The 112,125-nt window shown below is 70.3% G+C and carries 104 protein-coding genes, 3 tRNA genes and 7 pseudogenes (2 of these 114 running past the window's edge); 67 read left to right on the forward strand and 47 right to left on the reverse strand.

The annotated features are described in order from the left end of the window. Positions 1–345: the start of a glycosyl hydrolase gene (locus ACGFNV_RS28780; protein WP_393626165.1), read on the reverse strand. The gene continues 2,316 nt to the left of window position 1, outside the view; 345 of the gene's 2,661 nt are visible here — the first part of the coding sequence; the start codon lies at positions 343–345; the stop codon falls past the left edge of the window. A gap of 253 nt (positions 346–598) precedes the next feature. Here ACGFNV_RS28780 and ACGFNV_RS28785 point away from each other — a divergent pair. Further along, positions 599–1,423, forward strand: a pseudogene (locus ACGFNV_RS28785) (hypothetical protein). A gap of 52 nt (positions 1,424–1,475) precedes the next feature. Here ACGFNV_RS28785 and ACGFNV_RS28790 read toward each other — a convergent pair. Beyond that, complete coding sequence (locus ACGFNV_RS28790) at positions 1,476–2,054, reverse strand: TetR/AcrR family transcriptional regulator (RefSeq protein WP_393626166.1); 579 nt, start codon at positions 2,052–2,054, stop codon at positions 1,476–1,478. Positions 2,055–2,242: 188 nt separating this feature from the next. Here ACGFNV_RS28790 and ACGFNV_RS28795 point away from each other — a divergent pair, with 188 nt between their 5' ends. From ACGFNV_RS28795 to ACGFNV_RS28825, 7 genes are all read left to right on the forward strand, one after another. Continuing rightward, positions 2,243–3,061 (forward strand): oxidoreductase, encoded by an 819-nt coding sequence (locus tag ACGFNV_RS28795; RefSeq protein ID WP_393626168.1) that lies wholly within the window; start codon positions 2,243–2,245, stop codon positions 3,059–3,061. Between the two features lie 49 nt (positions 3,062–3,110). Continuing rightward, a complete protein-coding gene (locus ACGFNV_RS28800; protein ID WP_393626170.1) occupies positions 3,111–3,962 on the forward strand; it encodes an alpha/beta fold hydrolase in 852 nt (283 codons plus the stop codon). Between the two features lie 60 nt (positions 3,963–4,022). Continuing rightward, a complete protein-coding gene (locus tag ACGFNV_RS28805) occupies positions 4,023–5,201 on the forward strand; it encodes a low temperature requirement protein A (RefSeq protein ID WP_393626172.1) in 1,179 nt (392 codons plus the stop codon). Between the two features lie 130 nt (positions 5,202–5,331). Next, positions 5,332–5,991 (forward strand): response regulator, encoded by a 660-nt coding sequence (locus tag ACGFNV_RS28810; protein ID WP_393626173.1) that lies wholly within the window; start codon positions 5,332–5,334, stop codon positions 5,989–5,991. Positions 5,992–6,196: 205 nt separating this feature from the next. Next, the gene (locus tag ACGFNV_RS28815; protein ID WP_393626175.1) at positions 6,197–7,207 is read left to right on the forward strand and encodes an alpha/beta fold hydrolase; all 1,011 of its coding nucleotides are present in this window, start codon (positions 6,197–6,199) and stop codon (positions 7,205–7,207) included. Between the two features lie 49 nt (positions 7,208–7,256). After that, the gene (locus ACGFNV_RS28820) at positions 7,257–8,090 is read left to right on the forward strand and encodes an enoyl-CoA hydratase/isomerase family protein (protein ID WP_393626176.1); all 834 of its coding nucleotides are present in this window, start codon (positions 7,257–7,259) and stop codon (positions 8,088–8,090) included. A gap of 423 nt (positions 8,091–8,513) precedes the next feature. Further along, a complete protein-coding gene (locus tag ACGFNV_RS28825; RefSeq protein ID WP_393626416.1) occupies positions 8,514–9,092 on the forward strand; it encodes an MBL fold metallo-hydrolase in 579 nt (192 codons plus the stop codon). A 146-nt stretch (positions 9,093–9,238) separates the two neighbouring features. Here ACGFNV_RS28825 and ACGFNV_RS28830 read toward each other — a convergent pair whose 3' ends face one another. Beyond that, a complete protein-coding gene (locus ACGFNV_RS28830; RefSeq protein WP_393626178.1) occupies positions 9,239–10,459 on the reverse strand; it encodes a DUF418 domain-containing protein in 1,221 nt (406 codons plus the stop codon). A 164-nt stretch (positions 10,460–10,623) separates the two neighbouring features. Between ACGFNV_RS28830 and ACGFNV_RS28835 the strand changes: the two genes are divergently transcribed. Together ACGFNV_RS28835 and ACGFNV_RS28840 are read left to right on the forward strand one after the other, a co-directional pair. Then, a complete protein-coding gene (locus ACGFNV_RS28835; RefSeq protein WP_393626179.1) occupies positions 10,624–11,319 on the forward strand; it encodes a response regulator in 696 nt (231 codons plus the stop codon). Beyond that, complete coding sequence (locus ACGFNV_RS28840) at positions 11,316–12,443, forward strand: sensor histidine kinase (protein WP_393626181.1); 1,128 nt, start codon at positions 11,316–11,318, stop codon at positions 12,441–12,443. Before ACGFNV_RS28835 ends, ACGFNV_RS28840 begins: the two co-directional genes overlap by 4 nt. A 130-nt stretch (positions 12,444–12,573) precedes the next feature. Here ACGFNV_RS28840 and ACGFNV_RS28845 read toward each other — a convergent pair whose 3' ends face one another. Continuing rightward, positions 12,574–12,702, reverse strand: a complete 129-nt coding sequence (locus ACGFNV_RS28845) for a hypothetical protein (RefSeq protein WP_393626182.1) — start codon at positions 12,700–12,702, stop codon at positions 12,574–12,576. Between the two features lie 99 nt (positions 12,703–12,801). On the opposite strand from ACGFNV_RS28845, the gene ACGFNV_RS28850 reads away from it, so the two are divergent. Beyond that, positions 12,802–14,073, forward strand: a complete 1,272-nt coding sequence (locus ACGFNV_RS28850) for a DUF418 domain-containing protein (protein ID WP_393626184.1) — start codon at positions 12,802–12,804, stop codon at positions 14,071–14,073. Positions 14,074–14,387: 314 nt separating this feature from the next. On the opposite strand, the gene ACGFNV_RS28855 is transcribed toward ACGFNV_RS28850, so the two are convergent. Beyond that, positions 14,388–14,744 (reverse strand): hypothetical protein, encoded by a 357-nt coding sequence (locus ACGFNV_RS28855; RefSeq protein WP_393626185.1) that lies wholly within the window; start codon positions 14,742–14,744, stop codon positions 14,388–14,390. Positions 14,745–15,028: 284 nt separating this feature from the next. Further along, entirely contained in the window at positions 15,029–15,664 is a 636-nt protein-coding gene (locus ACGFNV_RS28860; RefSeq protein WP_393626186.1) for a TetR/AcrR family transcriptional regulator, read from the reverse strand. A 68-nt stretch (positions 15,665–15,732) separates the two neighbouring features. On the opposite strand from ACGFNV_RS28860, the gene ACGFNV_RS28865 reads away from it, so the two are divergent. Beyond that, positions 15,733–16,500 (forward strand): SDR family oxidoreductase, encoded by a 768-nt coding sequence (locus tag ACGFNV_RS28865; protein ID WP_393626187.1) that lies wholly within the window; start codon positions 15,733–15,735, stop codon positions 16,498–16,500. A gap of 67 nt (positions 16,501–16,567) precedes the next feature. On the opposite strand, the gene ACGFNV_RS28870 is transcribed toward ACGFNV_RS28865, so the two are convergent. Then, a complete protein-coding gene (locus ACGFNV_RS28870; RefSeq protein WP_393626188.1) occupies positions 16,568–17,080 on the reverse strand; it encodes a hypothetical protein in 513 nt (170 codons plus the stop codon). A 557-nt stretch (positions 17,081–17,637) separates the two neighbouring features. On the opposite strand from ACGFNV_RS28870, the gene ACGFNV_RS28875 reads away from it, so the two are divergent. From ACGFNV_RS28875 to ACGFNV_RS28895, 5 genes are all read left to right on the forward strand, one after another. After that, positions 17,638–18,543 (forward strand): NADP-dependent oxidoreductase, encoded by a 906-nt coding sequence (locus ACGFNV_RS28875; protein WP_393626189.1) that lies wholly within the window; start codon positions 17,638–17,640, stop codon positions 18,541–18,543. Between the two features lie 64 nt (positions 18,544–18,607). Beyond that, positions 18,608–19,669 (forward strand): alkene reductase, encoded by a 1,062-nt coding sequence (locus tag ACGFNV_RS28880; RefSeq protein ID WP_393626191.1) that lies wholly within the window; start codon positions 18,608–18,610, stop codon positions 19,667–19,669. A gap of 7 nt (positions 19,670–19,676) precedes the next feature. After that, positions 19,677–20,156, forward strand: a complete 480-nt coding sequence (locus tag ACGFNV_RS28885) for a MarR family winged helix-turn-helix transcriptional regulator (protein WP_393626192.1) — start codon at positions 19,677–19,679, stop codon at positions 20,154–20,156. 579 nt (positions 20,157–20,735) lie between these two features. Further along, positions 20,736–21,644 (forward strand): SDR family oxidoreductase, encoded by a 909-nt coding sequence (locus tag ACGFNV_RS28890; RefSeq protein ID WP_393626194.1) that lies wholly within the window; start codon positions 20,736–20,738, stop codon positions 21,642–21,644. Between the two features lie 465 nt (positions 21,645–22,109). Next, positions 22,110–22,433, forward strand: a complete 324-nt coding sequence (locus tag ACGFNV_RS28895) for a carboxymuconolactone decarboxylase family protein (RefSeq protein WP_393626195.1) — start codon at positions 22,110–22,112, stop codon at positions 22,431–22,433. 173 nt (positions 22,434–22,606) lie between these two features. Here the strand turns inward: ACGFNV_RS28895 and ACGFNV_RS28900 are convergent, their stop codons facing one another. After that, the gene (locus ACGFNV_RS28900; protein ID WP_393626196.1) at positions 22,607–23,413 is read right to left on the reverse strand and encodes an alpha/beta fold hydrolase; all 807 of its coding nucleotides are present in this window, start codon (positions 23,411–23,413) and stop codon (positions 22,607–22,609) included. Positions 23,414–23,585: 172 nt separating this feature from the next. Here ACGFNV_RS28900 and ACGFNV_RS28905 point away from each other — a divergent pair, with 172 nt between their 5' ends. The 3 genes and pseudogenes from ACGFNV_RS28905 to ACGFNV_RS28915 all read left to right on the forward strand — a co-directional run. Further along, positions 23,586–24,161 carry a PadR family transcriptional regulator gene (locus tag ACGFNV_RS28905; protein ID WP_393626198.1) on the forward strand — a complete coding sequence of 192 codons (576 nt, stop codon included), beginning with the start codon at positions 23,586–23,588 and terminating at the stop codon, positions 24,159–24,161. A 2-nt stretch (positions 24,162–24,163) separates the two neighbouring features. Then, a complete protein-coding gene (locus tag ACGFNV_RS28910) occupies positions 24,164–25,183 on the forward strand; it encodes an NADPH:quinone reductase (RefSeq protein ID WP_393626199.1) in 1,020 nt (339 codons plus the stop codon). A 62-nt stretch (positions 25,184–25,245) separates the two neighbouring features. Next, positions 25,246–25,404: pseudogene (locus ACGFNV_RS28915) on the forward strand (VOC family protein); the annotation flags it as partial. 2 nt (positions 25,405–25,406) lie between these two features. On the opposite strand, the gene ACGFNV_RS28920 reads toward ACGFNV_RS28915, so the two are convergent. Beyond that, positions 25,407–25,640: a hypothetical protein gene (locus tag ACGFNV_RS28920; protein ID WP_393626201.1), complete on the reverse strand. Its 234-nt coding sequence runs from the start codon at positions 25,638–25,640 to the stop codon at positions 25,407–25,409. Positions 25,641–25,748: 108 nt separating this feature from the next. Continuing rightward, entirely contained in the window at positions 25,749–26,201 is a 453-nt protein-coding gene (locus tag ACGFNV_RS28925; protein ID WP_393626202.1) for a DUF5707 domain-containing protein, read from the reverse strand. A 360-nt stretch (positions 26,202–26,561) separates the two neighbouring features. Between ACGFNV_RS28925 and ACGFNV_RS28930 the strand changes: the two genes are divergently transcribed. Beyond that, positions 26,562–26,972 (forward strand): DUF6415 family natural product biosynthesis protein, encoded by a 411-nt coding sequence (locus tag ACGFNV_RS28930; protein ID WP_393626203.1) that lies wholly within the window; start codon positions 26,562–26,564, stop codon positions 26,970–26,972. Positions 26,973–27,482: 510 nt separating this feature from the next. On the opposite strand, the gene ACGFNV_RS28935 is transcribed toward ACGFNV_RS28930, so the two are convergent. The 3 genes from ACGFNV_RS28935 to ACGFNV_RS28945 are packed head-to-tail and all read right to left on the reverse strand — an operon-like array spanning position 27,483 to position 30,574. After that, complete coding sequence (locus ACGFNV_RS28935; protein WP_393626418.1) at positions 27,483–28,514, reverse strand: LacI family DNA-binding transcriptional regulator; 1,032 nt, start codon at positions 28,512–28,514, stop codon at positions 27,483–27,485. A gap of 2 nt (positions 28,515–28,516) precedes the next feature. Then, entirely contained in the window at positions 28,517–29,557 is a 1,041-nt protein-coding gene (locus ACGFNV_RS28940; protein WP_393626204.1) for a LacI family DNA-binding transcriptional regulator, read from the reverse strand. A 9-nt stretch (positions 29,558–29,566) separates the two neighbouring features. Then, complete coding sequence (locus ACGFNV_RS28945; RefSeq protein WP_393626206.1) at positions 29,567–30,574, reverse strand: glycoside hydrolase family 43 protein; 1,008 nt, start codon at positions 30,572–30,574, stop codon at positions 29,567–29,569. Between the two features lie 358 nt (positions 30,575–30,932). On the opposite strand from ACGFNV_RS28945, the gene ACGFNV_RS28950 reads away from it, so the two are divergent. The 6 genes from ACGFNV_RS28950 to ACGFNV_RS28975 all read left to right on the forward strand — a co-directional run bounded on the left by ACGFNV_RS28950 (position 30,933) and on the right by ACGFNV_RS28975 (position 38,985). After that, positions 30,933–31,871 carry a glycosyl hydrolase gene (locus tag ACGFNV_RS28950; RefSeq protein WP_393626207.1) on the forward strand — a complete coding sequence of 313 codons (939 nt, stop codon included), beginning with the start codon at positions 30,933–30,935 and terminating at the stop codon, positions 31,869–31,871. 152 nt (positions 31,872–32,023) lie between these two features. Then, positions 32,024–33,316: an ABC transporter substrate-binding protein gene (locus tag ACGFNV_RS28955; RefSeq protein ID WP_393626209.1), complete on the forward strand. Its 1,293-nt coding sequence runs from the start codon at positions 32,024–32,026 to the stop codon at positions 33,314–33,316. A gap of 19 nt (positions 33,317–33,335) precedes the next feature. Beyond that, complete coding sequence (locus tag ACGFNV_RS28960; RefSeq protein ID WP_393626210.1) at positions 33,336–34,292, forward strand: carbohydrate ABC transporter permease; 957 nt, start codon at positions 33,336–33,338, stop codon at positions 34,290–34,292. Next, the gene (locus tag ACGFNV_RS28965; RefSeq protein WP_393626212.1) at positions 34,289–35,125 is read left to right on the forward strand and encodes a carbohydrate ABC transporter permease; all 837 of its coding nucleotides are present in this window, start codon (positions 34,289–34,291) and stop codon (positions 35,123–35,125) included. Before ACGFNV_RS28960 ends, ACGFNV_RS28965 begins: the two co-directional genes overlap by 4 nt. Positions 35,126–35,268: 143 nt before the next feature. Continuing rightward, the gene (locus ACGFNV_RS28970) at positions 35,269–38,070 is read left to right on the forward strand and encodes a LamG-like jellyroll fold domain-containing protein (protein ID WP_393626213.1); all 2,802 of its coding nucleotides are present in this window, start codon (positions 35,269–35,271) and stop codon (positions 38,068–38,070) included. 105 nt (positions 38,071–38,175) lie between these two features. Beyond that, a complete protein-coding gene (locus ACGFNV_RS28975; protein ID WP_393626215.1) occupies positions 38,176–38,985 on the forward strand; it encodes a hypothetical protein in 810 nt (269 codons plus the stop codon). Between the two features lie 111 nt (positions 38,986–39,096). Here the strand turns inward: ACGFNV_RS28975 and ACGFNV_RS28980 are convergent, their stop codons facing one another. The 3 genes from ACGFNV_RS28980 to ACGFNV_RS28990 all read right to left on the reverse strand — a co-directional run bounded on the left by ACGFNV_RS28980 (position 39,097) and on the right by ACGFNV_RS28990 (position 40,582). After that, positions 39,097–39,441, reverse strand: a complete 345-nt coding sequence (locus ACGFNV_RS28980; protein ID WP_393626217.1) for a ricin-type beta-trefoil lectin domain protein — start codon at positions 39,439–39,441, stop codon at positions 39,097–39,099. Between the two features lie 96 nt (positions 39,442–39,537). Then, the gene (locus ACGFNV_RS28985; RefSeq protein ID WP_393626218.1) at positions 39,538–40,278 is read right to left on the reverse strand and encodes a glycoside hydrolase family 5 protein; all 741 of its coding nucleotides are present in this window, start codon (positions 40,276–40,278) and stop codon (positions 39,538–39,540) included. Further along, positions 40,166–40,582, reverse strand: coding sequence for a hypothetical protein (locus ACGFNV_RS28990; RefSeq protein WP_393626219.1), 417 nt, complete (start codon positions 40,580–40,582; stop codon positions 40,166–40,168). Before ACGFNV_RS28990 ends, ACGFNV_RS28985 begins: the two co-directional genes overlap by 113 nt. 392 nt (positions 40,583–40,974) lie before the next feature. Between ACGFNV_RS28990 and ACGFNV_RS28995 the strand changes: the two genes are divergently transcribed. Further along, a complete protein-coding gene (locus ACGFNV_RS28995) occupies positions 40,975–41,391 on the forward strand; it encodes a hypothetical protein (RefSeq protein ID WP_393626220.1) in 417 nt (138 codons plus the stop codon). Between the two features lie 409 nt (positions 41,392–41,800). Here the strand turns inward: ACGFNV_RS28995 and ACGFNV_RS29000 are convergent, their stop codons facing one another. After that, positions 41,801–42,613, reverse strand: a complete 813-nt coding sequence (locus ACGFNV_RS29000) for an IclR family transcriptional regulator C-terminal domain-containing protein (RefSeq protein ID WP_393626222.1) — start codon at positions 42,611–42,613, stop codon at positions 41,801–41,803. Between the two features lie 120 nt (positions 42,614–42,733). Between ACGFNV_RS29000 and ACGFNV_RS29005 the strand changes: the two genes are divergently transcribed. From ACGFNV_RS29005 to ACGFNV_RS29055, 11 genes and pseudogenes are all read left to right on the forward strand, one after another. Further along, entirely contained in the window at positions 42,734–44,809 is a 2,076-nt protein-coding gene (locus ACGFNV_RS29005; RefSeq protein WP_393626223.1) for an acetoacetate--CoA ligase, read from the forward strand. Positions 44,810–44,869: 60 nt separating this feature from the next. Next, positions 44,870–46,690 (forward strand): PEP-utilizing enzyme, encoded by a 1,821-nt coding sequence (locus ACGFNV_RS29010; protein WP_393626225.1) that lies wholly within the window; start codon positions 44,870–44,872, stop codon positions 46,688–46,690. Positions 46,691–46,706: 16 nt separating this feature from the next. Further along, positions 46,707–47,801 carry a PEP/pyruvate-binding domain-containing protein gene (locus tag ACGFNV_RS29015; protein WP_393626227.1) on the forward strand — a complete coding sequence of 365 codons (1,095 nt, stop codon included), beginning with the start codon at positions 46,707–46,709 and terminating at the stop codon, positions 47,799–47,801. Next, positions 47,798–48,292 carry an acetyl-CoA carboxylase biotin carboxyl carrier protein gene (locus ACGFNV_RS29020; protein WP_393626229.1) on the forward strand — a complete coding sequence of 165 codons (495 nt, stop codon included), beginning with the start codon at positions 47,798–47,800 and terminating at the stop codon, positions 48,290–48,292. The genes ACGFNV_RS29015 and ACGFNV_RS29020 overlap by 4 nt, the downstream gene beginning before the upstream one ends. Further along, a complete protein-coding gene (locus ACGFNV_RS29025; protein WP_393626231.1) occupies positions 48,289–49,653 on the forward strand; it encodes an acetyl/propionyl/methylcrotonyl-CoA carboxylase subunit alpha in 1,365 nt (454 codons plus the stop codon). Before ACGFNV_RS29020 ends, ACGFNV_RS29025 begins: the two co-directional genes overlap by 4 nt. Further along, complete coding sequence (locus ACGFNV_RS29030) at positions 49,646–51,121, forward strand: biotin carboxyl carrier protein (RefSeq protein ID WP_393626233.1); 1,476 nt, start codon at positions 49,646–49,648, stop codon at positions 51,119–51,121. Before ACGFNV_RS29025 ends, ACGFNV_RS29030 begins: the two co-directional genes overlap by 8 nt. After that, complete coding sequence (locus ACGFNV_RS29035) at positions 51,102–52,004, forward strand: HAD-IIA family hydrolase (protein ID WP_393626235.1); 903 nt, start codon at positions 51,102–51,104, stop codon at positions 52,002–52,004. Before ACGFNV_RS29030 ends, ACGFNV_RS29035 begins: the two co-directional genes overlap by 20 nt. Continuing rightward, positions 52,001–52,600 carry a biotin transporter BioY gene (locus tag ACGFNV_RS29040; protein WP_393626237.1) on the forward strand — a complete coding sequence of 200 codons (600 nt, stop codon included), beginning with the start codon at positions 52,001–52,003 and terminating at the stop codon, positions 52,598–52,600. Before ACGFNV_RS29035 ends, ACGFNV_RS29040 begins: the two co-directional genes overlap by 4 nt. Positions 52,601–52,833: 233 nt before the next feature. After that, a complete protein-coding gene (locus tag ACGFNV_RS29045) occupies positions 52,834–53,097 on the forward strand; it encodes a type II toxin-antitoxin system VapB family antitoxin (RefSeq protein WP_393626238.1) in 264 nt (87 codons plus the stop codon). Next, on the forward strand, positions 53,094–53,507 hold the full coding sequence (locus ACGFNV_RS29050; RefSeq protein ID WP_393626240.1) for a PIN domain nuclease: 414 nt from the start codon (positions 53,094–53,096) through the stop codon (positions 53,505–53,507). Before ACGFNV_RS29045 ends, ACGFNV_RS29050 begins: the two co-directional genes overlap by 4 nt. Before the next feature lie 817 nt (positions 53,508–54,324). After that, positions 54,325–54,588: pseudogene (locus ACGFNV_RS29055) on the forward strand (deferrochelatase/peroxidase EfeB); the annotation flags it as partial. A 57-nt stretch (positions 54,589–54,645) separates the two neighbouring features. On the opposite strand, the gene ACGFNV_RS29060 reads toward ACGFNV_RS29055, so the two are convergent. After that, on the reverse strand, positions 54,646–55,614 hold the full coding sequence (locus ACGFNV_RS29060) for a M56 family metallopeptidase (protein WP_393626242.1): 969 nt from the start codon (positions 55,612–55,614) through the stop codon (positions 54,646–54,648). Between the two features lie 4 nt (positions 55,615–55,618). Continuing rightward, positions 55,619–56,041 carry a BlaI/MecI/CopY family transcriptional regulator gene (locus ACGFNV_RS29065; protein ID WP_393626244.1) on the reverse strand — a complete coding sequence of 141 codons (423 nt, stop codon included), beginning with the start codon at positions 56,039–56,041 and terminating at the stop codon, positions 55,619–55,621. 141 nt (positions 56,042–56,182) lie between these two features. Between ACGFNV_RS29065 and ACGFNV_RS29070 the strand changes: the two genes are divergently transcribed. Together ACGFNV_RS29070 and ACGFNV_RS29075 are read left to right on the forward strand one after the other, a co-directional pair. Next, the gene (locus ACGFNV_RS29070; protein WP_393626245.1) at positions 56,183–57,568 is read left to right on the forward strand and encodes a glycosyltransferase; all 1,386 of its coding nucleotides are present in this window, start codon (positions 56,183–56,185) and stop codon (positions 57,566–57,568) included. Then, on the forward strand, positions 57,565–58,287 hold the full coding sequence (locus tag ACGFNV_RS29075; RefSeq protein WP_393626247.1) for a polysaccharide deacetylase family protein: 723 nt from the start codon (positions 57,565–57,567) through the stop codon (positions 58,285–58,287). The genes ACGFNV_RS29070 and ACGFNV_RS29075 overlap by 4 nt, the downstream gene beginning before the upstream one ends. A 110-nt stretch (positions 58,288–58,397) precedes the next feature. On the opposite strand, the gene ACGFNV_RS29080 is transcribed toward ACGFNV_RS29075, so the two are convergent. Next, on the reverse strand, positions 58,398–60,035 hold the full coding sequence (locus ACGFNV_RS29080; RefSeq protein WP_393626249.1) for a hypothetical protein: 1,638 nt from the start codon (positions 60,033–60,035) through the stop codon (positions 58,398–58,400). Between the two features lie 309 nt (positions 60,036–60,344). Here ACGFNV_RS29080 and ACGFNV_RS29085 point away from each other — a divergent pair, with 309 nt between their 5' ends. Genes ACGFNV_RS29085 through ACGFNV_RS29105 form a run of 5 tightly spaced genes read left to right on the forward strand, consistent with a single transcriptional unit; the run spans position 60,345 to position 64,332 of the window. Continuing rightward, on the forward strand, positions 60,345–61,013 hold the full coding sequence (locus ACGFNV_RS29085; RefSeq protein WP_393626251.1) for a DedA family protein: 669 nt from the start codon (positions 60,345–60,347) through the stop codon (positions 61,011–61,013). After that, positions 61,010–61,615, forward strand: a complete 606-nt coding sequence (locus ACGFNV_RS29090; RefSeq protein WP_393626253.1) for a phosphatase PAP2 family protein — start codon at positions 61,010–61,012, stop codon at positions 61,613–61,615. Before ACGFNV_RS29085 ends, ACGFNV_RS29090 begins: the two co-directional genes overlap by 4 nt. After that, complete coding sequence (locus ACGFNV_RS29095; RefSeq protein WP_393626254.1) at positions 61,612–62,343, forward strand: phosphatase PAP2 family protein; 732 nt, start codon at positions 61,612–61,614, stop codon at positions 62,341–62,343. Before ACGFNV_RS29090 ends, ACGFNV_RS29095 begins: the two co-directional genes overlap by 4 nt. After that, positions 62,297–62,959 (forward strand): response regulator transcription factor, encoded by a 663-nt coding sequence (locus ACGFNV_RS29100; protein WP_393626256.1) that lies wholly within the window; start codon positions 62,297–62,299, stop codon positions 62,957–62,959. Before ACGFNV_RS29095 ends, ACGFNV_RS29100 begins: the two co-directional genes overlap by 47 nt. Then, positions 62,956–64,332 (forward strand): sensor histidine kinase, encoded by a 1,377-nt coding sequence (locus ACGFNV_RS29105; RefSeq protein ID WP_393626258.1) that lies wholly within the window; start codon positions 62,956–62,958, stop codon positions 64,330–64,332. The genes ACGFNV_RS29100 and ACGFNV_RS29105 overlap by 4 nt, the downstream gene beginning before the upstream one ends. A 241-nt stretch (positions 64,333–64,573) precedes the next feature. Here ACGFNV_RS29105 and ACGFNV_RS29110 read toward each other — a convergent pair. Then, positions 64,574–65,373, reverse strand: a pseudogene (locus tag ACGFNV_RS29110) (transposase). A gap of 112 nt (positions 65,374–65,485) precedes the next feature. On the opposite strand from ACGFNV_RS29110, the gene ACGFNV_RS29115 reads away from it, so the two are divergent. Next, a complete protein-coding gene (locus ACGFNV_RS29115) occupies positions 65,486–66,151 on the forward strand; it encodes a nitroreductase (RefSeq protein WP_393626260.1) in 666 nt (221 codons plus the stop codon). 51 nt (positions 66,152–66,202) lie between these two features. Here ACGFNV_RS29115 and ACGFNV_RS29120 read toward each other — a convergent pair. Next, positions 66,203–66,337: pseudogene (locus tag ACGFNV_RS29120) on the reverse strand (IS5/IS1182 family transposase); the annotation flags it as partial. A gap of 1 nt (position 66,338) precedes the next feature. On the opposite strand from ACGFNV_RS29120, the pseudogene ACGFNV_RS29125 reads away from it, so the two are divergent. Further along, positions 66,339–66,743 (forward strand): annotated as a pseudogene (locus ACGFNV_RS29125) (non-reducing end alpha-L-arabinofuranosidase family hydrolase); the annotation flags it as partial. An 85-nt stretch (positions 66,744–66,828) separates the two neighbouring features. Here ACGFNV_RS29125 and ACGFNV_RS29130 read toward each other — a convergent pair. The 3 genes and pseudogenes from ACGFNV_RS29130 to ACGFNV_RS29140 all read right to left on the reverse strand — a co-directional run. Continuing rightward, positions 66,829–67,092, reverse strand: a pseudogene (locus tag ACGFNV_RS29130) (AI-2E family transporter); the annotation flags it as partial. Positions 67,093–67,188: 96 nt separating this feature from the next. Next, positions 67,189–68,096, reverse strand: a protein-coding gene (locus ACGFNV_RS29135) for an IS5 family transposase (protein ID WP_393626262.1) whose coding sequence is annotated in 2 segments (ribosomal slippage) — positions 67,189–67,736 and positions 67,736–68,096 — 909 coding nt in all. Because the reading frame shifts where the segments join, the coding sequence is not laid out codon by codon here. Further along, positions 68,090–68,851 carry an alpha/beta fold hydrolase gene (locus ACGFNV_RS29140; protein WP_393626264.1) on the reverse strand — a complete coding sequence of 254 codons (762 nt, stop codon included), beginning with the start codon at positions 68,849–68,851 and terminating at the stop codon, positions 68,090–68,092. The genes ACGFNV_RS29135 and ACGFNV_RS29140 overlap by 7 nt, the downstream gene beginning before the upstream one ends. Before the next feature lie 132 nt (positions 68,852–68,983). Between ACGFNV_RS29140 and ACGFNV_RS29145 the strand changes: the two genes are divergently transcribed. Next, positions 68,984–69,388, forward strand: coding sequence for a helix-turn-helix domain-containing protein (locus ACGFNV_RS29145; protein WP_356598084.1), 405 nt, complete (start codon positions 68,984–68,986; stop codon positions 69,386–69,388). A 62-nt stretch (positions 69,389–69,450) separates the two neighbouring features. On the opposite strand, the gene ACGFNV_RS29150 is transcribed toward ACGFNV_RS29145, so the two are convergent. Then, positions 69,451–69,645, reverse strand: a complete 195-nt coding sequence (locus tag ACGFNV_RS29150) for a hypothetical protein (protein WP_393626266.1) — start codon at positions 69,643–69,645, stop codon at positions 69,451–69,453. Between the two features lie 98 nt (positions 69,646–69,743). Further along, complete coding sequence (locus ACGFNV_RS29155) at positions 69,744–70,583, reverse strand: hypothetical protein (RefSeq protein WP_393626268.1); 840 nt, start codon at positions 70,581–70,583, stop codon at positions 69,744–69,746. 169 nt (positions 70,584–70,752) lie between these two features. Between ACGFNV_RS29155 and ACGFNV_RS29160 the strand changes: the two genes are divergently transcribed. After that, a complete protein-coding gene (locus ACGFNV_RS29160) occupies positions 70,753–71,829 on the forward strand; it encodes a sodium-dependent transporter (protein ID WP_393626270.1) in 1,077 nt (358 codons plus the stop codon). Between the two features lie 113 nt (positions 71,830–71,942). On the opposite strand, the gene ACGFNV_RS29165 is transcribed toward ACGFNV_RS29160, so the two are convergent. Both ACGFNV_RS29165 and ACGFNV_RS29170 read right to left on the reverse strand, forming a co-directional pair. After that, the gene (locus ACGFNV_RS29165) at positions 71,943–72,632 is read right to left on the reverse strand and encodes a response regulator (protein ID WP_393626272.1); all 690 of its coding nucleotides are present in this window, start codon (positions 72,630–72,632) and stop codon (positions 71,943–71,945) included. After that, positions 72,629–74,311, reverse strand: a complete 1,683-nt coding sequence (locus ACGFNV_RS29170; protein WP_393626274.1) for an ATP-binding protein — start codon at positions 74,309–74,311, stop codon at positions 72,629–72,631. The genes ACGFNV_RS29165 and ACGFNV_RS29170 overlap by 4 nt, the downstream gene beginning before the upstream one ends. A 233-nt stretch (positions 74,312–74,544) precedes the next feature. On the opposite strand from ACGFNV_RS29170, the gene ACGFNV_RS29175 reads away from it, so the two are divergent. The 3 genes from ACGFNV_RS29175 to ACGFNV_RS29185 all read left to right on the forward strand — a co-directional run bounded on the left by ACGFNV_RS29175 (position 74,545) and on the right by ACGFNV_RS29185 (position 77,436). Next, complete coding sequence (locus tag ACGFNV_RS29175) at positions 74,545–75,405, forward strand: ABC transporter ATP-binding protein (RefSeq protein ID WP_393626276.1); 861 nt, start codon at positions 74,545–74,547, stop codon at positions 75,403–75,405. Then, entirely contained in the window at positions 75,402–76,280 is an 879-nt protein-coding gene (locus ACGFNV_RS29180; protein ID WP_393626277.1) for an ABC transporter permease, read from the forward strand. The genes ACGFNV_RS29175 and ACGFNV_RS29180 overlap by 4 nt, the downstream gene beginning before the upstream one ends. Before the next feature lie 67 nt (positions 76,281–76,347). Continuing rightward, entirely contained in the window at positions 76,348–77,436 is a 1,089-nt protein-coding gene (locus ACGFNV_RS29185) for an ABC transporter substrate-binding protein (protein WP_393626279.1), read from the forward strand. A 188-nt stretch (positions 77,437–77,624) separates the two neighbouring features. Here ACGFNV_RS29185 and ACGFNV_RS29190 read toward each other — a convergent pair whose 3' ends face one another. Together ACGFNV_RS29190 and ACGFNV_RS29195 are read right to left on the reverse strand one after the other, a co-directional pair. Beyond that, positions 77,625–79,157, reverse strand: a complete 1,533-nt coding sequence (locus ACGFNV_RS29190; protein WP_393626281.1) for an ATP-binding protein — start codon at positions 79,155–79,157, stop codon at positions 77,625–77,627. Further along, positions 79,138–79,863 (reverse strand): response regulator transcription factor, encoded by a 726-nt coding sequence (locus ACGFNV_RS29195; protein ID WP_059211172.1) that lies wholly within the window; start codon positions 79,861–79,863, stop codon positions 79,138–79,140. The genes ACGFNV_RS29190 and ACGFNV_RS29195 overlap by 20 nt, the downstream gene beginning before the upstream one ends. Positions 79,864–80,029: 166 nt before the next feature. On the opposite strand from ACGFNV_RS29195, the gene ACGFNV_RS29200 reads away from it, so the two are divergent. Further along, on the forward strand, positions 80,030–80,785 hold the full coding sequence (locus ACGFNV_RS29200; protein ID WP_393626282.1) for a hypothetical protein: 756 nt from the start codon (positions 80,030–80,032) through the stop codon (positions 80,783–80,785). Positions 80,786–80,878: 93 nt separating this feature from the next. On the opposite strand, the gene ACGFNV_RS29205 is transcribed toward ACGFNV_RS29200, so the two are convergent. The 6 genes from ACGFNV_RS29205 to ACGFNV_RS29230 all read right to left on the reverse strand — a co-directional run bounded on the left by ACGFNV_RS29205 (position 80,879) and on the right by ACGFNV_RS29230 (position 87,217). Continuing rightward, positions 80,879–81,793, reverse strand: a complete 915-nt coding sequence (locus ACGFNV_RS29205; protein WP_393626284.1) for a YbhN family protein — start codon at positions 81,791–81,793, stop codon at positions 80,879–80,881. A 29-nt stretch (positions 81,794–81,822) separates the two neighbouring features. Beyond that, entirely contained in the window at positions 81,823–83,310 is a 1,488-nt protein-coding gene (locus tag ACGFNV_RS29210; protein WP_393626286.1) for a hypothetical protein, read from the reverse strand. A gap of 140 nt (positions 83,311–83,450) precedes the next feature. Next, on the reverse strand, positions 83,451–84,119 hold the full coding sequence (locus ACGFNV_RS29215) for a response regulator (RefSeq protein WP_393626288.1): 669 nt from the start codon (positions 84,117–84,119) through the stop codon (positions 83,451–83,453). Further along, on the reverse strand, positions 84,116–85,372 hold the full coding sequence (locus ACGFNV_RS29220; protein ID WP_393626420.1) for a sensor histidine kinase: 1,257 nt from the start codon (positions 85,370–85,372) through the stop codon (positions 84,116–84,118). Before ACGFNV_RS29220 ends, ACGFNV_RS29215 begins: the two co-directional genes overlap by 4 nt. Positions 85,373–85,436: 64 nt before the next feature. After that, on the reverse strand, positions 85,437–86,276 hold the full coding sequence (locus ACGFNV_RS29225; RefSeq protein ID WP_393626289.1) for an ABC transporter permease: 840 nt from the start codon (positions 86,274–86,276) through the stop codon (positions 85,437–85,439). Next, positions 86,273–87,217, reverse strand: a complete 945-nt coding sequence (locus ACGFNV_RS29230; protein ID WP_393626291.1) for an ABC transporter ATP-binding protein — start codon at positions 87,215–87,217, stop codon at positions 86,273–86,275. The genes ACGFNV_RS29225 and ACGFNV_RS29230 overlap by 4 nt, the downstream gene beginning before the upstream one ends. 201 nt (positions 87,218–87,418) lie before the next feature. On the opposite strand from ACGFNV_RS29230, the gene ACGFNV_RS29235 reads away from it, so the two are divergent. Further along, positions 87,419–88,210 (forward strand): hypothetical protein, encoded by a 792-nt coding sequence (locus ACGFNV_RS29235; RefSeq protein ID WP_393626293.1) that lies wholly within the window; start codon positions 87,419–87,421, stop codon positions 88,208–88,210. Positions 88,211–88,578: 368 nt separating this feature from the next. Here ACGFNV_RS29235 and ACGFNV_RS29240 read toward each other — a convergent pair. The 3 genes from ACGFNV_RS29240 to ACGFNV_RS29250 form a co-directional block, all read right to left on the reverse strand. Continuing rightward, positions 88,579–88,655, reverse strand: a tRNA-Ile gene (locus ACGFNV_RS29240). A gap of 188 nt (positions 88,656–88,843) precedes the next feature. Beyond that, positions 88,844–88,916 (reverse strand) — tRNA-Asn (locus tag ACGFNV_RS29245). 5 nt (positions 88,917–88,921) lie between these two features. Beyond that, positions 88,922–88,994 (reverse strand) — tRNA-Asn (locus ACGFNV_RS29250). A gap of 159 nt (positions 88,995–89,153) precedes the next feature. On the opposite strand from ACGFNV_RS29250, the gene ACGFNV_RS29255 reads away from it, so the two are divergent. The 4 genes from ACGFNV_RS29255 to ACGFNV_RS29270 all read left to right on the forward strand — a co-directional run bounded on the left by ACGFNV_RS29255 (position 89,154) and on the right by ACGFNV_RS29270 (position 95,015). Then, a complete protein-coding gene (locus tag ACGFNV_RS29255) occupies positions 89,154–89,456 on the forward strand; it encodes a YtxH domain-containing protein (RefSeq protein WP_133926463.1) in 303 nt (100 codons plus the stop codon). Positions 89,457–89,507: 51 nt separating this feature from the next. Further along, positions 89,508–90,962 carry an FGGY family carbohydrate kinase gene (locus ACGFNV_RS29260; RefSeq protein WP_393626295.1) on the forward strand — a complete coding sequence of 485 codons (1,455 nt, stop codon included), beginning with the start codon at positions 89,508–89,510 and terminating at the stop codon, positions 90,960–90,962. A 391-nt stretch (positions 90,963–91,353) separates the two neighbouring features. Further along, positions 91,354–93,087: an ABC transporter ATP-binding protein gene (locus ACGFNV_RS29265; protein WP_393626297.1), complete on the forward strand. Its 1,734-nt coding sequence runs from the start codon at positions 91,354–91,356 to the stop codon at positions 93,085–93,087. Further along, positions 93,087–95,015 (forward strand): ABC transporter ATP-binding protein, encoded by a 1,929-nt coding sequence (locus ACGFNV_RS29270; protein WP_393626299.1) that lies wholly within the window; start codon positions 93,087–93,089, stop codon positions 95,013–95,015. The genes ACGFNV_RS29265 and ACGFNV_RS29270 overlap by 1 nt, the downstream gene beginning before the upstream one ends. 113 nt (positions 95,016–95,128) lie before the next feature. Here ACGFNV_RS29270 and ACGFNV_RS29275 read toward each other — a convergent pair whose 3' ends face one another. Continuing rightward, entirely contained in the window at positions 95,129–96,415 is a 1,287-nt protein-coding gene (locus ACGFNV_RS29275; RefSeq protein ID WP_393626422.1) for an RNA polymerase sigma factor, read from the reverse strand. A 142-nt stretch (positions 96,416–96,557) separates the two neighbouring features. Here ACGFNV_RS29275 and ACGFNV_RS29280 point away from each other — a divergent pair, with 142 nt between their 5' ends. Together ACGFNV_RS29280 and ACGFNV_RS29285 are read left to right on the forward strand one after the other, a co-directional pair. Beyond that, a complete protein-coding gene (locus ACGFNV_RS29280; protein WP_393626301.1) occupies positions 96,558–97,181 on the forward strand; it encodes a hypothetical protein in 624 nt (207 codons plus the stop codon). After that, positions 97,178–98,194 carry a nucleotidyl transferase AbiEii/AbiGii toxin family protein gene (locus ACGFNV_RS29285; protein ID WP_393626303.1) on the forward strand — a complete coding sequence of 339 codons (1,017 nt, stop codon included), beginning with the start codon at positions 97,178–97,180 and terminating at the stop codon, positions 98,192–98,194. Before ACGFNV_RS29280 ends, ACGFNV_RS29285 begins: the two co-directional genes overlap by 4 nt. Here ACGFNV_RS29285 and dnaG read toward each other — a convergent pair. The 4 genes from dnaG to ACGFNV_RS29305 form a co-directional block, all read right to left on the reverse strand. Then, positions 98,165–100,066: a DNA primase gene (gene dnaG / locus ACGFNV_RS29290; protein ID WP_393626305.1), complete on the reverse strand. Its 1,902-nt coding sequence runs from the start codon at positions 100,064–100,066 to the stop codon at positions 98,165–98,167. The two genes, ACGFNV_RS29285 and dnaG, sit on opposite strands and share 30 nt — an antisense overlap. A 58-nt stretch (positions 100,067–100,124) precedes the next feature. Then, positions 100,125–101,390, reverse strand: a complete 1,266-nt coding sequence (locus tag ACGFNV_RS29295) for an NAD(P)/FAD-dependent oxidoreductase (RefSeq protein ID WP_393626307.1) — start codon at positions 101,388–101,390, stop codon at positions 100,125–100,127. A gap of 168 nt (positions 101,391–101,558) precedes the next feature. After that, positions 101,559–102,833, reverse strand: a complete 1,275-nt coding sequence (locus ACGFNV_RS29300) for a deoxyguanosinetriphosphate triphosphohydrolase (RefSeq protein WP_393626309.1) — start codon at positions 102,831–102,833, stop codon at positions 101,559–101,561. 133 nt (positions 102,834–102,966) lie between these two features. Further along, positions 102,967–103,809 carry a sirohydrochlorin chelatase gene (locus tag ACGFNV_RS29305; protein WP_393626311.1) on the reverse strand — a complete coding sequence of 281 codons (843 nt, stop codon included), beginning with the start codon at positions 103,807–103,809 and terminating at the stop codon, positions 102,967–102,969. A 210-nt stretch (positions 103,810–104,019) separates the two neighbouring features. On the opposite strand from ACGFNV_RS29305, the gene ACGFNV_RS29310 reads away from it, so the two are divergent. Beyond that, positions 104,020–104,706: a vancomycin high temperature exclusion protein gene (locus tag ACGFNV_RS29310; protein ID WP_393626312.1), complete on the forward strand. Its 687-nt coding sequence runs from the start codon at positions 104,020–104,022 to the stop codon at positions 104,704–104,706. A 122-nt stretch (positions 104,707–104,828) separates the two neighbouring features. Next, positions 104,829–106,955, forward strand: a complete 2,127-nt coding sequence (locus tag ACGFNV_RS29315; RefSeq protein WP_393626314.1) for a molybdopterin oxidoreductase family protein — start codon at positions 104,829–104,831, stop codon at positions 106,953–106,955. A gap of 9 nt (positions 106,956–106,964) precedes the next feature. Here the strand turns inward: ACGFNV_RS29315 and ACGFNV_RS29320 are convergent, their stop codons facing one another. Then, positions 106,965–107,375 carry a gamma-glutamylcyclotransferase family protein gene (locus ACGFNV_RS29320; protein ID WP_393626315.1) on the reverse strand — a complete coding sequence of 137 codons (411 nt, stop codon included), beginning with the start codon at positions 107,373–107,375 and terminating at the stop codon, positions 106,965–106,967. 153 nt (positions 107,376–107,528) lie between these two features. On the opposite strand from ACGFNV_RS29320, the gene ACGFNV_RS29325 reads away from it, so the two are divergent. Further along, entirely contained in the window at positions 107,529–109,181 is a 1,653-nt protein-coding gene (locus ACGFNV_RS29325) for a M4 family metallopeptidase (protein WP_393626317.1), read from the forward strand. A 101-nt stretch (positions 109,182–109,282) separates the two neighbouring features. Continuing rightward, positions 109,283–110,017: a TetR/AcrR family transcriptional regulator C-terminal domain-containing protein gene (locus ACGFNV_RS29330; protein WP_393626319.1), complete on the forward strand. Its 735-nt coding sequence runs from the start codon at positions 109,283–109,285 to the stop codon at positions 110,015–110,017. Positions 110,018–110,113: 96 nt separating this feature from the next. On the opposite strand, the gene ACGFNV_RS29335 is transcribed toward ACGFNV_RS29330, so the two are convergent. Continuing rightward, entirely contained in the window at positions 110,114–110,704 is a 591-nt protein-coding gene (locus ACGFNV_RS29335; RefSeq protein WP_393626321.1) for an NADPH-dependent FMN reductase, read from the reverse strand. Between the two features lie 254 nt (positions 110,705–110,958). On the opposite strand from ACGFNV_RS29335, the gene ACGFNV_RS29340 reads away from it, so the two are divergent. Further along, on the forward strand, positions 110,959–111,480 hold the full coding sequence (locus ACGFNV_RS29340; protein ID WP_393626322.1) for a hypothetical protein: 522 nt from the start codon (positions 110,959–110,961) through the stop codon (positions 111,478–111,480). A gap of 119 nt (positions 111,481–111,599) precedes the next feature. Next, positions 111,600–112,125, forward strand: partial view of a class F sortase gene (locus ACGFNV_RS29345; RefSeq protein WP_393626324.1) — the 5' portion only. 92 nt of this gene lie beyond the right edge of the window; the window shows 526 of its 618 coding nt (coding positions 1–526); the start codon lies at positions 111,600–111,602; its stop codon lies beyond the right edge, outside the window.

Here is a 112,125-nt window from a genome sequence, read left to right on the forward strand (position 1 = left end):
GCTGCGCCAACTCCCCTTGGTCCTGGGCAGATCGGTCAGGGCGGCCCACGCGGCGCCGTAAGCGCCCGGTGCGACGATGCCGGGTGAGGTGCGGGCCTCGGCGTACTGGTCCGCGCCCTCGGCTATCTCGTCGGCCTCGTTGCCGTCGTCGTCATCCTCCGCCACCTTGGGGCTCATGGCCCCCACCGACTGCTCGTGTCCGGCGGCGAGTTGGGCGAGTGCGCGGACCCCGAAGGGGCTGCTGTCGCCGCCGGGTGCGGCGCTCGCGGGTATCGCGAGGAGTCCGGCGGATGCGGTGCTGGCGCAGATCGTCAGCCATCGTCTTCTACGGGTTGGTGCTGGCACCAGGTCCTCCCAAACGGGCGTCGACAGACCGTCGGTAGAGACCTGACCACGGGTGGGAGTAGGCGTCCGACGCTTGAGAAGGCCTTGACCAGAGCCTGCCACTTCGTGACGGTTCGTCGGCGTGAGGACATCGAGGGCCCGTCGGCTGCTGGTCGGTCGAGACCCGCCTGGAGACTCGCTGTGCACGCGCCGCCGAACCCGGTCGCACACCCGCTCCCCTGTAGATTCGTTGCACGACCTGAGGAGATCCGCGATGCCCGACCGCCGCAAAGTTCTGTTCGTGACCGACCTCGCCTACCAGGCCGGGGGCGGCGCTACTGCGACGAGGACATCTTCCTGACCTCCCGACTGCGGGACGCCTTCGACATCGCCCTGTGCCACCCGTTGGATGCCGCCTCACTGATGGACGCCTTCGACGGGGTCGTGGTCCGTAACAGCGGACCCGTACTGCACTACCAGAAGGAGTACGACGCTTTCCGGGAACAGGCCACGGGGCCCGCGGCACCCGGATCTACAACCCGCTGTCCGGCCGGGGCGACATGGCCGGCAAGCAGTACCTGCTGGACCTGACCGCCGCCGGATACCCGGTCATCCCCACCATCGACCGGCCCGAGGACCTGCACCTGCTGCCCGAAGTCGGCCAGTACGCGGTCAAGCCGAAGGCAGGCGCGGACTCCATCGGCCTGACCTTCGTACCCCGGAAGCAACTGGACGACCTCGCCTACGGCGACATCCTCGTCCAACCGCGCGTCGACTTCCGCTACGAGGTGTCCTTCTACTTCGTCGACGACGCCTTCCAGTACGCCCTCCACGCCCCCGACCCCGAACGGCGCTGGGTCCCCGAACCCTACGAGCCCTCGCCTTCGCCCGGCGCTTCATCGACTGGAACACCCTCGACCACGGCATCCAGCGCGTGGACGCCTGCCGCACCCAGGAAGGCGAACTGCTCCTCGTCGAACTGGAGGACCTCAACCCGTACTTGTCCCTGGACCTGGTCCCCGAACGGGCCCGTGACTCCTTCGTGGAGAGCATGACGTCGTCCCTCCACCGGTTCCTGGACACTCCTCCCCGCCCCTGAGGCGGCACCCTGACGCCGGCAGCGCCCACCCACCGGGGGGCTGCGTCGCGGCTCAGCCGCGTGGCCCCGCGCCGTGCAGGAGGGTGTCGATGACGAGCGTGGCCAGTGCGTCCGGATCCTGTGCGGCAGGGCCCTGCTCCGCGCCGGGCCTGTTGATGGCTTCGCTGAGGAGGGCGTAGTACACCTGCCGCGTCCACTCCAGGTCGGCGTCCGGAGCGAGCAGCCCCTCGCGTTGCGCCCGATTCATGAGAGAGACGGTGTGGGCGTTGATCTCGTCCCAGAGGGCGGCTGCGGTGGGGGTGTGAGCCGTGGCGTGACTGAGGGTGAAGCGCCAGGTGTTCTTGACCCGCAGGACGTTCGCCGTCACTCGGTGCAGCGCCACGAGTGCGGGAGCGGCGTCCGGCCGGGCTTCCTCGATGGCGTCGATGAGCTGCTGCTTCGCGGAGACGGCGAGCGCCTCCAGCAGGGCCTGCCGGTTCGCGAACCGGCGGTGCACGGTGATCCTGGTCAGCCCCGCCGCCTCGGCGACCTGCTCCATGGAGGCGCCGGCGTCCTGGGCGAAGACCCGCTCCGCCGCCTCCAGAATCGCGCGCACACTGCGCTCGGCATCTGCCCGCAGTGCTCGGCCCATGTCTGTCTCCTGTCTGATTCGCTGCCCGGCCCCTCGTACAGGATACGTGAATGCTACCGGTATCCGATTAGTTGATCCTTCCGCGCATCAACTCACTAGCTAACTGATTCTTTACTGTTGCTGTTAGGTAAGAAGCTGATACATTGATGCAACCGATCGACATCGACCCCATGAGTCAGGAGCCCACAATGGCCACAACACGACCGGTAGCCCTCGTGACAGGCGCGTCCTCCGGCATCGGAAAGGCGGCCGCCCTCGCGCTGGCCGCGGCAGGCCACGAGGTGATCGGCACCAGCCGCAACACCGCGCACGTCACCCCGCTCAAGGGCGTGACCTTCCTCGACCTCGACGTCACCAGCGACGCGTCGGTGACCGCGGCGGTCGGAGAGGTGATCGCCCGGTTCGGACGGATCGACGTCCTGGTCAACAACGCCGGCATCGGCTCGGCGGGCGCGGCGGAGGAAAGCTCCGCCGCGCAGGCGCAGGGCCTGTTCGACATCAACGTCCTCGGCGTCATCCGCATGACCAACGCTGTCCTGCCCCACATGCGCGGCCGGCGCAACGGACGCATCATCAACATCTCGTCCATCGTCGGGTTCATGCCGCAGCCCTACATGGCCGTCTACGCCGCTTCCAAGCACGCTGTCGAGGGCTACTCCGAGTCCGTCGACCACGAGGTCCGCGAGCACGGCGTGCGGGTCCTGCTCGTCGAACCCGCCTGGACCAGCACCGCGTTCGACGCGGCCAGCGTCCGCCCCGACCAGCCCCTGGACGTCTACGCCCACCAGCGCCACGTCTTCGAGGAGTACATGGCCCAGGCCGTCAAGGACGGCGACGACCCCTCCGTCGTCGCCAAGGAGATCGTCTCGGCGGCGACCGACGCGAAGCCCAAGCTGCGCTACACCGCCGGCGCCATCACCGGACGCGTCCGCACCATGCGCCGCATGGTTCCCTCCCGCATGTTCGACCAGCAGCTGCGCAAGCTCAACCGCCTGCCCGCCGCCTGACGTTCAGCCCCCGCCTCCAGACCACGACGACAGGAAAGCGAAGCTCGACATGAGCACCTATCTGGCAGACGCTGCCGAGGACCGCACGGTCGACGGTCCCTCCGCGACCTTCACCTACCGGCGCCTCGGCCCGACCGGCGGCACCCCGCTGGTCCTTCTGAACCGGGTCCGGGGAACCCTCGACTGGTGGGACCCCGAGCTCCTGGACCACCTGGCCGCCGAGCACGACGTGATCGTGTTCGACAACGTCGGCACCGGCTACACCACCGGTACTCCGCGCGACTCCGTCGAGTCACTCGCCGACGGCACCGTCGAGTTCATCGAGGCCCTCGGCCTCACGCAGGTCGACCTGCTGGGCTGGACGCTGGGCGGCACCGTCGCCCAGGACATCGCCCGCCGGCGGCCCGACCTGGTGCGCAGGCTGGTCGTGGCGGCCGCCAACCCCGGCGGCACGGTGCCCGGCGCACCCGAGCCCGACCCGAAGGTGCGGGCCACCATGACCAAGCCCGAGGTCACGGGGGACGACCTGGTGTTCCTGTTCTTCCCGGAGACGGAGACGGGACGCGCCGCCGGTTACGCCCACCTCGCCAGGGTGGCCACCCGGCTGGCCACCGGGCTCCCGGAGGTGTCCGAGGCGGCGACCATGGGCCAGATCTCCGCGATCGCGAAGGACGCGGCGATTCCCTTCGAGCAGGTGCGAGCGGATCTGGAGAGCATCCGCCAGCCCGTCCTGTACGCAACCGGCATGCGGGACGTGATGATCACCCCCCTGGCCTCCTACACCGCCGTGCAGCACCTGCCCCACGCCACCCTCGTCGCCTACAGCGACGCCGGCCACGCCTTCCTCTTCCAGCACGCCAAGGACTTCGCCACCCAGGTGACGGCCTTCCTCGCCGACTGACCACTGAACGAAGCCCGACACCACGGGAGTCGGAACGCCTCCCCGAACGAGGAGCCCATCGTGGAGTTGACCAGCGATCCGGCGCGCCGCGAGGTCACGCCGCTGGAGTTGTTCTTCGACCTCGTCTACGTCTTCGCGATCGGCCAGCTGTCGCATCAGCTGCTGGCACACCCGACCTGGACCGGCGCCGCCCAGACTCTCGTCCTCTACCTCGCGGTCTACGCGGCGTGGGCGTACACCGCCTGGGCGGTCACCCTCGTCCCGGCCGAGGACCCGCGGACCCGGCGGATGCTGCTGGCGGTCATGCTCGTCGGACTGTTCATGAACGCCGCGATTCCGCGAGCCTTCGGCGACGCCGGGTGGGTCTTCGTCGTCACGTTCCTGCTGATTCACCTCGGCCGGACGGTATGGCTGCTCAGGGTGGGCCTCGACGATGTCAACCAGGAGCATTTCGTTCGCGTGCTGGTCTGGTTCGTCGCGGCCGCACCCCTGTGGCTGACCGGCGCGGCGGTCCACGGCGGCGCGCGGCCGGCGTGGTGGGCCGCGGCGCTGACGATCGAGTTGGCGGGCACCTGGACGGCACATCCGCTGCCCGGCCGCCGTCTGGAGTCGCGGCAGGTCGGCTTCGCCGGTGGGCACCTGCTGGAGCGCGGACGCCTGTTCGTGATCATCGCGTTGGGTGAGACGGTCATGACCACCGGCACCGCGCTCACCACGGCCCCGTACGAGCCGATGACCCTGCTGACCAGCGGTGTGGCACTCACCGGCACGGTCGCGCTGTTCTGGCTGTTCTTCAGCCGCTCCGAGCGCGTCGTACGGCACTTCCAGAGGACCGAGGACCCGATGCGGGCCGCGCGCAGCGGCGTCATCAGCCTCATGGCCTCGGTCGCCGGGTTGATCGCCGTGGCCGTGGCCGACGAACGCGTCATCGCCCATCCCCTGGAACACGCCGGTATCACCACGAACCTGCTGTTGTTCGGCGGGCCGGCCCTCTACCTCGTCCCGCAGGCATGGCACGGGGCAACCCTGTTCGACGACCTGCTCTGGTCACGGCTGCTCGCGCTGTCCGCTCTGGTCATCGGCTGCGCCGTCACGACGGCGGTCCCGGCCTACCTGTCGGCCGTCGTCGCCGCCGCGATCGTCGTCGCCCTGGCCGTGTTCGAAGAGCGCCGGTCGGCGCGGGACGCGCGTGCGAGGCCGATCCCCTCAGGCCCCCTGGTCGCCGACAGGAACACCTGACCTTCACCTTCACCTTCACCTTCACCTTCACCGCATTTCAGCAGGAGGAATTCATGGGCTACGTCGTTACCGTCATCGTCACCGGAGTCGGCGTGCCGGAGTGGGTGGTGCGGTGCGGGGGCGGGGCGCCATGACAGAGGCCGGCGTGCTGGTCTGCGACGACCAGGAGTTGATGCGGGTCGGACTGCGCATGGTGGTGGACGGCCGGCCGGACCTCACGGTCGTCGGCGAGGCCGGGGACGGCGAGGCGGCCGTGGCACAGGCACTCACGCTACGCCCCGACCTCGTCCTCATGGGGGTGCGGTTGCCGCGCCTGGACGGCATCTCGGCCACCGCGCAAGTGCGCGCCGCCCTGCCTGACACGCGCGTGCTCGTCCTCACCGCGTGCGACCGCGACGAGTACGCCTACGCGGCCCTGCGTGCGGGAGCGAACGGCTTCCTCGTCAAGGACACACCGACCGCCGAGCTGCTCATCGCCATCCGCGGTGTGCTGCGCGGCGACGTGGTGATCGCCCCGTCGGTGACACGGCGGTTGATCGACCGGTACGTCACGGGCGCCGTCGCTCCCCTCACCGACAGACGCCTCGACGTACTCTCCGACCGCGAGCGTGAGGTGCTGGGTCTGGTCGCCCGCGGGCTGAACAACGCGGAGATCGCCGGGAAGCTGTTCCTCGGCGAGACCACGGTCAAGACCCACGTGGCCCGCATCCTCGCCAAACTACGCGTCCGCGACCGGATAGAAGCCGTCGTCGTGGCCTACGAGAGCGGACTGGTTCGCCCTGGCGGATGACCCCGCCGGGCGCTCGGGATGGTTTCCGACGACCTTGCCGCTGCCTAGCTTTTGGGCATGTCGATCATGCGGGGCTCCTTCGCCGGCCCCGGTCCACCGGCGTCGGCGCTTCCCGCTCGCGCGCACCCCACGGAACACCCATACGCCTGACGCACAGCAATGCAACGCGCCGGAGGCGACCTTCGGCCCTACCCAAGGAAATGGCATGCCTTCAACCAATCGACCGACCCGTGTCTCCCGGCGGACCGCGATGGCGCTGGCCGGCGTGTCGGTCGTCGCGGCCCTCACCGCCACGGCACCGAGCATGGCCAACGCCGTGAGCGGCAGTTCCAGCGGCACGGGGCACTCGGTGACCCGGACGCAGACCACCGAGAGCGCGAGCACGGCCCCCAACCTGCGCGTCAAAGCCGCCAACGGCGTCACCTACCAGTACCGTCGATTCGGCCACCCCGGTGCGGGCAGCGTGCCCCTGGTCTTCTTCCAGCACTTCCGCGGCACCCTCGACAGCTGGGACCCCAGGCTCATCGACACCATCGCCGCCAAGCGCGAGGTCATCCTCGTGGACAACGTCGGCGTCGGCGGCTCCACCGGCACCACCCCCAGCACCGTCCAGCAAATGGCCCTGGACGCGATCGAGTTCATCGACGCCCTCAAGCTGTCCCGCTACGACGTGTTCGGCTTCTCCCTCGGCGGCGAGGTCGCCCAGGAGGTCGCGCTGCGCCGCCCCTGGCAGGTCCGCCGCGTCGTCCTGGCCGCCACCGGCCCCCAGGGCGGTGTGGACCAGCGCGCATCCGACCCCGACATCCTGCAGCGGACCCTCAAGGACAACCCCGGCCCCGAGGACTACCTCTTCCTCTTCTTCAAGAACACCGCTTCCAGCCAGGCCGCGGGAGGCGAGTTCCTGCAGCGCCTCGGCGAGCGCACCACAGACCACGACGCCCCCTCCAGCCTGGCCACCCGCGACCGCCAGCTCACCGCGTGGTCCGAGTGGGGCATCCCCGACAAGTCCAAGCTGGTGCGCCTGCACGCCCTCTTCCAGCCCACCCTGGTCGCCGACGGCGAGAGCGACATCCTCATGCCCGCCAAGAACTCCCACCTGCTGGCCAAGTACCTCCCCGACGCCCGACTGCACATCTACCCGGACGCCGGCCACGGCTTCCTCTACCAGTACGCCGTCAAGTTCGGCACCGAGGTGAACACCTTCCTCGACCGCTGACAGCCCCGCCGCGGACTGCACGTATCCCCCCTCAGCACTGGAGCCCAGCATGACCCAGAACAGCATGTTCAAGATCGAGACCGTGGCGCCGAAGATCCGCAGGGTCACCTTCACGAATCCGCCGGTGAACGTCGTCGGTGCGGACACAGTCGTCCAACTGCTGCACGTCGTAGACGAGTTGAGCAAGGACGAACAGGTTCAGGTCGTCGTCTTCGACAGCGGCACGCCCGGATACTTCTTCAACCACGCCGATCTCGGCCAGGTGCCCGAACTCCTGGCCCTGAACGCCGCGGACGGGACCCCGACGTGGGTCGAACTCGTCACCCGCCTGACCAGCGCCCCGTTCATCAGCATCGCCTCCATCCGCGGGCGCACGCGGGGTGGCGGGGACGAGATCACCCTGGCCTTCGACCTGCGCTACGCCAGCCGCGAGGAGGCGTTCTTCTGCCAGCCCGAGGTCGCGATCGGCATCGTCCCGGGCGGTGGCGGCAGTGACCGTCTGGCCCGGCTGCTGGGGCGGGACCGCGCGCTCGAAGCGATCCTCACCAGCGAGGACTACGACGCCGAGCGCGCCGAACAGTACGGCTGGGTGACCCGGGCCGTCCCCGACACCGAACTCGACGCCTTCGTCTACGGTGTCGCGGCGCGCATCGCGGCCTTCGACAAGGCGTCCGTCCTGGGCGCCAAGGCGCAGATCAACCGGTCGACCCTGCCGCCCGTGGCTGACCTGCGCGCGTCCTGGGCGGAGTTCGCGGAGTCCGTCAACTGGCCGGGATTCCAGGCCCGCGTGCCGCAACTCGGGAAGGCCATCGCCGAGATCGGTCTCGACGAGATCGAACGAAACCTGGGCCACTACGCCGGCCTCATCAACGAACAGGCATAGACGCCGTCCACGCGCGATGACACCCGCTTCGTATCGCCTCCCTCCGTAGGGAGACCGCGCTCCGCCGGCGCGGGGCGGATCCTGGCATCGGAAGCGGCCAGGCGCATGGCCGCAGGCTGACCGCGGAAACGCGGTTCAGGACTCGACCGCACCCAGCTCGAACCGCACGGTGACCGACTCTCCGGTCCCCCCATCCCCTACCTGCGTCAGGAGTACGACCATGCACGGCAGCATCACCGTCATCGACAAGGGCCGGGTACGCATCCACAGCTACACGGCGCCCGGGGACGGCCTGGACGTCACCCCCAACTGATCGAGACGCCGTCGCGGATCATCGCCGTCGACGCCCAGTTCGTCCTGACCTACGCCGACGAGGCCGCCGCCTACGCCCAGGGGCTCGGCACGCCGATCGACCGCCTGGTCATCAGCCACGCGCACCCCGACCACTACCAGGGCGCGGCCCGCTTCAACGTCCCCGTACACGCCCTGCCGGAGACCACCGCGGAGATCGTCGCGATGGGCGACAAGACCGACCTGCCCACCGGCACCCCGATCCCGCTCGCCGGCATGACCCCGACCGTGGAGATCACCCCGGGCACCGAAGTCATCGACGGCATCCCCTTCGAGTTCGAGAAGGTGACCGGCGGCGAGATCCACACCACCCTCGTGATCAAGCTGTCCGAGCAGGGCGTACTGGTCGCCCAGGACGTCGTCTACGCCCACACCCACCTGTGGTTCCTGGACAAGGACTTCGACGGCTGGCAGGCCAACATCGACCGCTTCGCCGCCGAGACCGAGTACGACACCATCCTCCCCGGCCACGGCGAGCCGACCGACCCGGCCGTTTGGGCCGAACTCACCGACTACGTCAACGCCGGCCGCGAACTGCTCGGCGACGACGGCGACGCCTACAAGAAGGCCATCACCGCGCGCTACCCCGCCTACAGGGGCGTGGCACTCATCGATGTCGCCAACGCCTACATGTTCGGCCCCAAGGACTGAACCGCCTCTCGTCAGAAGGAGACCCCGCGCTTGCGCCCGACCGGTTCCCGCCCTTGTCCGTGGCGGGTCAGCCGGAGTGATCTACGCAATGGGGCATCGAGGGGACACGGGCGGGATCTCGCGGCCCGTGCCGCTTCGGATTGCTGTCATTGAATGCGCCGGGCCATCCCGGTCGCCCTGCCCATCAGCCACTCCAGCGGCCCCCGCTGGAAGAAGCGGGACCAGAGGGTGGCGAGGACGGTGATGGACGCGATGAAGCCGAGCAGGATGTACAGGGGCGGGACGGTCAGTGCCTCGGTGTCCAGGAGCCAGATGGCGACGATGTGGTAGACGTACGCCGTGAGTGACATCGAGCCGACCGCGATGACGGGCTTGGTCAGGCGGCGCAGCCGGGGGAAGGCGTCCATGGCGGCCAGGCACGCGGTGATCACCAGGAGCGCCACACCGGTGTTGCCCACGATGGACAGGGTCGCCTCGCTGTGCGGGGAGGCGACCAGCATCCCGGCGGGGGTGTCGCCGAAGATGCCCTCGCTGCCGGGCGACGCGGACGACATGGACGACATGGACGACATGCCAGGCCTCCCTGTGGCTTCCCGGACGGCCTCGGCGGCACCGGGCACGAGACGCAGCGCCAGCCAGGAGCCGCCATAGCCGGTGACGGCGAGGGCGACACCGGTGAGGGCGAGACGTATCCGGACGGCGGTGGCGGCCAGGTCGAGACGGGCGACAGCCATACCGGCGATGACGAACGGGACCCAGGTCAGGGCCGGGTAGCCGCCGGTGAAGAGCAACGAGACGAGGCCGTCGGCCTCGCCGACGGTGGGGAATGCGCGGTCGCCGACCACCGGCTTCAGCACGTACAGCAGCTGCGGGCCCATCAGGGCCCACCCTGCGGCGATCAGCGCCAGCGGTTTGGCGCCCAGCCGGTACAGCGGCAGCACGAGCAGGAAGAACAGTCCGTAGAAGGCGAGGATCGGCACGACCGGGGTGCCGGTCAGGGTCAGGGCCGTGCCCAGGGCCAGCAGGATCACGGCTCGGATGACGACCTTGGCGACGGCCTGACGGCCGGCCATACCGGTCTTCGGCGTGCGGCGCCCGGTGATGAGGGCGACCGCGAAGCCGGCCAGGACGGCGAACAGGGCGGAGGAGCGGCCTTGCGCCAGCTCCATCAGGAAGCCGATGACACCGCCCTGATCCGGGGCGGGGCCCACGTGGACCGCGTACATGCCGAAGACGGCCAGGCCGCGGGCCAGGTCCAGCCCGAACAGTCGGCCCACGCCGGGCGCGCCCGTCGAGGGCTCACTGCGCTCGCGTGCAGAGGACGGTGCGTCGGCCGGGGGCAGCGGGGAGTCCGCGTGAGGTGTCATGCCGCTCAGGCTGGAGACCGGGCCGACCATGGACTATCCGGCAGAAGGCTGCGGTGTCCCTGCCGACTGGTGGGTGCTGCCCCGCCGTGTGGCTGGAGCTGCCGCTCGTCGGGCCGCCGGGGCTCCGCATGGCTTTAGGGTCGAGGCGGCATGGGCCGGACGGCATGAACGATGGTGAGGCGGAGCGCGTGATCCGGGTAGTGGTGGTGGACGACGAGGCACTGGTCCGCTCGGGCTTCGAACTCATTCTGGGCGCGTCCGAGGACATTGAGGTCGTCGCGACCGCGAGCGGCGGCGAGGCTGTGCAAACCGTCCGCCGGGAGCGGCCGGACGTGGTGCTGCTGGACATCCGGATGCCGGACGTCGACGGGCTCACCGTCCTGCGTGAGCTGCGGGCGAGGCCGGACGCTCCGGTGGTGGCGATGCTGACGACGTTCGACGCCGACGAGTACATCCTGACCGCGCTGCACCGCGGTGCGGCCGGTTTCCTGCTCAAGGACACCGAGCCGGAGCAACTCGCCCACCTGGTACGCACCCTGGCCGCCGGCGGCGTGGTGCTCTCCCCCAAGGCGTCGCGGACGCTGCTGCACAGCCACCCCGGCACCGAGGCGGCCGTCGACGAGGAGGCAGCCCGCGTCCGGCTTCTCACCGCCCGCGAGCGCGACGTCCTCGTCCTGGTGGCCGAGGGCCTGTCGAACGCCGACATCGGGGCCCGCATCCACCTGGGTGCCGGCACGGTCAAGGACCACGTCAGCGCCATCCTCACCAAGCTACGGGTGACGAGCCGGGTGCAGGCGGCGCTGCTGGCGCAGCGGGCCGGTCTGCTCGACGAACGCCCGCGGTCGAGGTCCGGGCGATGAAGCGCGCCCGCGCCCTGTGGGAGCGTTTGCCCGCGCCGGTCGTCGACCTCGTCCTGGTGGTGGCAGCGGCCGTGGACGTGTGGCTGAACCTGTTGGACGACACCCGCCTCGGCGTCGCGCTGGCCACGCTCGGCTGCGCCGCACTGGCCTTCCGGCGCCGGTTCCCGCTCGGCGTGTTCCTGCTCACCCTGCCCATCTCGCTGACGCAGCCCGTCGCCGTCGCTCCGCTCGCGGCGCTGTTCACCCTGGCCGAACGCTCCCGCAACCGCCCTCTCCTCGCGGTCTGCGTCGCCCTGACCGCCGTCGCGAACAGCACTCCGTGGCCCCTGGTCGGCCTCACCGAGGTCGGCCGGACCATGACGCTGATCACCTTCGTGTACAGCCTGGCGACCGCCGCCGCACCGGTCCTCATCGCCCAACTTCTCCAGACTCACAGGGACTTGGCGCGGCGGCTCGTCGAGATCGAGGAGGCCAGGGAGCACGAGCGGGCCCTGCACGCCCAGGCCGTCCTCGCGCGCGAACGCGCCCAACTGGCCCGCGAGATGCACGACGTGGTCTCGCACCAGGTCAGCCTGATCGCCGTACGGGCCGGAGCCCTGCAGGTCGCCGCCAAGGACGCGGACGCCAAAGAAGCCGCCCGCACGATCCGTTCGCTGAGCGTCACCACGCTCGACGAACTGCGCACCATGGTCACACTGCTGCGCGCCTCCGGCGGCGCCGCCACGGAGCTGACCCCTCAGCCCACTCTGGCCGACCTGCGCAAACTGGTGGAATCAAGCGGCAGTCACGCGGAGTTGTCGGGCGAGCTTCCGCCCGCCGTGGGCACCCCCGCCCAACGGGCCCTCTACCGTACGGTCCAGGAGGCGCTGACCAACGTCCGCAAGCACGCCCCCGGTGCCACGGCGTGCGTCGAGCTGTGGCAGGACGGCGACGACGTCGGAGTGACCGTCACCAACACCCCGCCCACGCGTCCCTCACTCTCCCTCCCCGGTTCGCAGCAGGGCCTGGTCGGTCTGCGGGAACGGGCCGACATCCTGCACGGCACCCTGGTTGCCGGCCCGACCGCGGAGGGCGGCTACCGGGTGCGGCTGCGGATACCGTTCCCAGGGACTGAGCGGAAGTGAGTCCTGTTGCCAGAACTCATGCTCAGCCGCACGCCCCGAACGGTGTCGGGCGTTCTGGTCCACCGCGTTCTCGCCGCGTCCGGGCGGCACGCATCGTGTGCGTGTTCCGGGGATGCGGGGGTGGTTTCCCTCACTCGGCGATGATTGCGACACCTGTGTGGTCGGCCATCGAGGTGAGCCGGGCGCGCAGTTTGCCGGTGGGCATGCCGCTGATCAGCCGGCGGAAGCGCTTCTTGCGGCCGTGTCTCGGTCGGAACAAGACTCCGCCGGTCGGCGGGGCGGTACCCGCCGGTCGGCGGGGCCGTTACCGAAGCCTGCCGGATGGCTCCCCGCCCGGCGGCGACGCGAGGGTCTCCACATGTCGCAGACACCAATGACACCGCAGGGCACGTCGGCTCCGCGGGAGAACTCGCCTCCGCAGCCCCGGACCTCCCCCGAGTCCGCTGCGCCGGCCTCGCCCGGTCCCTCGACGGGACGCCTCGTCGGGGTGGACCTGGCCCGCGCGCTGGCGGTGTTCGGCATGTACGTCGTGCACATCGGCCCCCCGCTGTCCGCCACGACCGGCGTCGCCAGTTGGATCCGGTACCTGGCGGACGGTCACTCCTCGGTCCTGTTCGCCACCCTCGCCGGGTTCTCACTGATGCTGATCGCCGGCCGCCGCGAGCCCAAGACCGGCCTGGCCGGCCGACAGGCGAAGGCCCGGATCGCGATCCGGGCCTTGGTCCTGCTGGCGCTGGGCACCGCGATGGCCACGGAGTACGGGGGAGTGATCATCCTCGGCTTCTACGGGGTCTACTTCCTCCTTGCCCTGCCCCTGGTGCGACTGCGCGCCAGGACACTCGCGATCACCGCGGCCGCGCTCGCCCTCGTCACACCGCAGCTGGCGTTCGTCCTGAACGCGCTGGTGACCGACCCGATCCGGCAGAGCATCAACGCCTACGACCCGCTCCACCGGCTCAGCAACGTGGGAGTGCTCGATCTGCTGCTCAGTGGCTTCTACCCGGCGCTCACGTGGATGTCGTTCGTGATCACGGGCATGGCACTGGGCCGCCTCGACCTGTCCTCCGGCACTGTTCAGCGGCGCCTTGCCGCGCTCGGTGCCGCCCTCACCGTGGCCGCGTACGGCATGTCCTTGCTGCTGGCCGGCAAGGGGGCGTTGAGGAGCATGGCGGAAGACGGGCCGTCGTCCGGCGGCTCCGGGTCACTGCCCCTCGACAGCGGGTCGGTGCCCCTGGACAGCGGGTCGTTCCCCGACATGCCGGCGTCGTCGCTCCTGACGGCCGGGCCGCACAGCGGCACCACGTTCGACATCATCGGCAGCGCCGGAGTCGCGATCCTCGTGATCGTGGGCGCGACGGTGGCGATGGACCGCCTGCCGCGACTGCGCCGCCTGGCCAAACCGGTCATCGCCGTGGGCACCATGTCCCTGACCGCCTACGTCGGCCACTTCCTCGCACAGTCCGCGCTGTCCCTGCCCGCCGGGACCAGCACCCAGCAATCATGGGCGCCGCTGCTCATGTTCATCCTCGGCGCCACCCTGTTCGCCGCCGTCTGGTCCCGCTTCTTCCGCCGCGGCCCCCTGGAGTACCTGCTCCACGCCGCCACCAACTCGGCGAAGCACATCCGATGACACCCGGCCGGGTGGGACGCCTCCACGCCCCACCCGGCCTGGACCGCTCACGGATCCGGCAAGCCGCTCAGTCCTTGCAGGCTTCCACCGAAGGTCATGGGTCGGTCACGGCCGGGCCTGGGCACCGAGCCGTCACCCAGGACACAACGCCGCCGAGCAACGCCAGCAGTGTCCGCTCGGCCCATTGCCTGCGCGGACCGCAGAGCGGCGCCGCTGCTCGGCCCAGCCGGTATTGCTGCGGCACGCGCCGGCGATGCTGCCGCAGCCCAAGGCGGCGGACAAACGTCCAGGTTCGTCGCGTCGTGGCCGACCTGTCAGTCGATGTGCAGGTGCTTGATGTTCCTGTACGGAGCGTCGCCCGTCTGCCCCTCGGTGAAGGACACCCGCTGCTCCACGCCGTTGGCGTCGTTGTAGCTGAACCAGCCGGTGTTCTGCCCGGCGCGCCAGGGGCCCGGCTTCCACGAGGGCAGCGTCATCGGAGAGTCGAGGTCACCGTGGCCCTTGAAACAGGTGCCGCTGAACGGGGCGAGGAAGGAGAACTGCGTGCGGGTGCCGTCACAGGCGGCCCGCTGCAGGGTGCTCGTCGCGGCACCCGACGGAGCGGCACCGAGCGCGAGCGTGGCGAACGCCGCGGCGGCGACGGCCCCGCCCTTGGCGATGGATATGCGCATGAAGCACCCTCACTACGATCCGGTACTTACCGAATCAGTCTGGCCACGCCGCCACTGCCCCGAACGCCCCCGGACAGCAAGCTGCCGGCGCGGCCGCAGTGATCTCAACTGAGCGTTTGGTCCGCTGCAGCTTCCTGGCCGATGCCTGCGCCATGTGATCCAGAACGTACCGAGAGGGACGATCTCGGTGACCGTCCCGCCCTCGCCGAGACGTCGTGGGACGCGGCTGTGCGATCGACTTGGCGGGCGTCAGTCCCTTCGGGTGAGTGCTCGGAGGGCCCTTCTCATGCGTCCGGGGCGGTATCGACGATGTCATCGCCGAAGGCGGCAGCGAGCGCCTTCGCGATCAGGTCGGGCAGCTCGGTCCGTCCGTCGTCTTCGGCCCAGCGCACCAACGCCGTGTGCATGGCGGCCAGGCAGGCACTGGCCGCCGCGTGTGCGTGGAACGCGGTGTCGGGATCGGTGGCATCGCCCCCGAGGGCGTCGACGATCGCCTGCTGAAGGGCGTAGTGGTTGTCCAGGTGCTTGGCCCGCAAGGCCGGCGTCGAGATCATGAGCCGCAGGCGGGCGAGCAGAAACTGCTCGCCCGCCGTCAGGTCGTCTCCATGGCCGCCGCTGGTCAACGTCGTGGCCGAATCGATGAGCGCGCTGCCGATGCGGCGGACCAGGGGCTGTGTGGCGGACGACGCGATGATCCGCTCGGCGACGAGCCGGCCGTTCTGGTCGACGAGCACGAGGTCTTCCTTTGTGGGGAAGTGCCGGTACACGGTCATGGGCGACACGCCCGCGGCTTCGGCGACGTCGGTCATGGTCGTGGCGTCGTATCCGCGCTCGGTGAACAGCCGAACCGCGTGCGCCTGAATCGTGCGCTGTGTCTCGGCTCGCCGTTGTTCTCGCAGTGTTGAGGGCTGGTCGGGCATGTGATAGACCCTACCGGGGTGATAGCAACTACCAGATTGGTAGTCACTAACATGACGGGGTGGTGGACATGGGTGATCTGACCGGCAGGACGGCTCTCGTGACAGGAGCATCGCGCGGCATCGGGCAGGCGATCGCGGCCCGGCTGGCGGCGAAGGGGGCAGTGGTCATCGTGCATTTCGGCACGGACGAGGACGGTGCGACGGCGACGGTCGACGAGATCGAACGTACCGGTGGAACCGCATTCGCCGTCGGGGCGGAGCTGGGCGTGGATGACGACGTCGAGATGCTCTTCGCGGGAGTCGAGGCCGGCCTGGCCGGGCGGCCGCTCGACATCCTGGTCAACAACGCGGCGGCTGCGCCCGCCGGCCCGCTCGGAGCCACGACGAGGAAGGAGTTCGACCACCTCTTCGCGGTGAACGTGCGAGCGCCGTACTTCATCATCGAGCGAGCATTGCCGTTGTTCCGCGACGGCGGCCGCATCGTCACGATCTCGTCCGTGGCGACCCGGATGGCCAACCCCGCGCAGACATCCTTCGCCATGACGAAGGGCGCGGTCGAGACGATGACCATGACCTTGGCCAACGATCTCGGGGTCCGGGGCATCACAGTGAACGCGGTGGCTCCCGGCGCCACTCGGACGGCGACCAACGGATCACTCTTCGAAGCGCCGGGCCTGGCCGAACTCATCGCTGGAACGACGGCGCTCGATCGGCTGGGCGGGCCCGACGATGTCGCCGACGTGGTCGCGTTCCTCGCCTCCGACGCGGCGCGCTGGATCACCGGGCAGGTCATCGACGCGAGCGGTGGACTGTTCCTCGGACCGCGCGCCGGATAGCGAGGGACGGCCCGGCCTGGCCAACGGTGACGACCACAGCCATGCCGGGCCTGGACCTCAGGCCCTCTCAATGCTCCAGGGGCAGGCCCGACAGGGCGCTGTCAGCCCACGGGGCGAGATGGGTGGGCAGCCCGGCGATGAGGGCGGTGAGCCGCTCGATCACGCGGACGGCATCGAGGTCGTAGTCGGCCGGCTGTCCCCCGGTTCCGCCGTCCTGTGTGTCGGCCGGCTGGTCCCGGAGCACAGTGAGGACGTCCCGTCCCTGGATCGACCACTCCATCACCTCTGCGGCCAGCATCGCCTCGATGGTCTTCTCGGTGACCAATGCCTCGGCGAAGTCCGGCCGCAGCGTTTCGACTTCGAGGGCGTATCGAGTGCGCCGGCCGCGCAGCGCGACCCGAATGGACGGGAAGGCGGTGTCCAGGTGCACGGCACAGACAGTCACATGGTGCTGCTGCCAGGCTCGGAAGGGCGCGAAAGGTTCGGGCTCGAAGGCGTCCGCGATCGTTTCCTTCAGCGCATAGATCCCATGCGATCCAGTCGCTGGTGGAACGCCCTGTCCAGCCATGGCGTCGTCCACGCGGCAGGGCTCTGCAGGGGGATGCGCCCCGCCGCACCCGTGGCCAGCCACTGACGCTCCGGCCACACGATCCGAGGCCGCGACGGCTGCCGCGCCCCCTCCCGTGGACCGGCGACACCCCGCCCTTCGGCTTCAGCATTTCCGTGTCGGCCAAGCCGTCGCTCCGCCGGCCCGACTGGAACTCCCACACCGCCGAGGCCAACCAGGCCGACCGCACCTCCGTGCTCCAGCTCTACCGCTCCGCCCTGCGCCTGCGCCTGCGCCTGCGCCGCACCAACCCAAGCCTGCGCGACGAGAAGTTCCGCCGGCTGGACAGCCCGCCCGGCACGCTCCTCTTCGAACGCGGCACGCACGGAAGCCTCTCGGCCTGCCGGACAGGGAGCCCGCGGGCAGTGCTCCGCAGATCTCGCAGAAACCTTGTGTCCCCAGACCGATGCGACCGCGGCCGATCTTGCGCAGCCCGAGCGACAGCAAATACTTGGCTAGCCACATGTTTGCTGTTACGTTGATTATGTGTCCAGCCACCTAAATGGGTGGCGACATGAGGAGGAGCCATCATGAAAGCCATCCTGTTCGACCATTTCGGCGGCACGGAAGTGCTGCACGAGGCGGACATCGAGGTCCCGCAGCCCGGCCCCGGGCAGATCCGCGTCCGCGTCAAGGCGGCCGGGCTGAACGCGCTGGACGGCAAGATCCGCTCTGGGGCACTGGAGGCCGTGTTCCCCACGCCGCTCCCCTCCGTCCCCGGTCACGAACTCGCCGGCGTGGTGGACGCCCTCGGCGAGGGCGTGCAGGACGTGCAGGTCGGCGATGAGGTGCTGGGCTGGTCGGACACCGGCTCGTACGCCCAGTACGCACTGGCCACCACCGTCGCCCCCAAGCCCGCCGGCCTCGACTGGCAGCACGCGGTCGCGCTGCCGGTGGCCGCCGAGACGGCCGAGCGGGTCCTGGACCTGCTCGGCGTCACCGCCGGGGAGACCGTGCTGATGCACGGCGCGGCCGGAGCGGTCGGCACCCTGGCGGTCCAGCTCGCCACGGCCCGCGGGGCACGCGTCATCGCCACCGCCGGCCCCGCCAACCAGGAGTACCTCACCTCGCTCGGCGCCACCGCGACCCTCTACGGCGAGGGCCTGGTCGAACGGGTCCGGACGCTCGCCCCCGACGGCGTGGACGCGGTGTTCGACCTGGCCGGCAAGGGAGCCCTCGAGGACTCCATCACCCTGCGCGGCGGCACCGAGCGCATCGTCACCATCGCCGACTTCCGCGCGCCCCAGCTCGGCATCACCTTCTCCAGCGGTGGCCAGGAACGCTCGGCCGCCCGACTGGCCACGCTGGCGCAGGACGCCGCGACCGGCAGGCTCGTCACCACCGTCACCGCCTACCCGCTCGACCAGGCCGCCACGGCCCAGCAGATCAGCGACGCCGGGCATGTCCGGGGCAAGCTCGTCCTCACCGTCGACTGATCACGCCCGCCATTCCCTCTTGTTCCGATCGTCACCTGGCCATCACCGCACCGAAGGACCACTCATGCTGAACGCTCTCTGGACGCCGACCACCGTCGGTGACATCTCCCTCCCGCACCGCCTGGTCATGGCCCCCATGACCCGCGACCGCTCCACCCCTGAAGGCGTACCGACCGAGCTCAACGCCGAGTACTACGCCCAGCGGGCCTCGCACGCGCTCATCATCACCGAGGGCACCCAGCCCTCCGCCGACGGCCAGGGCTACCTCCTCACCCCCGGCATCCACAATGACGAGCAGATCGCCGGGTGGCGCAAGATCACCGACGCCGTGCACGCGGCCGACGGCCGGATCGTCATCCAGCTGATGCACACCGGACGTATCGCCCACCCCGACAACACCCCGCACGGCCGTCAGCCGGTCGCCCCCTCGGCGATCCAGCCCCAGGGCGCGATGTTCACCGCGTCCGGGCCCCAGGAGATGCCGACGCCCCGTGCGCTGTCGACGCAGGAGGTCGCGGCGACCGTCGACGACTTCCGCCGCGCCGCAGCGGCCGCCGTCGCGGCAGGCGCCGACGGCGTGGAGATCCACGGCGCCAACGGCTACCTGGTGCATCAGTTCCTCGCCGACAACACCAACCGGCGCACCGACCGCTACGGCGGTTCCCTCGACAACCGCATCCGCTTCGCCGTCGAGGTCGCCGCTGCCGTGGCCGACGAGATCGGCGCCGACCGCACCGGCCTGCGCATCTCCCCCGGCAACCCCTACAACGACATCGCCGAGTCCGACACCGCCGAGCTGTATCCGGCGCTCCTGCGCGCCCTCAGCCCGCTCGGCCTCGCCTACCTCCACATCCTCCATGCGGGCGACGAGGAGCTGCTGGGCACCCTGCGCGCGCTGTGGCCGACCACGCTGATCCTCAACCGGGCCGGCACCGACCTGCCCACCCGCGCCAAGGACGTCGACAACGGCACGGCCGACCTCGTCTCCGTCGGTGCCCTCGCGCTCGCCAACCCGGACCTGGTCGAGCGGCTACGCTCTGACGCGCCGCTGAACACCCCCGACCCGGCGACCTTCTACGGCGGCGGAGTGGCCGGCTACACCGACTACCCCACCCACACCGTCTGAGGAACCGATGCCCGCCCCCACACACCGCACCCCCTCCACGGCCGGCGAGGGGCCGATGAGCTACGCGATCTTCCAGCTCGCCCGCGCTCACCGCGCCCGCGCCGCCGCCATGCTCCGCGAGATGGACCTGCATCCCGGACAGGAACTGCTGCTGATGCAACTCCTCGACCGGGACGGCCAGACCCAGTCCGAACTGCTCGAAAGCGTCGGCCTGGACCACTCCACCGTCTCCAAGTCCCTGCGCCGCATGCAGGACGCCGGCCTGCTCGTGCGCGAGGCGGCCGCACACGACCGGCGCGTCATGGTCGTCCACCTCACCGACAAGGGCCGTGCCATGCGCGAGCCCATCGCTGCCATGTGGCGGGCCCTGGAGGAGACCTCCGCGCGGGACCTGTCGGCGCAGCAGGCAGAGTCCTTCGTCCGTATCGCCTACGCCATCACCGACGCGATCAACAGCCGTGACGTCGCGGCCGGGGAGTCCGAGTAACTCCCCTCGGCCTGCACCCCGGTTCCGGCCTGGGGGGCGAATCGTTTCCGGCGATCCCGCGAAGGCGGCAGTGCCGCAGCGCACTCGGCCCACGAAGGCCCACGAAGGCCCACGAAGGCCCACGCTGAACGGAGCAGGCTCCCCGACTGCCGGAAGAAGCCCCCCCGGCGAGCCGAGCCGACGGATGCGGCGGAACCCGCCCGTTCACTCCCGCACCTCGGGGAGAACCGGGGTGAACGGGCCTCAGTGTGAACGGGCCTCAGTGTGAGGGGCAAGCGCGAGCTGTCCCGGTGGAGGCAGGACGGAACTCATTCGGGCCAGGGCGACACCCGCGGGGCCTGCGAGCTCTTCCCCGTCGCCGTCCGGCCCGTACGAAGGTTGGCCGCATCACCCGCGTCGGGCCCCCCTTCGACCCCCGCGAGCTCCTGCAGGCCGCCGGTAACCCGTGCCGCGGATCCGCCCACCACAGGCCAGCCCCCTGAGCGACCCGGGCCGACGGCGCCCGCCTCCCGCGACCACCATCACCCTGCCCACCCAATTCCCCCCACCACCACTGACCTGATGGAAAGTGAGACCCCCATGACCACCACCCTCCCCGTCCTCGTCGTCGGCGCGACCGGTTCCCTCGGCGGCAAGGTCGTCGACGAACTGCTGGGGCGCGGTAAGAACGTCCGCGCCCTGGTCCGGCCGACCACCGACGCGAGCAGGCTCGAAAAGCGGGGTGTCGAGATCGCCCGCGGCGACATGCTCGACCTCGACTCGCTCGTCGCCGCCATGAACGGCGCCGATGCCGTCATCACCACCGCTGCCGGCTACACCCGCGGCGGCAAGAACGCGCACGACATCGACACCGTCGGCAACGCCAACCTCGCTGAGGCCGCCCACCGCACCGGCATCCGGCGGTTCGTCCTGACCAGCATCCTCACCAGCGACCAGACGCCCCACGTCCCGCACTTCTGGCACAAGAAGATCGCCGAGGACAAGCTCGAACAACTCGGCGTCCCGTTCGTAGCACTGCGCCCGGGAGCCTTCCTCGACCAGATCGCGACCATGGCGGGCAACCCGATCGACAAGGGCCGCCTGACGTGGATCGGCAAGACCACCGTCCCGCTGGCCTTCGTCCACACCTCCGACCTCGCGTCGTACCTGGCGGCCGCCGTCGACGCCGAAGCCGACAACGGTGAGCGCATCGACATCGGCTGGGACCGTCCGGTCAGCATGCGCGAGATGGCCGACCTGATGGGCAACCGAGCCGGAAAGAAGATCAAGGTACGGGCCGTCCCCTCCGCCGTCGCCCGCGCCGCAGGAGCCATCGCCGGACGCTTCATGCCCCTGGTCAAGGACATGGCCGCGATGTTCAGCTGGTTCGACAGCGGCCGCTACGTGGCCGACCCCCGCCGCCAGGAGCAGCTGTTCGGCCCCGTCCCCACGGCCGAGGAAGCCCTCGCCCGTTACACCGACGAGCTGGGCATGGCGCAGCACCGGTGACGGGCCCGCAGCCCAGTCCCGTCGGCCGCGCGGGGGCCAACCGATGAGTGGAGGAACGGCTGTGACAGATCGCCATACAGGCGCGAGGGGAATGCGCTCGCGTCGTTTGATCGCGCGCGGGGCCTCCAACGGGGCTGGCACCTCTCGGGCCGTCGCGTCGGCACCGGCATGGCAGCCCGGCCTGCTGGGGTGATCTTCGCGCGCCGGCTGGCGAGGAACTCGCGGATGTCGTGGGCGGTCCCCATGGATACAGGCCAGGTGCGGAGAGACGGGCCTGGGGGTCCCTGTCGGTACCCCTAACAACAGTGACTCCCGCGCGCGTGTGAACTGCGGTTCCCTCGACAGCGAGGGCAGTCCGCGGATGCCCCGGACCGGGTTTCGGAAGCCGCTGCGGCTGCCGGGCGGGCCGCTCTGAAGAGAGTGAACCGTCCGATACGTGTTCGCACCATCGCAAGGAGTCACCACGTGGCCAAGATGTCCGCGCCCAAGGAACTGGCCCCGATCGCGCCGAAGCTGGTCGAGGTCACCGACAACGTGCTCTTCGACGACATCTGGGAGCGCCCCGGCCTGTCCCAGCGCGACCGGAGCCTCGTCACCGTGAGCGTGCTGGCCGCGCTGTACCGCAGCGAGCAGCTTCCGTACCACCTGGGCAAGGCCCTGGAGAACGGGCTGAGCGTCGAGGAGTTGTCCGAGGCGATCACGCACCTGGCGTTCTACGCGGGCTGGCCCAATGGCATGACCGCGATGAACCAGCTCAAGAAGATCGCCGACCAGCAGCCCTCGGCCTGACCCACCCCTGGGCGGCGGCGCCCCGGCATGATCGACACCCCCACGGTCGCCGACCTGCTCGAAGGCCGAGAACGGGTCTGAGAACCGATCGAGGGCAGAACGGGGTTCGGCGACCGATTATTGATCTTGTTCGCGCAAGGGACCGTTTGTGAGAGCCGGGCTGTCGAATTCGCTTAAGAAGGCAGGCCGTTGGCGAAATCAGCGATGGCGTCGGCGAGGGCGTGGGGGCCGGTGAGGAAGGCGTCGTGGGCTTCGCCGGGGATCTCGACGAGTCGGGCGTCGGGCAGGGCCTGGTGCAGGCGGCGGGAGACGTCGGTCAGCCAGCGGGGGCTGAGTTCGCCGGTCACGAGGAGCGTCGGGATGTCGAGGGCGGCGAAGCGGGTGAGGTCGTCGCCGAAGCGGTCCATCGCGCGCATCTCGCGGGCCCATGTCGGGGTCATGGACGCGCGGAGGGCCCAGAAGGGGGTCTGGCGGAACTCCTCGATGGCTTCCTCGGGGAACTTGAGGAAGTTCCGCAGCCCGAGGGTGAGGGCCTGGTCGAGGTCGCCGGCCTGGACGGCCTCCCCGAAGGGGGCGAGGGCCTCGCCGCCGACGGGGCCGCCCAGCGGGATCGGGGGCTCGTAGAGGATGAACGCCGCCGGGGGCTGGTGCAGGGCGTGGGCGAGGGTGACCAGTCCGCCGTAGGAGTGGCCGAGCAGGATCGCGTCGGGCCCGGCGAGATTGAGGACGGCAGCGATGTCGTCGGCCTCCCGCTGGATGGTGTGCTCACCGTTGTCGCCGCTGGCACCCCGGCCGCGGCGGTCGATCGCATAGGTGGCGAAGCGCGGGGCCAGCAGATCGGCGAGGACCTGCCAGTCCTGGGCGGCGTTGAGGGCGCCCGGGGAGACAACCAGGGGGCGGCCCTGGCCGGTGACCGTGACGGCGATCTTCGTGCCGTCGGTGGAGGTGACATGGGCCTGGCGGGGAGCAGGGGCGGTCATGGTCTCTTCTTCCTAGTGGTCGCGTCTTCTTCCTGGTGTCGCGCTCTCGAGGACGAGTGCGGCGCGGCGGCCATCCCGCCCGGGGCGGCCTTGCAGGCGATACGGAGCGGGCACCCAGTCACCGTAACATCGAAACGATGTACACATCGCTTCGATGTGAGATCCTGGAGTCATGCTCGAACTCGCGATCCTTGGCTTCCTCGCCGATGGCTCCCTGGCCGGTCATGAGCTGCGCCGCCGCATCACGCACCTGACCGGCTACAGCCGTCCGGTCAGCGACGGCACCCTCTACCCGGCGATCAACCGGCTGTCGAAGGCAGGGCTGATCGAACGGCGCCCTGCCCCCGAGGCGGGCGGCGGCCGATACGTGCTGAACCTGACCGCGGCAGGACGTGAGGACATGCTGCGGCGGCTGCGGGAACCGGCCGAGCACGAGATCACCGACTTCTCCCGCTGGTTCACGATCCTGGCGTTCCTCTCGCTGCTGCCCGACAGCGCCGAGCAGCACGCCGTGCTGCGCCGCCGCCTGGACTTCCTGGAGACCCCCGCCAGCTTCTTCTACGACGGCGACACGCCGCTGCGCGCCGAGCAGGTCAGTGATCCCTACCGGCGCGGCATGCTGCTCACCGCCCGCGCCATCAGCCACGCCGAGCGCGCCTGGCTCCACGAGGCCCTGGACGACGACGGCATCCGAGAGGCCGACGAGCAGCCCGGTCCCCAGACCCACACCCGTGATCGGAAGGACTGAACATGCTTGCGTCCTGGTACGACCAGCAGGGCCCGGCCGCCGAGGTGCTCCAGCTCGGTGACGTGCCCGACCCCACCCCCGGCCCCGGTGAGGTCCGTGTCCGTGTCACCGTCTCCGGCGCCAACCCCGGAGACACCAAGAAGCGGCGCGGCTGGACCGGCTCGGCCATGCCTTATCCGCGGGTGATCCCGCACAGCGACGCCGCCGGCATCGTCGACTCCGTCGGCGACGGCGTCGACGCGCGCCGCGTCGGGCAGCGCGTGTGGGTGCACGGCGCCCAGTCCTACCGCCCCTTCGGTACCGCCGCCCAGTACACCGTCGTCCCCGGTGACCTCGCCGTCCCGCTGCCCAACCACCTGCCCGACGACCTCGGTGCGAGCCTGGGCATCCCCGGCATCACCGCGCACCGCACCGTCTTCGCCGACGGCCCCGTCGACGGCAAACTCGTGCTCGTCAACGGTGTCCTCGGCGCGGTCGGCTCGCTGGCCGCCCAACTCGCCCGCTGGGGCGGGGCCACGGTCATCGGCACCGTCCGACGCGGCACCGACCTGGACCGGATCGATCCCGCGGTCGTCTCCCACGCCGTCGCCCTCGACTCAGGAGACCCGGCCGCCGCGATCCGCACCCACGCACCCGACGGCGTGGACCGGATCATCGAGGTCGCCCTGTCCGACAACGCCGACCTGGACGACGCCGTCGCCGCCAACGGCGCGGTCATCGCCGCGTACGCCACCCGCGAGGACCGCACCGAGATCCCGTTCTGGACCCTGCTGTTCAACAACGTCACCCTGCGCCTGCTCGGCAGCGACGACTTCCCCGCCGAGGCCAAACGCCGAGCCGCCCGCGACCTCACCGCCGCGGCCGCCGTCGGCGCCCTCACCGTCGAGGTCGGCGCCCGCTTCCCGCTCACCGAAATCGCCGAGGCCCACGACCTCGTCGACGCCGGCGGCCGCGGCCGCGTCCTGATCGACATCCCCCAGTGGAGTCGGGCGGGATCTCCTCATCCCCACGGTGCGAAGTGACAAGTAGCTCTCTGTAGCGGATCCGAGACCGGCGGGTTGGAGGGTGCGAGGACTGGGCCGGGTCGCAGTTCGCCGTCGACGACGTACAGACGGAGTACGAGCGTCTGAGCGGCCTCGGTGTCCACTTCACCCAGGAGCCCCTGGAGATGAGGCCCGTCAGCACCCCCGTCTTCGACGACACCTGCGGCAACCTGATCCAGATCGCGACGCAGCCGAAGTAGGTTCATCCTTCGATGTATCCGGTGTCGGGGTCGACCTGCGAGAGGAAATCCCGGATGGACTCCTCCAGAAATGCCCTGTCGGCCTGCACCGGAGGGTGAGTGCTGAACCCGAACCCGTACTGGGGGTCGGGCCCGGTCAGCCAGGTGAAGGAGTAGTCGCCCGGCTGCCCGTCCGGCTGGCTGACCTCGAACTCCTCACCGTCGACCGACATCCGCCACGGCTCGTTCGCCGCCATCACGAGCTGCCTTCCGCCGACCCCGGAGACCAGGGAGCGGGTGCCCCCGGCCCACTTCGCACAACCGCCACCAACTCATCTACACGCACGATCACATGGACGTGCGGATCACGCCACGGTGAAGTCCGCGGCCTTGGTGACCAGCTTCGTTTCGCCGTCCTTGGCGGTGGCCAGGACGGCGACGTGCCACGCACCGCGCGGGGACGCCTCGGAGTCGGCACTGGTGACCTTGACGGTGTAGGTGCAGCGCGCCGTGTCCCCACCGGACGGCTTGCACACGGCCGACTCCACGGCGGCCATGTCCTTGGCGGTCAGCCCCTTCTTGGCGAAGGACGAGCTCGCCGGCCAGGCCAGCACCTTCAGGTTCTTGACGCCGGCGGACGCCGTGACGTCAGTGGTGAAGGTAAACGAGCCGTCGCGCTCACCGACGGGGGCCGTGTAGCGCGCGGCGCTGTGCGCCACCGAGAGGGGCCGCTCCCCGGCGTAGGCGAGAGCGAAGGCTCCGGCACCTCCGAGAACGACGACACCAGCAGTCACGGCCAGAACGGTACGACGCGCCATGAGAATTCCCCCGACACTCAGCAGGATCAACCCGGCGCACTTGGCTGCGCCGTTGCACCCATCCTGGCCGCGCAACGGTCACCGGGTATGAGCACACGTACTCAACTCCGGCCTGAGTAAGGGCTGTTCGACACTGAGGACGCAGGCGCGAGGCGGGCAGCCGCGACTGCGGTCACGACTGTGGTTGCAACCGCTCGCGACCACGGCAGACCGCCTGTTCATGAGCCGGTCAGCGGCCGTCATCCCCGACCGAGGGCCGGAGCCCAGGACCCTGCGGTGACGTCCGCCCGCCGTGCGCGCACCTCTCGTGCTTGTGCTTGTGCTGTGCGGCGGTCAGGCGCTCGGCCAGGTGCCGAGGGCGTGGTCGGCGACGCGGTGCAGATCTTCTGGGCCGGCGCCGCCGGGGAGACGCTCACGCTGCAGCTGCGCGGGCACCTCATGCTCACCATCCCCGAAGTCGAGCAGCTCGCCGGACAGCTCGCCGAAGACACCACCCCGCGCGTCACGGCGCTCGCGGACGTCGACGAGGCCCGGACGCGGCTGGACCTGGAGCCCGGCTCCAACCTGCCCGCCGGCATCCCGCACGCCCAGCGGCTCGCCCGCTCCGTCCTCGCCCTGTGCACCCACTACGAGAACCTCACCCAGACCGTCGCCTACGTGCGGATGCCGGACCACGGGGCGAGCTGCACGGCGGACTGCAAGAAGGTCGACGACGACGGGTCCACCGGCTCCTGCGGGCGTCCCCGCGGCCCCGGTCCGGCTCCCCCGTAGCCGACCGGGGCCGCTCCGTGTCTTGATCGAAAACCTCTCGGGCCAGCAGCGGGCCAGCTAGCGATCTTCGGAGACGGCAAAGCCCCCTCCACCGGAAGGGGGCTGACTCTGCGTCGCAGGTAGAAACGGTTCTTCCCGCGTAGCGAGTGGTGGGGCGGGTGGGACTCGAACCCACGGCCGACGGATTACGAGTCCTTCGGGGATCTTGGCGGCCCTTGCCGATCAGTACTCATCCATGACGTTTTCGCAGGTCAGATCGGGCGCAGCAGGACGATGCCCACCGGCCTTTGTCGGTCTGTTCCGATCCTTGTGGCCTGCGTGCGTCCCGAACGCGTCCCAGATGGACGAGGCCCGCCGGTTCCGCCGCGAGCACGCCGATGCGCATGGGCGCCCAGAGGCAGACTCAGCGAATTTCCCTTCCCACGCGCAGAGGCCTCGCCTCGAGGCCACTGGTTGGCGTAAGTCGGTCGCGCCCAGAGGGGCATAGGACGCCGGCGAAACAGCACCCGCTCAGTCGGCACCGGAGGGGTCCGAGGAGGCCGAGGACGACCGGCGCACACGCAGAACGAACCCGGCCCTCTCGCAGCGGCCGGGGAGATCCCGGAAGTCCTCCCGGTCCATACGGGAGCGCAGGAGCGACACCGCTGTGCGGGCGATCGACGCGCGCTGCGGGTCGACGGTGGTCAGGGGCGGTGAGGCGAAGCGGGCCGCCTCGATGTCGTCGAAGCCCGCCAGGGCCACGTCGTCGGGGACGGAGACACCGCTTCGGGCCAGGACCGACAGCGCACCGATGGCGACCACGTCGTTGTAGCAGAACAGGGCGTCGAAGCGGACGCGGGTGCGCAGCAGACGGGCCACCGCACCGGCGCCGGAGGACCACAGGTCGGCGTTGTCCACGCCGATCACCAGCGAGTCGTCGTAGGCGACCCCCGCGTCTTCGAGTGCCCTGCGGTAACCGTGCAGACGCCGGCCACCGGCGCGTGGCGCCGCCTGTTCGCACAGGGCGGCGATGCGGCGTCGGCCCTGTGCGAGCAGGTGGCTGACGGCCGCGTGCGTGCCCTGCTCGTCGGCGATCTCGACGTAGTCCAGATGCGTCCCGGCCGCCTGGGCGGGGCGCTCGCCGAGGACCACGGTGGGCTGGGTGAGGGGCAGGGGCAGGTACTCCTCGGCGGTGAGGGCCTGCGGCACGTAGATGACCCCGTCCACGAGTTCCTTGTGGGAGGTGGACAGGACGGCCCGTTCCCGCTCGGCGTCTCCGCGCGTGGTCTCGACGACCACTTTCAGGCCCTGGGTCTCCGGAGCCCGGATGACCTGTTCGGCCAGCTCCGCGTTGAACGGCTGGTAGACGTTCGGGAGGACCAGCGCGATGGTGCCGGTGCGCTGTGAGCGCAGGCCGCGGGCGAAGGGGTTTATCCGGTAGCCGAGTTCCTCGACGGCCGCACGGACGCGGTGTTCCGTCTCTGGGCTGAAGGAGCCGGTGCCGTTGATGACGTTGGAGACCGTCTTCGTCGACACGCCCGCCTTCTCCGCCACGGTACGCATGGTCACGCTCCGCCCCATGCGGCCATCCCTCCCAGAGTCGATTCACGGACGGTCAAGTGGTGGTCGGCGACGATCAGGCGCCCGGAATCCGGCTCGACCGTACCGTTCATGCGGTCGTTCAGCAGGGCCAGGGCCTCCCGGGCGATCTGGGCCCTGCCGGGAGCGATGGAGGTGAGCGAGGGGTGGGCGTACCGGGCGTCGTCCGTGTCGTCGAACCCGGCGACGGCCACCTCGGCCGGAACCCGAACTCCCGCTTCCTGCAGGGCGTGCAGGGCGCCCAGCGCCAGCGCGTCCGCGAAGGCGACCACGGCGTCGAAGGGGATGCCTCCTTCGATCAGCCGACGCATGCCCGTGGCTCCCTCCTGGCGGTTCCAGTGGGGGGTTCCCACTTCGAGGACCAGGCCGGGGACGTAGGGCAGGCCGGCGTCGAGCAGCCCCTCGCGGTAGCCCTCCAGGCGCAGGTGGGCGGCGGCCCGCTCGGGCCGGCCGGTGTGGTCGGCGCCCAGAGCCGCGATGCGGGTGTAGCCCAGCGACACCATGTGCCCGACGAGGGCCCGGACGCCTTCCCGGTTGGCCATGGCGACCCGGTCGACGGGCGCGTCGTAGGCGCGTTCGGAGACGAACACCGTCGGCACGGTCCGTGCCACGGTCAGGGCCTGTGCGTCCGACAGCCCCACCGGGTACATCAGCAGCCCGCCCAGGTGCGGACCATGCTCCCGGACGAGCGCGAGTTCGGCCTCGACGTCTCCTTCGGTGAGTTCGATCAGCACCCTGAGCCCATGGCGTTCCGCCTCCCGCATGATCTCTTCGGCGAGCGAGGAGAAGTACGGCTGGGACAGGTGCGGCAGGGCGAGTCCGACCAGGTCGTTGTGGCCGGTACGCAGGTTGCGGGCGACCGAGTTGGGCCGGAAGTCCAGCTCGGCGATGGCGGCGTCGACCTTGCGCCGGGTCTGTTCGCTGACGTTGGGCTCGCCGTTGACCACACGGGAGACCGTCTTCAGTGACACCCCGGCCCGCTGGGCCACGTCATGCATCGTGGACATGACTGAACCCTAGGCCTCGGCCGGGGCGGGACCGCGCAGCCCTGCGCACTCGGCTTCGGTGAGCGGCAGCACCGAGCCGTGGCGCAGCCCCGGAGGCAGTACGCAGAACTCCGGGTCGGCCGCGGGAAGCCACACGGAACTGTCCAGGCGGTCGGCCCGGAAGGGCACGTAGCCGCGGCCGAGGAACTCGTCCAGCAGGAGCAGCCAGCCCCGCCCGTCGGGCGCGGGCAGCACGATCGGCCCCTCGGCGTGCGCCAGCCCCGGCCGGTCCTCGGTGCCGCGTCCCACGCCCTGCGCGACGGGCTCGTAGTCCGTGGCGGACAGGTCCCGGGAGCGCTCGACGAAGACGAACTTGGCGTCGGGGGCGTCCGGCGTGCCGGGCAGGCGCTCGTCCTTGGTGAACCGGTAGAACCAGCCGTCGTGCTCCACGACGGTGGAGTCGATGACGGGATATCCCTTGTCCACCCACACGCGTGGGTCGCTGAACGTGCGGAAGTCCTTGGTGGTCGCGCAGTACATGCGCTGGTACGACGGGCTCTCGTGCCGCGGGTCGTCGTCCGGGTAGACGGTGGAGGCCCAGAACACCAGGTACTCCCCGCTGCCCGGGTCGTGGACGGCCTCGGGCGCCCAGACGCACCCGGCCCGTTCCGGCATGACCTCGACCCGGTGCGGCCCGTCCCAGCTCCGCAGGTCGGCCGAGCTCCACACCAGCAGGTCGCGGCTGCCGTGGGCGATCGCCTGTTCCCAGCCCGCGCTGCCGTGGATGCGCAGGTCGGTGGCGAGCAGATGGAACCCGCTGCCGTCCGCGGCCCGCACCAGGAACGGATCCCGCGCACCGCCGCCCGCGGGCGCGAGCGGCGGAATGCCGATGAGTTCCGTCCAGCGGTCCATGCGGAGGTCGTCGCAGAGCGCGAAGCGGATCCGCTCGCCGTCGGGGCGGTCCTCGCCGGTGAAGTAGGCGAAGAGGTAGCCGGCCGTACCTGTGGCTTGGTGGTCGCGGTGGGTGCTCTGAGGCACGGGGACCTGTCTCCTCGTCTGCAGGGGTGGGGTGAGGTGAGCTTCGCACCGGAGATTCATCGTTGTCAAAGGGTCGGAAGTCCGATACCGCACAACAGGCCTCCTTGCGGTACGGCGCAGGACTGGAGGATTGAGACGAATCAAACAGTCATGACCTGCGAAGATCGCGAACCTGGCAGCGATGTCCAGGGGTGCCGTTTGATGTCGTTCTGGAAAAAGACCAACGGGAGAGGGTTGACGACGATGTACCTGGCGGACATCCTGATCCCGCTTCACTCGGTCGTAACACCCGGTTCATCCGGTTCGTTACGACCGCCCTCCCGACGAAGCCGGCTGTCGCCGGCAGAAGAAGGTCGTCATGGCCTCCCTTTCCCCCGCCCCGGCGCCCCTGTACGAGGACCCCGTCCACGCGGGCCCGACCGATCCCGTCGTGCAGTACGACGGCCGGCAGTGGTGGATGTTCTACACACAGCGCCGCCCGGACACGGCCGCGTCCGGCGTCGCCTGGGTGCACGGCACCGCGATCGGTGTCGCGACCAGTACGGACGGCCGCGACTGGCTCTACCGCGGTGTGCTGGACAGCCTCCCGTTCGAACCCGGCACCAACACCTTCTGGGCTCCGGAGATCGTGCGGGCGCCCGACGGGGTGTTCCACATGTACGTCAGCTACATCCGAGGCGTGCCGGACCGCTGGGAGGGCCACGACCGGCGCATCCTGCACTACACCAGCGGCGACCTGTGGCACTGGGTCCACGCCGGACCGGTGGCGCTCAGCTCACGCCAGGTCATCGACGCCTGCGTCCACCCGCTGCCCGACGGCTCGGGCTGGCGCATGTGGTACAAGGACGAGGCCCACGGCTCGCACACTTGGGCCGCCGACTCGGCCGACCTGTACGACTGGCGGGTCCGGGGCCCGGTGCTGGAGCACCGGCCGCACGAGGGGCCCAACGTCTTCGCGTTGGACGGCCGTTACTGGATGATCGTGGACTGCTGGGACGGCCAGGACGTGTTCCGCTCCACTGACCTGGAGGACTGGACCCCGGCCGGCCGCGTCCTCGAGGGATCCGGCACCCGTACGGACGACCAGGGCGTGGGACACCACGCCGATGTCGTCGCCGAGACCGACACGGCCTGGGTCTTCTACTTCACCCACCCCGCCCGGGACCCGGAATCCCCGGACAGCGACGGCCCGGCACAGCGCCGCTCCGTGGTGCAGCTGGCCCGGCTCACCGCCGACGGCGACCGGCTGCTGCTCGACCGCGACACCGTCCCGTTCCACGCCCTGCCCCGGCCCTGACAGATCCAGCCTTCGTCCCCGGCACCCCGCCCGGCCCTGACACCTCCAGCCCCCGTCCCTGGGCACCCCCACCTCGCCCTGACACCCGTACCGCCACACCCGAGCACACCACTCCGTCACCCCGCTCCACGCGCTCCCCGAGAGGAACCACCATGTCCGTCCACCACAGCGAAGTCGGTTCGGCCCAGCTCAGCAGACGCCGCTTCGTCCAGGGCAGCCTCCTGGCCGCCGTCCTCGGCGGTACCGCGCTGGGCACCTCCGCCTGCTCCACCAGCACCGCCGCCGCGGGCGGCGGCAAGGGCTCGGTGTCCTTCTTCTCCTGGGACACGCAGACGATCATGAAGCCGGTGCTGGACCTGTTCACCAAGCAGACCGGCACCTCCGTCTCCTTCTCCTACGCCCCTCCGGTGCCGCAGTACGTCTCCACTCTGCAGACCCGTCTGCAGGCGCACACCGGCGCCGATGTCTTCATCCTCACCGCCGAGGACAAGCAGCTGGTCGGCGGCGGCTTCGTGAAGGACCTGACCGGCCAGAAGTTCCTGGACCCGATGAACTCCGCCAACAAGGACTTCATGACGGTCGACGGCAAGGTGTACGGGCTGTCGATCTCCTCCTGGGCCGGCGGGATCATGTACAACAAGGAACTGCTCACCAAGGTCGGCGCGGACAAGCTGCCGGACAGCTGGGACGGGTTCCTGAAGCTGTGCGCAAAGCTCAAGGACAAGGGGATCACCCCCTACTACGACGCCGCGCACGACGGCAACTTCATGGCGCTGTGGGGCCTGCTCGGCGGGTACTTCGCCAGCCAGGGTGCATTCCCGGACGCCGACATCTTCGCGGGCAAGACCACCTTCGCCGACACCTGGACCGAACCGCTGGTCGCCTACTGCAAGCTGTACACCGAGAAGCTGACGCCCAAGGCGGTGCTGGGTCTGACCAGCGACCAGGTGGTCAGCGAGTTCGCCAACGGACGGGTGGCCATGTTCGGCGCCGGCACCTGGAACGTGCCCACAGTCCAGAAGAGCGCCCCGAACCTGTCCTTCCAGACCGAGGCCATCCCCGGCATCACCCCGGACAACCCTTACTGGACGGGTGCCGCCAGCCCGGGCTACGCGATCAACCCCAGGGCCAAGAACCCCGCGGCCGCCCTGAAGTTCCTCGAGTTCCTGGCCAGCCCCGACGCGGTGAAGGCGTACGGCAAGTCCAGCGGGGCCATCACCACCACCAGCAACTACACGCCGAGCTTCGCCGAAAGCATCACCAACCAGGCCCTCGGCGCCCGCTCCGGCAAGATCTACCTCCCTGTCGTGGCCTGGCCGCGCCACTCCAACGAGCTCATCCAGGAGTTCAATACCCAGATGCAGCAGATGGTCCAGGGGTCGGTCAAGCCCAAGGACATCCCCCTCGCGCTGGACAAGAAGCTCAAGCAGCTCGACGCGAAGTAAGCGGGAAGCGACAGCCCTCATGGCCATACAGACACCCGCCCTCCCTACCCGGGCCCGTGCCGGCACCCCGCCCGGCGGTGCGCGCCCCACCCGCCGCCGGCTCCGCGAACAGCTGACCACGCAGGCCTTCCTGGTTCCGATCGCCCTGGTGCTGGTGGTGCTGTTCCTGGTGCCGCTCGCCGAGTCGGTGTACTACAGCTTCACCGACTACAGCGGCTCCTCACCGACCCGTCACCTGGTCGGCCTGCGGAACTACCGGCAGATCTTCACCGATCCGTCCGTGCTGACCGGCCTGGGCTTCACCCTGCTGTACGCGGTGGCGACCACCCTGGTCGTGACCGTCCTGGCCATCCCGCTCGCGGTGATCCTCAACCGCCGCTTCCCCGGCCGTAGCCTGGTCCGTGCGGCGTTCTTCTTCCCCGCCGTGCCCAGCATGGCGATCCTCGGCCTGGTGTGGACGTTCGTCCTCTCGCCGCTGTCCTCGGGAGTGATCAACTCCGTGCTGGGCGGCCTCTTCGGAGTCGGCCCGGTGCCGTGGCTGTCGGACAACACCCTGGCCAAGGTGTCGGTGATCGTGGTCGGGGTCTGGGCCCAGACCGGCTGGCACGCCGTCCTGTACCTCGCCTACCTGCAGTCCATACCCCGGGACTACTACGAGGCCGCCACCATCGACGGGGCCACGCCGCGGCAGCAGTTCTTCCGCATCACCCTGCCGCTGCTCGCCCCGGCCATGACGGTCAGCCAGTTCCTGCTGCTCATCAACGGCCTGCGGGTGTACGACCTGCCGTTCACCCTCACCAACGGAGGACCCGGCTACGCCACGTACACCATCACTCAGGTACTCGTCCAACGCGGCATCTCCGAGGGCGACTACGGGCTCGGCGCGGCACTGGGCGTCGTCTTCCTGCTCGCCGTCGCCGCGGTGCTGTCCCTGCAGCTCTCCGTGACCCGCAGACTGGAAAAGAGGTTGCGGTGACGACACTCCTGTCCCGGATGCGTACGCGGGGCTGGCTCACCAGCGCCTACATGCTGCCCCTCTCCGCGGTGATGGCGCTGCCCTTCTACTACGTCCTCGTCAACACGCTCAAGTCGCAGGCGCAGACCACCGGTTCACCGCTGGCCCTGCCGACCTCACCGGACCTCTCCACCTACCGGCGGGTCCTCGACCAGGTCCCTGTCGCGGCGGCGTTCGCCAACACGCTCTACGTCACGGTGTTCTCGGTCGCCCTCATGGTGCTGATCGGCGCCATGGCAGCCTACGCCCTGACGATCCGCCCCACCAGGTTCAACCGGCGCTTCGGCAAGCTCCTGCTGCTCGCGTTCGTCGTGCCCACCCAGTCCACCCTCATCCCCGTCTACCAGATCTTCGTCAAACTGGGCCTGGTCAACAGCCTGAACGGTCTCGTGCTGGTCTACAGCGCCGGATCGATCTTCTGCTGGTTCGTCATCCAGGGCTACATGGCCACGCTGCCTTTCGAGGTCATCGAGGCGGCCCGGCTGGACGGCTGCGGTCCGTGGCAGATCTTCTGGCGGATCGTGCTGCCGCTGATCCGGCCCATCCTGGCCACCGTCGCGGTGTTCCAGACGATGTGGATCTGGAACGACTTCTTCACCCCCAACGTGTACCTCAGCGACCCGGGCAAGAGCACGATCGTGCTGGAGGTCTACACCTCCGTCGGGCAGTTCCAGGTCGACTGGCCGGCCTTCCTGACCCTCAGCGTCATGGCCCTGGTCCCCATGGTGGTCTTCTTCGTCGCGGTCCAGCGGCACATCATGTCCGGCCTGCTCAGCGGTGCCGTCAAGGGCTGAACCCCGCCCTCGCCCAGCTGACCGCAGCCCCCTCCCCCAGATCGACCGGTGCGTTCGGCGTCCCCTCTCCCCGCGTCACTCGGCACGCCGTGCGCACCGGCCTGCTCCACCTCACACATCCGCTCCGTTCGAAGAGGAACGCAATGCGAAGATGGCCACGCCGCCTCCTGGCGGCCCTGGGCAGCGCGGCAGCCACGCTGGGACTGGTGATCCTCCCCAGCACGGCCGCCCACGCGGCGACCTGCACCACTTACTACGTCTCGTCGTCGTCCGGCAGCGACAGCAACGACGGATGCAGCACCAGCACCCCCTGGCAGACGCTCACGAACGTCAACGCGACGACGTTCACGGCCGGCAACCAGATCCTGTTCCAGGCCGGCGGTTCCTGGACCGGTGAACTCCAGCCCCAGGGATCCGGCGCCTCCGGGAACCCGATCGTGATCGGCAGTTACGGATCCGGTGCCGCTCCCATCCTCAACGGAGGGGGCGCCGCGGCCACCATCTACCTCAAGGACCAGCAGTACTGGACCATCCAGAACCTGGAGATCACCAACCCGGCCGCCAGCGCCGCCCTGCGCAGCGGCATCCAGCTGGAGAACGACACCACCGGCATCCTCGCCGGAATCCACATCCTGAACAACAACATCCACGACGTGAAGGGCTACTGGGCGAACGTCCAGAACCCCGTCCAGCCGAGCCAGTCCTCCGGCATCGCCTTCGACGTCACCGACAACAACACCACCAGCGGCTGGGACGACGTCCAGATCAGCAACAACACGCTGACACGCGACGACGCCGGCGGCATCTACATCGGCTCGCTCGTGGGCCTGAACCACAACATCAACACCACCAACGTCGTCATCGACGGCAACACGCTCACCGACATGGGCGGCAACGACATCGTCTGCGTCTTCTGCGCCTCACCGCTCATCCAGAACAACGTGGCCACGGACAACGGCTACCGCTACTCCGGCGCCGGCCTGTGGAACGGGTGGACCACCAACGCGGTGTTCCAGAACAACGAGGTCTCCCGCCAGTACCGCAACTTCGTCGACGGCCAGGCCTTTGACATCGACAACAACAACACCGGCACCGTCATCCAGTACAACTGGAGCCACGACAACCCGTTCGGCTTCACGGAGTGGTGCTGCCGCAGCGGCTTCGGCGCCAAGTCCTCGGTGATCCGCTACAACATCAGCCAGAACGACGGCGCGTCCAACGCGGTCTTCCCCGGCATGGGCGGCGTCGACAGCAACACCAACGCCCAGGTGTACAACAACACGATCTTCATGGGCGAGGGTGACAACGGCGGCGTGACCGGCGGCACCCCGAACAGCACGGTCACCTTCTCGAACAACATCATCTACAAGCTGGGAACCGGGGGCTACTCCACCACCAGGACAACGTGGACCCACAACCTGTTCTACGGCAACCACCCCGCCAGCGAACCAGCCGACTCGGCGAAGATCACCGCCGACCCGCTGTTCGTGAACCCGGGCGCCGGCGGAGCGGGCCGGTCCTCCGCGGCGGTCTACAAACTGCGCAGCGGCTCGCCCGCCCTCGGCGCCGGCGCAGTCGTCTCCGCCAACGGCGGCCAGGACTACTTCGGCAACTCCGTCTCCTCCACCGCCGCGCCCAACATCGGCGCCTACAACGGCCCGGCCGTCTCCGGACCCACCGCCCACGCGGGCGCGTACTGGCCGCTCGATGAGGGCTCCGGCACCGCCACCGCCGACCTGACCGGCGGAGCCAACAACGGCACTCTGCAGGCAGGGGCCTCCTGGACGACCGGCAAGGTTGGTGCGGGCGCCGTCAGCCTGACCGGCGCGAGCAACTCCTGGCTTGACATCCCCACCACCGCCCTCGACACCAGCGGCAGCTACACGGTCTCCGCCTGGGTGAAGCCGAACAGCCTCACCGGCAACCAGACCTACGCGAGCATCGACGGCTCGAACATCAGCCCCTTCTACCTCCAGCTGTCGGGCGGCACCTTCGCCTTCACCGTCCGCAGCGCCGACTCGACCAGCGCCACGTACAAGCAGGTCACCGGCGGCAGCCCCGCCACCGGCACCTGGTACCACCTGACCGGTGTGTACGACAACAGCGCGCACACCATCGCGTTGTACGTCAACGGCCAGCTCCAGGGCACCACGGCGTTCTCCTCACCGTGGAAGGCCACCGGCCACACCACGATCGGCCGGGCGAAGTGGAACGGTGCGAACGTCGACTTCGCCAACGGCGCCATCGACGACGTACGGATGATCCCCCGTGCGATCACCGCCCGCGAGGCGTACGCCCTCGGAACCGGCGCCGCCGGCTACTACCAGCTCGACGAGGGCAGCGGCCACACCGTCACCAACCTGCTCGGCAACACCGACGACGGCTACACCGAGGGCAACGCCGGCTGGGCGGGCAGCGGCAAGATCGGCAACGACTCGCTCAGCCTCGACGGCAGTGCCGTGACCATGGCGGTCGTTCCCTCCTCGGTGATCGACACGAGCCAGAGCTACACGGTCGGTGCCTGGGTGAAGCTCAACTCCGTCAGCGGCAACAACCAGACCTTCGCCAGCCTCGTCGGCGGCAAGGTCAGCCCCTTCTACCTGCAACTGTCAGGAGGCAAGTTCACCTTCGTCACCCGGGCCTCCGACGCGAACGCGTCCGCGGCCACGACAGTGACGGCCGCCTCCGCGGCGACGACGGGCACCTGGTACCACGTCCTCGGCATATACGACAGCAGCGCCCAGACGATCTCGCTGTACGTCAACGGCACCCTCCAGGGCAGCACGTCGTTCACCTCCCCCTGGAAGGCGATCGGAGCGACCCTCATCGGCGCCGGTACCTATAACCAGGGACCGGTGGACTTCACCAACGGCCAGATCGACGACGTCCACTTCTACAACCGGACCCTCAGCGCCGCTGAGATCCAGACCCTCGCCACCGGCTGAGCTGGCGGCGAGACAGGACGGGTGCCCACCCGGGGCATTTGGGCAGGTGTTCCGGGTCGGGCGCCCGTCTCCCCCTCGGACGGCCCCACGAGAGAGGAGTCGGCGATGAGCACATCGACGCGGCACCGGCCCCGGACACCGGCGAAGAACCGCGCGCGCGGCAGCGTGCCGCTCTGGGCGATAGCCGTCACCGCGCTGGTGGCCGCGGCCGCCATCACCGTGGCGGCCCTGCTGCCCGGCATGCAGCACAGCCGGCCACCGGCCGCCGCACCGGCTCCACCGGTCACGGCCGTGGCGGCGACGATCGACGGCCAGGACGTCCCGGTACGGGAACTCGCCCTCTACCTCGCTCAGGAAAGAGCGGCGACCTTCACCTACTTCCGGCAGAAGTTCGGCACCGACGACGGCCCCGACTTCTGGACCACCGAGCACGACGGCCAGACACCCGCCGCCTACCTCCGTAAGCGGGCCCTCGCCGACGTCACCCGTGCCACCGTCGAGCTGAATCTCGCCCACCGCCAGGGTCTCGTGGCGGATTCCGGGTACGACGCCTTCCTGCGCAACTGGCAGGCGGAGAACGCCCGTCGCCGAACGGCCGTCGCCACCCGCCAGGTCATCTACGGCCCGGTTCAGTACACCGAGTCGAACTACTTCACCTATGTCCTGAGCAACCTCGCCGCCGCCCTCCGGGACAGGCTCACCGACACGCGGGCCATCACCACGTCGAACAGCGCGCTCAGGTCCTACTTCACCGCCCACCGTGGCGACTTCCCGCACCAGTCGTTCGCCACGGCACACGAAGAGGTCCGCCAGGCGTACGTCCTGGACCGCTACCGGGCGTTGATCGAACGCCTCGCGGGATCGGCTCGAGTCCGCGTGCGCCACGAGGTGTTCGACGCCGTCCGGGTCACCTGAAGTACCCACTGGAGGTCCCGTGAGCACCGGAGCGCCGCCGGCCTCGCCGTAGGGCGAAGCGCGACGGCGCTGGTGCTCAGAGCCGGTGGCCGGGGCGGCCAGGTGCCGGCGTCAGCTCCTGGTCCACTGCTGGTTGCTGCCGCCGTTGCAGTACCAGACGTCGACCGACGTGCCGTTGCCGGTGCCCGCTCCGGCCGCGTCCAGGCAGAGCGCCGGGTTCGCGACACTGGACACGGAGAGGTCCGCGTTCACGTTCCACTGCTGTGCCGCCGCGCCGGTGCAGTCGGTGATGACCACGGGGTCCCCCGCCGTGGCTCCGGTGCCTCCCACGGTCATGCACTTGTTGCCGTAGACGGTGAGTTGCTTGTCCGTGTCCCAGTTCCAGGACTGGTTGCCGCCGGCGTTGCAGTCCCAGAGGTCGAGCTGGGTGCCGTTGGCCGTGCTGAAGCCGGGCACGTCGACGCAGCGGCCCGAGCCCACTCCGCGCAGGACCTCGCCGGGAGGCGCGGGCGGCAGGTCGTTGACCGGCGGGGTCTTGCCGAAGCCGTAACCTCAGCGCAGCAGGGCGACTCCGGTGGCGCTGTTGTCCACCAGGTCGCCCTTGGAGTCCAGCGACTCGATCGAGTAGGCGTCGCCGAAGCGCAGCCCCGGCCAGTACACCAGTCCCATCCCCTTGCTACGGGCGGTGTTGGCCACGGCCGCGAGGTACGAGGTGTAGATGTTGCCGTTCCACGCGCCGTAGTTCAGGCCGATGGTCATCGGGGCGCCGGCCTCGTCGATGATGGTCCGGCCGGCGTACTTGCCGAGACGGGCTTCGAGGTCGGCGGTCCAGTCCGACTGCTGGGTGTAGCTGTTCCAGAACCCGTAGAAGTGCAGCGACAGCAGCGTTCCCCGCAGTTCGCGTGCCGCGCCGACGCCGGTGACGTTGTCGTTGTAGCCGGTACCGCTGATCACGACACGGCCGCGCGGGACGTCCTTGTGCTGGGCCAGCCAGCCGCTGGTGACGGACACCCACTGGTCCAGGGTGTAGCCGTGCGGCTCGTTCATGGGCTCGAAGTAGACCCGTGGGTTGTGCTTGTACTCCCGCACCACGGTGTTCCACATCGTTTTCCAGGCGGCGGTGTCGTCCACCAGGCCGTCCTTGCTGGAGTCGGCCTCCCAGTAGCTGACGATGACCTTGTCACCGTAGGCCGTGGCCGCGTCGATCGTCGCCCGGTACGACTTCCACCAGGCGGTGCCCACGCTCGCCGGGTTGATCGGCAGTCGCAGCGTGTTGGCGCCCAGGTTCTTCATTGAAGCCGCGCACCATCTTGTCCGTGGTGCGGTACACGGTGCGGTAGTTGTCGGTCACCGACAGCCCGCTCGGCACCACGGCGTCACTGGCGTAGTTGTCGCGCGGGTCGGCCCAGTTCACTCCGCGGAAGTCACTGGTACCGCCCTTCGACGTGGGCTTCACCGAGGCGTGCGAGGCGGCTGACGTGTCGGCGGCCGACTGGGCGAGGGCGGGAGCGGGGGCGCTCAGGAACACGAGTGTCGCACCGAGGCCGGCCATGAGCACAGTGGCCAGCCTTCTGGACCTCGTCGGGGTCTTGGTCATGTCGTCTCCAGTGACAGGAAATCGCGGAGGGCGGAGTGCGGGTTCGTCACCTGAGCCGAGGCACTGATGAACCTGAAGAACCTGAGGGTCCGGGTAAAGCCAGTTGGACCCGTCTGAACCGGCCATGTTTACGTAACCATGGCCGGACATTGGCACGGCGCCCGCACGGGTGACAAGACCTGAGACGGTTCCGAAGTGCGGCGCAGCCCCTTTGACCGGACCCGGAGCGGTGCATCGGCCAGTGGGGACGGGGCGGCTGTTCGGCAGGCCGTGGCACGACGACCAGACGGAGAGCGACGCCCTTGTACCAACTGGATTCAGTAGCGTCCAATGCCCCGATGGACGCCTGGCCCCCGCGCCGGGCTGCGCGCCTCGTCGGCGGGAGAGGGGCGGTGGGCGGCATTTTCACCGGTCGGCTGCGGGAGGCGGGCAGCCGGACGTTCGTCGTCGACATCGCACCTCCTCAGCAGGAGCGGGGCCCCTGCCTGGCGGCCGACGTCACCGCCCCGGGGCCCGAGCCGGCAGCCGCTGTCGGCCACGCAGACCTCGTCCTGCTCGCCGACACGCCCTCCGGCAGGGCCGGCATGGTCGCAGAACTCGCGACCCATGCCCCCGGTGTCGAGCATGTCGGTCTCAATCCGCTGTTCGCTCCGGCCGCCGGCATGGCCGGTCGGCCCGTGGTCGCCGTGGTGACAAGGGACGGGCCCGGCGTGGCCGCCCTGCTGCGGCTCGTCGAGCGCGTCGGCGGGAGGCCTGTACGACTTCGGCCGAGGAGCACGACCGGACGCCCGCAGCCACCCAGGCCCTGACGCACGCGGTGATCGTCCCCTTCGGGCTCGCCGTGGCGTCGTGGGCGGGCTGTAGCCCGCTGAGACGTTTCCGCAGGTCAGAGACCTGCTCAGGTGGGGCGGGTGGGACTCGAACCCACGGCCGACGGATTATGAGTCCTTTGAAAATCTTGGCGACCCTAGTCGATCCATGCTCATCTTGGCTGTTTTCCCAGGTCAGACGCAGCTTGGCACCTCAACCCTGCTCGGCCCTTGTCAGTCTTTTCCGATCCATGTGTCCAACCTGCGTCCAGAACGCGTCCCGGATGGACGATTTCAGCTGCCGCAGCGTCCGTCCTCGCTGCCCGGAGACGGGCCAGCCTCGAACGGGAGGGCAGCGGATTCCCTTCCACCGCGCCGAATCTCCGCCCCAGATGTTGGCGCAGCCCCCTCAGGCACCCGCTCCGCCGCTCCCGAGTCGTTGCGGGACTGTTGCCGAGACCCGCTTTTCGATCCTGTGTGCCGCCGCCTGCAGTTCATCCAGGTGACGGCGCACCACTTCCTGCGTGGACATGACTGCCTTGCGCCAGGTGACGTTGACGCATCCCAGGACTTCCCCGTGCAGCCGGATCGGCACGGCGATCGAGTTGCGGCCGTCGAAGTCGTACTCCGGTGCGCGCACGCTGTAGCCGCGGGACCTCGTGGTCGACAGCAGACGCTGGAGCCACCTGGGGTCATGGGCGTACTCGTTGCCGGGAGCGTCGTGTTCGCGAAGTCGGCGCAGGACAGCTTCCCGTTCCTGCTCGGCGCAGAAGGCGATGTAGGCCCTGCCCGAGGCGCCGAGCAGCATGTGCGAACGAAAGCCGATCGGGGCGACGGGGACCACCTCGTCGAAGTACGCCCTGGGGCTGTTGGTGTCGATCGTCTCCATGTAGTCCAGCCGGGGAACGGTCAGCACGGAGGGCCACATGACCCGCTCACACAGCTCTTCCAGGACCGAGGAGGCCAGCTCGCCGAGCCACTCGGCGTCGTTGTGCGGGACCCGTTGCGGTCTGAGGCTCGCGACGAAGGCCCCGTCGGCGAGCCGCTGCCAGACCAGGCCCTGCTGGTTGCAGGTGTGGAGGATGCGGATCAGGGTGGCTTTGGGGATGCCGGTCACCTGGTGCAGGTCGTGCAGGCTTGCCGCGCGCATTTCCTCCAGAGCCCTCAGCACCCGCAGGCCGCGCTCCAGAGAACTGATCGTTTTCACCTGGTACTGCCGCATGGGGCCATCCTCACCTGCGCAGATGTGAAGTGGATTTCACCACGTGAAAAGCTGGCAGGCAACTGTTGCTCGCGTCACGGCTCGTCGGGGACCGTTCCCTCACTGACGCGAGGAGGCGACATGGCCGTCGAGGCAGCAGGGGACTCCCCTGCCACTGCTCCAACGCCCGGCGACACCGGTGGGTCCGCCGTGGTGGCCGAAGGCGAGCTGCTGTGGACGCCTGACGCGCGGCGGGTGGCCGAGGCCAATGTGACGCGGTTCGCGGACTGGCTGTCTCGGGAGCGTGGGCTGCGTTTCCACGGGTACGACGCACTGTGGCGCTGGTCGGTCACCGACCTGGAGGGCTTCTGGGGTGCGCTGTGGGACTACTTCGACGTCCGCTCCGAGACCCCGTACTCCACCGTGCTCGGCGAGCAGGACATGCCCGGCGCGGAGTGGTTTCCCGGGGCGCGGCTGAACTACGCCGAGCATGTCCTGCGCCATGAGCGGCCGGGTGCGGACGCCCTGGTGTTCTGCTCGGAGGGCGCCGCTCCGGCCGGGATGCCGTGGGAGGACTTCGCGGGCCAGGTGCGCGTGCTGGCGACACGCTTGCGGGCGCTCGGCGTGCGCCCCGGCGACCGGGTGTGCGGGTATCTGCCGAACGTGCCGCAGGCCGCGATCGCGATGCTCGCGACGACGGCCATCGGCGCCGTGTGGGCGAGCGCCTCCCCCGATTTCGGTTGGCGAGGTGTCGTGGACCGCTTCGGCCAGCTGGGGCCCAAGGTCCTGTTCTGCGTCGACGGCTACCGCTACGGGGGAAGGTTCTTCGACCGTCGGCAGGAAGGGCGTGACATCGCGGGGGCCCTGCCCGGGCTGGAGCACGTCATCCGCCTTCCGTGTCCGGCCGACGGGAACGTCCCGGCGGCCTCGCACGGCGAGTCGCTGTGGGACGAGATCCTCGATCACCCGCCGGTACCCGCCGAGGGCTTCACCTTCGAGTATGTCCCCTTCGACCACCCCCTGTGGGTGCTGTTCTCCTCGGGCACCACGGGACTGCCCAAGGCGATCGTGCACGGCCACGGCGGCATCCTGCTGGAGCAGCTGAAGCTGCAGACCTTCCACATGGACCTGCGCGTCGGCGACCGGCCGATGTTCTTCACCACCACCGGCTGGATGATGTGGAACTTCCTGATCAGCTCGCTGCTGGTCGGTGCCTGCCCGGTGCTCTACGACGGCAACCCCGCCCACCCGGAGCCGGATGTGCTGTGGCGGATCGCGCAGGACACCCGCGCCACCTTCTTCGGCGCCAGCCCGGCCTATGTCGATCTCATGGCCAAGGCCGGCATCGTGCCCGGCGAACGCTACGACCTGTCCGCCCTGCGCACTGTCATGCCGGCAGGCTCCCCGGTGTCGCCCCAGTGCACCGCCTGGTTCTACGGCAACGTGAAGGCGGACCTGTGGATCGCCACCGGCAGCGGCGGCACCGACTGCTGCACCGGCTTCGTCGGCGGGGTGCCCACCCTTCCCGTGTACGCCGGCGAGATGCAGGCGCGGTCACTGGGGGTCGCCGCGTACGCCTACGACGAGAACGGCCACCGGGTCCTCGACGCGGTCGGTGAGTTGGTGATCACGGAGCCGATGCCGTCCATGCCGGTGACGTTCTGGGGCCCGGACGGGGACGAACGGTACCGCCGCACGTACTTCGAGGACTTCCCCGGCGTGTGGCGGCACGGCGACTTCTTCAAGGTCAACGCCCGCGGCGGCTGCTTCGTACTGGGCCGCTCCGACGCCACGCTCAACCGGCAGGGCGTGCGCATCGGCACCGCGGAGATCTACCGGGTCGTCGAGGCCCTGGACCAGGTCACCGGAGCCCTGGTGGTCAGCCTCGACCTGCCGGACGAGAATTTCTTCATGCCGCTGTTCGTGGCGCTGGACGACGGCGTCAGCCTCGACGCCGTCCTCGAGCGGACGATCCGGGACCGGCTCCGCAGGGAGTACAGCCCCCGTCACGTGCCGGACCGGATCATCCAGGTCCCGGCCGTCCCGACCACCCTGACCGGCAAGAAACTGGAGGTGCCGGCGCGCCGGATCCTGCTCGGCACCCCCGTCGAGCAGGCGGCCGACCGCAGCGCGGTGGCCGACCCGCGCGCGCTCGACGCCCTCGCCGATTACGCCCGGACCCAGCGCGACTACCCCCTCGCCGCCGCGGCCGCCTGAGCCGCACCAACCTTGGATCCCCGCTCCCTACAGCCTGAGCCGCACACCCTGGAGAGCACCGTGAACGATGCCAGACCCGCCCCCCGCTTCCCACTGCCCTCAGAACTGACCGATGTGGCGGGCGCCGAAGACTGGGCGTCGATGTACCCGTACTACACCCGGTTCCAGCCAGAGGACGACCAGCGGTTCTGGTTCTACAACGCGATGCACTTCCCCGAGCCCATGCCCGCGTTCGACGCCGTCACGGCCGAGGCTCCCTACACCGCGCTCGGCGCCAACACGGCGCGCATGTTCGTCTTCCCCACCACGCTCGGCATCGAGCACCGCATCGTCAACGGCCGCGTGTACATCACCGCCAACCCGGTCACCGATCCCGAGGAGATCCAGCGCAGACTGGCGGTCTTCAGCGAGCGGGCCGGCCACTACTACGAGAACTGGGACGAGCTCTACCAGGGCTGGGTCACCCGCATCACCGCCCTGATCGACGAGGTCCAACGCATCGAGGTGCCCCGGCTGCCGGAGTTCGAGGACCCGGACGTGGTGTTCCAGGCCAAGGGCGTGGCCCAGAACCACTACGTCCGCGAGAACTACCACCGGCTGATCGACCTCTACTCCCAGATGTGGCACCACCACTCGGAGTTCCTGATGCTCGGCTACGGCGCCTACGTCGTGTTCTTCGAGTTCTGCAAGTCGTCGTTCCCGGAGATCCCCGACCAGGACGTGGCCCGCATGGTCGCGGGGATCGACGTCATCCTCTACCGCCCGGACGACGAGCTGAAGAAACTGGCGAAACTGGCGGTCGAGTACGGCGTCGACGACCTGTTCGTGGAGGGCTGCGACCCCGACAAAGTGCTGGCTGCGCTCGCCGTCCGCGGCGACGGCGGCCGCAGGTGGCTGACGGCCCTGGACGACGCGCGCGAGCCGTGGTTCAACATGTCGACCGGCGCCGGTTTCTACCACCACCACCGCAGCTGGAACGACGACCTCACGGTGCCGTTCGCGGCGCTGCCCGGCTATGTCGACCAGGCCAGGAGAGGCGAGCTGCTGGACCGCCCGACCGAACAGCTCACGGCTGAGCGCGAGCGCATCGCCCAGGAGTACCGCTCCCTGCTGGCCGGCGAGGAGGAGCAGGCCGCCTTCGACCAGATGCTGGGCCTGGCCCGCGCGGTGTTCCCCTTCGTCGAGGACCACAACTTCTACTGCGAGCACTACTTCACCACGAAGTTCTTCGCCAAGGTCCGCGAGTTCGGCGCACTGCTGCGCGACCAGGGTGTCCTGGCCGACGCCGAGGACGTCTTCCAGTTGAACCACACCGAGGTCGCACAGGCGCTGACCGATGTGATGCTCGCATGGGCGGCGGGCAGCAAGCCGGTGGGCTCGGCCCATGTGCGCGAGACGGTCGCGGAGCGCAAGCGGATGCTCGACGCGCTCGCGGGCTGGTCCCCGCCGCCCGCGCTGGGGCCGGTCCCCGAGGCACTCAACGACCCGGCGGTCCGCATGCTGTGGGGCATCACCGCCGAGACCATCCAGGCCTGGTCCACTCCGGTCACGGCCGGCGACCACGAGGTGCGGGGCTTCGCTGCCTCCCCGGGCGTGGTCGAGGGCACCGCCCGGGTGCTACTGAGCGCCAACGACATCGGGCAGGTACAGGAGGGCGAGGTGCTGGTCTGTCCGGTGACCGCGCCCAGCTGGGGCCCGGTCTTCGGCAAGATCGCGGCAGCTGTCTCGGACATCGGCGGCACCATGTCGCACGCGGCGATCGTGGCCCGCGAGTACGGACTGCCCGCCGTCGTCGGCACCGGCCACGCCACCAAACGGATCACCACCGGCCAGCGGCTGCGCGTGGACGGCGACCGCGGCATCGTCACCATCCTCGACTGAGCGCGGGAGGCACACCATGAGTACGACACCCTTCGCCCGCCCGTTCGGGGAACTCCGGCTGACGGACCGGCCCACGGTCGGTGGCAAGGGCGCCGGCCTCGGCGAACTCACCTTCGCCGGCGCGCCCGTACCGCCCGGCTATGTCGTGACCACCGCGGCCTTCGAGGCCTTCCTCGCCGCTCTCGACCCAGGCGGTGAGATCCGTACCGCCATCGAGGGGCTGGACGCCCAGGACACCGAGGCGATCACCCGCGCGGTCACACCGGTCAGGGAACGCATCGAGGCGGCCCAGTTGCCCGCGGAGGTGGCGGAGGCGATCCGCCACCTGTACCGGGGTCTGGACAGCGAGTCCGACACCCCGGGCCAGCGCGCACCCGTCGCTGTACGCTCCAGCGCCACCAGCGAGGACGCGGAGGACGCCAGCTTCGCCGGATTGCAGGACACCTATCTGTGGGTGCGCGGCGAGGACTCCCTTGTCGAGCACGTCCGCCGCTGCTGGGCCAGCCTCTACAGCGTCGAGTCGGTCAGCTACCGGCGACGGCTCGGCCTGCCGGAACACGACCTCGCCATGGCCGTCGTCGTCCAGCGCATGATCGACCCGCGCTGCGCCGGTGTCATGTTCACCCGCAGCCCGCTCACCGGGGACCGCTCGGTCGTCGCCCTGGAAGGCTCCTGGGGCCTGGGGTCCGCGCTGGTCAGCGGCGATGTGACACCCGACAAGTACGTCATCGGCAAGGTCACTGGGGACATCTGCTCCCGCACCGTCTCGGCGAAGCTGCGACAGCACCGGATGGACCCCAGCGGCGTCGGGGTGCTGGAGGAGGACGTGCCGGAATACCTCCGCGAGGAACCCTGTCTGTCCGACGAGGAGATCCACGAACTCGTACGGCTCGGCCGGCAGGTCGAGTCCCACTACGGGACCCCGCAGGACATCGAGTGGGCGATCTCCCGCAACCTTGTCCCGGGCCACAACATCTTCCTGCTGCAGAGCCGCCCCGAGACGGTCTGGGCGAGCCGTGAGCGGGCTCCCGTGGCCGCACCCAAGGCCAGGGCGTTCGACCATGTGCTGTCGCTGCTCGGCGGGACGGGCTCCGGCGGGGGCACGAAGTGAACCTGACCGGCGAAGACGTCCGGGACATCCTGCGGATCATCGACGGCATGGAGGTCGACCGCCTCCATCTGCGCACCGGCCGGTTCGAGCTGTCGTTGCGCCGCGGCGACGACGGCGCGTGGACGCAGTCCTCGCGTACGACAGCCGAAGCGGTACTGGTCGATGACGGCCGAGCGCGTGCGGAGCGGGGCGGCGCTGCTCCCGAGCAGCAGCAGGCGCCCGCCCGCGAGGGCCTGACCGAGGTACGCACCCCTCTCCCCGGAGCGTTCTACCGGGCACCGAAGCCCGGAGCGCCTCCGTTCGTCGAGATCGGGGACGAGGTCACCGAGACCACGGTGGTCGGGATCGTCGAAACGATGAAGCTGATGAACTCCGTCTACGCCGGGGCATCCGGCACGGTGGCGGACATCTGCCTGCGGGACGGCGAGTTCGCCGAGCAGAGCGGCGTGCTGATGCTCGTCGACACACGAGCCGGAGGGGCGGCGTCGTGACCCTCCGACGTGTTCTGATCGCCAACCGCGGTGAGATCGCCCTGCGCATCCTGCGGACCTGTCAACGGCTCGGCGTCGAGGCGGTCCTCGCGGCGTCCGACGCCGACCTCGACTCCGTACCGGCAAGGCTCGCCGACCGGGTGGTCCGCCTCGGCCCTCCCCCGTCCTCGGCCAGCTACCTGGACGTGGACGCCGTACTCGCCGCCGCGAAGGCCGCCCGTGTCGACGCCATCCACCCGGGATACGGCTTCCTCTCCGAGAACCAGCGCCTGGCCCGGGCCTGCGCCGAGGCCGGCATCGTGTTCATCGGCCCCACCATGGAACAACTCGCCGCGGTGGGCGACAAGTTGGAGGCCCGCAGGCACGCCGTCGCGGCCGGGCTGCCGGTGGTGCCCGGCGGGCCGCTGGAGGACACGGCGGACGCGGAGCGGCTCGCCGCGGAGATCGGCTTCCCGCTGCTGATCAAGGCGGTGGGCGGCGGTGGCGGCCGGGGCATGAAACAGGTGCACGATCCCGCGGACCTGGCCGCCACCGTCGATCTCGCCGTGGCCGAGGCGGGCGCCGCCTTCGGTGATCCCCGCGTCTATCTCGAACGCTTCGTCGCCACCGGACGGCATGTGGAAGTGCAGCTTCTCGCGGACGGCGAGAACGTCGTCCACCTCGGCACCCGCGACTGCTCCGTGCAGCGCCGCTACCAGAAGCTGATCGAGGAGGCACCCGCGCCCGCCCTCGACCCGGCGCTGCGTGAGGAGATGCACCGCGCCGCGGTGGCACTCGGCAAGCATCTGGAGTACCGGGGCCTGGGCACGGTCGAGTTCCTCGTCGACGTGGACCGGGGCACCTTCTACTTCCTGGAGATGAACGCCCGCATCCAGGTCGAGCACCCGGTCACCGAGGCGATCACCGGCCTGGACCTCGTGGCCGAGCAACTCGCCGTCGCCGAAGGACGATCGCTCTCCTTCGGACAGGCTGACGTGTCCTTCACCGGCCACGCCGTCGAGTGCCGTATCAACGCCGAGGACTGGGCACGCGACTTCCAGCCGAGCCCGGGCACCGTGACGGAGGCGGTCTGGCCGCTCGGAGACGGCATCCGGATCGACACGCACCTCCAGGCGGGCGCAAGCGTGCCGCCGTACTACGACTCGCTGCTCGCGAAACTGATCGTCCACGGCCGGGATCGCGCCGACGCGCTGACCCGGCTGCGCGGTGCCCTCGCTCGGTGCGCGGTCAGCGGAGTCAGCACCAACATCCCGCTGCACCAAGAGGTGCTGGCGGAGGCCGAGTTCATCGATGGTGGCGTGGACACCGCCTGGTTCACCCGGTTCCTGCGGGACCACCCGGCAGGAGGCAGCCGTGGCTGACATCCAGCTCGTCGACGTGTCGCTGCGCGACGGCAACCAGAGCCTGTGGAGCGCCACCGGACTCGACACGGGCAAGATCCTGCAGATCGCGCCGGTACTGGACCGGGTCGGCTTCCGCGCCCTCGACTACACCTCCAGCACCCACATGGGCATGGCGGTGCGCACCCACCGCGAGGACCCCTGGGAACGCATCCGGCTGACGCACCGCGCCATGCCGAACACCCCGTTGCAGTTCATCGGCACCGGACTGCGCTTCATCTCCTGGGAGGCCGCGCACCCCGAATTCATGCAGCTGGTCTACGACCGGCTGGTGGCCAACGGCGTCACGCGGTACGTCGTTCTCGACCCCATGCACGACATGGACGCCGTACGCGCGTCCGCACGTATGATCCGTGCGGCCGGCGCCACCGAGATCGTCGGCGCGCTCACCTTCACCGTCAGTGACGTCCACGACGACGTGCACTACGGCGCGCTCGCCGCGCAGATGGCCGTCTGTCCGGACCTCGACCGCGTCTACATCAAGGACCCCGGTGGGCTACTGACTTCTGAACGTACCGCCACTCTGATCCCGGCCGTTCTGGGCAACCTCGGCGGAAAACCGCTGGAGTTGCACTCCCACTGCACGATCGGCCTGCCCGGCCTGACCTACCTCAAGGCCGCCGAGCTGGGTGTTGAGACGCTCCAGGTGGCCTGCGGGGCCCTGGCGGGCGGCACGTCGCTGCCCAACGCAAGGCAGATCGTTGCGAATCTGCGCGAACTCGGCCACACCGTGGACGTCGACGACCGGCTGCTGGGCATGGTCGCGGACTACTTCGACCGCATGGCGGCGGCAGAAGGGCTGCCCGTCGGCGGCCCCCGGGACTACGACGCCGCGTTCATGCGCCACCAGGTGGCCGGCGGCGTGATGACCACCCTGCGCCGCCAGCTCGACGAACTGGGCTTCAGCGACCGCTTCGACGCGGTCATCGAGGAGGTGACCCGGGTCCGTGCCGAACTCGGCCATCCCATCATGGTCACCCCCTTCCCGCAGATGGTGTGCACCCAGGCCCTCTACAACGTCATCGGCTCCGAACGCTACGAGAACGTCTCCGACCCGGTGATCCGGTACGTGCTGGGCAGCTTCGGCCGCCCCACCGCCCCCGTCGACCCGCAGGTCGCAGACCGCATCCTGAGCCGGCCGCGCGCCAGGGAACTGGCCCAGGAAGCGCCCCCGCCCACCGTCGCCGAACTGCGCCGGCGCTTCCCTCGCGGCATCAGCGACGAGGAACTGCTCCTGCGGGCCACCATGCCCGCCGAACAGGTGGACGCCATGGTGGCGGCCGGACCGGCCCGGCGGCACTACAACCCCGACGTCAAACCGGTCCTCGACCTGCTGCACGGTCTGCGGACACGGCCGGGGACACCCGAACTGGTCCTGGACCGGCCCGACTTCCGACTGGAGCTGCACCGTGACCGCCGAAACCGCTGACTCGACCGCCGACTTGACCGACCGTCTGCGGGCCGTCCGCGGTGTCGTCTTCGACATGGACGGCACGCTCGTCCTGGGCGACCGACGCAACCACGGGCTCGCCCCCCTCCCCGGTGCCCTGGAACTCACTGCCGCCCTCACCGCCTGCGGCCTGCCCTGGGTCACCTTCACCAACGGGACCACCCGCACGCCCGAGGCCTACGCCGCGACGCTGCGCCGCATCGGCTTCGACCTGCCCGACGACGCCATGCTCACCCCCGCCACCAGCGCCGTCGACCACTTCCTGGCCATGGGCCACCGCAGTGCGCTGGTGCTCGGCGGCGACGGCCTGAAGGAGCCGCTGCGGGAGGCCGGCATCGAGATCGTCGCGCCGAAGGGGAAACCGGAGGCCGACGCCGTACTGGTCGGCTGGTACCCCGAGTTCACCATGGCCGACCTGGAGGCCGCCTGCCACGCCGTACTCGGCGGCGCCACCCTCTGCAGCAGCTCGCAGTCGGTGTTCTTCGCCAGCGCCGACGGCAGGGCCCTGGGCACCTCCCGGGCCATCTGCGCCATGATCAGCAGTGTCACGGGCGTCACCGAACAGGTCGTGGGCAAGCCCTCGCTGACCGGCCTGCGCTGCGCCGCGCGCCGACTGGGCGTCGACCCGCGGCACCTCGCCGTCGTCGGAGACGACCCGGAACTGGAGATGGCGATGGCCCGGCGCGCCGACGCCCTCGGCATCGCGGTGGCCACCGGCATCCACCCGGCGGACCACTCCGCGACGCTGCCCCTCGAACAGCGCCCGCATCTCACCGTCGAGAGTGTGGGTGCACTCCTCGACCTTCTGCCGACGGCCCTCTCCCGGCCCCACCCCTCCGAGAACGGATCTCTACCGGCATGACCACCACGACCGCCGCCCTGCAGGCGAACCCCCGCCCTGGAGTGCTCGCCGACCTCGTCCCCGGATCCGCTCTCCTGCGGGACACCCTTCTCGTCATCGGTGGCGCGGGCATCACCGGCCTCTGCGCCCAGGTCTCCCTGCACACTCCGCTCAGCCCCGTGCCCTTCACCCTCCAGACCCTCGCGGTCCTGCTGGCCGGCACCGCGCTGGGCACCGTTCGCGGGGCGGCCGCCATGCTGGTCTACCTCGCCGCCGGTACTGCCGGAGTGCCCTGGTTCGCCAACCACACCCACGGCCCTGGCGGCCCCGCCTTCGGCTACGTCATCGGTTTCGTCCTCGTCGCCGCCCTCGTCGGCGAACTCGCCCGCCGCGGCCACGACCGCGGCATCCTGGGCACCGTGGGGCTGATGACGCTGGGCAACGCCGTCATCTACCTGGCCGGAACAGTGTGGCTGGCCATGGACATGCACCTCGGCGCCCCGCAGGCCATCGCCCTGGGAATCACCCCGTTCCTCATCACCGACACACTCAAGACCGCCCTGGCAGCAGGACTCCTGCCGCTCGCCTGGCGAGGCGTGGCGTACATGCGCCGCTGACGAATTGGGGAGGGTGGTGTCGGGTGCGGTCCATGCCGACCCCGGCGGGTACGTCGGCCTCAGTGGCGCGCCCCGCGACCTGGCCCCGGAGACCCGCGTCGGTCTCCACCATGGGACGACCCGACGGCGCCCGAACCTGCCGTCGTCGGCCGCCCCACCCTCGCGCCGGCCTGGCGGATATATAAGGGATCACGTACCTTTATATATCCGGCTGGTTTCGCAGGAGGGGCACCATGAGTCGCACCGTCATCGACCTCGACGACGAGGCATTGGAAGCAGCAGCCAAGGAACTCGGCACTACCACCAAGCGCGACACGATCAACACGGCCCTGCGTGAGGTCTCGGCCCGCTACCGGCGTCTACGCGCGCTCGACGAAGCCCGCGAACTGGTGGCCGACGGCTCCCTTGACATGGATCTCCTACTGGACAAGCGCGCCTACCGCCCCACGAGCGCGGGGGCGACAGGCGACGACCGCAGCACCGGGGCGGACGAGTGACCGTCGCCGACTACCTCATCGACACCTCCGCCCTTGCCCGCGTGCTGCTCCGCCAGAACACGGCCGAATGGGAGGACAGGATCGCCGCCGGCCTCGTCGCGATCTGCGACCTCACCGAGCTGGAAGTGCTGTACTCGGCCCGCTCGGCCGCAGACCGCACCCGCTTGAAGGCTGCCCTCGACGCCCACTACGCCTGGTGCCCCATGCCGGACGGTGTCTTCCGCCGCTCCCGCATCGTCCAGGAGCAACTCACGACCAAGGGGGAGCACCGCAGCGCGGGCCCCGTCGACCTCTTGGTGGCCGCCACCGCGGAAGAGGCGGGACTCACGCTGCTCCACTACGACCGCGACTTCGAAACCATCGCCCGCACGACAGGACAACCAGTCCGCATGATCAACCTCAGGCAGTGACCTCCACACAGCGGCACGGACTGACATCAAACCTCTCGCCGACCGCACTCGCAGAGGCATCGCACCCCACCGGCGACGGCCCTCGCTCCATGCGCTTGCGCTGGCCGGCGGGCTGGGCCGTTTCCACCGGTCTCGAAGATCACTAAGCGGGTGCTTGCGATTCCTCGCGTCCTGCCAGCGTCCAGAACTTGGCGTCCAGCCGCTCACACTGACCTTTTGCGGAGCCCTGTCCCGACGTCGGGCGAACACGTCAGCGCAGGTCAGAGCGATTCGAACTAACGCCCATAACCACGGAGTTGAACTCACGAGCAGCGGATTCAGCCCCGTAGTCCAAAGCCCTGAATCCACATGCCCGCTGAGACGTTTCCGCAGGTCACAGGCGTGCATGGTGGGGCGGGTGGGACTCGAACCCACGGCCGACGGATTATGAGTCCTTTGAGGATCTTGGCGACCCTTGTCGATCAATGCCAATCTTGGCCGTTTCCCCAGCTCAGACGCGGTATGGCGCCTCAGTGCTTCTCGGCCCTTGTCAGTCTTTTCCGATCCTTGTGTCCAACCTGCGTCCAGAACACCTGGAAGGACGTTATAGGCCGCCGCGCCGTCCGTCCTCGCAGCCCGCGACACAAGCTCCGAACCGGCGGGCAGCGGATTCCCCTTCCGGCGCGAGGACACTCAGCCGACCGCCTGATCCCGGTCGGCGGCACCGCGGTGCGTCCGCGTGGGCCAGAGGTGACAGCTACCAGGCCACCCGGATCATCCCCATGTTCATGAAGCTCCGGGACCGGCGCCCCCACTCGCCGCCCGCACCCGCCTCGCCGAGACCGACAGCTCCCGCATCCTGCGCCGGGGCTGCAGCTACGACCGCGGGATCGGCATCGTCGGCAACCTCGGCATGGCCCTGGTGTTCTGCTGTTACCAGCGAGACAAGAGGCAGTTCGAGGCCACCCAGACCCGCCTGATCGTCGAGCCGTCATCGAGACTTCATCCTGCCCACCAGCGCGACTGCTCCCGCGCCCTGCCCGGCGCACGCGACACCAAGGACCATCTCGGTCATGGTCCGCTCACGACTTGGACCGTGTAGCCGACAGGGCCCGGCGCCGCGTCGCTACGAGCGGTGCTCCGGAACCCGGTACCCGCGTCACCGGCGGCAGATGTCGGGTTCGTGCCGGTGGTCTTCCGCCGACGGTGCGCTCGGGGCAGCTGCGTACGCCGCGCACTGCGCGCTGTCCACCATCCGGTCGCTGTCGGACGCGGCATTTGCGAGGCTCACGCAGCACACGGCCAGGAGCAAGCCGCCCACCACCAGCGGCAGCCTCCGGCGTGCGGGTGGCGGGGCCAACAGGGCGCGCACACGCTGCGGCACCACCCCGCCGGTCGCGGCCAGAGCCGCGGGGTGGGGCGCACCGGCGGATGCCAGGGCGGCACGGCCGACGGCGTGGGCGACAACCGTGCGGTCGCCGACCCGGGCCGCGGCCTCCTCGTCGGCCCAGCGTTCCAGGACGAACTCGCCCGCGACGGCCAACGGTCGCAGCAGTGGGTTCAGGGCCGCCGCGAGCCGCCACAAGCCCTGGAAGAGGTGATGGCGCCCTCGCAGATGGGCTCGCTCGTGGGCAAGCAGGGCCGCGCGTTCCCGGTCGCCGAGGCAGCGCAGCATCCCGCGGGAGACGACGACGCGTCCCGGCTTTCCGGGCAATGCGAACGCGATCGGGGCGTCGTCGTCCAGTACCACCAGCTCCGTCTGTGGTAGCCGGGCACACTCCCGACGCGTCCGGACGACGTGCCGGGTCTGCCGTACGGCGGCGATGCCCAGCGAGACGGTGCCTGCGGTCAGCAGCAGCGCACTGGCAACCGCGACGACCAGGTACACCGGGTCCTCGGCGCGCAGCGCGGCCACCGACCAGCGGCCCTGCTCCGCGACCTCCGGGATCTGCGCCACACCGGTGAACGCCAGCAGGGCCAGTGCCCCCGCCCAGCCGACGGAGGTGACGAGCGCGGCGCAGGCCAGCGCCCAGGCGGCGGGACGCGGGGGCAGCAGGGGGGCAAGTCGGGGCGCCAGCACTGCGAGCACTGCCGTGACCGCGAAGGGAATGTAGACGCTGAACAGCACGGCTTTACGCCCTCCCTCCGGAGTGATCGTCCTCAGCGCGCGCGTGCCCGGACAGGAGCTGATGCAACACGTGCTCGTCCTGCTCGGACAGTTCCGAGACGAAGCGGGCCAGGACCGCCTCGCGGTCGGAACCGCCCTCAAGCAGCGACCGCATGCGCTGGGCGGTGTGCGACGCCTCGTCCCGCACCGGTTCGTAGGCGTAGCCGCGGCCCTCGCGGTGCCGGACCAGCATCTCCTTGTCGTACAGCCGGGACAGGATGGTCAGGACGGTCGTGTAGGCCAGGTCGCCCGGCAGCGCCTCCCGGACCTGGCCGGCGGTCAGCGGGCCGTCGGCGGCCCAGAGCGCGGCGAGGACATCGCTCTCCAGTTCGCCGCGGCCCCGCCTGCCGGACGCCCCTCGGACGCCGCCGTCCTCTCGCTCCTCCACCGGATGCCTCCGTTCGCCGACCGTCCGCACAGACTACCCGGCCACCTCCTACTAGTTGTAGGAGGTATGCTCCGGCCTTCGAACCGTGAACTACTACAACTCGTAGAGTTCCGCCGCTTCCGTCCCCTGCGGAGGAAACCCATGCCCCACCGCGCGAGCACGGCGCCCAGACACACACTCACGGGCGCCCCTCCTCCGCAGTCCGCCGCGACGCCCGGCGCGGGACGGGTCGCGATCGTCTCCGCGAGCGTGGGAGCCGGTCACGACGGTGCCGCCGCCGAGCTCGCCCGCCGTCTCGCCGCGCAGGGCTACACCGTGGACCGCCTCGACCTGCTGGACCTGCTCCCCGCCCACCTGGGCCGCACCGTCCAGGAGGGCTATCACCGGATGCTGGTGCGAGCCCCCTGGGCCTACCAGCGGATCTACTCCAGCACCGAGCGCGCCGGGGGTGGCGGCCCGGTGGCGCGGACGCTGCTGCGCACGGCACAGGACCGGGTACTGCGCGCCCTGCCGCCGGGCACCGACGCCGTCGTCTCCACCTACCCCGGGGCCAGCCGAGTCCTGGGCAACCTGCGCCTGGACGGTCGGCTGGCCGTGCCGGTCCTCACTTATCTGACCGACTTCTCGGTGCATCCGCTGTGGGTCGCGCCGGGTGTGGACGTCCACCTCGCCGCTCACGCCGTGCCCGCCGCCCAGGCGCGCACGGCCGGGGCCCGGGACGTGCGCGTGCGCGGGCCGGTCACGGACCCTCGTTTCCGGCCCTGCGACGTACGGGGGCGTGGCCGCGCCCGGGAGAGGTTCGGGCTGCCGTCCCACGCCCCGCTGGCTCTGCTGGTCGCCGGGTCCTGGGGGGTGGGCCCGGTCCGCACGGTGGCCCGGGAGCTGCGTGACCGCGGCGCCGCCGTCCCGGTCGTCGTCTGCGGCCGCAACGAGGCCCTGGCCGAGCAGCTGCGCGCCGACGGCATCGACCATGCCTTCGGCTGGGTCGACGACATGCCCTCCCTGATGCACGCAGCCGACGTCCTCGTCCAGAACGCCGGCGGGCTCACCTCGCTGGAGGCATTCGCCTGCGGCCTGCCCGTGGCCAGTTACCGCTGCATACCCGGGCACGGGCTGACCAACGCCGCCGCCCTGGACGAAGCCGGCGCAGCCGTCTGGATACGCGACCCGGCCGACCTCAAGGCGGTGCTGTGCGAGCTGATCGACGGCCCGCTCGGACGTCGGCAACGGGCAACGGGATTCGCCCTGTTCGCTCAGTCCCCCGACGGCTGCCCGACGGCCGAGATTGCGCGCGTGCACCGGTCCGGACTCCCCGACCGGGGTCTTCGCCCGGTTGCACACCGGCACCGTACGACGCGCCGGCTCGCCGCCACGGCCGTCCTCGCGTCCGCCGTGTGGGCCGGCGCCGTCGCCACGGGGGTGGCGACGACCGACGGTCCCGACATCATCCACGCCATCAGCCACCGCCTCGACCCGGACGGCTTCCCACCGGAGCACACCTCCCCGCCGGAAGACGACCACTCGTGAACATCGCCCCGACACTGCGCACGGCCGCCCTCGCCGCCGTACCCGTCCTCGCCGCCGCCCACGCCGCACCCGTCGTCTCCACCTTCGGACCGCTGCGCAACCGCCTCATGCCCCGCCTCTCGGGCCGCGGCCGCATGAACCACATCGCCCTGACCTTCGACGACGGCCCCGACCCCCGCTCCACCCCGCACTTTCTACGGCTGCTCGCCGGGCGCGGAGTGCACGCCACGTTCTTCCTGCTCGGCGGCGAGGCACACCGCTCCCCCGGCTTGGTCCGCGAGATCGCGGCGGCCGGTCACGAGGTCGCCGTCCACGGCTGGCTGCACCGCCCCCTGCTGCTGCGTGGCCCGCGCGCCACCTATGACGACTTCCGCCGGGCCCGCGACACCGTCGCCGCGATCACCGGACGGCAGCCCACGCTCTTCCGGCCCCCGTACGGCGTCATGTCCACCGCGGCCCACCTCGCGGCCCGCCGCCTCGACCTGACCCCGGTGCTGTGGACCTGCTGGGGGGAGGACTGGACGGCACGCGCCACCCCGCACTCCGTCCACCGCGCCGTCACCGCCGACCTGCACGGCGGCGGCACGATCCTGCTCCACGACTCCGACTGCACCTCCGCCCCCGGCGCCTGGCGTTCGACGCTGGGCGCGCTGCCTCGGATCCTCGACACCTGTCAGGAACGGGGTTACGGCGTCGGCCCGCTGCGCGACCACGGCTGACCACCACGAATGCCGAACAGTCGGGATACGGGCTCGGCAACACACCTCGTCGGCATCTGCCGCGGCTTCGCCAGGCGCGCCCGTCCGTGTACGCCCGCCTGGTGCCCTCGCTACTGGGTCGCGGAAGGAGCAGCCGGAATGTGGGCCGTGGTGATCGTCATCGGGGTGCCGGTGACGGCGATGAGATAAGTACCCGGGCCGTGGCCGCCCGGCATCGCGCGGAACCCTCCCGCTGGCTTCACTTGGTACTCGGCCGAGGCGTGCGGGCCGAGCACTGCGGGGCCGGAGGAGATGGTCCACCAGTTGGAGGCACCCTGGCCGGTGCGGCTCGCGAAGTGTGGGGTGAGCGCCGTACCGGTGGTGTTGACTGCCCGCACGTCGATGGCGGTGACACCCACGCGCGCGTGGTGCGTGGCGAAGCGCGGCAAGAGGCTCATGCGCAGGGGCGGCGGGCTCGTCGCGGCGATCGCGACGCATACGAGGGCGGGGGCGAGCAATCCGCCCGCCAAGACTGCCTTCGCACGGCCGGTGACGTGGGGAAGTCGCGGCTGCCAGGCGGTGGCGAACGCGGCGGCCGGGACGGTGGCGGCGGCCGCGAGCCACAGTGGGGTCATCATCAGGAAGTAGCCGTCCTGGGAGCGGGTGGCGAGGTAGAACGCGGCCCATGGCAGGACGGTGAGGGCGGGGCCGAGACGCCGGACGAACAGCAGGGTGGCGGCGAGCAGGCCGAGCAGGAGCAGCTGGCTGCCGTAGGAGTAGTAGTCGAGGCGGCCGCTGCCGTTGGTGAAGTAGTAGGAGATGCCCATCAGGCCTTGGCCGTGCAGGATCGCCTTCTGGTCGAGCGGCAGGAGTACGCCCTGCAGCCAGGCGGAGAAGCCCTCGGCGGCGAAGTAGGCGTTGGCCGCTGCGCAGGTGAGGGCGGCGGTAGCCGTGTAGCGGGCGGTCACCGCCAGAGCCCGCCTGGGGCCGAGTTCCCCGCGCCTGACGGCGTACAGGCCGATCAACAGGAACGGGGCGAGGAACCAGGCGAGTTGCTGGGCCGCGCAGGCAGCGCCCAGGCACGCCGCCCGCACCACTCCCCCCGAGCCGAGATGGCCGCCCTCACCGGTTGTGGGCCAGCGGACCACCACGGGGATGAGCAGGGCGAGAGCCGTGATCGCCGGGTAGCCGGCATAGGCGTAGTGGGGCAGGAGGCCGAAACCGAGACAGACCGCGGTGGCGGCTGACCTCCAGGGTGCCGGAAGCAGGAACCACAGCAGGACCGAGGAGACAAGGAGCGCGACCGTGGTGACCAGGGTGGCGGCCGCCGTCGAGTGGACGACGGCGTGCACCGGGGCCGCGAGCAGCGCGGTCAGCGGCGGGTAGCCGTAGGTGTAGTCGGCACCCCCGGACATGGTCTTGGTGATCCCGACGCGTGGTGTGTCGAACAGCCAGGGCCACGGCTGGCCGTAGACGGGATGGCCGTGCAGGATCTCTTTCGCTGCCTGGGCGGTCAGCACTCCCTCGTCGGTGCCCGCGTGATCGAGCAGGTAGCCGCAGATCACCAGTGCGACGGCGGTCATCAGTACGACGGCGTCGACCCTGATCAGCGCGCGACGGCTCCGTACGAGGAGGCTGAGAGCGGCGCAGATGAGGATCGAGGCGTAGCAGAGGGAGATGACACCGGCGACGGCCGGACGTGAGGCCATCGCCGTCGTCCAGGCGGACCGTGTCCCGATGAACAGGCTGATCGTGGCCACGAGGGTCATCCCTCGATGCAACTGCTGGGGCCCGGCGCCCGGGGCACCGGATACCCGGGCCGGGGTCGAGGGTGGCGCCGTCGGGTTCGTGGCCGCACGCCGCAGAGTCCAGGTGCCGGTCCCTGTGCGGTAGGTGTCACCCATGACGCCCGACTCCTCTGCCTCGGCTTCCGTTGCAGTGACCGTTTGCATCCGGTCACCCACAGAACATCTACTACATCTTGTAGATGTAAGCTCGGCGAGTGCGGTTCCATCCAGGCCACGTACACGCGGATGGACGAATCACAGACACGGGGTCACCGGAAAGGCATCCTCGCCATGACCACACCGATCCATCCGGCATCACAGCTGGCCGTGAACGTGCTGGACGCTCATTCGCTGCTGGCGGCGTTCGGCGTGCTGGGCGTCGGGGTGGTGATGTTCGCCGAGACAGGGCTGCTGGTCGGCTTCTTCCTGCCGGGCGACTCGCTGCTCTTCACGGCCGGTCTGCTGTGCACGGGCTCGGCGGAGGGGAGCGTGCACCTGTCGCTGGGACCGCTCCTGGTCGCGGCGGCGGCAGGCGCCCTGGCCGGGGCGCAGTGCGGCTATGTGCTCGGCCGGAAGGCGGGTGGAGCACTGCTGGCCCGTAGCCGCTCGCAGCGTCTGCACGAGGGTGCGAAACGCGCCGAGAAACTGCTGGAGCGATACGGACATGCGAAGGCGATCACGCTGGCCCGTTTCGTGCCAGTGGTGCGGACCGTACTCAATCCGATGGCCGGCGCGCTGGAGGTACCGGTGCGGACGTTCACGGTGTGGCAGATCATCGGCGGGCTCGTGTGGAGCCTCGGACTCACCCTCGCGGGGTACGCGCTGGGCTCGTCGATCCCGAACGTCGACCGTTATCTGCTCCCGCTGGTGGCGTTGATCATTTTCGTGTCGCTGATCCCCCTGGCTGCCGAGGTGTACAGGGCTCGGAGGGATGGCCGGCCCGAGGGGGGACGCAGGTGATCATGGCTTTCGACGGGTCGTCTGTCGACGGCTCCGCGTATCTGGATGTGGTGCGTCTGGCCCGGCATGCGCCGGCCTGGCTGGACGGAGCGGTGTCGTTCTGGTCGACGTACGGCCTCGCGGTGTTCGCCATACTCGCGGTAGTGGGCTGGTGGTTCGCTCGACGGGGTGGGGATGCGGCTGCGGTGAGGGCGCTGGCCGTCCCGGTGGTCGTGGTCGTTGCGTATGGCGTGGATGCCCTGGTGAAGCTGGCGGTGCGCGAGGACCGGCCGTGCCAGAGCCTTGGAGTGAAGACCCTGGAGACGTGTCCGGCGCCCGGCGACTGGTCCTTCCCCAGCAACCACGCGGCGATCGCCGCCGCCGCTGCCGTGGCCCTGCTCTTCGTCTCGCGTCGACTGGGGGCGATCGCGGCAGTGGCGGCCCTGGCGATGGCAGTCTCACGGGTGTGGGTCGGCGCACACTATCCGCACGACGTCATGGCCGGCGTGCTGGTCGGTGGCCTCGTCGCACTGATGTCGATGCTCATGCTGCGACGGTGGTCGCGATCGGTGGACCGGTGGATCGGCTCCAGCCGCCTGCGCCAGCTGCTGGGCGCCTCATGAACCGGCGCGACGCCGCCGACCTGGCGGGGACGGTCGGTCTCGGCGCTTGGGTGGTGTTCGGCGCCCTCACGATGGTGGTGATCGGCCAGGATGGCGCTCAGCTGTGGTCGGACGACGGTCTCCTGGCCTGGTCGCTCGGCCATCGGCCGGACGTCGCCGGCGCTCTGGCCCGAGGGGTGACCGATACCGGCAGCGGTGCCGTCCCTTACGTCCTCGCCGCGTTGGCCGGCATGGTCGCGGGACGAACCGTGCGGCGACGGACGGGGGCCGCCGCACTGGGCCTTGCCTGTCTAGGAACCGGTCAGGCGCTGCGCTACGGGGTGATGGCAGTCGTCCAGCGGCCGCGTCCCGCCCGTGCCGACTGGGCGGCGTCCGCGGGCGGTTGGGCTTTCCCCTCGGGACACACCACCACAGCGGCCCTCACTGCCGGGCTGCTGATCGTCGCGGTCTCACTGCGCGCCCCGCGCGGCGCCACCCCACTCCGGGTCGTCATCGGGTGCTGGGGCGTGCTGGTGGGCCTGTCCCGGGTCTATCTCGGCGTGCACTGGTTCACCGACGTCATCGGCGGCTGGCTGTTCGCCACCGGATGGCTCGGAGTCTGCCTGTACGCGATGATCCGGTGGCTGCCCGCATCGTTCGTCTCCGGCACGCCCCGTGCGCCGGACAATCCAACGGAGGGCCATGCGCCACAAGATCCTGGTCGTCGAGGACGATCACGCCCTGCGTGACGTGCTGCGTCGCGGCCTGCTCGACGAGGACTTCGACCCCGTGCCCGCCGCCGACGGAGCCACCGCCCTGCGGCTGGCCACCGACGACATCGCGGCCATCGTCCTGGACGTCGGGCTGCCCGACGCGGACGGCCGGGACGTCTGCCAGGCGCTGCGCGCAGGCGGGTTCTCCGCCCCGATCATCTTCCTGACAGCCCGCCATCACCTCACCGACCGGCTGTCCGGGTTCTCCGCCGGAGCCGACGACTACCTGCCCAAGCCGTTCCATCTCGCCGAACTCGTCGCCCGACTGAGGGCCGCACTCAAACGGGCCGCACCCGCGACCGTGGCCACCGCCGGAGACCTGGTCCTGGACGCGACCCGGCACAGCGCACACGTCGGCGACGTCGACATCGACCTGTCTCCCACGGAGTTCCGACTGCTGGCCACGCTCATGGCCGCGGGCGGAACCCTCGTGTCCCGCCGCGACCTGGTCAGGGCCGCCTGGCCGGACGGCGCCCAGGTCAGCGACAACACCCTCGACCAGTATCTGAGCCGACTGCGCCGCAAGCTGCGCGAAGCGGGCAGCGGCCTCGGCCTCACCACGACACGCGGGATCGGGCACAGGCTGTCATGAACCGGCTCGCGCGCCGTCTGGCGCCCCGCACGCTGCGCGGTCGGCTCTCGCTCGTGGCCCTGACCACCGCCGCGCTCCTGATGACCGTGCTGACCGTCGTGTTCAACACCGCGATGGACCGGCACCTGCAGCACCAGGCTGACGACGAACTACGCAACCGCGCCGCCGCCGTCGCCACCACCGTCGACACCAGCGGGCCCCGAGTGCGGGTCCTGGAGACCGTCAACGACAGCCTGCTCGACGCGAACGTGTGGATCTACGCCGGGACACGCCTGCTGGAGAAACCGCCGTCCGCCACGGCCGACAGTGCGCTCACCCAGGCCGCCGACCGGCTCGCCGCGCGGGGCAGCCCGGTCTGCGCGACCATGCAAACCGACAACCCTCGTTTCGTCCGCCTGTGTTCCCAACCCGTGTCCGGCCTCCGCAGCACCGCCACCGTCATCACGGCCACGGATCTCGCCCCCTACCGCAGCTCCGCCGACACCCTGCTGTCGGGCTCGCTGATCCTGGACGCTGTCATGCTCACGTGCACCTACGCGCTGACGCGGCTGGCCGTCGGACGGGCACTGCGCCCCGTGCGCACCATGACCGACCAGGCCACCCAGTGGAGCGCCGTCGGTTCCGACCAGCGTTTCGGCGCCGAGGACCAGCCGGCCGAACTGGCCCGCCTGGGCACCTCGTTGGACGCACTGCTGGACCGCATCCGCACCGTACTGCGTCACGAGCAGCAGCTGACCGGGGAGCTGTCCCACGAACTGCGCACCCCGCTCACCCGGATCGTCGTCGAGCTCGACTGGTGGCGGGCCCGCCCACGCTCGGCCGCCGAAACCGACGCCACCCACGAGGTGATCGCGGAGGCCGCCCAGTCCATGCGCACCATCTGCGACACGCTGTTGAACGACGCCCGCGAAAGCGCGCAGAACACCACCACGGCCGTCGGTACCACCGCTGTCGCTCCCGTGCTGCGTCGGCTGGTCGAGGACCTCGACACACGGAAGCAACTGAAGACCGTCGTCGACGTGCCGGACCAGCAGATCGAGGCAGGCGTCGCTTCCGCTCTTCTCGAACGCATCGTCAGCCCGCTGCTGAACAACGCCGTTCGCTATGCCGGCTCCACGGTGACCGTGTCCGCAAGGCAGTTGCCCGGCGGCGTCCGCATCGACGTCACCGACGACGGTCCTGGCGTACCGGAGGAGTTCCTCGACGATCTCTTCCAGCCCGGCCGGCGAGCGGACTCCGGCGACGGGCACGACGGGGCAGGCCTGGGACTGCCGCTCGCGCGACGCCTGGCCCGCGCCGTCGGCGGCGAGGTCTCCCACGACGCCGAGCACACACCCGGAGCACGTTTCCTGGTCGACCTGCCCGCCGGATGACGTGATTCAGTCAGCCCGCCGGGCGACCGACGCCCGCTCCGTCATCTGCGGTGTACTGCGCTCCTCCACCTGCGCGTAGGCCATCAGCCCGACCAGAACGGACGGCAGCACGGCGGAAGATCCCGCAGTCCGAGGTCCAGGCCGCCCTTGGCGACGGGCCTAGGCCCTGTCCTGGCGATCACGAGCGGAGCCAGATGACGAGCGCGGCTGCGGTGATGGTGCCGAGGTAGAGGTAGCCGCGCTAGTCGAACCTGGTCGCAACCGCGCGGAAGGTCTTCAGCCTGTTGATCGCCCGTTCAACGGTGTTGCGCTTCTTGTAGCGGTCCCTGCCGAAACCGGGCTGCCGACCCCCGGCGCTGCGGCGTCGGGCCCGGTTGGCGGCTTGGTCGACCTTCTCCGGGATGACGTCGGGCCCGGTTGGCGGCTTGGTCGACCTTCTCCGGGATGACGTGCGGATTCCTCGTCTGCGCAGGTAACGGCGGGTTCGGCGGTTGCTGTAGCCCTTGTCGGCGCTGACACTGTCAGGCTTGGTGCGCGGCCTGCCGCTGACCGACTCGAACTGGGTGCAGTCGGCGTATTGCCGGGCGTGATGACCAGCGAGAGCACCCGGCAGCGGCCGTCCGCACTCAGGTGGATCTTGGTAGTGAACCCGCCACGCGAGCGGCCGAGCGCCTCACCTCCCGCACCACCTCCGCCAGCCGGTCGACCAGTTCCGACCGGACCCGAGCGACTTTGACCGTCTGGACAGAGCCCCCTTTGAAGGATGGCGGCGGAGCATGCCGGGCGCCGGCGGCGTGGTGGTGCGCGCGCACGGACGTCGAGTCGACCGAGACGTCCCAGTCGATCTCGCCGGCCGGTCCGCCTCGGCCTGGATCCGCCGCAGGACAAATCGCGCCACTGCACGCCCGTGCGTATCCGGCACAGCACCCCGTTCACGACCTGGCGATGGTCCCGCCGCCTGCTGCAACGCCCGCTGCTCACCGGCAGAAGCGGCTCCAGCCGCTCCCACTGGGCATCTGTCTGATCACTCCTACTCCCCATAGTCGTATCAACGACTGACTGATCGTCGGAACGTCGTCCAGCCCCCAGCGATGCTCGGTCCTGACCGCTGAATACGGTGGAGGGGCCCGGTTGAATGAGAGGACGCGAAGACGTGGATGTGTATGAGGCCGTGGACAGCCGCCGGGCCGTACGGGCGTTCAGCGATGAGCCGGTGCCCAAGGAGGTCCTCGAACGAGTGCTGACCGCAGCAACGCGGGCTCCGTCCAGCGGGAACCTCCAGCCGTGGCACATGTATGTCGTGAGCGGCGAACCCTTGGCCGAACTGAAGGGGCGCGCGACGGCCAGGGCACTGGCGGGAGACCTGGGTGATGAGCGGGAGTATGCGATGTACCCGGACGAACTGGCTTCGCCGTATCTGGACCGCTTCTCCGCTGCGGCGGCTCAGCGATACGAAGCGTTGGGGATTGAGCGCGACGACCCCGACCGGCCCCAGAAGATCGCTACCTTGAACTCGGAGGCGTTCGGGGCGCCGGTCGTCTTGTTCTGCTACCTCGACCGGACGATGGGGCCCGGCCAGTGGGGTGATGCGGGGATGTACTTGCAGACGGTCATGCTGTTGCTGAGGGCGGAAGGGTTGCACAGCTGCCCCCAGGTGATGTGGACCATGTACCGCAAGACCGTCAGCCGAACAGTCGGAGCCGATGACGGGCTCGTGCTCTTCTGCGGCATCTCAGTGGGATTTGAGAAGGAAGGCGTGCCAAGGCTGCGTACCGGGCGGGCGGACATGACGGAAACGGTGAGCTTCATCGGAGTGTGACCGTTGACGGCCGAGATCGACAGGACAGGGCCCTAGGTTCTGTCTCTTTGGTCAGCGTCGTATCCAGATCAGGATGCCGGCGAGGTGGAGTGCGGCCTCGTAGGCGATGGCGAGCTTGTCGGTTCGTGTGGCCAGGCCGCGCCACTGCTTGAGCCGGTTGATGCACCGCTCGACGGTGTTGCGCTGCAACTTCGGCTCGTCGTACACGACGGTCATCAGCGACACCGTGGACAAGGTGCTCGAGGCGCCGGAGGTCTACAAGGTCCAGGGTCAGAACCAGTACCTCATGATCGTCGAGGCGAGGGGCGCGAACGGGCGCTACTTCCGTTCGTACACCGCCTCCAACCTGAACGGTCCGTGGACCGTGCAGGCCGGCAGCGAGAGCAGCCCCTTCGCGGGCAAGGCCAACAGCGGTGCCACCTGGACCAACGACATCAGCCACGGTGACCTGGTCCGCAACAACCCCGACCAGACCAAGACCATCGCCCCCTGCAACCTGCAGTTCCTCTACCAGGGCAGGGGCGCCACCCCGAACGGCGCCGACTACCTGACGTGGCCGTACCGGCCGGGTGTCCTCACCCTGCAACGCTGATCCGCCTGACACGCACCGCCTGAAGGAACCCCAGCCGCCCGCCGGCTGGGGTTCCTCCCCTTTGGCGGGCGGCGGGCCCCGGGGGTCATCCCGCCGTTCCGGCGATCTCCTTCTGCCGCGTGGGTTCGGCCCGGTCCGCGCCGTCGCCGTACCGGGAGCGCAGCTCCGACAGCACGCCGAACGCCGCCGCCGTCAGCGGCACCGACAGGAGCATGCCGAGGATGCCGGCGATGGAGGCGCCCGCCGTGAGCGCCGGCAGGATCGCCGCCGGGCGCATCTGCACGGTCCGGCTGTGGATCACCGGCTGGAGCACGTTCCCCTCGAGGATCTGCACCGCGAACACCACGCCGCGCCCACACTACAAACGACGCGGACACAGCCCCTGAAAACTGCCCAGCACTCAGAACAAGCACCGTTGCAGTACTAGGCCGTGTTTGAGATGTCGTCATAGCGACTGTCGTATCAAGGTGAGCTGGATAGTCGCCTCGTAGCGGACGGCGAGCTTGTCGTAGCGCGTGGCAACCCCGCGCGCCTGCTTCAGCTGGCCGATCCGGCATTCGATCTTGTGGCGGCGTTTGTATCGTTCACGGTCGAATCCGGGTGGTCGGCCACCGGCCATGCCTCTGCGGAGCCGGTGGCCGGCCTGGTCACGCTTCTCCGGAATCGTGTGCGGGATCTGGCGCCTGCGCAGGTAGGAGCGGTTCGCGCGGGAGGAGTAGGCCCGATCGGCGATCACGTGTGCTGGTCGGGTGCGCGGGCGTCCGGCGCGGATCCGCGGTACGCGAATGCTGTTCAAGACTGCTGTGAACAGTGGCGCATCCGCTCGTTGTCCTGCAGTGAGGATGACCGCAAGCACGTGCATGGAGGTATCGACTGCTAGGTGGAGCTTGGTTGTCAGGCCGCCGCGTGAGCGGCCGAGCGCGTGGTCGTCCGGTTCGGTTGCCAGACCGTTCGCAGCCGCCGAGTCTGGATCGCATGCCCCCTTTTCCCGGCCCCGGCGGCGTGCTGGTGTGCCCGACACACGGTCGAGTCGACCGAGATCTCCCACTCGAGTATGCCCTCCGAGTCAGCCCTAACCTGCAGCTCCTTGAGCGTGCGCGTCCAGGTGCCGTCAATCTGCCAGCGTCGGAAGACGGAGTACAGCGTTGCCCATGGGCCGTATCGCTCGGGGACATCGCGCCACGGGGAGCCGGTCCGGGCACGCCACCAGATGCCGTTGAAGACTTGTCGGCGGTCCCGTGGACGGCGGCCCATTGTTGATACCGGCGGCAGCAGCGGCTTGAGCCGTTCCCACTGAGCATCCGTCAGGTCACCTCGGCCAGTTTGATGGCCGTTACCCGCACGGGTCACCATTTCTCAGCCGTCAGGAAGGGCAGAACCTGGGACAGGACGTCGGCAGCGCGGGCCCAGCCGCCATGGTGGTCGGCCCTGGGCACGGAGAAGAAGCCGCTGCCTGTGCGTTCGGCAACCTTGCGCATCGGTTCGTGCCAGGGGTCGGATGTGCCGCAATACATCAGCATGGGGACATCGGTGGATGCCAGACCGGTGTCGAGGGCGCGGTCACGGGAGAACGCCTCGTAGTTGGCGCGCAGGGCCGCGGGATCGGCTGCGTCGATGACGGCGGCCTGCGCGGGGTCGGCGTAGGCGCCCTGCCGCAGGATGTCGAACGCGTCGGTGTCAGCGGGCAGTCCGAGCTGCCGGAAGACGTAGTCGCGGGCGGAGGCGAAGCCGTCCACGGGGTCCCAGGAACCGGCGATGACCCGTGCACACCGTTCCGGCGCCTGTAGGGCCATGCCCAGCGCGGTCAAGGCACCCATCGAATAGCCCCAAATGCCAGCCCGGTCGGTACCGATGTCGTCGAGGACGGCGGTGACAGACTCGACGCGGCGCTCCAGAGCGTAGGCGGAGGGATCGTGCGGGTCGTCGCTTGCGCCCAGGCCCAGCGGGTCGACAGCCACCACCGTGTAATCGGCCTGCAGCCTCGAGGTGTATCCGGTATCCCTCCAGCTCGCGCCTGTTTGGAACATTCCCGGATGCAGAACCAGAACCGGTCCGTCCCCGGAGACTTCGTAGCAGATCTTTAGCCGGTTGCTGCGCGCCGTCGGCACCCGCTGCTCCTTGTCCGCTGCCTCAGATCGTCCCCCGTGACACAGCCAAGTAGCCCTGCCACCAGGAACGTTACGACTTGTAACAGCAGTCATCCTGAAGCATGCTCAGGCCCTGCGGAAGGAGGCACTTTCATGTCGCAACGGAACACCGAGGTAACAGACCAGCTCACACCGCCGCCCCCGGACGGCACACCGGAGATCCCCGACTGCCCGCTGAGAGAAGTCCTCGCCCTGATCGGGGACAAGTGGAGTGCTCAAGTGCTGGTTGTACTCGGCGAGGGTCCACACCGGTTCACCGAACTGGAGCGCGCCATCGACGGCATCAGCCGACGCATGCTGACTCTCAGCCTGCGCAACCTGGAACGGAATGGGCTGATCACCCGGACTGTCCACCCCGATGCACCACCGCGCGTGGAGTACGCCACCACCCCCTTGATCGATGAGATCCGTGAACCACTGGAGACCCTGGCAGCGTGGGCGAACCGGAACCGATCGGCCATCGCCGCCGCACGGCACACATACGACAGCCGCAACTGAGGAACGGGAAGACGGGGAAACGCATCGGATCCTGCATGCGCAGGCAGCGCGACGCCTCAATTTCAAACACGGTCTAGTCGGAAAGCCCCCGGGGGGGTCGCACGGAGGGGCCGGGTGAGCCCGAAGGCGATCCAGAACAGCAGCACGTTCGGCACGACCGGCGCCTTCACCAGCAGGACGAGGACGGCCAGTGTGCCCGTCACGAGCAGCGCGCCGGCGTAACCGAGGCCGGAGCTGTCGCAGAGGAAGTCGCCCATGGAGGTGCCGAGGGTGTTGGGACGAGGATCGCCGCTCCGGTGGGGTAGCCCAGGCGGCGACCCTGCGAACGCATCCTGAACATCTGCTGAGTTCCTGCTCAGGCGGCGTGTCGGGCGGCGTTCTGCGGCTGCGCCACGTCCTTTCGGGTCACCGAGAGGTAGATGACCAGGCCGAGGATGACCGTGAGGAACAGCGCACTGGTGATGACGGTGCCCAGGCCCAGGCCGCCGTCACCGGTGGGCTGGGAGAGGTAGTCGCCGATGGACGCGCCGAGCGGGCGGGTGAGGATGTAGGCGATCCAGAAGCTCCACACCACGTCCAGGCCAAGCTTGAAGTGCGCGAGGGCGACCGCTGCGATGGCCAGGCCGAACAGGACCGCGGAGAGCCAGTAGCCCAGGTTCATGCGCTCGGAGACCAGGTCACCGGCCGCGGTGCCGAGGGCGAAGGTGAACAGGACGGCGAGCCAGTAGTAGGACTCGCGGCTCGTGGTGTCGATGTGGTGGATGGACAGCGTCCGCTCACGCCGGTACCAGACCACGAAGACGATCGCGAGGATGATCGCGAACACGGTGGTGCTGGTCTCCAGCGGTACGCCCATGTTGTCGGTCAGGTTGTCGCTGATCAGCGTGCCGACGACGCTGATCAGAGCGACGGCGAGCCAGTACACCCCCGCACGGTAGGCGGTGGTACGGAACTGCAACACCAGGACGACCGCCAGCAAGGCGCTCATCAGCACCGACACACCGGTCAGGCCGAGACCGGCCTTCTCGTTGAGCAGGTCGGCCGCGGTCTCGCCGACCGTCGTGCACAGCACCTTGATGATCCAGAAGTAGACGGTGACTTCGGGAACCTTGTTCCAGCCCAGTCGGCGACCGGAGGGTGACACCTGGGGGTCGGCCGCCGAGGGCCCGGGCGTCTGTGAGGTCTCGTATGTCATGAGGCCCGACCGTGCCACGGGATACCTGAACGCATCCTGACTGCCGTGCGTCATCGGCTGCCCCATCCGTCTCACCCGAGCACTATGAGTGCCATGACGACTCATGATCACGGCTCCTGCATAGCGGCGTTCCGCCCCGTCCCCTCCGCCGCCATGAAAGAAGGCCGCCTTGAACCGTCCGCCTGCCTCCCCACCGCCTGCCGACCGGGCGACGGCCTGGCTGCGCCGTCGGCTCGGCCGGGCCGTCGTGCTGTCCTACGTCGCCGCCCTCCTCCTACCCGACCCCGGCCTGTGGCTGCGCCGCGACCACACCGTGCCGATCGGCACCGTCACCGGCCTGCCCCTGAGCACCGCCGCGCTGCTGCTGTCCCTGGTGCTCTTCTCCGCCGGACTCCAGCTACCCGTCCGCGAACTGGGCCGCCTGCTCCGCGAGCCGACTACCCTGCTGGCCGGGATGGTCCTCCACCTCGTGATCCCGCTCCTGGTCATCCCCGTCGTCGCGTTCGGACTGCACCGCACCCCGGACAGCGACGGCGGCAGCGGACTGATCACCGCGATGATCCTGATCGTGGCGATGCCTGTGGCCGCCGGAGCCACCGTCTGGACCGGCAAGGGCGACGGCGACCAACCCACCATGGTGGGACTCGTCCTCGCCTCCACGCTCCTCAGCCCGCTCACCATCCCGCTGGTCATCACCACCTTGGTGCCGCTCCTGAGCGGCGGCTACGCGGACACACTCGCAACGACCGGCCGCGCGGCCAACGGCGGCTTCGCCCTCGCCACCGTGGTCCTCCCCTGTGCCGTCGGCATCCTGTTCCGACTCGCGCTGTCGACGGCGTGGCTCAGCCGGGCCCTGCGCGTGATGGTGCCCGTGGCGCTGGCCGGATCGCTCGTCCTGACATATGTGAACGCCAGTGGCGCCCTGGGCTCGTTCCTCGCGCACCCACGCCCCCTTCTGTTCGCCGCGGCACTGGCCGTGGCCGCGCTCGTCTGCCTGTTGTCCTTCGCGTTGGGCCGGACCGCCGCGCGGCTCCTGCATCTGGACGGCCCCGCCTCCTCCTCGCTGACCCTCGCCTGCGGCATGAACAACAGCAGCGCGAGCGCCGTCCTGATCACCACCACGCTGCCCGACAAACCACACCTGCTCCTGCCGGTGCTCGCCTACGGGCTGCTGCAGAAGACAGCCGCGAGCAGGGTGGTGCGGGCAAAGGGTCATCGGCGCCCGCCCTGCCCTGCGTCACCGTGAACACCGCCCTCGCTGACGGGAGGCAACCGCACGAACGCGGTGGCGGGATACGCACCTGGCGTAAGACCCACCCAGCCGTCCGCTCGACGGGCTCAACAAACGAAAGCGTCCGCTCAGTGCGTGATGCGGTAGAGATGCTCGGGGCGGCCGGTGGCCCCGTAGCGAAGTTCGAGCCGGACCATGCCCTCCTTGACCAGGTAGGAGAGATAACGCTGAGCCGTGGCGCGGGAGACGCCGGTGCGTTCGGCGGCCTCCGCAGCCGACAGAGCCTCGTGCGCGCCGCGCAGGGTCTGGTGCAGCAGGGCAAGCGTCGGCGCGGAGTGCCCCTTCGCAGGGACACGCGGCACAGCCGGCGGCCGTGCGGCGCTGAACAGGGCGTCCACGTCAGCCTGGTCGGTCTCGGGGACCGTACCCAGGGCGTCCATACGGTGCTGGAGCTCCCGGTAGGCGGTGAGCCGCTCGGCGAGGTCGGGCGCGCCGAAGGGCTTGACCAGGTATCCGACGGCGCCGAGCTTCATCGCGATCCGTACCGAGGTGATGTCCCGGTCGGCGGTGATCATGATGGCGTCGGGGCGGTCGCCGCCCTCGTCGCCGCTGAGCCGGCGCAGCACGTCCAGTCCGCTGCCGTCCGGCAGGAAGATGTCGAGCAGCAGCAGGTCGGGGTGGAGGTCGCGCACCGCGGCCAGCGCCTCGGCCACGGTCGCCGCCTGGCCGGCCACCTCGAAGCCTCGGACGCGGGACACGTAGTCGCAGTGGATACGGCTCACCCGGAAGTCGTCGTCCACCACCAGGGTCCGGATCACCAACGATCACCTCCTGCCACTCCGTCCAGTACCGGGGAAACCGTCGTGAACAGGGCGCCCCGTGGGCCGGGCGGGGTATCGGGCACCGGCAGCATCACGGTGAAGACGGCGCCGGGCCCTTCACTGACGGCGATCGTGCCGCCGTGCCGCTGCACCAGCCGGTGGACGAGCGCGAGGCCGAGGCCGCGCCGGGCGGTGCCGCGGTCCGGGCGGGTCGACCAGCCATCCTCGAAGATGGACTCGGCGGTGTCCGGCGGGATGCCGGGGCCGGTGTCGGCCACCTCCACCCGCACTGCGTCGACGGCCTCGATCAGCGACAGACAGACCTCGGCACCGCCCGGCGGCGCCGGTCCGGTCGCGGACGCGTCGATCGCGTTGTCCAGCAGGTTGCCGATGATGGTCAGCAGCCGAGGCAGATGCGGCGGGTCCTCGCCGAGGGCGGAGTCCTCGCTGAGAACGATCCGCACCCCGCGTTCCGCGGCCACCGTGATCTTGGCGACGATCAGTCCCACGAGCAGCGGGTTGCCGATCCGTTCCCGTACGGATTCGGTCAGCGCCTGCTCGGCACCGGCCGTGTCGACGGCGAACTCGTAGGCGGCGTCATGGTCGCCGATGTCCAGCAGCCCGGCCACCGTGTGCATACGGTTGGTGAACTCGTGCTGCTGTGCGCGCAGCGCGTCCGTCAGCCCGCGCACCGAGTCCAGCTCGCGCAACAGACCGATCATCTCGGTGCGGTCGCGCACGGTGACCACGGCGCCCAGCTCCCGTCCGTGCAGGGCGACCGGCATCCGGTTGACGACCAGGCAGTGGTCGTCGGTGAGCACGCTGATGTCGCCGCCCGCCAGGGTGCCGTCCAGGGCGCGGCGCAACCGCCCGTCGGGTAGGACTTCCGCCAGTGTGCTGCCGAGCGCGGTGCCCAGTCCGAGCAGGTCACGGGCCTCGTCGTTGACGAGCGTGATCCTGCCGTCCGGGTCGAAGGCGACGACTCCCTCTCGGATTCCGTGCAGCATCGCCTCCCGGTCCTGCAGCAGCCCGGCGATCTCCTCCAACTCCAGCCCGAACGTCGTCCGCTTGAGCCGTCTGGCCAGCAAGAACGCGGCCGTCGAGCCGAGCGCGACGGCGATGGCGCTGTACAGGCCGAAGGTGGGCAGCTCGCGCCACAGCTCACCCAGCACATAGTGCTCGGGGATCCCAGCGGACACCTCGCCGACCAGCTTGCCGGTGGGCCCGTACAGCGGAGCCTTGCCGTTGGCGGAACGCCCCGTCGCACCCTGGTCGGTGCCGACGTGTGTCCTGCCGTCCAGCACCACGATCCGGTCCCCCGTCGGTTCACCGACCAGCGCCGCATCGGGGTGCGAGTGGCGGATACCGCGCAGGTCGAGCACGACCACGTACGACGCGCCCGACGCCTTCCGGATCCGCTCGGCCACCGCCTGCACCACGTCGCCACCGCCCCCGTACTGCATGGCGTGGCGGATCTGCGGTTCCGCGGCCGTGGTCTCGGCGATGGCCAGGGCCCGCTTCTCGTAGGCACGGTCGATCTCGCCCCGCTGCGCGAAGGCGAACAGCACGAAACCGATCACCCCGGTCAGCCCCAGGATGATCAGCTGGTTGGTCAGGATCCGCGCGGAGAGCCGCCCCTTCCCACCGCGGCCGATCGGGATACGGATGCGTGTCACGGGCGTCGCTGCCTGTCGTACGGGGCCCGGGCGCGGCCCCTGTGCCGTACCCGTGGTGGCGTGATTGTGCCCCCGGCACCGGCCTTATGCCCACCCCCGGCCGCTGAGCAGAACGAGCAAAAGCGTGGCTAACACGGCTAACGCGAGATACGGATGAAACAGCGACGTAACACCCGCCGACCTCTAGCGTCTGCCTTCCTCGACCTCCGAGGTCAGGAAGGAGACAGCCTCAGATGGTTTCGCGAAACGATGCCGCGGTGAGCCCGGTCGCCGAGAAAGCAGGCCAGGACAGCGCGCGAGTCGAGATTTCCGGACTCACCAAACGATTTCTGACTCCCGCGGGTGAGGTGTTCACGGCGCTGCAGGACGTTTCGTTCACCGTGGAGCCCGGCCAGTTCTGCGCCGTGGTGGGCCCGACCGGCTGCGGGAAGTCCACGACGCTCGGCATGGTGTCCGGGCTCGACCGGCCCAGCGAGGGCTCGGTCAAGGTCGGCGGCCGTGAGGTGAAGGGCGTCACCGACGGCGTCAGCTTCATGTTCCAGGCCGACGCCCTGCTGCCCTGGAAGACCGTCCTCGGCAACGTGCTGATGGGCCCGGTCTTCCGCAGGGTGCCCAAGCAGCAGGCCCAGGCCTCGGCCCGCGACTGGCTGCGCCGGGTGGGACTGACGGGCTTCGAGGACCGCTACCCGCACCAACTCTCCGGCGGCATGCGCAAGCGCGTGGCGATGGCCGCGGCGCTGATCAACGAACCGCGGATCCTGATCATGGACGAGCCGTTCGGCGCCCTGGACGTGCAGACGAAGGCGATCATGTCGACCGAGCTGCTCGGCCTGTGGGAGCAGATCCGTCCGTCGGTCATCTTCATCACCCACGACCTCGACGAGGCCGTGGCGCTCGCCGACCGGGTCGTCGTCATGACGTCCAGCCCCGGCTCGGTCAAGGCGGTCTTCGACATCGACCTGCCCCGCCCGCGCGGCTCGGTCCAGGAGATCCGCTTCCAGCCGCGGTTCATCGAACTCCAGCACCAGATCTGGGACTCGCTGCGCGAGGAGGTGGAGCGCGCCTACGCACGCACCGCAGGAGGTACGGCATGAGCACGACGTCCGCTGTTTCGCCCGCTCCCGTCAAGGCCAGCGCACCAGGCTCGGGCGCGTCCGCTGCCAAGCGCGCTCTGCGGCGCCGCATCACCCTGGTGTGGGCGGGCCGTATCGGTCTCGCGGTCCTCGTCATCGGCGGCTGGCAGGCCTTCACCACCTGGGGGATCGTCGACCCGTTCTTCTTCGGGCAGCCCTCCGGCATCGCGCAGCGGCTGGTCGACCTTTTCCAGAACGGCACCGAGTTCGGGTCCTTCTACGCCAACATCTGGACCACGATCCAGGAGGCGCTCGCCGGCTTCGCGCTCGGGGCCATCACCGGAGTCGTCTTCGGCGTCGCCCTCGGTCAGAGCCGCTACCTCTCCGACGTCCTCGGCCCCTACATCAAGATGGTCAACGCGATCCCGCGGATCGTCCTCGGCTCGATCTTCATCGTCGCGTTCGGCATCGGCGTGCTGCCCAAGATCCTGCTCGCCGCAGTACTGGTGTTCTTCATAGTCTTCTTCAACGCCTTCCAGGGCGTGCGTGAGGTCGACCGCAACATCCTGGCCAACGCCAAGGTGCTCGGCGCCTCCCAGCTGCAGATCATCCGGCACGTCATCGTGCCGTCCGCGCTGACCTGGATCATCGCCAGCCTGCACAGCGCCTTCGGTTTCGCCATCGTCGGCGCGCTGGTCGGCGAGGTGCTCGGCGCACAGAGCGGCCTGGGCCTGGTCATCAAGACCGCGCAGAACAACTTCGACCCCAACGGCGTGTTCGCCACGATGCTCGTCATCTCGGTCATCGTGCTCGGCGCCGAGTGGCTGATCGGCAAGCTCGAACACCGGCTGCTGTCCTGGCGCCCGCCGGCTCCGACGGAGGCCAACTCCCTCTGACGCCCTGGAGCTTCCCTCTACCTCTTCACTTCATCGCAGAACCCTCAGCAAAGGAATGTGGTCAGCCATGTCCAGACGACCCGTCGCCGTCGCCGCGTCCGTCCTCACCATCCTCGCCCTCGGCGCGGTCAGCGCCTGTTCCGCCAACTCATCTGCCTCGACCAGCAGTTCGGGTTCCGTACCGACCGTCAAGCTGATGGCCGGCGGCCTCGACAAGCAGATCTACCTCCCGTACCAGCTCGCCCAGCAGCTGGGCTTCTACAAGAAGTACGGCGTCAACGTCGAGCTCAGCACCGAGCAGGACGGCGGCGTCGGCGCCGAGGAGGCCATGGCGTCGGGGCAGGTCGACATGGCGGGCGCCTGGTACAATCACACGATCGAGTTCCAGGCCAAGGGCAAGGCGGTCGAGGACGTCGTCCAGCTCTCCGGCGCGCCGGGCGAGCGCGAGATGTGCACCAAGAAGTCGGGCGTCACTTCGGGCGCCGACTTCAAGGGCAAGACCCTCGGCGTCACCGACCTGGGCTCGGGCACCGATACGCTCACCCAGTTCCTGGCCGCCAAGAAGGGCGTCAAGACCAGCCAGTTCCACCGGATCGGGGTCGGCGCGGGCTCCACGGCCATCGCCGCGCTGCAGAACGGCAAGGTCGCCTGTGTCATGACGACACAGCCGACGGTCGCCGCGATCGAGAAGAAGGGCGTGGGTATGTCCGCGATCGACCTGGCCACCACGCAGGGCGCCACGGCGGCGATGGGCGGCGCCTACCCCGCGGCCAGCGTGCTCGCCCGCACCGACTGGGTGAACTCGCACAAGGACACCGTGCAGAAGGTCGTCGACGCGCTCGTCGCCACCATGCACTGGATCAACACCCACAGCGCGTCCGACATCGCGAACAAGCTGCCGGCTTCGTTCGTGTCGAACCAGCTGGTGACCAAGGCCGACTACATCTCGGCTCTGACCCAGGACAAGGGCCAATTCCTCCCGGACGGTCTGATGCCGGCCGGCGGTCCGAAGACCTCTCTGGCGACGGAGAAGCTGGTCGGCAACGTGAAGGGCTCTGTGGACCTCAGCAAGACGTTCACCAACGACTTCGCCCTCCAGGCCAACAAGACCGAGGGCTTCAAGACCACCACGACTCCGGCAGGACCGACCGGCTGAACCCCCACCCGGCAGGACGCCGCCCAGGTGACATCCACCTGGGCGGCCCCGCACGCCCGCTGTGCGCCATAGCCCCGACCTCGCCGTCACAAGCCGTCACAAACCGTCACGAACTGTCAGGAAAGGAAGGCCACGCGGACGCCCTGCCTGACTCCGGCCAGAAATCTGCGCGGAGGCCTGACCGTCTTCTACATCGGCCTCGGATGCGTGGACTCCGCGCCGCTGCTCGGCGAGGAGTGTGCTCCGCGTTCGCCGGCTGCCTCGGCCGGCCCCACGCACGAGCCGACCGCAGCACTCGGGCACTCGGCACCGCTTCCCTGTACTGGCGCGGCGATCAGGCTCACGGTGACGAGAGCCCCGCCCGATGGACGGTTGGCCAGGCTCACCCGGCCGCCGTGTGCCGCGGCGATCATGGCGACAATGGCGAGGCCGAGCCCACCGGCGCTCTCGTCGGCCGACGGGCCCGGCGGTGGCCCGGCGAGCATGGCGGGCGGGAAGCCCAGGCCCTCGTCACCTACGCACAACTTCACGGCACTGTCCGCTCGTTCGGTGCTCAGGACGATGTGGCCGGGCCCCGACGGGCCGGAGTGGCGCAGGGCGTTGTCGAGGAGGTTGTGCAGGACTTGGCGCAGCCGTACCGGATCGGCGTCGGCGGTTGCTTCGGGGGCTGTGGACGTCTCCACGGTGAGCGTCGCACCCTCGGCGGTCGCGCGGGCGCGGAACGCCTCGGCCGCGTCGGTGAGCAGTCGTGGCAGGGGCACCGGTTCGCGGCGCAGTGGGAGCCGACCCTGTCGGGTGCGGGCCAGGACGAGGAGGTCCTCGGCGAGCCCGACGAGCCGGTCGGTCTCGGTGGCGGCGGAACGTAGGGCGGCTTCGAGTTCGGCGCGGTCGCGCGGGCGTGCCGTGGCCAGCTCGAGCTCGGCCCGCAGCAGGGCCAGCGGGGTGCGCAGCTCGTGTCCGGCGGTGTCGACGAAACGGTGCTCGCGTTCCAGTGCCTCCTGGAGGCGCGCGAGCATGGCATTGAGGGTGTGCGCGAGACGGGCCAGTTCGTCCCCGGTCGGCGGAACGGTCAGGCGCCGTTCCGGCTCGGTCTCGGAGATCGCGGCGGCTTCCCGGCGGATACGCCCGACCGGTCGCAGGGCCGCGCCCGCCAGCAGCCAGCCCGCGTACGAGGACGCCGCCAGGGCGAGCGGCCCGCCGATGAGCAGCAGGAGCAGCAGCCGGTCCAGTGCCTCCGCGCGGTCGCCGAGCGGTGCGCCGACGACGAGGACGGCGGGCTGTTCGACCGTCCCCGGCAGCTGGACGGGCAGGGCGAGCAGTCGGGCCGGGTCGTCGAGGCCCACGACATGGCGGCTGAGGAAGACCGGCTCGGTGACGGTCCGTGTGGTGCCGGGCGGCAGCATGGGCGCGGCTGCGACGGCCGGGGTGGTCTCGACGACGTCACCGTGCGGCGTGAGGATCTGGCCGAACGACTCGTCGGGGTCGATGAGTCCACTGCCCGCGTCCAGCGGGGCCCGTTCGCGCTGGGCCATGGAGCCTACGGTGGCCGCGGCCCGTGCGCGCAGGTCGAGGTCGACGGCACGGGTCAGTTCGGTGCCCATCCGGGTGTAGAGGAAGGCGCCCAGGGCGGTGAGCACCGTCGCCATCGCCAGACAGAAGGCGAGGGTCAGGCGGAGCCGGAGGGGGAGACGGACGGGGAGCCTAGCCAACAGGGCGCGCATGATCCGCATCGTCCTTGCGGTTCGCATCGTCCTTGCGGTCGTCTCTCAGCCAGTAGCCGGCGCCCCGGCTGGTGCGTAGTGACCGCCGTCCGAAGGGCCGGTCGATCTTCTGCCGCAGGTAGCCCACGTACACCTCCACGACGTTCGAGTCCGCGTCGAAGGTGAAGTCCCAGACGTGTCCGATGAGTTCGGCCTTGGACAGCACCTGGCCGGGCCGCCGCATCAGGCACTCCAGCAGCGCGAACTCCTTGGCCGTCAAGGTGATCGGCGTACCGTCACGGGCCACGGAGCGGGTCGCCGGATCGAGGCTGAGGTCGCCGACGGTGAGCACGGCGGGCCGTTCGCGGGCCCCCCGGCGCATCAGCGCGCGCAGCCGGGACAATAGTTCGGCGAGTGCGAAGGGCTTGACTAGGTAGTCGTCCGCGCCCAGATCCAGACCGCGCACCCGGTCCTCGACGGCGTCCCGTGCGGTGAGCAGCAGGACGGGAGCCCACCGGCCGGCGGCGCGGATCTCACGCAGCACACCGAACCCGTCGGTGCCCGGCAGCATCACGTCCAGGACGATCACGTCGTAGTCGGTCTCCCCGGCGTACCAGAGGCCGTCCTCGCCGGTGGCGGCCACGTCGACCGCGAAGCCGTTCTCCGTCAGGCAGCGCCGCAGCAGCTCGGCCATGGGCGCTTCGTCCTCGACCACGAGAATCCGCATGGCGCCTCCTCGCGCAGGCCCTGCTGGTGTCCAGCGTAGTGGGGGGTGGCTAAGGAGACGCTGAGTCGATCCGACCGCACCCCTCTGGGGCTGGTGGGGACCGTTTCAGGGTCCCCTTAGCCACTCGCGAGCAGGCTCGAACCCACAGTTCGACGAGGGAGTCCCGATGATCAGCAAAGGCTCGAAACGTGGCGCACTGGTCCTCACCGTCGCCGCCGGCTGCACGGCCACGGTCGTGCTGACGGCCTGTTCCCCGGGTTCGGGAAGCTCGAGCCACCAGTCCGCGGCACCGACGACGACCAGTCCCGCTCCCCGCAGCTTCTCGGCGACCGTCGACAACCCGTGGTTCCCGCTCCCGCCCGGCCGGACGCTGGTCTACAGCGGCATCAAGGACGGTGCCAAATCCACGGAGTACCTCACTGCCACCCGCGAGACCGAGAAGATCACCGGCATCCCCTGCCGCGTCGTCGAGGACCGCCTCTACACCGGCCGCACCCTCCACGAGGCCACCCGCGACTACTACGCCCAGGACGCCGCCGGGAACGTCTGGTACTTCGGCGAGGACACCGCCGAACTCGACGCCCACGGCAACATGCTCTCCACCGAGGGCACCTGGCGCGCCGGCCGTGACGGCGCCCGCCCGGGCATCTTCCTGCCCGCCCACCCTGCACCCGGCGCCGCCGGACAGCAGGAGTACTACCCCGGCCAGGCCGAGGACCGCTTCCAGGTTCTGGACCTGACGTCGCGCGTGTCCGTCCCGTACAAGACCTTCACCGGGGCCCTGCGCACGAAGGAATGGACGCCGCTGGAGCCCGGGGTCGTGGACAACAAGTACTACGTGAAGGGCATCGGCACGGTGAAGGAGGTCACGGTCAAGGGCGGCCCCTTCGAGGAGAACGTGTTGACGGCGGTCAGGGGCTAGGAGGCGCTGGACCAGGCCAGGCCAGGCACGGGTGTGTCGTCACGGTCTACGGCTGGTTCTGGCGGCACGAGGGTTGCGAGCACCGCCACCGGCTCACAGCGCCGAACGGCGGGCCAGCAACCCCAGGACCAGCAGTCCCGGTGCCATCGGCAGCCATCCGGTCAGCAGGCGATAGCCGATGACCGCCGAGATCGCCGTGTGCCCCGGTGCCCCGGCGGCCGTGAGCGCGAAGGCGAGCGCGGCGTCCAGCGACCCCAGTCCACCGGGCGTGGGGAGCAGGGCCGCCGCGCCGCTGGCAACGAGGTAGGCCATCACCACATGGCTCGTGGGCAACGCGAGGCCGAGGGCGTGGACCACAGCGACGACCACGCCCGCGTGCAGCAACGCGAACGCGACCGAGCCGCCCCACAGTGCGCAGGCCCGCCCTCGGGAGCGATGCACCTCCCGCACGTCGGTCACGGCCCGCCCCACCGCCCGCCTGAGCCGACCGCTGGCCACCACGGCCAGCACGACGCCTGCCGCCGCCACCGGCGCCAGGACCAGCATGTGTGGGACCCGCGCCGACAGCAGGACAGCGCCCGGTGATGCCACCAGCAGGACGACGCCCAGCACGCACCGGACGATCCCGCCGACTGCCGCCTTCACAGCCAGCGCGGTCGCCGAGCGCCTGATGGACAGGCCGCACCGCGTCAGGAACCGCAGGTTGACCAGGCTCGCCCCCGCCCCTGCGGGCAGGATGTGGTTTGCGGCGCACGCCGCGAACTGAGCGGCCACCAGCCGTCCCTTCGGCAGCCGCTCGATGACCGCCCCCTGCTGCGCCACAGCCGCGCACACCCACGTGGCGACAGTGGCGAAGCAGGCGAGCACCAGCCATTCCCCGTCGGCGGCGGCCAGTTGGTCGGTCCCGCTGTCGAGCGTGCTCCAGTGCGCGGCGAGCACGCCCCCCGCGGCGATCAGGACCGCCAGAGGGATCCCCAGCCTGAGGTAGAGGCGCCTGGCGGCGGTCACGGGTACCCAGCCCGACACAGCCACCGCAGTCACCGCCCCTGTCCGACGCTGGGGGCGACATAGGCGTGGAGAACGCCCGCCCGCTCCGCGGACCAGGTGCGCGCATAGGCGGGCGGACGGTCTCCCGGAAGGGCGAGTACCGCGAGGGGGGTCCGGTGGGCGGCCCGGGTCAGTGTGGCCGCGGTGGTGCTGGCGTCATGGCCCGCGGTCTGTGCCGAGCCGCAACCTGCGTAGAAGGCGATCGGCACGGCCTCGTATCCGCTGAGCAGGCACGGCGGCCGTACGCCGAGCGTGTGGAGGGCGGACACGGTGCGGGACCAGTCCTCATGATTGGCGGCGGAACTGTGCACGGTGTGTTCCAGGACGACGTACTGCACGGCCAGATGGCATGCCAGGCCGGCCGCCACCAGGCTCACGGCGAGGGCCCGCGCGGTCCCCCGCGCATGGGCGGTGACCAGGTGAGCGAGGCCCTGGGCGACGGGGACGGCAAGCAGGGCATAGGCGGGCAGCAGGAAGCGCGGCGCCGCGTAGCCGATGAGGAACAGGTAGGGGACGGCGGCCGTGACCGCGCAAGCCAGCGGGAGCAGGACGGGCAGGGCACGCCGGGCACGGACGGCGGCCACCGCGCCGAGCGCGGCGAGGACCGGCAGCGCGAACCACCACAGGGTCACCACCGGGTTGGGGGCCGATCCGGTGCAGGGACGGCACAGGGTGCGCCCGCCGAGACTGCGCAGCTGGTCCGCGACCGCCAGGTGCCAGCCGAGGCCGCCCTGGATGCGGGAGGCGTCGGAGAGACGTTGCGCGAGGCCGCCGTAGCTCATGTACGCCTCGATCACCCACTCACCGGCGCCTGCCAGGAGTCCGGCGACCAGCACGGCAAGGAGGCGGGGTCGGCGCAGGGCGAGGACGAGCAGGGGCAGTACCACGTATACGGCGTCCATCGGGCGCATCAACGCCATCAGCGCCGCGCCCGCGGACACGCCCCGCCAGGCTGCCCGGTCGCCTGCGTTCGTCCGGACCCGAACGACACCGCCGACGCAGGCCAGGGCTCCGATGGCGACCCAGTAGTTGGGCATGGCCTGCGGGCCGTAGAACACCGTCACCCACAAGGAGGCGAACAGGCCGCCGGCCAGGGCCAGGACGCGCGGCATGACGTGAGCCCGCCAGACGCGCAGGGCGAAGTAGAGAGCCAGACCAGAAAGGAGTGCCAGGTAGACCCGCAGAAGGGTGGTGGAGTCGGACCATGACGCGATCGGCGCGACGAGGAGGGAGATGCCGCGGGCGCGGGGCGCGCTGAAAAAGGCGGCGGGGACGTGGCCGCTGACCTGGCTGACGTAGACCGTCTCGTCCCAGCCGAGACCGAGATCCGGCCGTACGAGGACGAGCTGGCCGAGCGTGAAAGCCGCCGCGACGGCGGCGAGCCAAGGTTCGCCCCGCCGGCGCCGAGGCCGGGCGGTCCGCGGTGGCAGGCTGGTGCGAGAGGCACTGGTCATCGCGACGTCGCAACCGTCGGCCATCGTGCACCTCTCGTCGTCACACGCCCCGGAATCATCTCCTCCTACATTTCGTAGGAGGAGATCTCACAGTACGGTCCGTCGGTTAGAGGCGGGTGAGAACGGCATGGTGCCGACGAGCCGGAGTGACCTCCGCCGTCCGCTCACCCCGTACCGGGACCGGCGAGCCCGAGGTCGTAGGCGAAGATCACGGCCTGGATGCGGTCGCGAGCACCGATCTTCGCCAGGACGCGGCCGACGTGCGTCTTCACCGTGGACTCGGACACGACGAACCGGAGGGCGATTTCGCCGTTGGTCCAGCCCTTGCCGATGGCGACGAGGATCTCGCGCTCACGGTCGGTGAGGGACGCCAGTCGCTCGTCCTCGCTCGGGTCGCTCCGGCCGGCGGGCACGTGCTGGGCGTACTCGTCGAGGATGCGGCGGGTGAGCGCCGGTGCGATGACGGCGTCGCCCGCGGCGACCGCGCGGATGCCGGCGAGGAGTTCCTCGGGCCGCGCGTCCTTGAGGAGGAAGCCACTGGCCCCGGCGCGCAGGGCGGCGTGCACGTACTCGTCGATGTCGAAGGTGGTCAGGACGAGAACACGGGAGCGTCCCCCGGCGGCGACGATGCGGCGGGTGGCCTCGATGCCGTCCATGCCGGGCATGCGGACGTCCATCAGGACGACGTCGGGGCGCAGTTCGGCGGTCTTGCGGACGGCTTCGGCGCCGTGCGCGGCCTCGCCGACCACCTCCGTCTCGGGGATGGAGTCGAGCAGCACCCGGAAGCCGTAGCGTTGCAGCGGCTGGTCGTCGACGACGAGAACCGTGGTCACCGGGTGCCTGCCTCGTGGGCGAGGTCGAGGGTGGCCTCCACCAGCCATCCTGAGCCGGCTGCTGGTCCGGCGGTGACGTCCCCTCCGTAGAGCGCCGCTCGTTCTCGCATGCCCACCAGCCCGTGTCCTTCCTCGTTCCATGATGCGGAGTGTCCGACGCGGCCGTTGTCCCGGATCCGGACGACCAGCCAGTCGTCCTGGCGGATGACCGACAGTCTCACCCGGGTGCCGGCCCCGGCGTGCTTCAGGGTGTTCGTGAGGGCTTCCTGGACGATGCGGTAGACGGTCAGCTGCATCCCGCGGTCCAGGGCGTCGACGTCGCCGACGGTCCGGTAGACGACCTCCAGACCGGCGGCGCGTACCCCGTCACACAGTGCCTGGATGTCCGCGACGCCGGGCTGCGGGCTGAGCGCGGGCGCCGAGGTGGCAGCGTCGGACGCCTCCCTCAGAACGCCGAGCACGCGCCGCAGCTCGCCGAGAGCCGTCCGGCCGGTGTCGCCAATAAGCTCAAGAGCCTCCCTGCCTCGCTCGGGAGCCGTGTCGGTGGCGTACGCACCGGCGTCGGCGAGGGTGATGATGACGGCCAGGTTGTGGCCCACGATGTCGTGCATCTCCCGGGCAACCCGAGCGCGTTCCGTGGCGGCCGCGAGTCTGCTGCGCTGGTCGCGTTCCGTCTCCAGACGCGCAGCCCGCTCCCGCAGCCCCGCGAGCTGAGCTCGCCGCGTGCGCACCACCAGGCCGAGGGCCAGCGCCGCGATCGCCGTGCTGAACAGGAAGAACAGCGCGTCCCAGACGGACACGGCCGACGACACCCGCAGCGCGACCAGCATCACGCACGCCGCCATGACCGCGCAGGCCCACGGCAGCTGCCGCAGCCGCCCGTGCAGGGCCAGGCTGTACAGAGCGATGAAGAGGGCGACGTCCGCACGCAGCGCGGCACCCACCGACCACTGCACCACGAACACGACGGCGATGACCCCGAAGGCCGCCATCGGGCGGCGCCGCCGCCACAGGAGCGGCAGCACCAGACCGGCCTGGACGAACAGCATCCCCGTCAAGGGGAGCCGGGTGAGGGCGAGCCGGAACCGGCGTGGGCCGTCACCGTCGCCGGCACCCCCGTGCAGCAGGTCCGGCAGGCAGAACATCAGGAAGACCAGCACCACCACCGCGGTGTCCAGCACCCACGGCCGGGCCCGGTCGGCCTGCCGCAGCCGCTGGCCGCCCCGGGAGAACCGGGCGAGAAGCGGTCCCATCCCGCCGAGGTCGCCGACGGACGGGGTCGTCGTCAAGGTGGTCACCTGCCCATAGTGCAGGCGCTCAGACGTCGCTGCGCACCAGACGGTACGCCGCACCCGCCAGCGCCAGCGCCGTCCAGCCGAGGAAGACCAGCAGCCCGGCGGTGGGCGACAGAGCGGTGCTGTCATGGGTCAGGGCGAACATCGACTCGCCCGCGTTGCTGGGCAGGTAGGGGCTGATGTCGTCCTGCCAGGAGCTGGGCAGCAGGGAGATCAGGCCGGGGATCAGCATCAGGGTGGCGACGAGCACGGAGATGCCGCCGGCCACGGACCGCAGCAGCGCGCCGAGGGCGGTGCCGATCACGCCGACCAGGCCGAGGTAGAGACCTGCGCCCAGCAGGCTCCGTACGACGCCCGCGTCCGTCAGGCTCATCGCGGCGGGGGTGCCGGAGACGATGCCGCTGCCGAACCCGAAGGCGACGAACGCTCCCAGGGTGCCGACCACCAGCGCGACCAACCCGAACACGGCCGCCTTGGACCACAGCACGGGCAGCCGGCGCGGTACGGCCGCGAGGGTCGAGCGGATCATGCCCGTCGAGTACTCCCCCGCCGTCACCAGCACACCGAGCACCCCAAGGGCGAGCTGGGCGAAGTTCGTGCCGAACAGGGACAGGCTCACGGCCGTCGACCGGGCGAAGTCGTGGTCCAGGCGGCCGGAGTCGATGCCGGACTTGTAGCGGCTGGCGGCGATCAGGCCGAAGGCGACGAGGAAGAGCAGGCCGAGGCCCAGGGTGATCCAGGTCGAGCGCAGGGACCACAGCTTGGCCCACTCCGAGGACAACACGCGCCGTCCGGTCACACGGTAGGCGGGGCGGGCAGGGCCGGCCGGCGGCGCCTCGACGGTCGCGGTGAGGGTACTCATGCCGCCCTCCCCTGGGCCGCGGCGGTGTCGATACCGGTGGTGCCGTGATACTCCACGGCGTCCCTGGTCAGGTTCATGAACGCCTCCTCCAACGACACCGCGTGGGTGGTCAGTTCGAACAGCGCGATCCCGTGCTCGGCCGCTTTCAGGCCGATCTCGCGGGCACTCAGTCCAGTCACCTGAAGCTCCTCGGAACCGGCGCGGCCGGTGATGTCGACGCCAGGACCGGCCAGGACCTCCCGCAGCCGTGCCGGGTCCTGCGTGGCCACCTTCACCGTGTCGCCGCCCGCCTCGCGGACAAGATCGCGCACGGTGGTGTCGGCCAGCAGCCGCCCCCGCCCCACGATGATGAGGTGGTCCGCCACCAGGGCCATCTCACTCATGAGGTGGGACGACACGAACACGGTCCGGCCCTCGTCCGCAAGGCCCTTCAGCAGGTTGCGGATCCACAGGACGCCTTCCGGGTCGAGCCCGTTGACCGGCTCGTCCAGCATCACGGTCTGCGGGTCGCCCAGCAGGGCCGCCGCGATGCCGAGGCGTTGCCCCATGCCGAGGGAGAAGGCGCCGGCCCGCTTCCTGGCCACGGTGCCCAGGCCCGCGAGGTCGATGACCTCGTCGACCCGGCGCCGGGGGATGCCGTGCGTGAGCGCGAGCGCATTGAGGTGGTTGTAGGCCGAGCGGCCCGGGTGGATCGACTTCGCCTCCAGCAGGGCGCCGACCTCCTGGAGCGGTGCCTGGTGCTGAGCGTAGTGGCGGCCGTTGACTGTGACGGAGCCGCTCGTCGGGGCGTCGAGCCCGACGATCATCCGCATGGTCGTGGACTTGCCCGCCCCGTTCGGCCCGAGAAAGCCGGTCACCGTGCCCGGTTGGACGGCGAACTCCAGCCCGTCGACGGCGGTCTTCTCGCCGTACCTTTTGGTCAGCTGCTGTGCGTTGATCATGCGCGTCGCTTCCTGTTCGGAGACCGGCGTCCGTCGGGCGCCCCTGACGCCGCTCCGGCAACGCTAAGTGCCGAAGCATCCCGATTCGGTGGTACCGGGGACTGATCCACATCCGCCGGGTCGTACCGCGGTACTACGTGCCGCCGCTGCCCCGCGCACCGTTCAGGTTGCGTTCATGCTGGACGTGCCATCGTGCGGATCATGACCGCAGAGCACATCCTTGACGACCGCTCGCTCGCCCCCGTACGCCAGTTGGCGAACAAGGTGCCGGAGGTGACCGTCTACTTCTGGATCATCAAGGTCCTGACCACCGGCATGGGCGAGACGGCGTCGGACCTCCTGGCCCGGACCCTCGGCCCCATTCCGGCGGTCGCGCTCGGTGGCCTCGCCCTGACGGTCTCCCTCGCCGTCCAGTTCACGCTCCGCCGGTACGTCGCCTGGGCGTACTGGACGGCCGTCGTCATGGTCAGCGTGTTCGGCACCATGGCCGCAGACGTCCTGCACGTCGGCCTCGGCGTGCCGTACGCCGTCTCGACGCCGGCGTTCCTCGTCGTACTGGCCGCGGTCTTCGCCCTCTGGTACGCGAGCGAGCGCACCCTTTCCATCCACGCCGTCCGGACCCGCCGCCGCGAGGCGTTCTACTGGGCGGCCGTCCTCTCCACCTTCGCCCTCGGCACCGCCGCGGGCGACCTGACCGCCACGATCGGTTTCGGTTACCTGGGCTCGGTCGCCCTCTTCGCCGCCGCCATCTGCGCACCCCCCCTGGCCCACCGCTTCGGCACCCTGGGCCCGGTCACCGCCTTCTGGACCGCGTACGTCATCACCCGTCCCCTCGGAGCCTCGCTCGCCGACTGGATGGCACTCCCCCGCACCCGCGGCGGCCTCGACCTCGGCCTGTCGCCCGTCACCCTCGCCTGGACGGCAGCGATCATTGGATTCGTCGGCTACCTGGCCGTGTCTCAACGCGGCAGGGGCGCGCACGCCGCGGCATGAGGCAAGGGCGCGCTGGGCCGTTTCCAATACGGGCCGTTATCCGGGCACACACCTCGGCCACAGCCCCGCTCGCGGACCGCCGCACCCACGCGCCGCCCCGGACAGAGGCCCGACTCGAAGATCACCAGTCGGCACTTGCGCTTCCTCGCGTCCAGCCAGCGTCCAGAATCGTGCGTCCAGCCCCTCGAATACGTCGACCACCGAAGCGTGCCCAACGCCCAAGCCATCCCATCAGAGCAGGTCAGAGCGATTCGAACTAACGCCTACGGCCACAGACTTGAAGTCACGAGCAGCGGATTCTGTCTCGTTGCACCAAAGGCCTGAATCCACACCCCTGATGAGACGTTTCCGCAGGTCACAGATCTGCATGGTGGGGCGGGTGGGACTCGAACCCACGGCCGACGGATTATGAGTCCGCTGCTCTAACCGGCTGAGCTACCGCCCCATAGCGGCGTGTCGCGTACATGTGTGCGCGCCGTCTGCCGCAGCATAGCCGCTCATACGATCTCCTGCTTCGGATGGTCGGCTTCCTGCGGTCCTCATGACCTTGAGGACTGCGCCGCACGTCGTCGCGGTTCCCAGGACATGAAGTCGGACATGAAAAAGGACCCCGTGGGGTCCTCGTTCAGCATGCTCCCCCGACTGGACTCGAACCAGTAACCTGCCGGTTAACAGCCGGCTGCTCTGCCAATTGAGCTACGGAGGACCGAGCTCCCCCGACTGGACTCGAACCAGTAACCTGCCGGTTAACAGCCGGCTGCTCTGCCAATTGAGCTACGGAGGAATGCCTCGTTGCATCGAACGTACCTACCTGGGTATCTGCCAGGGGGCGGGCGCTCGCTGCGACACATACATTAGCGCAAGCAGGGGGGTGCTTCGCCAATCGGTTCCCCCCGGCGCCGATGCCGCACCAGATACCTACGCAAGGGAGAGGGTGGCCGTCATGCGCTACCGGCTCACATTCGTCGCCGGAATCGTCCTCGGTTACGTGCTGGGCACACGGGCAGGACGCGAGCGCTACGAACAGTTGAAGAAGTCCGCACGGCGAGTCGCGGAGAACCCGGCGGTCCGCAACACCGCCGAGTCGGCCGCGCAGCAGGGCCGCCAGTTCGCGGGCAAGGCGTACCACGCGGTGAGCGACAAGGTCGGTGACAAAGTGCCGGAGTCGGTGGCGGGCCGGGTGCGGTCGCTGCGGGAGCGCAGCGCGCACGACGGCGCGGACGACTGGGGCACGAGTAACACGTAGCGGGCGACGGGCCGACACGTTCACCCCTCGCAGTGCGGCAGAATTTTCGTTATGGGGATAGTCGCCGGGTTGGACAGTTCGCCCGATTTCACTCGTATCGTCGTCTGCGACGCGGACACGGGGGCCGTGCTGCGGCAGGGCTATGCCCCGCATCCGCTGGAGGGTGCCGAGGGTGCCGGGCGTCCCTCCGATGTCGATCCGCAGGCCTGGCTGCTCTCCCTCGGGGAGGCCGCCGGCGGCGGGCTGCTCGAGGGCGTGCAGGCCATCGGCGTGTCGGCGCAGCAGAACGCGGTCGTGCCGCTGGACTCACAGGGCAACACCGTGCGGCCCGCGCTGGTCGGCGGTGACAAGCGGGCGCAGGTCGCCGCGGCGGACCTCGTCGACGCGCTCGGCGGGCGGGAGGCCTGGGCGCAGGCCGTGGGATGCGTGCCGCAGGCCGCGCAGCCGGTGACCAAGCTGCGGTGGCTGGCGAAGAACGAGCCGGACGCCGCGCTGCGCTCCGCGATCCTGCTGCAGGCCCACGACTGGCTGGTGTGGCAGTTGCTCGGGCGGCCGGTCAGGCGAACCACCGACCGCGGTGGCGCCTCCGGCACCGGGTACTGGTCGGCGGCCACCGGCGCCTACCGGCCCGACCTGGTCGAGCTGGCCCTCGGTCACCAGGCCATGCTGCCCGAGGTGATCGGGCCGTCCGACGCGGCCGGTACGACGCCGGAGGGGCTGCTGATCTCCGCCGGGACCGGCGAGACCATGGCCGCCGCGTTCGGGCTCGGCATCGGGCTCGGTGACGCGGTGGTGTCCCTGGGGGCTTCCGGGTCGGTGATGGCCGTCCACCCCGAGGCCCTCGTCGACAACAGCGGCATGATCACCGCCCTGGCCGACGCCACCGGCATGCACCTGCCCGTCGTCACCACCCTGAACGCCGTACGCACCCTGCGCGGCACCGCCGAACTGCTCGGGGTGCCGGATCTGGAGAGCCTGTCCGACCTGGCGATGAAGTCGACGCCGGGCTCGCACGGGCTGGTGCTGCTGCCCTATCTGGAGGGTGAGCGCACGCCGAACCTGCCGCACACCGCCGGGACCCTGGCGGGGCTGCGGCGCGAGTCGATGCGGCCCGAGCACCTGGCGAGAGCCGCGTTCGAGGGCATGCTGTGCGGCCTCGCGGACGCGCTGGACGTACTGCGCGGCCGGGGCGTGGAGGTACGGCGGATCTTCCTCCTCGGGGCGGCCGCCGAGCTGTCCGCGGTGCAGGCCGCGGCGCCCATGCTGTTCGGCGCGCAGGTCGTCGTACCGCAGCCCGCGGACTACGCCGCGATCGGCGCCGCCCGCCAGGCCGCCTGGGCCCTCGGTGTCTCCCAGGGCACCCTCGACCCGCGCAACCCGCCGGCCTGGCAGGGCGCTGCCGCACAGGTCCTGGAGCCCGGCGAGGAGCTCGCGGTGGGGCAGGCCGTACGCCAGCAGTTCGTGTCGGTGCGGGAGCAGACCCATCCGGGGGCGTTCCGGGCGTAGGACGCGTGGGCAGGGGGGGGGTGGGCCTCGGGAGCCGGGGGCCGCTGGACACGTGAGGCCGGCCCACAAGCCGCGTGAGCCGGGATCGCAGACTCCCGGAGCCGGGGCAGCGGACCGCAGGAGGGGCCGCAGGACGCGGGGAACCGGGACAACAGGCCGCACCAGCCCCGCCCGCAAGCCGCACCAGCCCGCCGCAGGCTGCCGTGCGAGCCCGGCCGCAGCCCCCATCAGCAAGGGCCGGCCAGGACATGCGCCGTAGGTCCGGTGGCCGAGGTGGGTCGGTCGTTGGACTGCTGTTGGCTTAATCAGTTGAGGTAACGCGGGTGGAGTGTCCGACGATAGGGGCCAGGGGCAACCAACCGCCCCCACCGCCGACTCCGAGAGACGCAGCGTGCTGATACGACTTCTGAGGACCTACCTCAGGCCCTACCGAAAACCCATCGCCCTGCTGGTGCTGCTGCAGTTCCTGCAGACCTGCGCCACGCTCTACCTGCCCACGCTGAACGCGGACATCATCGACAGCGGTGTCGTCAACGGTGACACCGGTTACATCCTCAACTACGGCGCCCTGATGATCGGCATCTCGCTGGCGCAGGTCGTGTGCAACATCGGTGCCGTGTACTACGGCGCGCGGACCGCCTCGGCGCTCGGCCGGGACATGCGGGCGGCCGTCTTCGACCGGGTGCAGTCGTTCTCCGCGCGCGAGGTCGGCCAGTTCGGCGCGCCCACGCTGATCACCCGGACGACCAACGACGTCCAGCAGGTGCAGATGCTGGCGCTGATGACGTTCACCCTGATGGTGTCGGCGCCGATCATGTGTGTGGGCGGCATCGTGCTGGCGCTCGGCCTGGACGTGCCACTGTCCGGTGTCCTGGTCGCCGTCGTGCCCGTGCTGGGCATCAGCGTGACGCTGATCGTACGGCGGCTGCGTCCGCTGTTCCGGGCGATGCAGACGCGGCTGGACACGGTGAACCGGGTGCTGCGCGAGCAGATCACCGGCAACCGTGTCATCCGCGCCTTCGTGCGCGACGAGTACGAGGAGCAGCGCTTCCGGAAGGCCAACACGGACCTGACCGAGATGGCCCTGGGCAGCGGCAACCTGCTCGCGCTGATGTTCCCGATCGTCATGACCGTGGTGAACCTGTCGTCCATCGCGGTGGTGTGGTTCGGCGCGCACCGCATCGACAGCGGCGAGATGCAGATCGGTGACCTGACGGCGTTCCTCGCCTACCTCATGCAGATCGTCATGTCCGTGATGATGGCCACCTTCATGTTCATGATGGTGCCGCGCGCGGAGGTGTGCGCCGAGCGCATCCAGGACGTCCTGGACACCTCCTCCAGCGTGGTGCCGCCGGTCAGTCCGGTGACGGAGCTGCGCCGCCACGGTCACCTGGAGATCCGGGGCGCCGGCTTCCGCTACCCGGGGGCCGAGGAGCCGGTGCTGAAGGCCATCGACCTGGTGGCGCGGCCCGGCGAGACGACCGCCGTGATCGGCTCGACCGGCAGCGGCAAGTCGACTCTGCTGGGGCTGGTCCCGCGGCTGTTCGACGCGACCGACGGCCAGGTGCTCGTCGACGGCGTCGAGGTGTCCGAGGTGGACCCGAAGGTGCTGGCCAGGACGGTGGGGCTGGTGCCGCAGCGGCCGTATCTGTTCGCGGGCACGGTGGCGACCAACCTGCGCTACGGCAATCCGGACGCCACGGACGAGGAGTTGTGGCACGCGCTGGAGGTGGCCCAGGGCAAGGGCTTCGTCGAGCGTCTCGAGGGCGGGCTGAACGCGCCGATCGCACAGGGCGGCACCAACGTCTCCGGCGGTCAGCGGCAGCGTCTCGCCATCGCCCGCACCCTCGTGCAGCGCCCGGAGATCTACCTCTTCGACGACTCCTTCTCCGCGCTCGACTACGCCACCGACGCGGCCCTCAGGGCGGCGCTGGGCCGGGAGACCGCCGACGCCACCGTCGTGATCGTCGCGCAGCGCGTGGCGACCATCCGGGACGCCGACCGGATCGTCGTCCTCGACGAGGGGCGGGTCGTCGGTACCGGCACGCACCAGGAGTTGATGGCGGACAACGAGACCTACCGGGAGATCGTGCTCTCCCAGCTGACGGAAGCGGAGGCTGCCTGATGGCGGGGCCGATGGGGCGGATGATGGCCGGGGGCGGCCCCGACAGCCGCTCGCTGGACTTCAAGGTGTCGGGCAGGCGGCTCGTCGCCCGGTTCAAGCCGGAACGGCTCACCATCTACGCGCTGCTGCTGTGCGTGGTGATCAGCGTGGGCCTGAACGTCGTAGGGCCGAAGATTCTCGGAAACGCCACCGACCTCGTCTTCTCCGGCATCATCGGGAGGGAGATGCCGGCCGGGGCGACCAAGGAGCAGGTCCTCGACTCCATGCGGGAGCGCGGTGACGGCGGGGTCGCCGACATGCTCCAGAGCACGGACTTCACCCCCGGCAAGGGCATCGACTTCACAGCCGTCGGAAACGTCCTGCTGGTCGCGGTCGGCGTGTTCGCGGTGGCCGGGCTGCTGATGGCGGTGGCGACCCGGCTGGTGAACCGGGCCGTCAACCGGACGATGTACCGGATGCGCGAGGACGTGCAGACGAAGATGTCGCGGCTTCCGCTGTCGTACTTCGACAAGCGGCAGCGCGGTGAGGTGCTCTCGCGCGCGACCAACGACATCGACAACATCGGGCAGACGCTCCAGCAGTCGATGGGCCAGCTCATCAACTCGGTGCTCACCATCATCGGTGTGCTGGCGATGATGTTCTGGGTGTCGTGGATCCTCGCCCTGGTCGCGCTCGTCACCGTGCCGCTGTCGGCGGTCGTCGCCACGCGCGTGGGCAAGCGGTCGCAACCGCACTTCGTGCAGCAGTGGCGCTCCACGGGCAAGCTGAACGCGCACGTCGAGGAGATGTACACCGGGCACACCCTGGTGAAGGTGTTCGGGCGTCAGGACGAGTCGGCGCGGCAGTTCGCCGAGCAGAACGAGGCGCTGTACGAGGCCGGGTTCAAGGCGCAGTTCAACAGCGGGGTCATGCAGCCGCTGATGATGTTCGTGTCGAACCTCAACTACGTGCTGGTCGCCGTCGTCGGCGGTCTGCGGGTGGCGTCCGGTTCGCTGTCGATCGGTGACGTGCAGGCGTTCATCCAGTACTCCCGGCAGTTCTCGATGCCGCTGACGCAGGTCGCGTCGATGGCGAACCTCGTGCAGTCGGGCGTGGCGTCGGCCGAGCGGATCTTCGAGCTCCTGGACGCGGAGGAGCAGGGGGCGGACCCGGTGCCGGGTGTCCGTCCGGAGGAACTGCGCGGGCGGGTCGCGCTGGAGCACGTGTCCTTCCGGTACGACCCCGAGAAGCCGCTCATCGAGGATCTCTCGCTGACGGTGGAGCCGGGGCAGACGGTGGCCATCGTGGGGCCGACCGGCGCCGGCAAGACGACCCTCGTCAACCTGCTCATGCGGTTCTACGACGTCACCGGCGGGCGGATCACCCTCGACGGCGTCGACATCGCGCGGATGTCCCGCGACGAACTTCGCGCCGGGATCGGCATGGTGCTCCAGGACACCTGGCTGTTCGGCGGCACGATCGCCGAGAACATCGCCTACGGGGCCTCGCGGGACGTCAGTCGCGGGGAGATCGAGGAGGCGGCGCGGGCGGCCCATGCGGACCGGTTCATCCGTACGCTGCCCGACGGGTACGACACCGTGATCGACGACGAGGGCACGGGGGTCAGCGCGGGTGAGAAGCAGCTGATCACCATCGCGCGGGCGTTTCTCTCCGACCCGGTGATCCTTGTACTGGACGAGGCGACGTCGTCGGTCGACACCCGGACCGAGGTGCTGATCCAGAAGGCGATGGCGAAGCTCGCGCACGGGCGGACGTCGTTCGTGATCGCGCATCGGCTGTCGACGATCCGGGACGCGGACGCGATTCTCGTGATGGAGAGCGGGGCGATCGTGGAGCAGGGCACGCATACGGAGCTGTTGGCTTCGGACGGGGCGTATGCGCGGTTGTACAAGGCGCAGTTCGCTGAGGCTGTGGCTGAGGTGGACTGAGTTCGGCGCCCGGCGCTGGGGCTGGGGGCGGGTGGGCAGGCTTGCCCGCGCTGGCGGGGTGCCGCCTGCGCCCACCCGTGCCGCCCCAGCGGCACGACTGCCCGCAGGCTGACTCAGTCGAGGTAGCCCCTGAGCTGGTCTGCGAAAGCGTGGTCCCGCAGTTTGCTGAGGGTCTTGGACTCGATCTGCCTGATGCGCTCCCGCGTCACGCCGAAGATGCGGCCGATCTCCTCCAGGGTGCGGGGGCGGCCGTCGGCGAGGCCGTAGCGGAGTTGTACGACCTTGCGTTCGCGTTCGCCGAGGGTGGAGAGGACCGCTTCGAGGTGTTCACGCAGGAGCAGGAACGCGGCCGACTCCACCGGGCTCGCCGCGTCGCCGTCCTCGATGAGGTCGCCCAGGGCCACGTCGTCCTCCTCGCCCACGGGGGCGTGCAGGGAGACCGGTTCCTGGGCGAGGCGGAGCACCTCGCTGACGCGCTCGGGCGGGAGGTCGAGGTGGGCGGCGACCTCTTCGGGCGTGGGCTCGTAGCCCCGTTCCTGGAGCATGCGGCGCTGGACGCGGACGACGCGGTTGATCAGCTCGACCACGTGGACCGGGACGCGGATGGTGCGGGCCTGGTCGGCCAGCGCGCGGGACATGGCCTGGCGGATCCACCAGGTGGCGTACGTGGAGAACTTGTAGCCGCGGGCGTAGTCGAACTTCTCGACGGCGCGGATGAGGCCGAGGTTGCCCTCCTGGACGAGGTCGAGCATGGTCAGGCCACGGCCCACGTAGCGCTTGGCCACGGACACGACGAGGCGCAGGTTCGCCTCGATGAGGCGGCGCTTGGCCAGGCGGCCCAGGACGACCAGCCGGTCGAGGTCCAGGGCGAGGCGGGTGTCCAGGTCGGGTGTGCGCAGCAGTTTCTCCTCGGCGAACAGGCCGGCCTCGACGCGGCGGGCGAGGTCGACCTCCTCGGCCGCGGTGAGCAGCGGGATACGGCCGATCTCGCGGAGGTACTGGCGGAACAGGTCGGAGGACGGGCCGCTGGTCTCGGGGCGGGCGGGCGGCGCCTCGACGGGCTCGGGCTCGGCCTCCTCCAGCGCCTCGACGGGCGGTTCGGCGGGTTCGGCCGGGTCCTCCGCCTCCGCCCCGGGCGCCGGATCGGTTCCCGTCTGCGGCTCCGTCTCCGGCTCCATCTCCGACTCCGGCTCCATCTCCGTCTCCGGGTGGTGCGTGAGGCGGCTCTGCGGGGGCACCGCGAGGAGGACGTCGGTCTCGGCGTCCGGATCCGTGCCGTCCGTACTGATGTCGGTCTGTGTGAGGGTCCGGGTCTGCACGGGGGCGACCTCCAGGATGATCGCTGCGAGGGGGGTAGCGGCAGCGGCACTTCGAGGGCGGAGTCGGCGGCGGGGACTCAGGCACCGGAACCCAGTGTGGAGTACGACACATCGCCGCCACGAGGGGCGTGCGGTGACTTTTTGCGTCCTGCCCGTGACCACTTGGTGACCCGGGCGGGAAACCCGGGTGCTCGTCCCGCCCCTGATCTGGCACGATCCCCGGGTGTCCGGATCCTTGTACGAAACCCATGTGACCGTCCGCTGTGCCGGGCCCGACGAGTCGGAACGGCTTGGCCGTTGGGCGGCCGGGGCCGGGCTCAAGCTGACGCACATCGTGCTGGCCCGGGGCCGGATGCGGGACCAGCCGATGCTCACGCTGCCCGGTTCACCGTCGTACGCCGAGGAGTTCGCGCAGGCCACGGAGGTGACGGCGCGGCTGCGGGCGGACGGCTTCGAGCCGGTGCGGGTGAAGATCGAGTCGGCGCCGTGGGCCGCGGAGGTCCCGCGCCGGCCCTGCGCGGACGAACGGTACTTCGAACACCATGTGAAGCTGTTGCTCGCCGCCGGCGCGGATCTGGCCACCCTGGCGGCACGGGTCGTACCGCACGGCGCCCATCTGTCGTGGAACGCGCGGCGGGTGCGGGAGGGCGGACGGCACGAGCGGTTCGTCACACAGCGCTGCCGCGGGGTGGACGCCGAGGGCGCGGGGCTGGCTCTGGAGCGGTTGCTCGTGGAGCTGGACGGGTTCGATGTGCTGGGCGTGGAGCGGGAGTTCGTGCTCCACGACAGCGATGTGTCAGTGGACGACGGATGGCTCGACGAGGAGACGGTGGGGGTACGGACATGACCGGCGAGTGGCGGGGACACCGCTGGATGAGCGCGGTGATTCCCACCGAGCCCCTGGACGACGCGACGCGCGCACGGATGGATCTGCCGCGGACACTGCGTCCCGTGCCGGGCGACGACGTAGTGCAGCGCCCCGTCTTCGACCCGGCTCTGAAACACCACGCGAACGCCTACCGGGCGGCCGACCCCTCCTTCGCCGACCCGACCCGCGGCGACGCCTGGCGGGCGGCCCGGCGCCATGCCCTCGACCTGGTGCTGGCCGCGGTCGCGGAGTCGGAGTGGGTGGAGTCGCTGGTCCTGCGGGGCAGTGTGCTGATGTCGGCGTGGTTCGGCGAGGCCGCGCGCGAGCCCGGTGACCTGGACTTCGTCGTCGTACCGCGCACCTGGGACATCGACGACCCGCGGACGGAACGGATGCTGGCGGGGATCGCCGAGGCGGCGGAGGCGGCGGCCGACGCGCGCGGGCCGGGGGTCGGGATCTCGGCGGCGGGCGCGGTGGTCGAGGACATCTGGACGTACGACCGGGTGCCGGGGCGGCGGATGGTCCTGCCGTGGGACGCGCCGGGGCTGCCCGGCGGCCATGTCCAGCTCGACTTCGTCTTCAACGAGCCGCTGCCGGCGGAGCCCGAGCCGGTGGAGGTGGCGAGCGGCGCGGTACTGCACGGGGCGACGCCCGAGCTGTCCCTGGTGTGGAAGCTGATGTGGCTCCTCACCGACGTGCACGGGCAGGGCAAGGACCTGTACGACGCGGTGCTCCTGGCGGAGCGGCACCCGCTCCCCTACGAGCTGCTGCACGAGGTGTTCCGGATCTCGGGCGAGTGGCCGTACCCGTACCGGCAGGAGGTGCTCCTGGAGGACGTGGTGGAGGCGGTCCAAGAGGTCGAGTGGGATCACTTCGTCACCGAGTACCCGCGGTTCGCCGACGCCGAGCGGGAGTTCGTGGGGCGGCTGGTGCGGGCGGTGACGCCGAGCTTCGAGGGACGCTCAGAGGGCGGCGGCGCCGTGCTCCCGTAGGGCCTGGTCGTACTGCTGCAGCACCCACAGCTCGTTCTGTACGGCGGCCAGTTGGGCGGGGTCGCCGCCGGCGGCCAGCCGGGTCAGCTGGGACTGGATGTCGCGGATGCGGCGCTCGACGGCGCGGCGGCGGACGGTCACCAGCTGGGCGCCCGCGTACACCTCGTCCACCGTCTTCCGCATGATCGCCTCGACCGCCAGCTCCGTCACCATCGCGCGGACGGTGTCGTCGGGGGCTGCCTCGCGGACCCGGACGAGGTAGTCCTGCGGGTCCTGCGTGCCGTACTCCGCGCCGCCCGCGTCCAGGATCGCCACGCGTACGGCGGCGTAGGGGGCGGCGGTGAACTCGTCGACGCCGTACGCGTCGAAGGCCGGGGAGACCAGCTCGGGACGCTGGAGGGCGAGCTTGAGGAGTTCGCGTTCGGTGGCGTAGACGGGGTTGCGCAGCTGCAGGGCCGGGCCGGGGGCCGCAGCGCGCGGGGCGGCGTCGTAGTGCTGGGCGTTGCGTGACGTCGGCGCGGGGCCCTTGCCGCCCCGGTCGCGGGCCCAACGCGCCAGTTGGGCGACCCGTTTGACCACGAACTGGGTGTCGAGGATGCCCAGCATGCCCGCGAGCTGCACGGCGACCTCGTGCTGGGCGCCGCTGTTCTTGATGCGGGCGACGATCGGGGCGGCCTCGTCGAGGGCGGCGGCCCGGCCGGCCGGGGTGTCGAGGTCGTAGCGGACGACGATCTGGCGCAGCGCGAACTCGAAGAGGGGTGTGCGCGGTTCGACCAGGTCCGCTACCGCCTCGTCGCCCTTGACCAGGCGCAGGTCGCAGGGGTCCATGCCGTCGGGGGCGATGGCGATGTAGGTCTCGGCGGCGAACTTCTGGTCGTCCTCGAAGGCGCGCAGGGCCGCCTTCTGACCGGCCGCGTCGCCGTCGAAGGTGAAGATGACGCGGGCGGAGCCGTTGTCCATGAGGAGCCGGCGGAGGATCTTGATGTGGTCGTTGCCGAACGCGGTGCCGCAGGTCGCGATGGCGGTGGTCACACCGGCGAGGTGGCAGGCCATGACGTCGGTGTAGCCCTCGACGACGACGGCGCGGCTGGACTTCGCGATGTCCTTCTTCGCGAGGTCGATGCCGTACAGCACCTGCGACTTCCTGTAGATCGCCGTGTCGGGGGTGTTGAGGTACTTGGGGCCGTTGTCCGCCTCGTACAGCTTCCGTGCGCCGAAGCCCACGACCTCGCCGCTGATGTCGCGGATGGGCCACATCAGGCGGCCCCGGAAGCGGTCGATGGGGCCGCGGCGGCCCTCCTGGGAGAGGCCGGACAGGAGGAGTTCCTTGTCGGTGAAGCCCTTGCCGCGCAGGTAGCGGGTGAGGTGGTCCCAGCCCTGGGGGCTGTAGCCGACGCCGAAGTGGACGGCGGCGCCCTGGTCGAAGCCGCGCTCGGCGAGGAAGATCCGGCCGGTGTCGGCCTCGGGGCTGGTGGCGAGCTGTTCGGCGTACCAGTCGGCGGCGATCTTGTGGGCCTCGACCAGGCGGATGCGTTCGCCGCGCTGGTGGGCGGGGTTGTAGCCGCCCTCCTCGTACCGCAGGGTGATGCCGGCCTGGGCGGCGAGGCGCTCGACCGCCTCGGAGAAGGAGAGGTGGTCGACCTTCATCACGAACGTGATGGTGTCGCCGCCCTCCTGGCAGCCGAAGCAGTGGAAGAGTCCCTTGCTCGGGCTGACCTGGAAGGACGGCGACTTCTCGTCGTGGAAGGGGCACAGCCCCTTGAGGTTGCCGCCGCCCGCGTTGCGCAACTGGAGGTACTCGGACACGACGGCGTCGATCGGAACCGCGTCCCGAACCGCCTTCACGTCCTCATCATTGATCCGTCCAGCCACGCAGTGATTCTACGGGGCCGAACCGACACTCCTGAGGCGAGCGAGGGGGGACCGACGGCTAGGAGGCGAGACTTTCGAGCGGGACGTGCGGGTCTGCCAGTACCTCGGTGTCCACCACGGCCCCCGACCGGATCAACCCCTGAATCGGCTCTGTGACGTCCCACACGTTCACGTTCATGCCGGCCAGGACCCTTCCCTCGCTGACCCAGAACGCGATGAACTCCCGCTTCCCCGCGTCTCCCCGGATCACGACCTGGTCGTACGTCCCCGGCGGCGCCCAGCCGCTGTACTCCATCCCCAGGTCGTACTGGTCGGTGAAGAAGTAGGGCACGCGGTCGTAGGTGACGTCCTGGCCCAGCATCGAGCGGGCCGCGGCCGGGCCGCCGTTCAGCGCGTTCGCCCAGTGTTCGACGCGCAGGCGGGTCCCGAAGAGCCCGTGCGGGAAGGACGCGACGTCCCCGGCCGCGTAGATGTCGGGGTCGGAGGTGCGCAGCCGGGCGTCCACCGCGACACCGCCGCCGTCCGCCCGGTCGGCGATCTCCAGCCCCGCCGACTCGGCCAGCCCGATGCGGGGAGCCGCGCCGATCGCCGCCAGGACGTCGTGCGCCGGGTGCTCCTCGCCGTCGTCGGTGCGGGCCGCGAGGACCATGCCGTCCTGGCCGACGATCTCCGTCAGCCGGGCGCCGAAGTGGAAGCGGACGCCGCGCTCGCGGTGCAGCTCGGCGAAGAGGTTGCCGAGCTCCGGGCCCAGGACGCGGTACAGCGGGGTCGGGTTGTGTTCGACGACGGTCACCTCCGCGCCGTACTCGCGGGCCGCCGCCGCGACCTCCAGGCCGATCCAGCCGCCCCCCGCGATGACGATGTGGCCGTTGTCACGCCCGAGGGAGCCCAGGACGCCCTTGAGCCGCTCGGCGTGCGCGAGCCGGCGCAGATGGTGGACGCCCGCGAGGTCCGTGCCCGGAATGTCCAGCCGGCGCGGCTCGGCGCCGTTGGCGAGGAGCAGCTTGTCGTAGTGGACGAGGGTGCCGTCGTCGCCGAAGCGGACGGTCTTCGCCGTACGGTCGATGGCGTCGACCGTCTGGCCGAGGTGCAGTTCGATGTCGTTGCGCGCGTACCAGGCGGGCTCGTGCACGAAGACGCTGTCCCTGGCCTCCTTGCCGAGCAGATACCCCTTGGACAGGGGCGGTCGCTCGTAGGGGTGGTCCCGTTCGTCGCTGATCAGTATCACGCGGCCGGTGAAGCCCTCGGCCCGCAGCGTTTCGGCCGCCTTGGCGCCGGCCAGGCCTCCTCCGACGATGACGAATGTCTGATCCGCGTCGACCACTTGATGCCTCCTACGGGGGTTCTGGGGGTGTCTTCCCAGACAACGCTGCGGTTTGCCGCCACATGCGAGCGTCCCGCACGGAGCGTGAGGGGGGAAGAGGGAGTGGCCCGATCAGGCCACGGAGGGTCACCTTCGCACCCCTTTCTTTTCACCTGTGCCCCACAAGCCTCACAGGTGCCCCGTGAGACGGGCGTGAAGCGAGCGGGCCGAGGAATCGGTGAGGGAGGCGATCTGGTCGACGATCACCCGTTTGCGGGCACGGTCGTCGGGCGCCGCGTCGAACAGGGCGCGGAACTGGGGGTCCAGGCCGTCGGGAGCGCGGGCGGTGAGCAGCTCGGCGAGCTCGGTCACGACGATCCGCTGGTCGGCGCGGAGCCTGGTCTGTTCGGCGCGCTGCATGACGTACCGGTCGGCGACCGCCTTGAGGACCGCGCACTCCAGGCGGGTCTCGCGCGGGACGACGAGTTCGGCGGCGTACCGGGTGAGGCGGCCGCCGCCGTACGCCGCCCGGGTGGCGCCCTCGGCGGCGAGGCAGAAGCGGCCGATGAGCTGGCTGGTGGCGTCCTTGAGGCGGGCCTGGGCGGCGGCGGAACCGTCGTAGCCGTGCGGCCACCATTCCTGGTTCTGGAGGCGGTCGAGAGCCTCGGCGAGTTCGGCGGGGTCGGTGTCGGCGGGGACGTAGCGGCCGACCGCGACGGCGAAGACCTCCTGGCGTTCCGGCTCGGCGTGCAGGCGGTCGGGGTCGATGTGGCCCGCGTGCAGGCCGTCCTCCACGTCGTGCACGGAGTAGGCCACGTCGTCGGACCAGTCCATGACCTGGGCCTCGAAGCAGGTGCGGGTGCCGGGGGCGTCCTTGCGGGCCCAGTCGAAGACGGGCCTGTCGTCCTCGTAGACGCCGAACTTCGGTGAGGCGGGGTCGGTGGGGTGGGCGCCCCGGGGCCAGGGGTACTTGGTGGCGGCGTCGAGGGCGGCGCGGGTGAGGTTGAGGCCGACGGAGCCCTCGGCGGTGAAGCGTTTGGGTTCGATGCGGGTGAGGAGTCTCAGGGACTGGGCGTTGCCCTCGAAGCCGCCGCAGTCGTGGGCGAAGTCGTTGAGGGCCTGTTCACCGTTGTGGCCGAACGGGGGGTGGCCCAGGTCGTGGGAGAGGCAGGCCGCTTCGACCAGGTCGGGGTCGCAGCCGAGGGCCGCGCCCAGCTCTCGGCCGACCTGGGCGCATTCGAGGGAGTGGGTGAGGCGGGTGCGGGGGGTGGCGTCCCAGACATGGCTGCGTTCCCCCGGGGTGACGACCTGGGTCTTTCCCGCGAGTCTTCTCAGGGCCGAGGAGTGCAGGATGCGGGCGCGGTCGCGTTGGAAAGCGGTGCGGCCGGGGCGCTTGTCCGGTTCCGGGGCCCAGCGGGCGACTGACGTCGGGTCGTAGGCCGTGGGGGTTGCGGTGCCTTCCATGTGTCGACAGTAAGGGCAGGGGGTGACAATCCGCGTGTGCGTCTGCCTGGTTCTGTCGTTCGCGAGTGCGGGTTCGTCGTGGCTTGTCGCGCAGTTCCCCGCGCCCCTGGGGTATCGGCCTCGCCCTGCGTCATCAGGCCGAGGCGAGTTCCGGAGCAGTCATGCTCACCGGCGCCGCCAAGCTCTGGTCGTAGCGGTGCAGCAGCAAGCGCGCCATCGCCGGGTGGGTCCCCAGGGGCGCCGACGCGATCCACGGGGCCTGGGACGCGCACTCCGTCGCGAAGCGGCCCGGGGCCGTGAAGTAGGAAGCGATCGCCACGCGGGTGCGGCCCCTCGCTGTCAGGGCGCGGATCGCTGTCGGGACCGTGGGCTTGGCTGTCGAGGCGTAGGCGGGGACCACGGGCACCCCGAGCCGTTCGGACAGGAGCTGGGCCGTGCGGGCGGTGTCCGTCGCCGAGTCGGGGTCACGGGAGCCCGCTGCCGCGAGGACGACGGCGCTGGAGCGGCGTTCGGCGTCGGTCATCCGGGGGTTCCAGCCGGCCTCGACGAGGCGGGCGTACAGGGTGTCCACGAGGAGGGGGTGGGGACCGAGGGGAGCGGCCACGCGGGTGCGGACGCGGGCGGCGGCGGCCATCTCGGGGATGTCGCGCTTGACGTGGTAGCCGCGGGCGAGGAGGAGGGGGACCAGGACGGCGTCCGTCGTGCCGTGGGCGTCGAGGTCGGCGAGGGTGTCGGTCAGCAGGGGCTCGTTCAGCTCGATGTGGCCGAGGTGCACGGGCAGCCCGGGGCGCAGCGCGCGGACCCGGTCGAGGAGCGTGCGGACGGTGCTCAGGGCGCGCGGGTCGCGGCTGCCGTGCGCCACGACGACGAGGGCGGGCGGGGCGGGGCGGCGCCCGCCGTCAAGGGCGACGAGGCCGGGCCGGCCGGTGAGCTGGCTGCTGATCCGGTTCATGAGGTGCGCCGTACTGTCCGTCATGCACCGATGGTGAGGGCAGGACGTTGCCTTCCCGTTGCATGGGAATGACAGGTGTTTTCCGGGGGTTCACCGCGGGTGCCCCGGGTGTGTGAGGTGGCGTGACCTGCGTTTTCACTCGGGGGAGTGAAGCTGGTCACAGGGGCGGGGACGAACCGGAGGGCCCGGTGGCACGTCCCTGAGGGCGTGAGCCGAACGGGGAGGGGCCGTCCGATGCGCCAGTTCAGACCGGGCAGACCGCGCCTGCCGCGCACCCGTGCCGGGCAGCGCAGGCTGGTGCAGGCCGTGATGGCGGTGTGCGTGCTGGCGCTGCTGCCGTCGACCTGGATGTACGTCGTGACGGGCGACCGGCTGCGCACCACGGCCGACGCGCCCCGCACCGATGTCGCCGTCGTCTTCGGTGCGGGACTGTGGGACGGCGAGCCGTCGCCGTACCTCGCGCACCGGCTGGACGCGGCGGCCACGCTGTACCGCGAGGGCCGGATCAAGGTCGTCCTCGTCACCGGCGACAACAGCCGCGAGGACTACGACGAACCCGACGCGATGCGTGCCTACCTGACGCGGCACGGTGTCCCGGACGCGCGGATCGTCAGCGACTACGCCGGGTTCGACACGTGGGACTCGTGCGTGCGGGCCCGGAAGGTCTTCGGCGTGCACCGGGCGGTGCTGATCAGCCAGGGCTTCCACATCCGGCGGGCGGTGGCGCTGTGTCAGGAGGCGGGCGTCGTGTCGTACGGCGTCGGGGTCGACGCCAAGCACGACGTGACCTGGTACTACGGGGGCGCCCGGGAGGTCCTCGCGGCCGGCAAGGCGGTGCTGGACGCGGTGTTCCGGCCCGATCCCCGTTTCCTCGGCCCGAAGGAGCCGGGGGTGGCGCGGGCGCTCGCCGCAGGGCGGTGACACGACAGCGCGTGGTGCCGCCGGTGCCTCACGTCGGTCGTGGCGCGGTGGGGAGGTCGCTGTGCCGCTCACGTAACGGGCCACGTCCCGGCGCGTAACACGGGCGAAGCACGCTGAGCGGTATGAAGACCGCCTCGACGCCCACCCACTGCCCGTACTGCGCCCTGCAGTGCGGGATGAACCTGTCGTCCTCGCCACAGGGGGGCGTCGAGGTGCAGGAGCGCGCTGACTTCCCGGTGAACCGGGGCGCGCTGTGCGGGAAGGGGCGTACGGCGCCGGCGGTCCTCTCGTCGAGCGTCCGCCTGACCTCTCCGTTGGTGCGTTCCGGCGGCACGCTGGTGCCCGCGACCTGGGACGAGGCACTGGACCGGATCGTCGAGGGGCTCGGCGCCGCCCGGGACGCGCACGGACCCGACGCGTGCGGGGTGTTCGGCGGGGGCGGGCTGACCAACGAGAAGGCGTACGCGCTCGGGAAGTTCGCGCGGGTGGTGCTCGGCACCTCGCAGATCGACTACAACGGCCGTTTCTGCATGTCGTCGGCCGCGGCCGCCGGGACGAAGGCGTTCGGCCTCGACCGGGGGCTGCCGTTCCCGCTGGAGGACATCCCGCGGACGGGGTGCGTGATCCTCGTCGGGTCGAACCTGGCGGAGACCATGCCGCCCTCTCTGCGGTTCTTCAACGAGCTGCGGGAGAACGGCGGCACGCTGATCGTCATCGACCCGCGCCGCACGAAGACCGCCGAGCAGGCCGACCTGCACCTGGCGCCCCGGCCCGGCACCGACCTGGCGCTGGCGCTCGGGCTGCTGCACCTGGTCGTCGCCGAGGGGCGGGTCGACGAGGAGTACGTCCGGGACCGTACGGTCGGCTGGGAGGACGCCCGGGCGGCCGCGATGGCGCACTGGCCGGAGTACGTGGAGCGGATCACGGGGGTGTCCGTTCCTCAACTGCGGGAGGCCGTACGGCTGTTCTGCGAGCCGGAGGCGGCGATGGTGCTCACCGCGCGCGGGCCCGAGCAGCAGTCCAAGGGCACCGACACGGTGAGCGCGTGGATCAACCTGTGCCTGGCGACCGGGCGGGTGGGCCGCCCACGGTCCGGGTACGGCTGCCTCACCGGGCAGGGCAACGGGCAGGGCGGGCGCGAACACGGCCAGAAGGCCGACCAGTTGCCCGGCTACCGCAAGCTGACCGACCCGGCGGCGCGCCGGCACGTGGCCGAGGTGTGGGGCGTGGACCCCGACAGCCTGCCGGGGCCGGGGCGCAGCGCGTACGAGCTGCTCGACGCGCTGGGTACGGACATCAGGGCGCTGCTGCTGATGGGGTCCAACCCGGTGGTGTCGGCGCCCCGCGCGGCCCATGTCGAGGAGCGCGTCAGGTCGTTGGACTTCCTCGCGGTGTGTGACGTCGTGCTGTCGGAGACGGCGGCGCTGGCGGATGTCGTGCTGCCCGTGACGCAGTGGGCGGAGGAGAGCGGCACGACGACCAATCTGGAGGGCCGGGTGCTGCTGCGCCGCCGGGCGGTCAGCCCGCCGGAGGGGGTCCGCAGCGACCTGGAGGTCATGCACGAACTGGCCGCCCGCCTGGGCGTGGAGAAGGGCTTCCCGACCGAACCCGAGGAGGTCTTCGAGGAGCTGCGTCGCGCCAGCGCGGGCGGGCTCGCGGACTACTCCGGGATCACCTACCGCAGGCTGGCGGAGGAGAACGGGGTGTTCTGGCCCTGCCCGGCGGACGGCTCCGGGGACGCGGAGGCCGCCTCGGAGGCACGCCCCGCGGACGTCCACCCCGGCACCCCGCGCCTGTTCCTCGACCGGTTCGCCACCGAGGACAGCCGCGCGCGGTTCGCTCCCGTCACGCACCGGGCCGCCGCCGAGGAACCCGACGACGAGTACCCGGTGCTGCTGACCACCGGACGCGTCGTCGCCCAGTACCAGTCCGGCGCCCAGACCCGCCGCGTCGACGAGTTGAACGCCGCCGCGCCCGGCCCGTTCGTGGAGCTGCACCCCCGGCTGGCGGCGCGGCTCGGGGCGGCCGAGGGCGACCCGGTGGCCGTGGTGTCCCGGCGTGGCCGCGCGGTGGCACCGGCCCGGATCACCGCCGGCATCCGCCCGGACACCGTCTTCATGCCCTTCCACTGGCCGGGCGAGGGCCGCGCCAACACGCTGACGAACCCGGCGCTGGACCCGACCTCGCGGATGCCGGAGTTCAAGGTGTGCGCGGTGCGGGTGGAGGCGGTCGAGGCGGTGGAGGCGTGAGCCTCCGGCTCACCTGACCGACCAGTCCCCGCCCTCGATCCGCTTGCCGCGGGCCCGCAGCCGGGCGGCCACGCCGGGGGCGGCCACGTACACCCACGCCTGTACGGTCTTGCCGTCGCCGACGCTCGTGACCTCCCTTGCGACGCGCTCGTAGAGGTTGCCCGGGTCGCCGGGCGCGTAGTCCTCCAGCAGGTCGAGGGCGACGAGCAACTCGCCGTACTCCTCGGGCCGCGCGGTGACGAGATCGCCGCTCACCACTCCCCCGGGCTCCTCCACGACGTACGGATACCCCGGGCCGTCGTACAGCACCGCGTCGGCGAGCCGGGCCGGTCGCTCGGACAGGGTGCGGCCGCGCAGGAAGAAGTCGTGGTTGACCTCGCCGGGGCGGAGGGTGCCGTAGACGAAGAACGGGAGCGTCACAGAAACGATTCTCTCCCCTCACACACCTCCTCGAACGCGCTATGGACATGACACGTCCGGGGCGCCTTAGATCTTGGTCAAGATCAGCGCCGCCCCCACGCACCCCTTGGCGCCTTCCCCCACGCGCCCCTTGGCGCTGTCCCGAGGAGACCGATGAGCCGGATACGGCCGCACGTCCGAGGTTCCCGTCGTCTCGCCACCGCAGGTGTGGCCGCCACCACCGCCACCCTACTGACCGCCGCCCTCTCCCCCACCGCCGAGGCGGCCGAGCAGCCGACCCGGGCCACCGCGATCGAGAACGCCGCGTCCGTCCTGACGGACTTCGCCAAGAGCCTGGGTCTGACCTCCGCACAGGGCACGTCCGTCCGGGACGTGGTCGTGGACGCGGACGGCACCCAGCATGTGCGCTACGACCGCACCTACCGTCAACTGCCCGTGCTGGGCGGCGACTTCGTGGTCCATCTGACCAAGGGCGGCACGTATCGCGGTACGGACCGGGCCACGCGCACCCCCATCTCCCTCGCGAGCATCACCCCCGCACTCTCCGCCCCGAAGGAAGCCGACCTCGCGGCGAACGCGCTGCGGGCCGCGAACCTCGGGGAGACCCTGAAGAAGCTGACCGCCAAGCCGGAGCTGGTCGTCGACGCCCTGCACGGCAGCCCGAGACTCGCCTGGCGCACCAACGCCGCCGCCCAGGACACGCTCGGCAACCCGGTCTCGCGGACCGTGCTGACGGACGCCCGCACCGGAGCGCAGATCGACGCCTGGGACGACATCGAGACCGCGACCGGCGACGGGAAGTCGCTGTACGGCGGCACGGTTCCGGTGCGGACGACCCTGTCAGGAGCGACGTACCAACTCACGGATCCGACGCGCGGCGGCACCTACACCGGGGACGCGGCGAACAAGACGGACCTGTGCTTCCTGGGCAACGTCTGCGTCAGCCGGGCGCCCTCGACGGTGTTCACGGACACGGACAACCACTGGGGCACGGGCTCGGCGTCGGACCGCTCGACCGTGGCCGTGGACGCGCAGTACGGCACGGACACGACGTGGGACTACTACAAGAACGTCCACGGGCGGAACGGCATCGCCGGTGACGGCAAGGGCTCGTTCAACCGGGTGCACTACGGCAACAAGTACAACAACGCCTTCTGGGACGACACTTGCTTCTGCATGACGTACGGCGACGGTGACGGCACCCAGCTCGGGCCGCTGGTGTCGCTGGACGTGGCCGGCCACGAGATGTCGCACGGCGTCACCTCGAAGACGGCGGCCTTGACGTACTCGGGCGAGTCGGGCGGGCTGAACGAGGCGACGTCCGACATCTTCGGCACGCTGGTGGAGTTCTACGCGAACAACGCGTCGGACAAGGGTGACTACCTGATCGGCGAGAAGGTCGTCCGCTCCGGCTTCGGCCGGGACGCCCTGCGCTCCATGGACAAGCCCTCCAAGGACGGCAAGTCGGCGGACTACTGGAGCAGCAAGGTCGGCGACCTCGACGTCCACTACTCCTCCGGCGTCGCCAACCACTTCGCGTACCTCCTCGCCGAGGGCAGCGGCACGAAGACCATCAACGGCGTCACCTACAACTCCCCGACCTACGACGGCTCCACGGTCACGGGCATCGGCCGGGACAAGCTCGGCAAGATCTGGTACCGGGCGCTGACGGTCTACATGACGTCCTCGACGAACTACGCGGGCGCCCGCACGGCGACCCTCAGCGCGGCGAAGGACCTGTACGGCGCCGGCAGCACCGAGTACAAGGCGGTCGCGGCGGCCTGGAGCGCGGTGAACGTGAACTGAGCCCGAGCGGCTCCGCCGCTCGCCCCTTCACTGCGAACACTGTACGCTGAATGCGAACGATGTACGCGACCGCGTTCACGACCAGAGGAGGGGCGAGCGTCATGGCCGCCGCGAAGACGAAGCAGAACCCCATTCCGTCCGTGTGGGCCCGCACCCGGCGCGAGGCGGACCAGCCGGCCCTCAGCCGCGACGCGATCGTCCGGGAGGCGATCGTGATGCTGGACGCCGAGGGTATCGAGGCGCTGAGCATGCGCAAGCTGGGCGCCCGCCTGAACGCGGGCGCCACCTCGCTCTACCGGCATGTCGCGACCAAGGACGAGCTGATGGAGCTCGCCGTGGACGAGGTCGCCGCCGAGATCCACGTCCCGGACGCGGACAGCCCCGACTGGCGTGCCGCCGTCGGCGAGGCCGCGCACTCCTTCCGCGCGACGGCGCTGCGGCACCCTTGGCTGTCCTCGGTGCTCGGACAGGCGGGCCTCGCCTATCTCGGCCCCAACCTGATGTCGTTCTCCGAGCGGCTGGCCGCCCTGTTCACGGCGGCGGGCTTCCCGGAGCCGAGCCGGGCGATCGACGCCGTGCTGTCGTACGTCATCGGCATGAGCACCACGGAGGCGGCCTGGCTCACCACGGTCGCCCGGTCCGGCGAGAGCGAGGCGGACTTCATCGCACGCCTGCTGCCCGCCGCCCAGGAAGCGGCAGCCGCCCACGACCACCTCTCGGGCGCCTACACCGATGCCGCCGCCGCGAGCGCCGACCCGGTCGCCCTGCGCGACGACAAGTTCGCGGGCGCCCTGGAGATCGTCCTGGACGGGCTGTCCCTGCGGCTGTCGCGCTGAGGGGAGCGGGAGGCCCGGCGGGGGTCGGGGCAGGCGCGGGGCGCACGGTGCCGCCGTGCACACCACGGCGATTTCAGGACGGGTACGGCGGCGATGTCAGGCCGCGTACGGCCGCCGGTCCTTCGCCTCCCTCAAGGCCAGCCCCCACCACACGAGTTGGTCCAGCATGGTCTTCGCGGCCGCGTCCGGGCCGGAGGGGTCGCGCAGGCGGCCCTCGTCGTCGAAGGACGCGCCCGCGTTGTGGAAGGAGACGGTGTCGCGGACCGTGACGGCGTGCAGTTCGGCGAAGACCTGCCGCAGGTGTTCGGCCGCGCGCAGGCCGCCGGCCATACCGCCGTAGGAGACGAGCCCGACGGGCTTGGCCTGCCATTCGGCGAAGTGCCAGTCGACGAGGTTCTTCAGGCCGGCCGGGTAGGAGTGGTTGTACTCGGGGGTCAGCACGATGAACGCGTCCGCCTCCGCGAGCTTCGGCGTGACGGTCCGCAGGGCCTCGGTCGCCTCGGCGGAGCGGGCGAAGGTGGTCGGCAGGTCGATCTCGGCGACGTCCACCACCTGGACGACGATGTCGTCACGCCTGCGGACGCGGTCGAGGAGCCAGTTCGCGACCACCGGGCCGAAGCGGCCGTGGCGGTTGCTGCCGACGACGAGGGTGACGTTCAGGGGCGCGGGAGCGGTGTCTGTGTTCATGCGCCACAGCCTGGTACCTCAACCGTTGTTGAGGTCAAGCCGTGGCCCAGGGAAGGCCGGTCACCCATTCACACGCCCCCGGTCCCATTTCCGCAGCCCGTCCGACGCACGGCGGTGACCTGCTGAAACGGCGGCGGGCCCCAGCCGCCCTGACACCCGTTCACCGTATTCCTGACGCCTCCTCAGGAAGCGGGCTCGCCCCGGTGCCCCTTACCTCGGAAGGGCAGGGCAACCGAGAGCTCGAGGGAGCACCCATGCGACGTACCGTCCGGCTGCTGACCGGTACCGCGCTCGCCGTCGCCACGGCCGGCGCGATCGCCGCGCCCGCGTACGGCGGTGACACCGGTGGCCTGGAGGTGTTCCCCTACACGGTGGTGCCGGGCGGCGACGTCACGGTGAACACGGCCGCCTGCGGCGACGGCGGTACGGCGACCGGTGACGCCAGCGCGGTGGGCGCGGGACACTTCACGCTCGCGCCGACCACGCACGAGGGTGAGGCGATCGGGCGGTTCCGGGTGCCGCCGAGCGCGCAGCAGGGGACGTACGAGATCGACGTGACCTGCGCCGAGAGCGAGGAGGGCGTCACCGGTGACCTGGTGGTGACGCTGTCCTCGGAGCGCGCCCCGGTGCATCCGCGAGGAAGTGTGAAGACGGGGGTCGGTGGTGCCCTGGGCACCGACCCCGTACAGACCGCGGCCGGTGTGGCGGCTCTGGCCGTCGCCGCCGCGGGCGGTACCTGGCTCCTGCATCGCCGGGCGAGAGGCGACGGGATCTGACGGACACCCTCCGCTGTCCGTCCGCCGGTACCGCAAGCCCCTCCCCCTCCGGGTCCGACGCCCCTCGCGGCCCGGAGGGGGGTACGGGGTTCCGCCACGCAGGAGGAGGGTGCTTTTCGATGCGCGGGCTCGGCAACACCGCCATGGCGATCGTCACCGCGGTCGCCCTCTGCTCGGGTGCCTGGCTGCTGCGCAACGGTTCCGAGACGCACGCCCCGCCGCAGCCCACGGCGGCCGAGGCCCGCTCCGGGCACGCCGACCCGCGCTCGGCCCCGGCGCTGCCGCCCTCCCCGCCCGACCGCATCCGCATCCGCTCCATCGGCGTGGACGCTCCCCTGATGGGCCTGCGCCTGACGGCGGGCGGCGCCCTGGACGTCCCGCCGGCGGAGCGGAAGAACCTGGCCGGCTGGTACGAGTCCGGCACCACCCCCGGCGAGACCGGCACCGCGATCGTCGCCGGGCACGTCGACAACGCCGAGGGGCCCGCCGTCTTCTACGACCTGGGTGCCCTGAAGAAGGGCGCCGTCATCGAGGTGGACCGGCGCGACGGCGGGGTCGCGGTGTTCTCCGTGGACGCGGTCGAGGTGTACGACGCGCGGGCCTTCCCCGACGCGAAGGTGTACGGGGCGGCCCGGCGGCCGGAGC

This window comes from Streptomyces sp. NPDC048751 (assembly GCF_043198595.1).
GTDB lineage: Bacteria > Actinomycetota > Actinomycetes > Streptomycetales > Streptomycetaceae > Streptomyces.

Excerpts from the sequence above, each read along its gene's own strand:
- ACGFNV_RS28790 (WP_393626166.1), bottom strand. The coding sequence starts at position 2,054 with ATGGGCCGAGCACTGCGGGCAGATGCCGAGCGCAGTGTGCGCGCGATT.
- ACGFNV_RS28795 (WP_393626168.1), top strand. The coding sequence starts at position 2,243 with ATGGCCACAACACGACCGGTAGCCCTCGTGACAGGCGCGTCCTCCGGC.
- ACGFNV_RS28800 (WP_393626170.1), top strand. The coding sequence starts at position 3,111 with ATGAGCACCTATCTGGCAGACGCTGCCGAGGACCGCACGGTCGACGGT.
- ACGFNV_RS28810 (WP_393626173.1), top strand. The coding sequence starts at position 5,332 with ATGACAGAGGCCGGCGTGCTGGTCTGCGACGACCAGGAGTTGATGCGG.
- ACGFNV_RS28815 (WP_393626175.1), top strand. The coding sequence starts at position 6,197 with ATGCCTTCAACCAATCGACCGACCCGTGTCTCCCGGCGGACCGCGATG.
- ACGFNV_RS28820 (WP_393626176.1), top strand. The coding sequence starts at position 7,257 with ATGACCCAGAACAGCATGTTCAAGATCGAGACCGTGGCGCCGAAGATC.
- ACGFNV_RS28830 (WP_393626178.1), bottom strand. The coding sequence starts at position 10,459 with ATGACACCTCACGCGGACTCCCCGCTGCCCCCGGCCGACGCACCGTCC.
- ACGFNV_RS28835 (WP_393626179.1), top strand. The coding sequence starts at position 10,624 with ATGAACGATGGTGAGGCGGAGCGCGTGATCCGGGTAGTGGTGGTGGAC.
- ACGFNV_RS28840 (WP_393626181.1), top strand. The coding sequence starts at position 11,316 with ATGAAGCGCGCCCGCGCCCTGTGGGAGCGTTTGCCCGCGCCGGTCGTC.
- ACGFNV_RS28850 (WP_393626184.1), top strand. The coding sequence starts at position 12,802 with ATGTCGCAGACACCAATGACACCGCAGGGCACGTCGGCTCCGCGGGAG.
- ACGFNV_RS28855 (WP_393626185.1), bottom strand. The coding sequence starts at position 14,744 with ATGCGCATATCCATCGCCAAGGGCGGGGCCGTCGCCGCCGCGGCGTTC.
- ACGFNV_RS28860 (WP_393626186.1), bottom strand. The coding sequence starts at position 15,664 with ATGCCCGACCAGCCCTCAACACTGCGAGAACAACGGCGAGCCGAGACA.
- ACGFNV_RS28865 (WP_393626187.1), top strand. The coding sequence starts at position 15,733 with ATGGGTGATCTGACCGGCAGGACGGCTCTCGTGACAGGAGCATCGCGC.
- ACGFNV_RS28875 (WP_393626189.1), top strand. The coding sequence starts at position 17,638 with ATGAAAGCCATCCTGTTCGACCATTTCGGCGGCACGGAAGTGCTGCAC.
- ACGFNV_RS28880 (WP_393626191.1), top strand. The coding sequence starts at position 18,608 with ATGCTGAACGCTCTCTGGACGCCGACCACCGTCGGTGACATCTCCCTC.
- ACGFNV_RS28885 (WP_393626192.1), top strand. The coding sequence starts at position 19,677 with ATGCCCGCCCCCACACACCGCACCCCCTCCACGGCCGGCGAGGGGCCG.
- ACGFNV_RS28890 (WP_393626194.1), top strand. The coding sequence starts at position 20,736 with ATGACCACCACCCTCCCCGTCCTCGTCGTCGGCGCGACCGGTTCCCTC.
- ACGFNV_RS28900 (WP_393626196.1), bottom strand. The coding sequence starts at position 23,413 with ATGACCGCCCCTGCTCCCCGCCAGGCCCATGTCACCTCCACCGACGGC.
- ACGFNV_RS28905 (WP_393626198.1), top strand. The coding sequence starts at position 23,586 with ATGCTCGAACTCGCGATCCTTGGCTTCCTCGCCGATGGCTCCCTGGCC.
- ACGFNV_RS28910 (WP_393626199.1), top strand. The coding sequence starts at position 24,164 with ATGCTTGCGTCCTGGTACGACCAGCAGGGCCCGGCCGCCGAGGTGCTC.
- ACGFNV_RS28920 (WP_393626201.1), bottom strand. The coding sequence starts at position 25,640 with ATGGCGGCGAACGAGCCGTGGCGGATGTCGGTCGACGGTGAGGAGTTC.
- ACGFNV_RS28925 (WP_393626202.1), bottom strand. The coding sequence starts at position 26,201 with ATGGCGCGTCGTACCGTTCTGGCCGTGACTGCTGGTGTCGTCGTTCTC.
- ACGFNV_RS28935 (WP_393626418.1), bottom strand. The coding sequence starts at position 28,514 with ATGCGTACCGTGGCGGAGAAGGCGGGCGTGTCGACGAAGACGGTCTCC.
- ACGFNV_RS28940 (WP_393626204.1), bottom strand. The coding sequence starts at position 29,557 with ATGTCCACGATGCATGACGTGGCCCAGCGGGCCGGGGTGTCACTGAAG.
- ACGFNV_RS28950 (WP_393626207.1), top strand. The coding sequence starts at position 30,933 with ATGGCCTCCCTTTCCCCCGCCCCGGCGCCCCTGTACGAGGACCCCGTC.
- ACGFNV_RS28955 (WP_393626209.1), top strand. The coding sequence starts at position 32,024 with ATGTCCGTCCACCACAGCGAAGTCGGTTCGGCCCAGCTCAGCAGACGC.
- ACGFNV_RS28960 (WP_393626210.1), top strand. The coding sequence starts at position 33,336 with ATGGCCATACAGACACCCGCCCTCCCTACCCGGGCCCGTGCCGGCACC.
- ACGFNV_RS28970 (WP_393626213.1), top strand. The coding sequence starts at position 35,269 with ATGCGAAGATGGCCACGCCGCCTCCTGGCGGCCCTGGGCAGCGCGGCA.
- ACGFNV_RS28975 (WP_393626215.1), top strand. The coding sequence starts at position 38,176 with ATGAGCACATCGACGCGGCACCGGCCCCGGACACCGGCGAAGAACCGC.
- ACGFNV_RS28985 (WP_393626218.1), bottom strand. The coding sequence starts at position 40,278 with ATGAAGAACCTGGGCGCCAACACGCTGCGACTGCCGATCAACCCGGCG.
- ACGFNV_RS28990 (WP_393626219.1), bottom strand. The coding sequence starts at position 40,582 with ATGACCAAGACCCCGACGAGGTCCAGAAGGCTGGCCACTGTGCTCATG.
- ACGFNV_RS29000 (WP_393626222.1), bottom strand. The coding sequence starts at position 42,613 with ATGCGGCAGTACCAGGTGAAAACGATCAGTTCTCTGGAGCGCGGCCTG.
- ACGFNV_RS29005 (WP_393626223.1), top strand. The coding sequence starts at position 42,734 with ATGGCCGTCGAGGCAGCAGGGGACTCCCCTGCCACTGCTCCAACGCCC.
- ACGFNV_RS29015 (WP_393626227.1), top strand. The coding sequence starts at position 46,707 with ATGAGTACGACACCCTTCGCCCGCCCGTTCGGGGAACTCCGGCTGACG.
- ACGFNV_RS29040 (WP_393626237.1), top strand. The coding sequence starts at position 52,001 with ATGACCACCACGACCGCCGCCCTGCAGGCGAACCCCCGCCCTGGAGTG.
- ACGFNV_RS29045 (WP_393626238.1), top strand. The coding sequence starts at position 52,834 with ATGAGTCGCACCGTCATCGACCTCGACGACGAGGCATTGGAAGCAGCA.
- ACGFNV_RS29070 (WP_393626245.1), top strand. The coding sequence starts at position 56,183 with ATGCCCCACCGCGCGAGCACGGCGCCCAGACACACACTCACGGGCGCC.
- ACGFNV_RS29080 (WP_393626249.1), bottom strand. The coding sequence starts at position 60,035 with ATGACCCTCGTGGCCACGATCAGCCTGTTCATCGGGACACGGTCCGCC.
- ACGFNV_RS29085 (WP_393626251.1), top strand. The coding sequence starts at position 60,345 with ATGACCACACCGATCCATCCGGCATCACAGCTGGCCGTGAACGTGCTG.
- ACGFNV_RS29095 (WP_393626254.1), top strand. The coding sequence starts at position 61,612 with ATGAACCGGCGCGACGCCGCCGACCTGGCGGGGACGGTCGGTCTCGGC.
- ACGFNV_RS29100 (WP_393626256.1), top strand. The coding sequence starts at position 62,297 with ATGCGCCACAAGATCCTGGTCGTCGAGGACGATCACGCCCTGCGTGAC.
- ACGFNV_RS29105 (WP_393626258.1), top strand. The coding sequence starts at position 62,956 with ATGAACCGGCTCGCGCGCCGTCTGGCGCCCCGCACGCTGCGCGGTCGG.
- ACGFNV_RS29145 (WP_356598084.1), top strand. The coding sequence starts at position 68,984 with ATGTCGCAACGGAACACCGAGGTAACAGACCAGCTCACACCGCCGCCC.
- ACGFNV_RS29150 (WP_393626266.1), bottom strand. The coding sequence starts at position 69,645 with ATGGGCGACTTCCTCTGCGACAGCTCCGGCCTCGGTTACGCCGGCGCG.
- ACGFNV_RS29155 (WP_393626268.1), bottom strand. The coding sequence starts at position 70,583 with ATGACATACGAGACCTCACAGACGCCCGGGCCCTCGGCGGCCGACCCC.
- ACGFNV_RS29175 (WP_393626276.1), top strand. The coding sequence starts at position 74,545 with ATGGTTTCGCGAAACGATGCCGCGGTGAGCCCGGTCGCCGAGAAAGCA.
- ACGFNV_RS29180 (WP_393626277.1), top strand. The coding sequence starts at position 75,402 with ATGAGCACGACGTCCGCTGTTTCGCCCGCTCCCGTCAAGGCCAGCGCA.
- ACGFNV_RS29185 (WP_393626279.1), top strand. The coding sequence starts at position 76,348 with ATGTCCAGACGACCCGTCGCCGTCGCCGCGTCCGTCCTCACCATCCTC.
- ACGFNV_RS29190 (WP_393626281.1), bottom strand. The coding sequence starts at position 79,157 with ATGCGCGCCCTGTTGGCTAGGCTCCCCGTCCGTCTCCCCCTCCGGCTC.
- ACGFNV_RS29195 (WP_059211172.1), bottom strand. The coding sequence starts at position 79,863 with ATGCGGATTCTCGTGGTCGAGGACGAAGCGCCCATGGCCGAGCTGCTG.
- ACGFNV_RS29200 (WP_393626282.1), top strand. The coding sequence starts at position 80,030 with ATGATCAGCAAAGGCTCGAAACGTGGCGCACTGGTCCTCACCGTCGCC.
- ACGFNV_RS29210 (WP_393626286.1), bottom strand. The coding sequence starts at position 83,310 with ATGGCCGACGGTTGCGACGTCGCGATGACCAGTGCCTCTCGCACCAGC.
- ACGFNV_RS29220 (WP_393626420.1), bottom strand. The coding sequence starts at position 85,372 with ATGGGACCGCTTCTCGCCCGGTTCTCCCGGGGCGGCCAGCGGCTGCGG.
- ACGFNV_RS29225 (WP_393626289.1), bottom strand. The coding sequence starts at position 86,276 with ATGAGTACCCTCACCGCGACCGTCGAGGCGCCGCCGGCCGGCCCTGCC.
- ACGFNV_RS29230 (WP_393626291.1), bottom strand. The coding sequence starts at position 87,217 with ATGATCAACGCACAGCAGCTGACCAAAAGGTACGGCGAGAAGACCGCC.
- ACGFNV_RS29235 (WP_393626293.1), top strand. The coding sequence starts at position 87,419 with ATGACCGCAGAGCACATCCTTGACGACCGCTCGCTCGCCCCCGTACGC.
- ACGFNV_RS29255 (WP_133926463.1), top strand. The coding sequence starts at position 89,154 with ATGCGCTACCGGCTCACATTCGTCGCCGGAATCGTCCTCGGTTACGTG.
- ACGFNV_RS29260 (WP_393626295.1), top strand. The coding sequence starts at position 89,508 with ATGGGGATAGTCGCCGGGTTGGACAGTTCGCCCGATTTCACTCGTATC.
- ACGFNV_RS29270 (WP_393626299.1), top strand. The coding sequence starts at position 93,087 with ATGGCGGGGCCGATGGGGCGGATGATGGCCGGGGGCGGCCCCGACAGC.
- ACGFNV_RS29285 (WP_393626303.1), top strand. The coding sequence starts at position 97,178 with ATGACCGGCGAGTGGCGGGGACACCGCTGGATGAGCGCGGTGATTCCC.
- ACGFNV_RS29300 (WP_393626309.1), bottom strand. The coding sequence starts at position 102,833 with ATGGAAGGCACCGCAACCCCCACGGCCTACGACCCGACGTCAGTCGCC.
- ACGFNV_RS29305 (WP_393626311.1), bottom strand. The coding sequence starts at position 103,809 with ATGACGGACAGTACGGCGCACCTCATGAACCGGATCAGCAGCCAGCTC.
- ACGFNV_RS29310 (WP_393626312.1), top strand. The coding sequence starts at position 104,020 with ATGCGCCAGTTCAGACCGGGCAGACCGCGCCTGCCGCGCACCCGTGCC.
- ACGFNV_RS29315 (WP_393626314.1), top strand. The coding sequence starts at position 104,829 with ATGAAGACCGCCTCGACGCCCACCCACTGCCCGTACTGCGCCCTGCAG.
- ACGFNV_RS29325 (WP_393626317.1), top strand. The coding sequence starts at position 107,529 with ATGAGCCGGATACGGCCGCACGTCCGAGGTTCCCGTCGTCTCGCCACC.
- ACGFNV_RS29330 (WP_393626319.1), top strand. The coding sequence starts at position 109,283 with ATGGCCGCCGCGAAGACGAAGCAGAACCCCATTCCGTCCGTGTGGGCC.
- ACGFNV_RS29335 (WP_393626321.1), bottom strand. The coding sequence starts at position 110,704 with ATGAACACAGACACCGCTCCCGCGCCCCTGAACGTCACCCTCGTCGTC.
- ACGFNV_RS29340 (WP_393626322.1), top strand. The coding sequence starts at position 110,959 with ATGCGACGTACCGTCCGGCTGCTGACCGGTACCGCGCTCGCCGTCGCC.